96 protein-coding genes and 7 pseudogenes (1 of these 103 running past the window's edge) are annotated in these 112,649 nt (G+C 72.2%); 46 read left to right on the forward strand and 57 right to left on the reverse strand.

All coding sequences use genetic code 11. The annotated features are described in order from the left end of the window. Both ACFV6X_RS09835 and ACFV6X_RS09840 read right to left on the reverse strand, forming a co-directional pair. Positions 1 to 129 carry the 5' end (the start) of a cellulase gene (locus tag ACFV6X_RS09835; RefSeq protein WP_385380197.1) on the reverse strand. Its footprint begins 333 nt before the window's first position, so the window shows 129 of its 462 coding nt (coding positions 1–129); the start codon lies at positions 127 to 129; the stop codon falls past the left edge of the window. An 11-nt stretch (positions 130 to 140) separates the two neighbouring features. Continuing rightward, positions 141 to 647: a SigE family RNA polymerase sigma factor gene (locus ACFV6X_RS09840; RefSeq protein ID WP_385380200.1), complete on the reverse strand. Its 507-nt coding sequence runs from the start codon at positions 645 to 647 to the stop codon at positions 141 to 143. A 238-nt stretch (positions 648 to 885) separates the two neighbouring features. On the opposite strand from ACFV6X_RS09840, the gene ACFV6X_RS09845 reads away from it, so the two are divergent. Both ACFV6X_RS09845 and ACFV6X_RS09850 read left to right on the forward strand, forming a co-directional pair. Then, positions 886 to 1,176: a hypothetical protein gene (locus tag ACFV6X_RS09845; protein WP_385380203.1), complete on the forward strand. Its 291-nt coding sequence runs from the start codon at positions 886 to 888 to the stop codon at positions 1,174 to 1,176. Between the two features lie 9 nt (positions 1,177 to 1,185). Further along, complete coding sequence (locus tag ACFV6X_RS09850; protein ID WP_385380207.1) at positions 1,186 to 2,073, forward strand: hypothetical protein; 888 nt, start codon at positions 1,186 to 1,188, stop codon at positions 2,071 to 2,073. 22 nt (positions 2,074 to 2,095) lie between these two features. On the opposite strand, the gene ACFV6X_RS09855 is transcribed toward ACFV6X_RS09850, so the two are convergent. From ACFV6X_RS09855 to ACFV6X_RS09865, 3 genes are all read right to left on the reverse strand, one after another. Then, positions 2,096 to 3,103, reverse strand: a complete 1,008-nt coding sequence (locus tag ACFV6X_RS09855; protein WP_385380210.1) for an ABC transporter — start codon at positions 3,101 to 3,103, stop codon at positions 2,096 to 2,098. After that, positions 3,100 to 4,047 carry an ABC transporter ATP-binding protein gene (locus ACFV6X_RS09860; RefSeq protein ID WP_385380213.1) on the reverse strand — a complete coding sequence of 316 codons (948 nt, stop codon included), beginning with the start codon at positions 4,045 to 4,047 and terminating at the stop codon, positions 3,100 to 3,102. Before ACFV6X_RS09860 ends, ACFV6X_RS09855 begins: the two co-directional genes overlap by 4 nt. Before the next feature lie 104 nt (positions 4,048 to 4,151). Continuing rightward, positions 4,152 to 4,364 (reverse strand): DUF4287 domain-containing protein, encoded by a 213-nt coding sequence (locus tag ACFV6X_RS09865; protein WP_385380216.1) that lies wholly within the window; start codon positions 4,362 to 4,364, stop codon positions 4,152 to 4,154. 226 nt (positions 4,365 to 4,590) lie between these two features. On the opposite strand from ACFV6X_RS09865, the gene ACFV6X_RS09870 reads away from it, so the two are divergent. From ACFV6X_RS09870 to fxsT, 6 genes are all read left to right on the forward strand, one after another. Next, the gene (locus ACFV6X_RS09870; protein ID WP_365451272.1) at positions 4,591 to 5,205 is read left to right on the forward strand and encodes a TerB family tellurite resistance protein; all 615 of its coding nucleotides are present in this window, start codon (positions 4,591 to 4,593) and stop codon (positions 5,203 to 5,205) included. Positions 5,206 to 5,383: 178 nt separating this feature from the next. Then, positions 5,384 to 5,653: a MerR family transcriptional regulator gene (locus tag ACFV6X_RS09875; RefSeq protein ID WP_385380471.1), complete on the forward strand. Its 270-nt coding sequence runs from the start codon at positions 5,384 to 5,386 to the stop codon at positions 5,651 to 5,653. Between the two features lie 127 nt (positions 5,654 to 5,780). Then, a complete protein-coding gene (locus ACFV6X_RS09880) occupies positions 5,781 to 5,984 on the forward strand; it encodes a cold-shock protein (RefSeq protein WP_030736617.1) in 204 nt (67 codons plus the stop codon). Between the two features lie 398 nt (positions 5,985 to 6,382). Then, entirely contained in the window at positions 6,383 to 6,691 is a 309-nt protein-coding gene (locus tag ACFV6X_RS09885) for a trypco2 family protein (protein ID WP_385380221.1), read from the forward strand. 164 nt (positions 6,692 to 6,855) lie between these two features. Next, positions 6,856 to 8,352 carry a hypothetical protein gene (locus tag ACFV6X_RS09890; RefSeq protein WP_385380224.1) on the forward strand — a complete coding sequence of 499 codons (1,497 nt, stop codon included), beginning with the start codon at positions 6,856 to 6,858 and terminating at the stop codon, positions 8,350 to 8,352. 207 nt (positions 8,353 to 8,559) lie between these two features. Then, positions 8,560 to 12,510 (forward strand): FxSxx-COOH system tetratricopeptide repeat protein, encoded by a 3,951-nt coding sequence (gene fxsT / locus ACFV6X_RS09895; protein WP_385380227.1) that lies wholly within the window; start codon positions 8,560 to 8,562, stop codon positions 12,508 to 12,510. Positions 12,511 to 12,514: 4 nt separating this feature from the next. Here fxsT and ACFV6X_RS09900 read toward each other — a convergent pair whose 3' ends face one another. From ACFV6X_RS09900 to ACFV6X_RS09920, 5 genes are all read right to left on the reverse strand, one after another. Further along, positions 12,515 to 14,356: an HEXXH motif domain-containing protein gene (locus ACFV6X_RS09900; RefSeq protein ID WP_385380230.1), complete on the reverse strand. Its 1,842-nt coding sequence runs from the start codon at positions 14,354 to 14,356 to the stop codon at positions 12,515 to 12,517. Between the two features lie 38 nt (positions 14,357 to 14,394). Continuing rightward, entirely contained in the window at positions 14,395 to 14,559 is a 165-nt protein-coding gene (locus tag ACFV6X_RS09905; protein WP_221751386.1) for a hypothetical protein, read from the reverse strand. A 124-nt stretch (positions 14,560 to 14,683) separates the two neighbouring features. Next, complete coding sequence (locus ACFV6X_RS09910) at positions 14,684 to 15,757, reverse strand: trypsin-like peptidase domain-containing protein (RefSeq protein ID WP_385380233.1); 1,074 nt, start codon at positions 15,755 to 15,757, stop codon at positions 14,684 to 14,686. A gap of 9 nt (positions 15,758 to 15,766) precedes the next feature. After that, positions 15,767 to 17,191 carry a condensation domain-containing protein gene (locus tag ACFV6X_RS09915; protein ID WP_385380236.1) on the reverse strand — a complete coding sequence of 475 codons (1,425 nt, stop codon included), beginning with the start codon at positions 17,189 to 17,191 and terminating at the stop codon, positions 15,767 to 15,769. A 184-nt stretch (positions 17,192 to 17,375) separates the two neighbouring features. After that, positions 17,376 to 19,079 carry a lysyl oxidase family protein gene (locus ACFV6X_RS09920; RefSeq protein WP_385380239.1) on the reverse strand — a complete coding sequence of 568 codons (1,704 nt, stop codon included), beginning with the start codon at positions 19,077 to 19,079 and terminating at the stop codon, positions 17,376 to 17,378. A gap of 311 nt (positions 19,080 to 19,390) precedes the next feature. Between ACFV6X_RS09920 and ACFV6X_RS09925 the strand changes: the two genes are divergently transcribed. Next, positions 19,391 to 20,152, forward strand: a complete 762-nt coding sequence (locus ACFV6X_RS09925; protein WP_385380242.1) for a hypothetical protein — start codon at positions 19,391 to 19,393, stop codon at positions 20,150 to 20,152. A 131-nt stretch (positions 20,153 to 20,283) separates the two neighbouring features. Here the strand turns inward: ACFV6X_RS09925 and ACFV6X_RS09930 are convergent, their stop codons facing one another. Then, the gene (locus ACFV6X_RS09930; RefSeq protein WP_385380245.1) at positions 20,284 to 21,222 is read right to left on the reverse strand and encodes an LAETG motif-containing sortase-dependent surface protein; all 939 of its coding nucleotides are present in this window, start codon (positions 21,220 to 21,222) and stop codon (positions 20,284 to 20,286) included. A gap of 336 nt (positions 21,223 to 21,558) precedes the next feature. Between ACFV6X_RS09930 and ACFV6X_RS09935 the strand changes: the two genes are divergently transcribed. Both ACFV6X_RS09935 and grpE read left to right on the forward strand, forming a co-directional pair. Further along, entirely contained in the window at positions 21,559 to 23,214 is a 1,656-nt protein-coding gene (locus tag ACFV6X_RS09935) for a glycoside hydrolase family 13 protein (protein ID WP_385380248.1), read from the forward strand. Between the two features lie 106 nt (positions 23,215 to 23,320). Beyond that, entirely contained in the window at positions 23,321 to 23,767 is a 447-nt protein-coding gene (grpE, locus tag ACFV6X_RS09940; protein WP_385380251.1) for a nucleotide exchange factor GrpE, read from the forward strand. A 55-nt stretch (positions 23,768 to 23,822) separates the two neighbouring features. Here the strand turns inward: grpE and ACFV6X_RS09945 are convergent, their stop codons facing one another. After that, positions 23,823 to 24,305 (reverse strand): hypothetical protein, encoded by a 483-nt coding sequence (locus ACFV6X_RS09945; RefSeq protein WP_385380254.1) that lies wholly within the window; start codon positions 24,303 to 24,305, stop codon positions 23,823 to 23,825. A gap of 136 nt (positions 24,306 to 24,441) precedes the next feature. After that, positions 24,442 to 25,392, reverse strand: coding sequence for a nucleoside hydrolase (locus tag ACFV6X_RS09950; protein WP_385380257.1), 951 nt, complete (start codon positions 25,390 to 25,392; stop codon positions 24,442 to 24,444). Positions 25,393 to 25,648: 256 nt separating this feature from the next. Here ACFV6X_RS09950 and ACFV6X_RS09955 point away from each other — a divergent pair, with 256 nt between their 5' ends. Beyond that, positions 25,649 to 26,440 carry a hypothetical protein gene (locus ACFV6X_RS09955; protein WP_385380259.1) on the forward strand — a complete coding sequence of 264 codons (792 nt, stop codon included), beginning with the start codon at positions 25,649 to 25,651 and terminating at the stop codon, positions 26,438 to 26,440. 4 nt (positions 26,441 to 26,444) lie between these two features. Here the strand turns inward: ACFV6X_RS09955 and ACFV6X_RS09960 are convergent, their stop codons facing one another. Further along, on the reverse strand, positions 26,445 to 27,179 hold the full coding sequence (locus ACFV6X_RS09960) for an ANTAR domain-containing protein (RefSeq protein WP_385380262.1): 735 nt from the start codon (positions 27,177 to 27,179) through the stop codon (positions 26,445 to 26,447). 345 nt (positions 27,180 to 27,524) lie between these two features. Further along, positions 27,525 to 27,689, reverse strand: a complete 165-nt coding sequence (locus ACFV6X_RS09965; RefSeq protein WP_385380264.1) for a hypothetical protein — start codon at positions 27,687 to 27,689, stop codon at positions 27,525 to 27,527. A 219-nt stretch (positions 27,690 to 27,908) separates the two neighbouring features. Here ACFV6X_RS09965 and ACFV6X_RS09970 point away from each other — a divergent pair, with 219 nt between their 5' ends. Further along, positions 27,909 to 29,252: a helix-turn-helix domain-containing protein gene (locus ACFV6X_RS09970; RefSeq protein WP_385380267.1), complete on the forward strand. Its 1,344-nt coding sequence runs from the start codon at positions 27,909 to 27,911 to the stop codon at positions 29,250 to 29,252. Between the two features lie 7 nt (positions 29,253 to 29,259). Here the strand turns inward: ACFV6X_RS09970 and ACFV6X_RS09975 are convergent, their stop codons facing one another. From ACFV6X_RS09975 to ACFV6X_RS09995, 5 genes are all read right to left on the reverse strand, one after another. Further along, on the reverse strand, positions 29,260 to 30,615 hold the full coding sequence (locus ACFV6X_RS09975; protein WP_385380270.1) for an extracellular solute-binding protein: 1,356 nt from the start codon (positions 30,613 to 30,615) through the stop codon (positions 29,260 to 29,262). Continuing rightward, positions 30,615 to 33,572 carry a substrate-binding domain-containing protein gene (locus tag ACFV6X_RS09980; RefSeq protein ID WP_385380272.1) on the reverse strand — a complete coding sequence of 986 codons (2,958 nt, stop codon included), beginning with the start codon at positions 33,570 to 33,572 and terminating at the stop codon, positions 30,615 to 30,617. The genes ACFV6X_RS09975 and ACFV6X_RS09980 overlap by 1 nt, the downstream gene beginning before the upstream one ends. Before the next feature lie 4 nt (positions 33,573 to 33,576). Then, positions 33,577 to 33,936, reverse strand: coding sequence for a hypothetical protein (locus ACFV6X_RS09985; RefSeq protein WP_385380275.1), 360 nt, complete (start codon positions 33,934 to 33,936; stop codon positions 33,577 to 33,579). 63 nt (positions 33,937 to 33,999) lie between these two features. Next, positions 34,000 to 35,055 (reverse strand): hypothetical protein, encoded by a 1,056-nt coding sequence (locus ACFV6X_RS09990; protein ID WP_385380278.1) that lies wholly within the window; start codon positions 35,053 to 35,055, stop codon positions 34,000 to 34,002. Between the two features lie 113 nt (positions 35,056 to 35,168). Continuing rightward, positions 35,169 to 36,356 carry a PP2C family protein-serine/threonine phosphatase gene (locus tag ACFV6X_RS09995; RefSeq protein WP_385380281.1) on the reverse strand — a complete coding sequence of 396 codons (1,188 nt, stop codon included), beginning with the start codon at positions 36,354 to 36,356 and terminating at the stop codon, positions 35,169 to 35,171. 122 nt (positions 36,357 to 36,478) lie between these two features. Here ACFV6X_RS09995 and ACFV6X_RS10000 point away from each other — a divergent pair, with 122 nt between their 5' ends. Continuing rightward, positions 36,479 to 36,898, forward strand: coding sequence for a hypothetical protein (locus ACFV6X_RS10000; RefSeq protein WP_385380284.1), 420 nt, complete (start codon positions 36,479 to 36,481; stop codon positions 36,896 to 36,898). Here ACFV6X_RS10000 and ACFV6X_RS10005 read toward each other — a convergent pair. Beyond that, positions 36,895 to 37,247, reverse strand: a pseudogene (locus ACFV6X_RS10005) (hypothetical protein). The gene ACFV6X_RS10000 and the pseudogene ACFV6X_RS10005 sit on opposite strands and share 4 nt — an antisense overlap. A 47-nt stretch (positions 37,248 to 37,294) precedes the next feature. Then, a pseudogene (locus ACFV6X_RS10010) lies at positions 37,295 to 37,630 on the reverse strand (helix-turn-helix domain-containing protein); the annotation flags it as partial. Here ACFV6X_RS10010 and ACFV6X_RS10015 point away from each other — a divergent pair. The 4 genes and pseudogenes from ACFV6X_RS10015 to ACFV6X_RS10030 form a co-directional block, all read left to right on the forward strand. After that, positions 37,626 to 38,070, forward strand: a pseudogene (locus ACFV6X_RS10015) (DUF5753 domain-containing protein); the annotation flags it as partial. The pseudogenes ACFV6X_RS10010 and ACFV6X_RS10015 overlap by 5 nt on opposite strands. Next, complete coding sequence (locus ACFV6X_RS10020) at positions 38,067 to 38,276, forward strand: DUF397 domain-containing protein (protein WP_385380287.1); 210 nt, start codon at positions 38,067 to 38,069, stop codon at positions 38,274 to 38,276. The pseudogene ACFV6X_RS10015 and the gene ACFV6X_RS10020, both read left to right, overlap by 4 nt. Before the next feature lie 223 nt (positions 38,277 to 38,499). Continuing rightward, positions 38,500 to 39,432, forward strand: a complete 933-nt coding sequence (locus ACFV6X_RS10025; RefSeq protein ID WP_385380290.1) for a hypothetical protein — start codon at positions 38,500 to 38,502, stop codon at positions 39,430 to 39,432. 103 nt (positions 39,433 to 39,535) lie between these two features. Continuing rightward, positions 39,536 to 41,482, forward strand: a complete 1,947-nt coding sequence (locus ACFV6X_RS10030; RefSeq protein ID WP_385380293.1) for an FUSC family protein — start codon at positions 39,536 to 39,538, stop codon at positions 41,480 to 41,482. Between the two features lie 24 nt (positions 41,483 to 41,506). On the opposite strand, the gene ACFV6X_RS10035 is transcribed toward ACFV6X_RS10030, so the two are convergent. After that, a complete protein-coding gene (locus ACFV6X_RS10035; RefSeq protein WP_385380474.1) occupies positions 41,507 to 43,573 on the reverse strand; it encodes a PhoX family protein in 2,067 nt (688 codons plus the stop codon). Between the two features lie 223 nt (positions 43,574 to 43,796). Next, positions 43,797 to 44,078, reverse strand: coding sequence for a hypothetical protein (locus ACFV6X_RS10040; protein ID WP_385380295.1), 282 nt, complete (start codon positions 44,076 to 44,078; stop codon positions 43,797 to 43,799). Positions 44,079 to 44,115: 37 nt separating this feature from the next. Between ACFV6X_RS10040 and ACFV6X_RS10045 the strand changes: the two genes are divergently transcribed. The 4 genes from ACFV6X_RS10045 (at position 44,116) to ACFV6X_RS10060 (ending at position 50,671) form a co-directional block, all read left to right on the forward strand. Next, positions 44,116 to 45,771: a VWA domain-containing protein gene (locus tag ACFV6X_RS10045; RefSeq protein ID WP_385380298.1), complete on the forward strand. Its 1,656-nt coding sequence runs from the start codon at positions 44,116 to 44,118 to the stop codon at positions 45,769 to 45,771. A gap of 127 nt (positions 45,772 to 45,898) precedes the next feature. Further along, entirely contained in the window at positions 45,899 to 47,617 is a 1,719-nt protein-coding gene (gene metG / locus ACFV6X_RS10050; protein WP_385380301.1) for a methionine--tRNA ligase, read from the forward strand. 93 nt (positions 47,618 to 47,710) lie between these two features. Then, positions 47,711 to 48,076, forward strand: a complete 366-nt coding sequence (locus ACFV6X_RS10055; protein ID WP_365457484.1) for a PH domain-containing protein — start codon at positions 47,711 to 47,713, stop codon at positions 48,074 to 48,076. 96 nt (positions 48,077 to 48,172) lie between these two features. Then, on the forward strand, positions 48,173 to 50,671 hold the full coding sequence (locus ACFV6X_RS10060; protein WP_385380306.1) for an FG-GAP-like repeat-containing protein: 2,499 nt from the start codon (positions 48,173 to 48,175) through the stop codon (positions 50,669 to 50,671). 106 nt (positions 50,672 to 50,777) lie between these two features. On the opposite strand, the gene aspS is transcribed toward ACFV6X_RS10060, so the two are convergent. After that, positions 50,778 to 52,541 (reverse strand): aspartate--tRNA ligase, encoded by a 1,764-nt coding sequence (gene aspS / locus ACFV6X_RS10065; RefSeq protein ID WP_385380309.1) that lies wholly within the window; start codon positions 52,539 to 52,541, stop codon positions 50,778 to 50,780. A gap of 142 nt (positions 52,542 to 52,683) precedes the next feature. Between aspS and ACFV6X_RS10070 the strand changes: the two genes are divergently transcribed. Continuing rightward, complete coding sequence (locus tag ACFV6X_RS10070; RefSeq protein ID WP_385380312.1) at positions 52,684 to 54,837, forward strand: SpoIIE family protein phosphatase; 2,154 nt, start codon at positions 52,684 to 52,686, stop codon at positions 54,835 to 54,837. 21 nt (positions 54,838 to 54,858) lie between these two features. Here ACFV6X_RS10070 and ACFV6X_RS10075 read toward each other — a convergent pair whose 3' ends face one another. From ACFV6X_RS10075 to ACFV6X_RS10090, 4 genes are all read right to left on the reverse strand, one after another. After that, positions 54,859 to 55,908, reverse strand: a complete 1,050-nt coding sequence (locus ACFV6X_RS10075) for an AI-2E family transporter (protein WP_385380315.1) — start codon at positions 55,906 to 55,908, stop codon at positions 54,859 to 54,861. 74 nt (positions 55,909 to 55,982) lie between these two features. Further along, positions 55,983 to 56,960, reverse strand: a complete 978-nt coding sequence (locus tag ACFV6X_RS10080) for a pirin family protein (protein WP_385380318.1) — start codon at positions 56,958 to 56,960, stop codon at positions 55,983 to 55,985. Between the two features lie 141 nt (positions 56,961 to 57,101). After that, positions 57,102 to 59,048: a YncE family protein gene (locus ACFV6X_RS10085; protein WP_385380321.1), complete on the reverse strand. Its 1,947-nt coding sequence runs from the start codon at positions 59,046 to 59,048 to the stop codon at positions 57,102 to 57,104. A gap of 216 nt (positions 59,049 to 59,264) precedes the next feature. Further along, positions 59,265 to 59,735 carry an SseB family protein gene (locus ACFV6X_RS10090; RefSeq protein ID WP_385380324.1) on the reverse strand — a complete coding sequence of 157 codons (471 nt, stop codon included), beginning with the start codon at positions 59,733 to 59,735 and terminating at the stop codon, positions 59,265 to 59,267. A 165-nt stretch (positions 59,736 to 59,900) separates the two neighbouring features. Between ACFV6X_RS10090 and ACFV6X_RS10095 the strand changes: the two genes are divergently transcribed. The 3 genes from ACFV6X_RS10095 (at position 59,901) to ACFV6X_RS10105 (ending at position 63,488) form a co-directional block, all read left to right on the forward strand. Further along, a complete protein-coding gene (locus tag ACFV6X_RS10095) occupies positions 59,901 to 61,727 on the forward strand; it encodes an acyl-CoA dehydrogenase (protein WP_385380327.1) in 1,827 nt (608 codons plus the stop codon). Positions 61,728 to 61,826: 99 nt separating this feature from the next. After that, positions 61,827 to 63,125 carry a M18 family aminopeptidase gene (locus ACFV6X_RS10100; RefSeq protein ID WP_385380330.1) on the forward strand — a complete coding sequence of 433 codons (1,299 nt, stop codon included), beginning with the start codon at positions 61,827 to 61,829 and terminating at the stop codon, positions 63,123 to 63,125. Between the two features lie 117 nt (positions 63,126 to 63,242). Beyond that, positions 63,243 to 63,488 (forward strand): DUF6458 family protein, encoded by a 246-nt coding sequence (locus ACFV6X_RS10105; protein ID WP_365459950.1) that lies wholly within the window; start codon positions 63,243 to 63,245, stop codon positions 63,486 to 63,488. A gap of 47 nt (positions 63,489 to 63,535) precedes the next feature. Here ACFV6X_RS10105 and ACFV6X_RS10110 read toward each other — a convergent pair whose 3' ends face one another. Further along, the gene (locus ACFV6X_RS10110) at positions 63,536 to 65,365 is read right to left on the reverse strand and encodes an NHL domain-containing thioredoxin family protein (RefSeq protein WP_385380333.1); all 1,830 of its coding nucleotides are present in this window, start codon (positions 65,363 to 65,365) and stop codon (positions 63,536 to 63,538) included. Positions 65,366 to 65,424: 59 nt separating this feature from the next. Beyond that, on the reverse strand, positions 65,425 to 65,811 hold the full coding sequence (locus ACFV6X_RS10115; RefSeq protein ID WP_385380336.1) for a cupin domain-containing protein: 387 nt from the start codon (positions 65,809 to 65,811) through the stop codon (positions 65,425 to 65,427). Between the two features lie 52 nt (positions 65,812 to 65,863). Between ACFV6X_RS10115 and ACFV6X_RS10120 the strand changes: the two genes are divergently transcribed. Then, the gene (locus ACFV6X_RS10120; protein WP_385380339.1) at positions 65,864 to 66,862 is read left to right on the forward strand and encodes a GlxA family transcriptional regulator; all 999 of its coding nucleotides are present in this window, start codon (positions 65,864 to 65,866) and stop codon (positions 66,860 to 66,862) included. Beyond that, positions 66,859 to 67,353: an LURP-one-related/scramblase family protein gene (locus ACFV6X_RS10125; RefSeq protein ID WP_385380342.1), complete on the forward strand. Its 495-nt coding sequence runs from the start codon at positions 66,859 to 66,861 to the stop codon at positions 67,351 to 67,353. The genes ACFV6X_RS10120 and ACFV6X_RS10125 overlap by 4 nt, the downstream gene beginning before the upstream one ends. Positions 67,354 to 67,390: 37 nt before the next feature. On the opposite strand, the gene ACFV6X_RS10130 is transcribed toward ACFV6X_RS10125, so the two are convergent. Continuing rightward, on the reverse strand, positions 67,391 to 68,188 hold the full coding sequence (locus ACFV6X_RS10130; RefSeq protein WP_385380345.1) for a carbon-nitrogen family hydrolase: 798 nt from the start codon (positions 68,186 to 68,188) through the stop codon (positions 67,391 to 67,393). Positions 68,189 to 68,370: 182 nt separating this feature from the next. Here ACFV6X_RS10130 and ACFV6X_RS10135 point away from each other — a divergent pair, with 182 nt between their 5' ends. Continuing rightward, entirely contained in the window at positions 68,371 to 69,195 is an 825-nt protein-coding gene (locus ACFV6X_RS10135; RefSeq protein ID WP_385380348.1) for a maleylpyruvate isomerase family mycothiol-dependent enzyme, read from the forward strand. 142 nt (positions 69,196 to 69,337) lie between these two features. On the opposite strand, the gene ACFV6X_RS10140 is transcribed toward ACFV6X_RS10135, so the two are convergent. Then, positions 69,338 to 70,639, reverse strand: coding sequence for a nitrate/nitrite transporter (locus tag ACFV6X_RS10140; RefSeq protein ID WP_385380351.1), 1,302 nt, complete (start codon positions 70,637 to 70,639; stop codon positions 69,338 to 69,340). Then, entirely contained in the window at positions 70,636 to 71,289 is a 654-nt protein-coding gene (locus tag ACFV6X_RS10145) for a GntR family transcriptional regulator (protein ID WP_385380354.1), read from the reverse strand. Before ACFV6X_RS10145 ends, ACFV6X_RS10140 begins: the two co-directional genes overlap by 4 nt. Before the next feature lie 229 nt (positions 71,290 to 71,518). On the opposite strand from ACFV6X_RS10145, the gene ACFV6X_RS10150 reads away from it, so the two are divergent. Next, positions 71,519 to 72,418 carry a D-alanyl-D-alanine carboxypeptidase family protein gene (locus ACFV6X_RS10150; protein WP_385380357.1) on the forward strand — a complete coding sequence of 300 codons (900 nt, stop codon included), beginning with the start codon at positions 71,519 to 71,521 and terminating at the stop codon, positions 72,416 to 72,418. A 189-nt stretch (positions 72,419 to 72,607) separates the two neighbouring features. Here the strand turns inward: ACFV6X_RS10150 and ACFV6X_RS10155 are convergent, their stop codons facing one another. From ACFV6X_RS10155 to pdhA (ACFV6X_RS10165), 3 genes are read right to left on the reverse strand one after another with little or no spacing between them, the layout of a single operon-like run. Continuing rightward, the gene (locus ACFV6X_RS10155) at positions 72,608 to 74,023 is read right to left on the reverse strand and encodes a dihydrolipoamide acetyltransferase family protein (protein WP_385380360.1); all 1,416 of its coding nucleotides are present in this window, start codon (positions 74,021 to 74,023) and stop codon (positions 72,608 to 72,610) included. A gap of 10 nt (positions 74,024 to 74,033) precedes the next feature. Beyond that, positions 74,034 to 75,014 (reverse strand): alpha-ketoacid dehydrogenase subunit beta, encoded by a 981-nt coding sequence (locus ACFV6X_RS10160; protein WP_385380362.1) that lies wholly within the window; start codon positions 75,012 to 75,014, stop codon positions 74,034 to 74,036. A gap of 2 nt (positions 75,015 to 75,016) precedes the next feature. Then, a complete protein-coding gene (pdhA, locus tag ACFV6X_RS10165; protein WP_365456403.1) occupies positions 75,017 to 76,192 on the reverse strand; it encodes a pyruvate dehydrogenase (acetyl-transferring) E1 component subunit alpha in 1,176 nt (391 codons plus the stop codon). 321 nt (positions 76,193 to 76,513) lie between these two features. Here pdhA (ACFV6X_RS10165) and ACFV6X_RS10170 point away from each other — a divergent pair, with 321 nt between their 5' ends. Together ACFV6X_RS10170 and ACFV6X_RS10175 are read left to right on the forward strand one after the other, a co-directional pair. Continuing rightward, positions 76,514 to 77,176, forward strand: coding sequence for a response regulator (locus ACFV6X_RS10170; protein WP_385380365.1), 663 nt, complete (start codon positions 76,514 to 76,516; stop codon positions 77,174 to 77,176). 99 nt (positions 77,177 to 77,275) lie between these two features. Next, on the forward strand, positions 77,276 to 78,319 hold the full coding sequence (locus tag ACFV6X_RS10175) for a phosphotransferase (protein WP_385380368.1): 1,044 nt from the start codon (positions 77,276 to 77,278) through the stop codon (positions 78,317 to 78,319). 106 nt (positions 78,320 to 78,425) lie between these two features. Here ACFV6X_RS10175 and ACFV6X_RS10180 read toward each other — a convergent pair whose 3' ends face one another. Next, a complete protein-coding gene (locus ACFV6X_RS10180; protein WP_385380371.1) occupies positions 78,426 to 80,003 on the reverse strand; it encodes a protein kinase in 1,578 nt (525 codons plus the stop codon). Between the two features lie 336 nt (positions 80,004 to 80,339). On the opposite strand from ACFV6X_RS10180, the gene ACFV6X_RS10185 reads away from it, so the two are divergent. Next, positions 80,340 to 81,971: a protein kinase gene (locus ACFV6X_RS10185; protein ID WP_385380374.1), complete on the forward strand. Its 1,632-nt coding sequence runs from the start codon at positions 80,340 to 80,342 to the stop codon at positions 81,969 to 81,971. A gap of 117 nt (positions 81,972 to 82,088) precedes the next feature. Here the strand turns inward: ACFV6X_RS10185 and ACFV6X_RS10190 are convergent, their stop codons facing one another. After that, positions 82,089 to 82,628, reverse strand: coding sequence for a bacterial proteasome activator family protein (locus tag ACFV6X_RS10190; protein ID WP_365456427.1), 540 nt, complete (start codon positions 82,626 to 82,628; stop codon positions 82,089 to 82,091). Between the two features lie 179 nt (positions 82,629 to 82,807). On the opposite strand from ACFV6X_RS10190, the gene ACFV6X_RS10195 reads away from it, so the two are divergent. After that, the gene (locus ACFV6X_RS10195) at positions 82,808 to 83,275 is read left to right on the forward strand and encodes a hypothetical protein (RefSeq protein ID WP_385380378.1); all 468 of its coding nucleotides are present in this window, start codon (positions 82,808 to 82,810) and stop codon (positions 83,273 to 83,275) included. A 29-nt stretch (positions 83,276 to 83,304) separates the two neighbouring features. Here ACFV6X_RS10195 and ACFV6X_RS10200 read toward each other — a convergent pair whose 3' ends face one another. Continuing rightward, positions 83,305 to 84,285, reverse strand: coding sequence for an NAD(P)H-quinone oxidoreductase (locus ACFV6X_RS10200; protein ID WP_385380380.1), 981 nt, complete (start codon positions 84,283 to 84,285; stop codon positions 83,305 to 83,307). 148 nt (positions 84,286 to 84,433) lie between these two features. Here ACFV6X_RS10200 and ACFV6X_RS10205 point away from each other — a divergent pair, with 148 nt between their 5' ends. Together ACFV6X_RS10205 and ACFV6X_RS10210 are read left to right on the forward strand one after the other, a co-directional pair. Continuing rightward, complete coding sequence (locus tag ACFV6X_RS10205) at positions 84,434 to 85,456, forward strand: ATP-binding cassette domain-containing protein (RefSeq protein WP_385380383.1); 1,023 nt, start codon at positions 84,434 to 84,436, stop codon at positions 85,454 to 85,456. Continuing rightward, positions 85,453 to 86,301, forward strand: a complete 849-nt coding sequence (locus tag ACFV6X_RS10210; protein ID WP_385380386.1) for an ABC transporter permease — start codon at positions 85,453 to 85,455, stop codon at positions 86,299 to 86,301. The genes ACFV6X_RS10205 and ACFV6X_RS10210 overlap by 4 nt, the downstream gene beginning before the upstream one ends. A gap of 500 nt (positions 86,302 to 86,801) precedes the next feature. Here the strand turns inward: ACFV6X_RS10210 and ACFV6X_RS10215 are convergent. Further along, positions 86,802 to 87,461: pseudogene (locus ACFV6X_RS10215) on the reverse strand (potassium channel family protein); the annotation flags it as partial. Positions 87,462 to 87,636: 175 nt separating this feature from the next. Here ACFV6X_RS10215 and ACFV6X_RS10220 point away from each other — a divergent pair. Beyond that, a complete protein-coding gene (locus tag ACFV6X_RS10220) occupies positions 87,637 to 88,746 on the forward strand; it encodes a potassium channel family protein (RefSeq protein WP_385380389.1) in 1,110 nt (369 codons plus the stop codon). Between the two features lie 63 nt (positions 88,747 to 88,809). Here ACFV6X_RS10220 and ACFV6X_RS10225 read toward each other — a convergent pair whose 3' ends face one another. The 5 genes from ACFV6X_RS10225 to pdhA (ACFV6X_RS10245) are packed head-to-tail and all read right to left on the reverse strand — an operon-like array spanning position 88,810 to position 95,121. Further along, positions 88,810 to 90,393 carry a molybdopterin molybdotransferase MoeA gene (locus ACFV6X_RS10225; RefSeq protein ID WP_385380392.1) on the reverse strand — a complete coding sequence of 528 codons (1,584 nt, stop codon included), beginning with the start codon at positions 90,391 to 90,393 and terminating at the stop codon, positions 88,810 to 88,812. Beyond that, a complete protein-coding gene (locus tag ACFV6X_RS10230) occupies positions 90,390 to 91,298 on the reverse strand; it encodes an NTP transferase domain-containing protein (protein ID WP_385380395.1) in 909 nt (302 codons plus the stop codon). The genes ACFV6X_RS10225 and ACFV6X_RS10230 overlap by 4 nt, the downstream gene beginning before the upstream one ends. A gap of 54 nt (positions 91,299 to 91,352) precedes the next feature. Next, positions 91,353 to 92,984 carry a dihydrolipoamide acetyltransferase family protein gene (locus ACFV6X_RS10235; protein ID WP_385380397.1) on the reverse strand — a complete coding sequence of 544 codons (1,632 nt, stop codon included), beginning with the start codon at positions 92,982 to 92,984 and terminating at the stop codon, positions 91,353 to 91,355. Further along, the gene (locus ACFV6X_RS10240; RefSeq protein ID WP_385380400.1) at positions 92,984 to 93,988 is read right to left on the reverse strand and encodes an alpha-ketoacid dehydrogenase subunit beta; all 1,005 of its coding nucleotides are present in this window, start codon (positions 93,986 to 93,988) and stop codon (positions 92,984 to 92,986) included. The genes ACFV6X_RS10235 and ACFV6X_RS10240 overlap by 1 nt, the downstream gene beginning before the upstream one ends. Next, positions 93,985 to 95,121, reverse strand: coding sequence for a pyruvate dehydrogenase (acetyl-transferring) E1 component subunit alpha (pdhA, locus tag ACFV6X_RS10245; RefSeq protein ID WP_385380403.1), 1,137 nt, complete (start codon positions 95,119 to 95,121; stop codon positions 93,985 to 93,987). Before pdhA (ACFV6X_RS10245) ends, ACFV6X_RS10240 begins: the two co-directional genes overlap by 4 nt. Positions 95,122 to 95,296: 175 nt before the next feature. Between pdhA (ACFV6X_RS10245) and ACFV6X_RS10250 the strand changes: the two genes are divergently transcribed. Next, positions 95,297 to 95,797, forward strand: a complete 501-nt coding sequence (locus tag ACFV6X_RS10250) for an Lrp/AsnC family transcriptional regulator (protein WP_385380406.1) — start codon at positions 95,297 to 95,299, stop codon at positions 95,795 to 95,797. 262 nt (positions 95,798 to 96,059) lie between these two features. On the opposite strand, the gene ACFV6X_RS10255 is transcribed toward ACFV6X_RS10250, so the two are convergent. Continuing rightward, positions 96,060 to 96,650: a TetR/AcrR family transcriptional regulator gene (locus tag ACFV6X_RS10255; protein ID WP_385380409.1), complete on the reverse strand. Its 591-nt coding sequence runs from the start codon at positions 96,648 to 96,650 to the stop codon at positions 96,060 to 96,062. Further along, positions 96,647 to 98,164, reverse strand: coding sequence for a 3-hydroxyacyl-CoA dehydrogenase (locus ACFV6X_RS10260; protein ID WP_385380411.1), 1,518 nt, complete (start codon positions 98,162 to 98,164; stop codon positions 96,647 to 96,649). Before ACFV6X_RS10260 ends, ACFV6X_RS10255 begins: the two co-directional genes overlap by 4 nt. Before the next feature lie 160 nt (positions 98,165 to 98,324). Between ACFV6X_RS10260 and paaN the strand changes: the two genes are divergently transcribed. Continuing rightward, positions 98,325 to 100,016, forward strand: coding sequence for a phenylacetic acid degradation protein PaaN (gene paaN, locus ACFV6X_RS10265; RefSeq protein ID WP_385380414.1), 1,692 nt, complete (start codon positions 98,325 to 98,327; stop codon positions 100,014 to 100,016). Between the two features lie 4 nt (positions 100,017 to 100,020). On the opposite strand, the gene ACFV6X_RS10270 is transcribed toward paaN, so the two are convergent. The 3 genes from ACFV6X_RS10270 to ACFV6X_RS10280 are packed head-to-tail and all read right to left on the reverse strand — an operon-like array spanning position 100,021 to position 102,781. Next, the gene (locus ACFV6X_RS10270; protein ID WP_385380417.1) at positions 100,021 to 100,806 is read right to left on the reverse strand and encodes a TrmH family RNA methyltransferase; all 786 of its coding nucleotides are present in this window, start codon (positions 100,804 to 100,806) and stop codon (positions 100,021 to 100,023) included. Then, a complete protein-coding gene (locus tag ACFV6X_RS10275) occupies positions 100,803 to 102,029 on the reverse strand; it encodes an HTTM domain-containing protein (RefSeq protein WP_385380420.1) in 1,227 nt (408 codons plus the stop codon). Before ACFV6X_RS10275 ends, ACFV6X_RS10270 begins: the two co-directional genes overlap by 4 nt. Then, positions 102,026 to 102,781 carry a DUF5819 family protein gene (locus ACFV6X_RS10280; protein WP_385380423.1) on the reverse strand — a complete coding sequence of 252 codons (756 nt, stop codon included), beginning with the start codon at positions 102,779 to 102,781 and terminating at the stop codon, positions 102,026 to 102,028. The genes ACFV6X_RS10275 and ACFV6X_RS10280 overlap by 4 nt, the downstream gene beginning before the upstream one ends. Positions 102,782 to 103,019: 238 nt before the next feature. On the opposite strand from ACFV6X_RS10280, the gene paaA reads away from it, so the two are divergent. The 6 genes from paaA to ACFV6X_RS10310 all read left to right on the forward strand — a co-directional run bounded on the left by paaA (position 103,020) and on the right by ACFV6X_RS10310 (position 107,849). Next, on the forward strand, positions 103,020 to 104,027 hold the full coding sequence (gene paaA, locus ACFV6X_RS10285) for a 1,2-phenylacetyl-CoA epoxidase subunit PaaA (RefSeq protein WP_385380426.1): 1,008 nt from the start codon (positions 103,020 to 103,022) through the stop codon (positions 104,025 to 104,027). Further along, complete coding sequence (gene paaB, locus ACFV6X_RS10290) at positions 104,024 to 104,311, forward strand: 1,2-phenylacetyl-CoA epoxidase subunit PaaB (RefSeq protein WP_385380429.1); 288 nt, start codon at positions 104,024 to 104,026, stop codon at positions 104,309 to 104,311. The genes paaA and paaB overlap by 4 nt, the downstream gene beginning before the upstream one ends. Next, positions 104,308 to 105,027, forward strand: a complete 720-nt coding sequence (paaC, locus tag ACFV6X_RS10295; protein WP_385380432.1) for a 1,2-phenylacetyl-CoA epoxidase subunit PaaC — start codon at positions 104,308 to 104,310, stop codon at positions 105,025 to 105,027. Before paaB ends, paaC begins: the two co-directional genes overlap by 4 nt. Continuing rightward, positions 105,021 to 105,557, forward strand: coding sequence for a 1,2-phenylacetyl-CoA epoxidase subunit PaaD (paaD, locus tag ACFV6X_RS10300; protein ID WP_385380435.1), 537 nt, complete (start codon positions 105,021 to 105,023; stop codon positions 105,555 to 105,557). The genes paaC and paaD overlap by 7 nt, the downstream gene beginning before the upstream one ends. Next, positions 105,557 to 106,615 carry a 2Fe-2S iron-sulfur cluster-binding protein gene (locus ACFV6X_RS10305; RefSeq protein ID WP_385380438.1) on the forward strand — a complete coding sequence of 353 codons (1,059 nt, stop codon included), beginning with the start codon at positions 105,557 to 105,559 and terminating at the stop codon, positions 106,613 to 106,615. The genes paaD and ACFV6X_RS10305 overlap by 1 nt, the downstream gene beginning before the upstream one ends. Positions 106,616 to 106,712: 97 nt before the next feature. After that, positions 106,713 to 107,849, forward strand: a complete 1,137-nt coding sequence (locus ACFV6X_RS10310) for an acyl-CoA dehydrogenase family protein (RefSeq protein ID WP_385380441.1) — start codon at positions 106,713 to 106,715, stop codon at positions 107,847 to 107,849. Positions 107,850 to 108,002: 153 nt separating this feature from the next. Here ACFV6X_RS10310 and ACFV6X_RS10315 read toward each other — a convergent pair whose 3' ends face one another. The 6 genes and pseudogenes from ACFV6X_RS10315 to ACFV6X_RS10340 all read right to left on the reverse strand — a co-directional run. Then, on the reverse strand, positions 108,003 to 108,347 hold the full coding sequence (locus tag ACFV6X_RS10315) for a rhodanese-like domain-containing protein (protein ID WP_365454735.1): 345 nt from the start codon (positions 108,345 to 108,347) through the stop codon (positions 108,003 to 108,005). Between the two features lie 106 nt (positions 108,348 to 108,453). Then, positions 108,454 to 109,299: a hypothetical protein gene (locus ACFV6X_RS10320; protein ID WP_385380445.1), complete on the reverse strand. Its 846-nt coding sequence runs from the start codon at positions 109,297 to 109,299 to the stop codon at positions 108,454 to 108,456. A gap of 161 nt (positions 109,300 to 109,460) precedes the next feature. Continuing rightward, on the reverse strand, positions 109,461 to 110,921 hold the full coding sequence (locus tag ACFV6X_RS10325) for a DUF2252 domain-containing protein (RefSeq protein ID WP_385380448.1): 1,461 nt from the start codon (positions 110,919 to 110,921) through the stop codon (positions 109,461 to 109,463). Between the two features lie 97 nt (positions 110,922 to 111,018). Then, positions 111,019 to 111,352, reverse strand: a pseudogene (locus ACFV6X_RS10330) (response regulator transcription factor); the annotation flags it as partial. 169 nt (positions 111,353 to 111,521) lie between these two features. Then, positions 111,522 to 111,743: pseudogene (locus tag ACFV6X_RS10335) on the reverse strand (hypothetical protein); the annotation flags it as partial. Positions 111,744 to 111,861: 118 nt separating this feature from the next. Further along, positions 111,862 to 111,978, reverse strand: a pseudogene (locus tag ACFV6X_RS10340) (hypothetical protein); the annotation flags it as partial. A 294-nt stretch (positions 111,979 to 112,272) separates the two neighbouring features. Here ACFV6X_RS10340 and ACFV6X_RS10345 point away from each other — a divergent pair. Beyond that, positions 112,273 to 112,482 (forward strand): hypothetical protein, encoded by a 210-nt coding sequence (locus ACFV6X_RS10345; RefSeq protein ID WP_385380451.1) that lies wholly within the window; start codon positions 112,273 to 112,275, stop codon positions 112,480 to 112,482. Positions 112,483 to 112,649 lie beyond the last annotated feature (167 nt).

Genomic DNA, 112,649 nt, shown 5'->3' on the forward strand with positions numbered 1-112,649 from the left:
CTGTGCGGCCCGGACGCGGCGGCGGGCCCGCACCCCCTCCCGGATGCGTTGCCGGTGCCGCGGCCCGAAGGGGCTGTGCTCCTCGCTCTCCCGCATCATCCGCGCCAGCCGCCGCTCGAAGTGGTCCATGGGGTTCTCCTTCACCGCACCGGCTCGACGACGTCGGCCAGCAGCAGGCGCAGCCGCGCCACTCCCCGCGCGGCATGGGACCGGGCCGTGCCCAGCGGGCACCCGAGCGCCTCCGCCACCTGCCGCTCGGGCAGGTCCTGGTAGTAGCGCAGCACCACGGCCACCCGCTGCCGGGGCGTCAGCCGGGCCAGCGCGGCCTCCAGCCGGGAGCGCTCCGCCACGTCCGCGGACACGTCGCCCGCCCCGGCCACGTCGGGCAGCCGTTCGACGGGGCGTTCGCCCCACCACAGCCGTCGGCCCGAGCGGGCCGCCGCCCGCACCATCACCTTGCGGACGTAGGCCTCCGGCGCCTCCTCGGCGATCTTCGGCCAGACGAACCAGAGTCTGACCAGCGAGTCCTGCACCAGATCCTCGGCGCGATGCCGGTCGCCGCCGACGAGCAGCCGGGCGAGATGCAGCAACACCGGCCAGCGGGCCGTGACGAACTCGTCGAACTCACCCGCCCCCGCCTGCTCCATCCGCACTGTCCCCGCTCCCGCCGGTTGCCTACACCTGGAGTAAAGACGTCGGCGGGCCCACCCCTATGCACGCGTTGCCGGTGATCCGGGTCACATCGACAGGGAGTCTGATCTTCGACCGCGACGCGGAATGTAAGACCAGTCATCACTTTAATTCACTCGCAGCGACCGTTTTATTACCTTAATCCTTCACCCGTTTGCTGCGCATCCGGCGGAATGGGGTGCCGTTAGTTTGGATATGACCAAGGCAACCAGGGACGGTTTTTTCGGCCTGTTGGCGAGTCAGCAGCGAGGGGGCAAGGCTGCGGGACATGCGGTGACGCTGGGTCCCTACACTTACATTCCGGCCCCGGCCCACTGCTCGGCCAGTGTCAACGGAACACTCACCAAAGACGGTCCCCCGGTCACACTCCGGGCCACCGAGCCGATTCTCCGCAATTTCCTGGACATCATGGCCGAACTGGAAGACGATCTTGCGCGAAGGTGGCTCGGGTCCCAGGGCTCGGCCGGCTTCACAGCGGCGAAATAGCGACGCGCCATGTATACCCACAGCCATGGCACTCATGGCGACCATGGCACCCACGGCACCGGCCGGCACCGCGGTCCGGCCGACGACGCCTACCCGCAGCCCCTGGTTCCCCCGGACTCCGCCTGGGATCCCGCCGAGGAGCTGGCGTTCATGCTCCAGGACGCGCTGGCGGAGGAGCCCCCCTACATCCCTCCGGCGGACGCGTCGGTCACCGAGCCCGTCCCCGGCTCGCCGCTCGGAAACCTCCAGGAGATCACGGCCGAGCTGCCGCCGCTGAGGGATTCCCCGAAAGGTCACCGCAAGCCCCGTGCGCGCGTCGGCCGCAACGCATTGCGCGCGGTCAGCCGGTTTCTCGCCGCGTTGGCGGCGGTCATCGCGTGCAGCGTGAGTTTCTTCGGCGGAATGGCCGTCTACGAACCGCTGCGCCTTTCCGTTTCCCGAACACACGACGGCATTGTTTCCTTGTGGCCCCTGTTGATCTACGGTCCCTGGCTGGTGGCCTCGCTGTCCGTCCTGCGGGCCGCACTCCATCAGCGCAGGGCAGTGCACTCCTGGTGTGTGATTCTCCTTTTTTCGACAGCGGCGATGCTTTTATGTGTGGCGCAGGCGCCCCGGACGGTCGTCGACACCGTGACGGCTGCCCTGCCCGGGCTGGCGGCGCTTGCCTGCTTTCAGCAGCTCGTAAGGCAGATCACCCTGACCCGTCCGCCCCGGCGCTCGCTGCCCCGGCACCGCTCGCGGCCGCCCGCCGCCTCGCCCGGCGCCGAGGAGTCGCGCGGTTCCGCGCCCCGGGACGGCCGCCGGGAGATCTCGGGATCCCCCGGTTCCTCCCGGACCTCGCGCGACCGGGACTCCTCGTCGCGGCTTATTCCGAAGCAGGGCGCCACCCGCCGGTAGGCGCCCTGCCCGGGCCCGGGTGTCAGACGAGGCGCTTGCGTCCCCACAGGAAGAGGAACGCCACGACGGCCGCGGTCAGGGCGAACAGGATCGCCGCGCCGAGCCACTGCATGCCGGCCATCTGGGACATCGGCAGATAGTCCACCGACCAGCCGACCACGTCGGCCTGCTTCAGGCACAGTTCGCGGGCCTGCTCCGTCTCCGACTCGACACAGGTGCTCCAGCCGAGCAGCTCCCCGCCGCCGGTGAGGTACGACTGGTCGATCTGGTGGGCGGCGTCCGGCAGGACCGGGAACGAGTCCTCCGCGAGGACTCCCTTGTTCGTGGTGGCCGTGATCACGTCGCCGAGCGCCAGTCGCAGTTCGCCCCAGACGAGCTGGGCGGCGACGGCGAACCCGAAGGTGACCACCATGGCCGTCAGCGTGCGGCGCAGCACCACGCCGATCGCCACACCGCACACGACGGTGAAGAGGGTGAGGGCGACGGGCACCGGGCCGGTGGTGTCGAAGGCGGCACCGCTCGTCCAGTCCAGCACCGTGGTCTGCCCCTTGACCGGCGCCCACCACCAGCCGAACGCGACCGACAGCGCGATCGTGCTCACCGTGAGCACCAGCGCGGTCAGCCCCAGCTTGGTGGCCAGCCAGCGGGTGCGGCTCGCGCTCTGGGCGGCGACCAGCTTGGCGGTGCCGTGCTCCAGGTCGCCCGCGAGCAGCGGGGCGCCGACGAACACGCCGAGCACCACGGGGATCAGGCCCAGCGCGCTGGAGACGGGGCCGAAGGCGGCGGCGTACGGCGCGAACTCCGTGCCCAGGCCGTCGAGTCCGTTCGCGGGCCAGCCGTAGCCGGTCAGGAAGTCGATCATGCGGTCGCGCTGGAAGACGATCCACGCCAGCAGGAGCACGCTCGCGCCGAGCAGGGTCAGGTACGCGGCCCGGTGCTGGCGCCAGACCAGCCAGGTCATGCCGGAGAGGCGGGGGCGGCGGGAGGCGGGGGCGTCGGTGGCGACCGGCGTGCCGGTGAGGGTGCTCATGCGGCCACCGCCCGGGAGCCGTGCACCTGCGCGGTGGGGGTGATCAGCGAGGGCGCGTCGACGGAGCGCAGGTGGGCGAGCAGGAGTTCCTCCATGGTCGGGGCGGCCGCCTCCCAGGGGCCGGTGACCGGCCCGTCGGCACGTACGAGGGCGGTGAACTGCCGTCCTGTGGTGCGGGCTTCGACGAGGGTGTGCTGCGCGAGACCGGCGGGCAGGCCCTCGTCCTCGCGGACGCCGGTGACCAGGGTGTGCACGGCGAGCAGTTCGTCCACGTCACCGGCGAGGCGCACCGCGCCGGAGGCGATGACGACGAGGTAGTCGCACACGTTCTCCAGCTCGGCCAGGACGTGGGTGGACATGAGCACGGTGGTGCCGCGCTCGGCGGCCTCGGCCATGAGGGTGCCCATGAGCTCGTGCCGTACGACCGGGTCGAGGTCGGACATCGGCTCGTCGAGGAGCAGCAGGTCGGGCTGCTTGCCGAAGGCGAGCGCGAAGGCGACGCGGGTGCGCTGCCCGCCGGAGAGGGTGCCCACCTTGGCGTGCAGCGGCACGTTCCCGGCGCGCACGATGCCCTCGGCGGCCCGCTGGTCCCAGCCGGGGTTCAGCTCGCGGCCCATCCGCAGGATCTCGGCCACCGTGAAGCGGCGGTACAGCGGCTTCTCCTGGGCGAGGAACGCCGTACGCCGGCCGGCCTCGGCCGACTCCGGGGCCGCGCCGAACACCCGGAGCGTGCCCTCGGTCGGCTCCAGCACGTTCGCCGCGATGCCCATCAACGTGGTCTTTCCCGCCCCGTTGGGCCCGACCAGCCCGCAGATCCGCCCGGCCGGCAGCCGGAACGAGCAGTCCCGCAGGGCCCAGCCCCGTCGGTAGCGCACCCCCACGCCGGAGGCCTCCAACGCCGTGTCCCCGGCGTACTGACCGTCACTCACGTCATCCACCACCATTTAACTACTTGATTAGTGGAATGATGATGGGAGGCGGCGAGGGCTCCTGTCAACGCCGTTCACCTTCGCCCGCGCCGCCGCTCCGCACCGGACCCGCCGGGCGGCTACCTGCCGGAGTCCTCGGCGAGGGTGTGCGCCACGAGCGCGTTGGCGTGGCCGTGGCCCAGTCCGTGCTCGTTCTTCAGCCAGGAGACGAGCTCCATGTGCTTCGTCAGGGGCGAGGCGCGGATCAGGTCCTTCCACTCCGCTATGGGACGGCCGTACTTCTTCTCGATCGAGGGGAAGTAGGCGGCGGGGCCCTTCACGGGTGCGGTCATGGCGGTCACGTCCTTCTGTGCTCGGGGAACCCTGTTGTTCGTCGTCGGTGATGACCGGCGCAGGGCGGGCAAGTGGTCGTTCCGGCGGGGTGATCCGCGTCACTCCGCCTTGGGCCGTCCGGGCGCCGCCATGGAACTTCGGGGAACGGGCAGGCGTTGCCACGACGACGTGTGCGAACGCACACCGACGACCGGAACGACACGGCTGAAGCCGAGGTGGCACGGGATGGCTATGTGGGATCGGATCAAGGACCAGGCCAAGAGCCTGCAGCAGCAGGCCCAGGGGGCGCGCGGCTCCGGCGCACAGGGTGGGCACGGCGGGCAGGGCGGACACGGCGGCCAGGGCGGGTTCGGTGCTCCCGGCGGTCACGGCCGGCCGGGTTCCGGCTCCTCCGGCGGCTCGCGCGCCCAGCTGGTGAGCACGCTCAAGTCCCAGCTCACGTCCCTGAAGACGGAGCTGAAGAGCGGTGCCTACCGGGACGCCAGCATGGCCATGTGCGCCCTGGTCGCGGCGGCCGACGGGCATGTCGACCCGACCGAGCGGCAGCAGATGGAGTCGCTGATCCTGAACAACGACGTCCTGCAGAACTTCCCGCCGGAGCAGCTGCGGCAGCGGTTCAGCAAGCACGTCGACCAGCTGTCGTTCGACTTCCCGCAGGGCAAGACGCAGGTCATGCAGGAGATCGCCAAGGCGGCGAAGAAGCCGGCGGAGGCCCGGGCGGTCGTCCAGACCGGTTTCGTCATCGCCGGGGCCGACGGCTACATCGCGCCGGCCGAGGAGCAGGTGCTGCGGGAGGCGTGCTCGGTGCTGGGCCTGTCTCCCCAGGAGTTCGGCCTCTGATCCCGCGCCGGCCCTTTTGCTGAACGCCGGGCCACCGGTGAGGGGCGATTCTGTTGCGGCCGACGCAGATATCGCCCCTCGCTCAGGCTAGGGTTTTTGTGTGCCCCCTGATCGTGTGCCCGATGAGCCCGCCCCCTCGCTCGACAACCTCGACGACGACGACTACCCCGCCTACACCATGGGCCGGGCGGCCGCCGTCCTCGACACGACGCCGGCGTTCCTGCGCGCCCTGGGCGAGGCCAGGCTGATCACCCCCCTGCGCTCGGAGGGCGGCCACCGCCGCTACTCCCGCCATCAGCTCCGGATGGCCGCCCGCGCCCGGGATCTGGTCGACCAGGGCACCCCGATCGACGCCGCCTGCCGCATCATCAGCCTGGAGGACCAGCTCGCGGAGGCCCGACGGCAGCTGCGGGGCCAGGGAAAAGGACATCACCGCGAAGCCCGCTGAATATCTGTCGCGGCGGGTGCAGAATTTCTGTACCCAAAAAGAGAATGCGAGGGCAGAGAATCGCCCAGGCCGTATACCCAGGACTGTGCTAGCTTGATACGAGCACTCGTTTTAAGGGAGATTGAATATGGCATCTGGCACCGTGAAGTGGTTCAACGCGGAAAAGGGCTTCGGCTTTATCGAGCAGGACGGTGGCGGCGCTGACGTGTTCGCTCACTACTCGAACATCGCCACCACCGGCTTCCGCGAGCTTCAGGAAGGCCAGAAGGTGACCTTCGACGTTACGCAGGGCCAGAAGGGCCCGCAGGCCGAGAACATCGTTCCCGCCTGACGCGTATTGCAGTTCGGGGCCCGCACTCTTCGGAGTGCGGGCCCCGACGCATTGCCCGAACGGCCCGCAAACCTTCCGGCCGGCACCCGTGGCCGTACCGGCCGGGCGTACGGAAGTGAAATGTCCGCTCAGGCGGACCGCGCTCGCCGTCGGCGCTCCGGGGCACTCGCACGTTCCGGTGGTCGCCGCCTGATCACGCTGTGGGACCCGTGCCGTCCCCCGTATCCAGTGACCTATGGATGACCACGGCACCACAGCCCTCACGGCCACCTCCGCCGCATCGGCCACCTCGGCCACCTCGGCCAGCGGTCGAGGCCCTGCGGGCCGGCCGGGGCGGTGCCGGAGGGCACCGGGCGGGAAGCGGCACCTCGCCTCCGGTGCCCCGCTAGGATCCCGGCATGGTCGAACTAGCCGAAATGATCCGGGAGTTGAGGCACGAGCTGAACTCCGCGCTGGCCGGTGGCGGCGACGGGCCCGTGCGGTTCGAGCTGGGGCCGGTCGAGATCGAGGCGACCGTCGCGGTGGGGCGGACCGGCGGGGCCGGGGGAAAGGTGCGGTTCTGGGTGGTGGAGGCGGGCGGTGAGGCGCGGGTCGAGTCGTCGCGGACGCACCGGATCTGCCTGACCCTCCAGCCGAAGCTCGTCGCACCGGACGGCACGCATCACGACGTGCTCATCACGGGTGATGAGGCGGAAGGGGAACGGTGAGCCGCAGGACGCTCGTTTCGACCCCCTGACGTGGGGGGACGACTGGCCGTACGCTGGTCGGCACTGTCAGTGGTAACTCAGGCGGGACTGGTGGCGGTCGGGAGGTCACGGGGGTGGAAGGGCGCAGCCCTGCGCGGGTTCGCAACGAGTTGGTGGCGAATGTCGTGGACGTCCTTCAGGAGTCGGCGACCATGCGGCACACGAGCAGCGCGGACCTGCTGGTGACCATGCTGGGCCAGGAACTCGGCGCCCCGGTGGAGCCGCCTCGCGGCGAGGCGTTACGGCCCTGGCTGCTGCGCCTGGTGGAGAAGTGCGCGGGCGTCCCGGACGGGATGCCGTGCCTGGTGCGCTGCCTGGCGTACGTCGAGCAGCAGTCGGCAACCGTGACGGCACTGCACCGGCTGGTGGACGAGTGGGAGGCCGTCGACTTCTTCGACGGGGCCGATCTGCATCAGCTGCGGCCGCTGCTCCAGGAGATCCGCTCCGCGTCCACGCTGGCCGCGATGGCCCGCCGGGCGAGCCGCTCGCGCACCCAGGAGCTGCCGTCCTGGTGCGACACGGGCTGGACGGTGTTCCTGCGCCTGGCAGGTGACAACTCGGCGGCGAAGGAACTTCCGGTGAGCATGGCGTTCGTGTCCCTGGCCGCCGACCAGCTGGTCGAGGACGGTCAGGTGGACACGGCCGAGCTGCTGCGCCGCTGGAACCGCCGGCAGGCCCGCACGTGGGGCCTGGAGGACAAGATGGCCGAGTGGCAGCGCGGCGGCGCCGTCGCCGAACCGGTGACGTCCTCGCTGATGCCGGCGTATCTGATGATCCAGTTCGAGCCGGACGGCGTGGACCGCGACCGCTACTACCTGTCCCACTGGCGGCAGTCGGACGCCGAGGGCTGGCATCCGGTGCCCGGTGAGACCGTGCACCTGCACCGCGACGAACTCCCCTCCGAGGTCGAACAGCTCATCGAGCAGACGGAGGAACGCTGGTCGGATCTGCGCCAGCCGGTGGTGCTGGAGTTCATCCTCCCGTGGGAACTGCTGGGCGAGCCCGTCGAGTGGTGGCACAAGGAGTCCGACTCGTCCTCCCCGACCCCGCTGGTGATGGACTACGCCGTCCTGGTGCGCAGCTTCGAGCGGCTGCGCAGAGCCTCCTGGCACCGCCCCTGGCACAACAAGTGGCGGCACTTCAAGGAGCGCCCCGCCGACACCCGCCCGTACTGGAACCGGCCCGGCCACTCCCACTTCCATCTGGAGCGGGAGCTGAAGGAGGACGAGCACGCCGTCTGCCTGGTGCTGAGTGAACCGCCGGGCACCGACTCGCCCACCAGCCGCCAGGCGTATCTCGCCGGTCTGAGGGCGGGTGTCCCGGCCATGATCTGGCACCGCGGCGACTGCGCCGACCCGGCCTTCAAGGAGGCCGTCGCCGACATCGTGCAGGACCGCGGGCTGGCCGGTCTGATGGAGCGGACCGGAAGATGGCGCAAGGAAGCGCTGGCCGTCGGGCCCGAGGGGTGGGACAACCACGTGGGGCGCCATCTGGCGATCCTGCTCGACGACCCGGAACGCAGACCCGTGCCCCCGGGGCCCGACCGTACGCGGGGTGACCGGCCGGCCGGGCCGGAGGTGCACGGTCCACCCGTCCGCGAGCCGAAGGGTGACCCGAATTGAACGAGCGTGCGCGTAACCGCCCGCCTGTGTTTCAGGTCGGCCCCAGTGCTTCCGTCATGCTTTCGCGTACACCCGCCGCGAGCCCCCGTGCGCACTTGCTTCACGAGCGGAACCGCTGCAAGGCTTTGCTCGTGGCTGTCACGCATGCCGGGGGTGTGCGGGATTCCGCCACCCGCTCATCGTCACTACGACGCCTTGAGGGCACGCATGCATGATGACGATGGCCAGCGACCGGGAGAGTCCGCGCGGGCACGCCGTGAGGCCGCTCAAGTCCTGAGCCGGCTCGGTGGGCAGCCGGGCGGGCCCCGACCCACGGAAGCGGTCCTGGTCATCGACACCCACCCCACGATGCGGGTGTGGCACGAGACGGTCCGCGACGACCTGGTCGACGAACTCGAACGCGCGGGCGCCTTCTCCCGCGTACGGGTGTTACGGCTGCTCGGCACCGACGAGACCGACCCGGCCCGGGTCAGCCCGGAGGAACCCCTCGGCCCGGCACCGCAGAACGCCCGCCGGGTGGTGCTGGTGCTGACCGACGGCCTCGCGGCCGGCTGGCGGCTCGGCGCCGTCCAGCCGCTGCTGCGCGGCTGGGGGCGGAGCTGCCCGGTCGCCGTGGTGCATCTGCTGCCGCAGCAACTGTGGTTCCGCACGGGGCTGGACGTGTACCGGGTGCGGATCCGGGCCCCGCACGGCTGGGCCGCGAACAGCGCCTGGGACTGGGAGGAACGCGAACCCCCCGCCGGGCTCCGGGACACCGACGAGGCGGTCGCCGACCGGGAGGGCACCGCCGTCGTCGTGCCCGTGCTGGCGCTGACCGGGCGGTGGGCGGAGGCGCTCACCCGGCTGGTGTCCGGGCCGGAGCCCGAATGGCTGGATCTGTCCGCCATTCAGGCCCGCGAGTGGAAGAGCAGGCCGGACGCGGCCCGCGCGCTGCCCTGGGCGGAGGAGCTGCCCGACCCGCTGAGCACCCTGCCCGCCGCCGAACGCGTCTCCGACTTCCGGGCCGTCGCGAGCCCCACCGGGTTCACCCTGGCGACCCGGCTGGCCGCCGCGCCGCTGAGCCTGCCCGTCATCCGCGGGATCGTCGCCACCACCCCCGGCGCCGGTCCGGTCCATGTCTCCGAGCTGCTGATCAGCGGTCTGGTACGCCCCACCTGGGAGCACGACGAGGGGCCGGCGGACGTGGTGTTCACCTTCGCCCCCGACATCCGCGAGGAGTTACTGGCGCTCGGGCGGCGCAGCGCCACCGCCCGGGTACTGAGCGAGGTGCGCGCCCTGTTCGCCGCGGACGACATCGCCCGCAGCCTGCTGCCGCCTCCCACCGAGCCGCTGGACACCCTGGCGATGCCGCATGTCAGCAGCCGCAACATCGCCTTCCTGCGGGTGGAGCTGACCGCCCTGCGTGCCCTGTCGGGCCGCTACGACCAGCGTGCCGCCATGCTGGCGCGGGTGCTGAGCTGGCACGATCGGCGTTACGCGGTCAGCCTGGAGAAATCACCACGCGGAGTGCCGGGACGGGTGGCGGCGGCCCGGTCGGCCGACGACGCCACCGACCCCACCCCCCGGACCCCCTCCGAAGGAGCCTCGCAGATGCCGACATCACCCCAGCGGACCGTGGAGACGGGGGACCGCACGACACAGCCGCGGGTCTGGGGGAACCTGCCGCCGCGCAACCCGAACTTCACCGGGCGCACCGAGCTGCTCGAACTGCTCGACCAGCGGCTGCGCGAGGGCACCACGACCGTGCTGCCGGAGGCGATCCACGGCATGGGCGGCGTCGGCAAGACCCAGCTGGCGATCGAGTACGCCTACCGCCATCAGGCCGAGTTCGACATCGTGTGGTGGATCCCCGCCGAGCGGCCCGGCCAGATCGGGCAGGCGCTGGTGGAACTGGCCCAGCGGCTCGGCCTGGTGACCACCACCGAGGCCAACATCGCCGGGCCCGCGGTGCGCGAGGCGCTGCGCGAGGGCCGGCCGTACGCCCGCTGGCTGCTGATCTTCGACAACGCCGACAACCCCGAGCAGGTCCGCCACTACTTCCCGCAGGGCGGGAGCGGCACCATCCTCGTCACCTCCCGCAACCGGCGCTGGGGCCAGGTCGGCGGCTCCCTCGAAGTGGACGTGTTCACCCGCGAGGAGAGCACGGAACTGCTGCGCCGCTCCGGCCCGCCGCTGCGGGACGGTGAGGCCGACGCGCTGGCCGAGGCGCTCGGCGACCTGCCGCTGGCCCTGGAACAGGCCGCGGCCTGGCGGGCGGAGACCGGGATGCCCGCCTCGGAGTATCTGCGGCTGTTCGAGAACAAGCGCATGGAGCTGCTGGAGGTGGCTCCGCCGCCGGACTACCAACTGCCGGTCGCGGCCGCCTGGAACGTCTCCCTCGACCATCTGGAGACCCGCAGCCCGGCCGCGCTGCGGCTGCTCCAGCTGTGCTCCTACTTCGCGCCCGACCCGATCTCCCGGTCGATCTTCTCCGGCCTCGGCAACAGCAGCATCTTCCCCGAGCTGGACGCGGCACTGAACGACCCGATGCGGCTCGCCCGGGCGATAAGGGAGGTGAACCGCTACTCCCTCGCCCGTATCGACCACCGCACGAACTCGATCGAGATGCACCGCCTGGTGCAGCTCGTTCTGAACAACCGCATGACCCCGGAGGAGCAGTCCCGCATGCGCAACGGTGCCCACACCCTGCTCGCGGCCGCTGACCCCAAAACGCCCACCAATCCCGCGAGTTGGCCCCGATATGCGGAGCTCTACAGCCATGTCATCGCCTCCGACGCGATCAAGTCCGACCAGCCGTGGGTCCGTCAGCTGGTGCGGAACATCGCCGAGTACCTGTACTACTGGGGCGACCACGACGTCTCACTCGACTTCTCCGAGCAGGCCTGGGAGTCCTGGACGGCCATCTTCGGTGAGGAGGACCAGCAGACTCTGCTCATGGGGCAGTGGCTGTGCTTCATGTACTGGGTGGTGGGCCGGTTCGAGGACGCGGCCCGGCTGGTGGCCCACCTCAGGGAGGTGTACGACCGCACCGCCCCGGCCGGCCAGGAGGACATCCGCGAGGACGCGCTCGACGCGCTGCAGCTGGAAGCGGCGGTACGCCGCGTCGAGGGCCGCTTCGCCACCGGCGCCGAACTCGACAGAATCGCCTACGAACGCGCCCACCGGGCTTTCGGCGAGGACGACCCGACGACGCTGAACATCGCCCACAACCTCGGAGTGAGCCTGCGCCTGGTCGGTGACTTCCGCCAGGCCCTGGAGCTCGACCGGCGCACACTCGACCGGAAACTGCGCCTGTTCGGCCGGGACGACCAGCGGGCCCTGACCACCGAGAACAACGTGGCCATCGACGTGCGCGAGACCGGCGACTACATCGGTGCCCGCGCCCTGCACCAATCCGTACTGGTCGCCTACCGGGACGTCTTCGGGCAGGGCAACCCGGCCACGATCGAGGCGATGCGCCAGCTGAGCGAGGCCTGCCGCAAGGAAGGCGACCACCTGCGCTCGCTGGAGCTGGCCACCGAGGCACACGCCCAGTTCACCCGCCGCTACGGCGACACCCACCCTCGCTCGCTGGCGGCCGCGCTGACCCTGTCGGTGGCGCTGCGGCAGAACGGCGACCTCCAAGCGGCCCGCACCCGAGGCCTCAAGGCCTGCGAGGGCTACCGGCAGATCTACGACCCGCACCATCCGCACGTCCTGTCCGCCGACGTCGACCTGGCCGTCACCCTGCGACTGCTCGGCGGGTCCGAGGAGGCGCGGCGCCTGGACGAGACGGCCCTGGGCTCGCTGTCCGACCGGCTCGGCGCCGGGCATCCGCTCGCCCTCATCTGCGCGATCAACCTGGCCAGCGACCTGGCCGCTCTGGGGCTTCACGAGGAAGCCCGGCACCGGGGCGAGGACACGCTGGCCCTGTGCCGGACCACGTTCGGGGAGGACCACCCCACCACGCTGGTCTGCGCGGGCAACCTTTCGTCGGACCTCGTCTCCGTCGGCGAGGAGGAGCAGGGCACCGCCCTGCGCGCCGACACCCTGGCAAGCATGGAGCGCGTTCTCGACGCCCCCAGACTTCAGGTGGAGTCGAGCACCGCACACCCGGCGACCACCCAGTTCCGCGAGGGCCGACGCGCCAACTGCGACATCGATCCGCTGCCGCTGTGAGGGCCTAGTCCTGCCCCAGCCACGCCGCCAGGCGTACGGGGTCGGCGCCCCGGCCGGTCGCCGCGACGAGAGCGTCCTGCACGGCCCGGGCCCGTTCCGGGAAGCCGAGGAGCAGGCGGGCGGCCGGCCCGTGGGACGGGTCGCCGGACAGCGCGCGGCCGAGGCCCGCCCAGGCCGCCACGGGTGCCTGCCTGCCGGACAGCCGGTCGGCGTAGGCGGCGCGGGCCTCCTCGCGGTGACCACGGATCAGCAGGACGTCGGGGGCCTCGATGCCCTGGACGGTCCCGGCCACGGTGTGCTGCCAGCTCCCGTCGGGATCGCTGAGCTGGTAGCGGGCGAGGACAGCAGCGCTGTCCAGGTGACGGGCCTCGGTGTCGGGGACGACGGCGGGTTCGGCGGCCAGGGCGGCCGACGGCCGGGCCGCGCCGCGTCGCCAGTCGCGTACGGCCTCCTCAACGGCAGCGGCAGGAGGGCGCAGGTGGTGCGCCCGCCAGCGGGTCAGGTGGTCCCCGGCGACCTCGTGGGCCAGGCGCAGCTCAGACGCGGGCACTTCGTCGGTCATCCACTCGGCGCACCGCTCGCTCAGCCCGTCCAGCACCCACCGCCCCAGCGGCGTCAGTTGCTGGTGTCCGCGGACCTCGTTCAGCACGGACCACACCTGGGTGCGCCACATCGCGAACTCGAAGTGGGCCAGCGGGGCGTACGAGGGCTCGGCGGTGTGCCGGTGGGCGCGCCAGAAGCGGGTCACACCGAGGAAGGCGTAGATGCCCTGGAGCAATCCACCCAGCGGGCGAGGATCGTCGCGCCAGGGGGCGTAGCACAGGAACGTGGAGGTCGGCGGGTCGGGGGCCGGCTCGGTCAGCGGGCCCAGGTGCATGAGGCCGCCCAGCTTGGTGTGTTGAAACTCGTGGACCAGGGTCGCGGCGAGTTGGGGTACGTCGTCGGGGCGGGAGGCCGTAAGCCCGCCGAAGGCGTCGCCGGCCGTGCTGCTGTGCGGTCGAAACCTCTCTCTCGTCGGGGTGGGAGCCACTGACATCAGCCCGTGGCGCATGGCGTCGGCGCTGACCGGATCGTCGCGCAGGAGCACGTGCCAGGCGTCGGCAAGCATCGACTCCCACGTCGCCGTCTCCGCCGCGGACAGCAGCCGGGGCTCACTCGGGGCGGGGAACGTCCGGTACGGGTCCAGTTCCTCCAGCACGAGCGACTTCGCGTCCGGCCCGGATCCCAGTGTCAGCCTGCGCACCGGGAGCCAGCCCGGGCCGCGCCGGTCCCATCCGGGCGCGACCTCGACGACCGCTCCGCGCGCCCCTGTGATCCGCAGCCGGCCCGCGCGTCCCGTCACCAGGGCGGAGTCCCACTGCTCGGCGTCCGGCAGGACGGCGCAGCCCAGGGTCGGCAGCGGGACCAGACCGCGGCGCGCCGGGACATTGATCGAGAAGTTCAGTTGGGCCCGCGCGCCCGCGGCCGCCGCCAGCGCCGCCAGGTGACCGATGGCCACCCACCGCGGGGCGTCCTCATAGACGTGTCCGCGCAGCCGACGTACCGCCAGGGAGACCCACATACCCGTGTTGGGGGACATCAGGACGTCCTCGAACGCCTCGGGTGCCCGCCGCTGCGCCCGTTCCAGAAGCGCCCAGGCCTGCGCGTACGACACGCGGATGTCGTCGTCGTGGGAGAGCGCGTTGTCCAGGGCCCGTAGCAGCAGCAGGCGGCGGCTGCGCTCCGCGCCGAGCAGTTCCGTCACGACCGCGCCGTCGCCGTCACCGTGGGCGAGCGCCACGGCGCCGGCCGTCGACAGCCGGTGGAACTGCAGAAGATCCCCCGTCGTCATGGCGTCAGCGGCCACGCGTCCTCCACGGGTCGATGCGCGTCAAGCCGGCCGGGTCAGTCGAACCGGGACGGGTTGTACGACACCGTGATGGCCTGCGGGCCGTCGATGTGGCGCAGCAACTGCTCCAGCGACTCGGTAAAGGCCGTGCCGTCCATGGAGCGCAGCGCTTCAAGAGAGACCCCCGAAAGATCGACGAGACACGACTCGACAGCAGGCATCGTTTGCTCCACGGCTGCCAAGTCCCCTCCCGTGCCTACGAGTCAGCGCTGTCGGCTCCCAACCATCATGGCCCAGCGGACAGCAAGTCGAAACCCCACATCCCGGCCGCCCCGCGAGATCACGTCAACGGTGGCGCACGGCCAGCAGGGCGGCGGCCCGGTCGACCCGTTCCACTTCCGGCGACGGGCCCTCCAGCAGCCGTACGGCCTCCAGGAGCTGGTCGAGCGTGCCCGGATAGCGCAGGCAGGTGCGCACGACGCCGTAGACGTCCATGCGCAGCCGGGGGTCACGGGGGCTGTTGGCGGCGATCCGGTCGGTGATGCTGTCCAGCAGCAGGGTCATGCCGTTCGGGCCCCGCAGCAGGGGCAGGGCCGTGAGAGCGTCCACGAGGTCGACCAGTTCGCGCAGGGGCAGTTCGCCGGGCAGGGCGGTCAGGGGGGCGACCGGGCGGGGAGCGGCCGTACCGTCGGCGGAACCGAGCGCCTCGCGCGGCGGCAGTCCGGCGTGGCGCCCGAGCCGCTCCAGCGCGTCGGACGACAGGACGTCGTACCACCGCTCCACCCGCCGGGCCGCGAGCCTGCCCAGCCCGTCGGCACGGTGGTGCACACCGACCACACCTATCACCGCGCCCCCGCACCAGACCGCCGCGCCGGACATGCCCTCCCACGGGGAGCGTTCCGGTTCGACGTCGGCGGGCGGGACGACGACGGCCAGTTCGAGCGTGCCCTCGCGGCGGTTGGACAGCACGGAGACGGTGCCGGAGACATGGCACGCGTCGCGGTACCGGCCGGGCGGGCCGTCGCCCGAGGACGGAGCGGTGTCCCGGCGGAGCTTGAAGCGGGGGAAGCCCATGGCGCTGAAGGGCAGCACCACGTCGGCGTCCGGGACGGCGGCATACCGGGGCGGGGCGACGGCGGGAAGGCCGGGCGGGGGGCCGGTCAGCTCCAGCAGGGCGACGTCGGCGGCCTCGTCCAGCAGAACGACACGGGCGTCGGCGCTCCATTCGCCGGGCAGGTCGGCGTCGAAGCGGACGCACAGCCGGTCGACGGGTCCGGCCACGACATGGGCGGCCGTCAGCACACAGTGACCGGACACCCGGTACCCGGACCCGCGCCGCCCCGGGCGCCCCCGCGGCCCGCCGACGAGGACCTCGGCGACACGCGCCGCGTCCAGCCCCTGCTCCCCCCGGTCCGTCACACGGGTCCCCTACCCGTGGGGTGCGGGGCGTACGCCGGAGCGACCGGCGACGAGGGCCTCCCGTGCCACGCTGACGACGTGCTCCCGCAGTCGCTCGGTGAACAGCCGCATGTTCTTGCGCGCGATGTCGGTGTCCGGGTAGCGGCTGGCGAGCTGGAGGCCCTCGTGGAGGCGGGTCAGCCAGACGCAGACCTGGTCGCCGTACGACACCCGGATCAGGCCGTAGGCCTTCAGGTCCTGCCACTGCTCGGAGCCGGTGGTGGCGCGGGCGTCGACGAAGGAGACGATCGAGTACAGGTCGGGGGAGGTGGGACGGAAGTCGGCGCCCAGGAGCTTCAGGACGCGTGCGATGGGCTTGCGCGACAGCGGGCGGTTCTCGCGCAGGGCGGCGCGGACCATGCGCAGGGTGCTGTCGAAGTCGGGCGCCTCGGCGACCGGGACCTCGATCGGGGCGCCGCCGACGTACCAGCCGACGGAGTCCGACCACTGGGAGCGGACGCGGGTGTGGAAGGGCACCACCGTGCGGTAGACCTGCTGGCCGCCGATCTCACGGACGATGAGCGCGGTCGCGGCGAGCACACCGACCAGGCTGCCGCCGTAGGGGCGGCAGTACGCCTCGAAGGCGGCGGCGTCGGCGTCGTCGACGAGCATCTCCTGCATGAACTTCTGCGTCGGAAGCGGCCCTTCGGGGTCGAGGCCGAGCTCCACGGGGAAGTTCGGCAGCTTGCCGTCGCACTGGACGATGAACTCCCGCCAGCGGCCCACGATCTCGTGGGTGTCGTCGAGGCGGTCGGCCTCGGTGCGTTCGAGGGCGCAGAAGTCGACGTAACTGGCGACCGGGGGCGCGTCGAGGCGGCGGCCGTCGAGGGCGGAGGCGTACAGCTCGTGGATCTCGGCGGGGATGCGGTGGATGGAGTGCGCGTCGACGTTGCTGTGGTCGAACGCCATGTAGACGCTGGTGCCGTCGTCCCGGACGACGGCGGTGTAGATGAAGTTGGGCCAGCTGAGCGCGTCCGCCACGGTGTCGAACCGGTCCTGCAGATACCGGGTCAGCCTGGCCGCCTCACCGTAGGCGCCCCGGTCCTCACGGTGCAGGACGACCGCGTCCGCGTCGAGGGTGAAGCGCCGCATGTCGTCACCGATCCAGCGGAATCCGCTGCGCAGCGTCTCGTGCCGCAGCGTCCAGGCCCGCAGGGCCTCCTGGAGCACGCCGAGGTCGACCTGGCCGGGGATGTCGAAGGCGGCGCCGAGCCAGGTCGGCACGAACAGGCCGTCCTCACGCACGGAACGCGCGGTGCGCACGTGCGACTCCTGGACGTACGCCGGCGGCCGGGAGTCATCCGGCATGTCGGCCGCGGCCCGCACCGCCGCCGGGTGCAGCGTCCACTCCACGAGCCGCCCGGGGCGGATCTCGCAGCGCTGGATGTCCGTCATTCGCACAGCATTCTCCGTTCGTCTGCCCACGGGAGACGACCGGCTAGGCGCCCGTGTCTGCTGGGCATCGCTCAGTGCACAACGGGACCAACGCTCAGGTGTGGCGGAAGAAACGGCGGGCGCACAGGGGAACGCCCCCGGCACGGCGGCCGGAGGCGTTCGTGGAGCGGTCACGCGGGGTCGGTCACGGGGCGTCGATCAGGTGGTGCGGGGGGACCTTGACCGTGCGGGCGCCCGGTTCGCCGCCGAGGACGACCTTGCGCAGGGCGACGTTGTTGTCGAGGTCGGTCTCCTTGAGCCGCTTCTCCGGGTTGGCGATCACCTGGATGTGGTACGTGCCGTTCGGCAGGTCGGTGATGTCGAAGGACTGGCCCGGACGGTACTGCGTGTACGTGTCGCCGGAGCCGACGTCGAGCACCTCCCGCACAGAGAGGGAGTTCTGCTGACCGCACGCGGTCGACAGGTCCGTGTTGTACGGGTGCCAGTTGGCGTTCTTCACCGTGTAGTCCACGGCGTCGGTGTTGGCCAGGCAGAACGCCTCCTTGCCGCTGCGCACCTCCTTCGTCTGGTCCGCGCTCAGCAGGCGGTAGCTGGCGAAGTCCGTGAAGTGCCAGTGCTCGTGTCCGACGCGCGGGTCCCACTCCATGGTGCCGGTGGGCGTGTACCCGATCTGCTTGCCGTTCGCGTCGTAGAAGTACTGGTACGCGTCCATCAGATCGGCGCCCGGGCTGCGGAACCCGTCCACGACGAGCGGGGCGGGCCCGGCGTTCCACACGTTCGCGCTGAACGCGAGGTAGTCCTTGCCCGGTACGTCCCCGTCCTCGCCGTCGGTGATGGCGATGTCCCACGCCGGCAGCGAACGCAGGTCGGGCTTGGGCACGTCGGCCGGGACGCCCGCGCGCCCGGTGGGCCGCTCGGCGTTGGGCTTCAGCGCGGGCGCGACCCGCGAACCGTCGGTGTGGCCCGGCCCGTCGCCCAGGTGCGAGGCACGGCCGCGGTCCTCCATGGCGTGCGACAGCTGGGGCGGGGTGGGGGCGTCGGCGCCGCGCGGGCCGTAGTGGTGGGCGGTGTGGGCGTCCTGCGCGGCGGCGCCGTGCCCGCTGTGCGCCCCGTGACCGCCATGGCCGCTGTGCTGCGCGCCGGAGCGCGAGGCGGCCGCGCCCTCACCGCCGCCGTCGTCGCTGATCTGGCGGACGGTCACCTTGACGGTCGGCTGGTCGTTCGGGATGCCGAACAGGTCGCGGTACTTCTTCGCCACCGAGACCTTCGCGGTGTACTCACCGGCCGGCAGGTCCACCGGCTTGTCGTAGTCGACGGTGCTGGAGTTGGACGCCCAGCCCTTCTCCACGCCCCACACGGAGCCCAGCGTCCACGGGTTCGTGGGGCAGCTCTCCGGGTAGTGCGAGGTCGCCGGGGCGTCCGGGCGGAGCCGGCCGGAGGCGTTGTTCGGGCAGAAGGTGCCCTTGGACTTCGAGACCTCCTCACCGGCCGCGTTCTTGATCGACACCTCCAGGAAGCCGGGCAGCCCGGAGAAGTCCTTCACCAGGCCGGCGGGCAGCTTCTTGGTCTGGACGCCGTTGCCGTCGCGCAGGACCTGCTGGGCGACCACCGGGTCCTTGTACGACTTCCGCGTCACCTTGAACTCCAGTGGCGCGTTGTCGACGGTCACGTACGTGCCGAGGTCCAGGTAGACCCCGGGCTCCCCCTCCCAGCGATCCAGCGTCACGGACTTCGACGCGGCGATCAGCTTGAGCTGCGGCTTGCCGGGTGTGGTGCTCGCCGGGTCGGCCCCGGAGGCGACGGCGGCGCCACCCACGACGACGGTGAGCGCGGTGCCGGCGGCGAGCGCCGAACGCTTCACACGATTGCGGTGTTGCTGACTGGTCATCGGTTCCTCGTCTGCGAGTGCCGCCGGTCAGCGGCATCGGACCGGACAGCTCACGTCCGCGCGGCCACCGCTGAACCGACGCACCCCACGCGTCCGGCGACCGTGACTCTGTGAGCATCCTGTGAGACAGGTAAACCCGGTGTGCGGGTTGCCTGTTGGTGCCGAGGTTCGTGCGAACGAGGTGCGCGGGGGGGGCGTCCGCGGTCCGGCGAATCTGTGCAGGAGCGTCACACGGGCTGCACACGGCGGCCGGAATCCGTCGTTAGCGTTGCTGGCCGTTCGGGGGCTGTCGACTCAGGAAGACCGCGCAGATGGACTACTGGCAGATGGACTACTGCTCCTCGTGCCGACGGCATCTCAACGGCGCCCTGGTGTGCCCCGGATGCGGCGCCTACGCACCGGACATCGCACCGGCGCCCCGAGGGCACGCCGAGCCGGAGCCGGTGCACGTCCCACCGGCCCTGGAAGCCGGGCCCGAGGCGGCGGTGGTCCCCCTGCGGGACGGCCGCGCGGCGCGGCGCAGACAGCGGATCCGCTGGAAGAAGAGCCAGCGCAGGGCCCTGGTGGCGACGGCGGTCGCCCTGATCGGCGGCGGGCTGACGCTCACGACCGTGGACCGCGGTGCCCCCACCGACCGCGCGCAGGCGGCCGCGGCACCCGACGAGCTGACGCTGGACACCGCACCCGGGCAGCCCGCGGAGCGAATACGTCCCACGGAGACCCAGCCGGACGAGCGGCGCACCGCGCCCCGCCCGGCCGCCACGGAGTCCGAGGACGGCGGCTCCACGGCGAGCCGCTCGCAGCGGCGCCCCACGTCCGCGGCCCCGCAGAGCGACCGTGCGCGGACCCCGGTCTCCGTCCCCGCGGCGCCACAGCCCCCGCAGCACCGGGGCGACTCCCCCGACGCCCCGTCGGATCCGGCCCCCGTCCCCACCACACCCCCACAGCCGACCACACCGGCCGCGCCCCCCGCCGACACCGGCACGGCCCCCACCGACCCCGGGACGACACCACCCGCGCCCCCGCAGTCCACGCCGCCCCCGCTCTGCGTACTGGTCCTCTGCCTGGGCTGACGTCGGTCCGTCGCCGGTGCCCGAAGCTCCCGGAACGCGAAGGCCCACCCACCGAGGGCCGGGCCCGGGCGTGGGCGGGGCGGTGATGGGTGGGCCAGGTTCGGGTCAGGCGGTTCGGGTCAGGCGGACTGTCAGCTGCCGGACGCCCGTCGGCGCCGGGTGGCGACGACGATCGCGGCGCCGCCGACGAGGAGTGCCGCCGCGCCCAAGGCGATCGGGGTCGTGTTGCTGTCGGCGCCCGTCTCGGCCAGGTCCTCGCCCGGGCCCGCCGGGGACGGGGCGTCCGCCGGGGGCGTGCTCGCGGGGGTGCTCGGCGACGCGCTCGACGGCGGCTCACTGGCCGGCTCGGTCTCCGCGGGCGTCGTCCCGGCCGGCGTCGACGGCTCGGCGGACTCCGGCGGCGTCGTGGCGGGCGGCGTGGGGGAGGGCGTCGCCGTGGCGGGCGGCTCCGACTGCGTCGTCGTGCAGTCCTTCGTGCCGCCGTTCCACGCGGCGATCAGCTTGTCCTTGATCACCGGCCGGTCCGGCCCCTTGGGCAGCTCGCCGTGCTCGAAGCCGTCGCCCGCGTCGAGGAGGCCGTCGTACTTCACCGCGCCGCGGTAGAGGTCGATCTGCGCGAAGCACCCGGCGTCGGGTACCGCGATGTCGAGCGACTCGGTCCGGCCCGGCTTGACGGTCGCCGTGTCGAAGTCGACGAACTTCTGCTCACCGGAGGTGGCGAAAGTGGCGCCGTGCGCGAGGTAGGAGGCGAGGGAGGCCGTGCAGGTCGTCGCGTCACCGGCCGTGCGGACCTCGATGTGAACCTTCCCGTCGTCGGTCGGCCGCAGGCTGACGTCGTCGACCTTCACGGAACCGTGGAAGTTCGCGCCGTCGAGCGAGAACTCGCAGCGGTCGCTCTCGGTGACCGTCCCGGCCCCGGTCCCGGGCTTGTACCGACCGCCGGCCCCCCAGCCGTCACCGCCGCCCGGCCCGGTGGCCCAGGCGCCCGAGGCGGAAGCGGCGCAGAGCGCGAGCGACGCGGCGCCCGTCCCCAGCAGGCGCCGCACGGTGACACGTCTCGCAATGGACATGCGTATCCCATCGTGGTGTGCACATGAAGGTGCACAAGGGTGAGTGGAAGGAAGAAGAGGAACACCGAGCTCACTGGTCACATGCGCCACAGTGTGAGCACATGGTGGGACGCCCGGCAGAACGCTGTCAACCTGCGTTCTTCGCACGGGAGTTGGCGAGTCCTCACCATTCGGTCACAGACGGAACAACCCCCTCCGAGCTCCCTGCCCGAGCCCCGTCCGCCCCCCGCGCCCCCACACGCCGAGGTTCACCTTTCCGGTGATGTGGACAAAGTCCTCGTATCGTCCGGCGCAGAGCAGCCCGACCGCACAGCAGCCGCACCCACAGGAGCCCGAGTGACCACTCCCGACCTCTCCCCCAAGAGCCCCGACTGGTGGCGCCAAGCCGTCATCTACCAGGTCTACCCCCGCAGCTTCGCCGACGCCGACGGTGACGGCCTCGGCGACCTGAGGGGCATCACCCAGCGCCTCCCTCACCTCGCCGCCCTCGGTGTCGACGCCCTCTGGCTCAGCCCGTTCTACCCCTCCGAACTGGCCGACGGCGGCTACGACGTGGCCGACCACCGCGACGTCGACCCACGCCTCGGCACCCTCGACGACTTCGGCGCCATGGTCACCGAGGCACACCGCCTGGGCCTGAAGGTGCTCGTCGACATCGTCCCCAACCACTCCTCCCACCAGCACGTCTGGTTCCAGGAGGCGCTGCGCGCCGGCCCCGGCTCGGCCGCCCGCGACCGCTACGTCTTCCGCGACGGCCGCGGCGCCCGCGGGGAACTCCCGCCCACCGACTGGCAGTCCGTCTTCGGCGGCAGCGCCTGGCGCCGCGTCCCCGACGGCCAGTGGTACCTGCACCTCTTCGCCCCCCAGCAGCCGGACCTCAACTGGGAGAACGAGGAGGTGCGCGCCGACTTCCGCACCACCCTCCGCTTCTGGTCCGACCGCGGGGTGGACGGCTTCCGCGTCGACGTGGCCCACGCCCTCGCCAAGGACCTCGATGAGCCGCTGCGCGACCTCGGCGCCCCCGAGCTCAGCGACGAGGCCGCCCTCGCGGACATGCCCCCGGGCAGCCACCCCTTCTACGACCGCGACGAGGTCCACGAGATCTACCGCGACTGGCGCAAGATCCTCGACGCCTACTCCCCGCCCCGCATGGCCGTCGCCGAGGCCTGGGTCCCCGGCGCCCGGCGCGCCCTCTACGCCCGCCCCGACGAACTCGGCCAGGCCTTCAACTTCGAGTATCTGAAGGCCGGTTGGGACGCCGAGGGACTGCGCGAGGTCATCACCGCGTCCCTCGCCACCGCCCACGCGGCCGGCGCCTCCGCCACCTGGGTGCTGTCCAACCACGACGTCGTCCGCCACGCCACCCGGCTGATGCTCCCGCCCGGCACGGACCTCGACGCCTGGCTGCTGTCCGGCGGCAACGCCCCCGCCGTCGACCCGGCGGCCGGCCTGCGCCGCGCCCGCGCCGCCACGCTCCTGATGCTGGCGCTGCCCGGCTCGTCGTACGTCTACCAGGGCGAGGAACTCGGTCTGCCCGAGGTGGCCGACCTGCCCACCGCCGTCCTCCAGGACCCCATCTGGGAGCAGACGGGGCACGTCCGCAAGGGCCGTGACGGCTGCCGGGTGCCGCTGCCGTGGACGACGACCGGCCCGTCGTACGGCTTCGGCGCGGGCGGTTCCTGGCTGCCGCAGCCGGCGAGCTTCGCGTCGTACGCCGTCGAGGCCCAGGACGGGGCCGAGGGCTCGACCCTGGAGCTGTACCGCACGGCATTGCGGCTGCGCCGCAAGCTGCTGGAGGGCGAGTCGCTGACCTGGGCCGACGACACCGCGCCCGGCGTCCTGCACTTCGCCCGCTCCGACGGCTGGCGCTGCCTGACCAACCTCTCCGGCGGGCCTGTGCCCCTGCCGGCCGGTGAGCCCCTCCTGTGCAGCGCGCCCCTGCAGCCCGACGGGCGCCTGGGCCCGGACACCACGGTCTGGCTCGGCCGCTAGGAGCGCCCTCACTCCCTTGACAAGCCGCGGCCTCCGGCTTACCCAGGGCTCGTGGGCATCGCTCGCACGCGACGGACGTCGTGGGGTCGACGAGGAGGTGGCCTGGATGACCGGAACCCGGGCCTTCGACGGGACCACCCGCGCGGAACTGGCCGAGCGCACCGCCGACCTGCAACGCGTGAAGGCCGAGTACGACAACTACCGCAAGCGGGTGCGGCGGGACCGGCTCGCCGTACGGCACATCGCGGTGGCCAACGTGCTGCGCGAGCTGCTGCCGGTGCTGGACGCGGTGGAACGGGCGTGCGCGCACGAGCCGATGACGCCGGGGCTGCGGGAGATCTCCGAGACGCTCCGGGTCCGGTCCGGGGCGCTGGGCCTGGTGGCGTTCGGGGAGGTGGGCGACCCCTTCGACCCGTCCCGCCACGAGGCGCTGGCCCACCGGGTCCGCGCGTCCTTCGCCCGCCCGACCTGCACGGCGATCCTGCGCCCCGGCTACCGGGTCGGCGACGACCTGCTGCGTCCGGCCTGCGTGGAGGTCACCGGGCCGGAGTAGGGACCCGCGGACTGCCCCGTACGGGTGATCCCGACCGCACGCGGGCAGGTCCCGGTCAGTACCGCACCGCCCGCCCGACCTTCGCGCTCACCTCACCGGACAGCTGGTGCGCGCTGCGGGCCGTGCCCTTGCCGGTCCGCCCCGCGGCCACGTCGGCGACGGTCACGACGACGGCGTCGTGGAGCTGTCCGTCGGCGTCGGTGAAGTTGACCTGCACGGCGAAGGACTTCGTGCTGTCGGCGGTGTTGCGCACCTCGACCTCGACAGCCGTGCGCCCGTCATCGCCGGTGGCCGGGTCACCCAGCGTGACCTCGTTCTTGGCGTTGACGCCCTTGATCTCGTCGAGCTTGCGGTCCGCCTCCGCCGACGCCGAGGCCCACAGGTCGGAGGCCTGCGCGGCGGCCGAGCTCAGGGCCGAGGCGGCGTCGCCCGCCTTCGCGCCCGGCCCGTCGCCGCCGCCCCCGCACGCCACCGCGCCGGCGCCCATGACTCCCACCAGCGCCGCCGCGACCACCCATCGACTCGGGTAACCGGCCATGCCGCCTCCAGCTCTCCAGCCCGCCAGGAACCGTCCTGTCCCAAGTGAAGGCCGAAGCGGACAGGCCCGCATCCGCGGAGGGCCGGCCGGCGGCGTGCCGGCCGCCGCGACGCCGGCCCGATCCGAACGACAGGCCCTAGCCCTCCACGGTCGCCAGCCACAGCTTCACGTACCGCTCCTCGTCGATGTCCAACGCCACGTCGATCAGCTGCTGTTCACGCGACTCGCCATGGATCTCGGCCTCGCCGGGCCGCGGCCGGAGGTCGACGACGGTCTGCCCCCGGGTGGGCCCCTGCGCGAGCGACACCTCGACGGGCAGCGCACGGGTGGTGAGCCCGGCGGGATCCACGACGGCGCAGACGGCCCCCGCGTCACCGAGCCCGCCCGCCGGGTCCTCCTCGGTGCCCGGCCCCCGGTGGGCCAGCAGTTCGCCCCCGAGTCGGGCACCCGGTTCGGAACTCTCCCGCAGCCGCCGTACGTCCGAGGCGGGCACGACGACCCGCATGAACACGTCCAGCCCGTACATCGTGATCGGCACGCCCGCGGTCAGCAGGATCGCGGCGGCCTCCGGGTCGTGCCACACGTTGAACTCGGCGACGGGCGTCGCGTTCCCGACGGCCACCGCGCCGCCCATGAAGACGATCCGCTCGATGTTGGCGGCGACCTCCGGGTGGGTGCGCAGCAGCAGGGCGATGTTGGTGAGCGGGGCGGTCGGGACAAGGGTCACGGGCCTGGGGGAGGCGAGGATCTCGCGGCGCAGCAGCGTCACGGCGTCCACGTCCACCGGCGTACGGGCCGGGGCGGGCAGACCCAGGTCGCCCATCCCGTCGTGCCCGTGCACACGGGCCGAACGGGGCGCCTCGATCAGCGGCCGGGCGGCTCCCCGGGCGACGGGCACGTCCCCGGCGCCGGCCTGTTCCAGCACGGTGAGCGTGTTGCGCACGACGCCGTCCACGTCGGTGTTCCCGGCCACACAGGTGACGGCGCGCAGGTCGATCGCCGGGTGCCGTACGGCGAAGAGCAGGGCCAGGGCGTCGTCGACTCCGGTGTCGCAGTCGATGATCACCGGGATGGGCTGACCGTTCACGCGGGGCTCCTTCCACCGGGCCGCTACGACCCCTTCCTGTGGACGCGACCATACGCGGATTCCCCCGACACGAGTTCGGTCAGGAGGTCGTCGGGGCAGAGCTCGCAGAGGTCGGTCTTCTCCGGCCCACCCGGCCGAACCCGCTCACCCATCCGGCCCGACCCCCCGCCCCGTACGGCCCGGCGTGCTGGTGAGCTGTCGGTTCAGGTGGTCCCGTGGACGTGTCCCCGTCTGCAGTTCTCCTGGAGGCACCCCGATGACCCCGTGCCCGCGTCCGCGCTCCGCCGCCCGTCTGCTCCTGGTCTCCGCGCTGTCGGCGAGCGGGTTGCTCGCCGTCACCGGCTGTTCCGGGCTCGCCTCCGACGTCGCGCGGTACGCGTCCTCCCCCAGGACCGCCTCCGGCTCGCCCGGCGGTTCCTCGTCGTCGCAGTCCGCACCTGCCCTCACCGACGCCCAGGCCCGGTCCGCGCTCGTCACCGAGGCCGACCTCGGGGACCCGTGGGCGCCCACGCAGGGCGTCGCCACCTGGCGGGACGGGTTCCTCAAGGCCTCCACCCCTGCCGGGACGCCCGACTGCCAGCGGCTGATCGACGCGCTCTACAGCGATGAACTCCTCGGCGCCCCCGCTCGCGCCGTCGTCGGCCTCGACGACGGGTACGCCGGCGCCCAGCTGCGCTACCAGATCTCCGCCCAGCGCGCCGGGGACGTGGACGCGGCGCTGGCCTGGCTGCGGAGCCTGCCGCAGAAGTGCCGGCAGTTCACGGCCACCACCGCGCTCGGCGTGGTGCAGGGCGTGCAGGTCGCCGACTCGGGGTTGCCGGAGCTCGGCGACGCCCGGCAGGGACTGCGGATCACGGTCACCCGCGCCAACGGCAACGACACCGCCACCCTCACCCTCGACATCGCCGCCGTCCGCGTCGGCGAGGACGCCTTCACCCTCACCAACGGGGGGCTCGGCGAGGTGTTCACCGAGGTCACCCAGGCGGTCGCGGAGCTGGGGGCCGAACGGCTGGCGGAGGTGCGCAAGCAGGCCCGGGTGTCGGTCTGAGGTTTCAGAACCGGTCCCGCTCGAACCGCTCCCGGTGCGCCACCACGTCGTGCGCCAGGTCCAGCACCGTCAGGCCCCGCGCGAAGGCATGCCCCCGCAGCCGAGCCAGCGCCTCGTCCGCGCCGACGCCCAGCTGGGCCATGACCATGCCGATGGCCTGGTAGACCTCGTCGTGCTCGGTGGCCAGTTCGCTGAGCCAGAGGCCGTTCGCGGGGCGGTTGCCGTTCTCGTCGCCGGTGGGCAGCGACATCAGGGCGACCGTCATGACGCCGGCCATGAGGTACGCGGTGCGCAGTTCGCCGGGACTGAGCACGCCGGGTACGTCGCGGTAGAGGTCCAGCGTGCCCAGGCAGCCCGCGTCGTCGCCGAGCGGCAGCGCGTACACCGCCCGTACCCCGAGCGCCGTCGCCTGCTGGGCGAAGACCGGCCAGCGGCCGGTGTCCCCGCCGCCCGCCAGGTCGGCGGCGATCACGGGCGCCCCGATGCGCGCGGCGTGCAGGCAGGGGCCCTCGCCCAGGGTGGCCTGGACCTCCATCAGGTACGCGGCACGGTCGTCGCTCGCGCTCAGCGGTACGGGCATGCCCTCGTTGCAGAGCGACACGCTCGCTCGCGCCACCGGCAGCAGGCGGACCGCGACGTGGCACAGCCTGCGGGGTATCTCGCCGGGCTCGGCGCCCCGGACCCCCTCGGCTATCGCGTCGGCGGCCCACGCCCCTTCCGGTTCGTCCCTGGGCCGCACGGTGACTCCCTCCTCGGACGACCTCCTCGGACGTCGTGGGACGGCATCCTGCGCCGCAGCGCCAGGGGCCCACGAGTCCGGAGTCGAGGGCCGACTACCCCTGCCCGGCCGACCGAAACCGCGTGCGCCACCCAGGGCCGGGCGGAGGTGGGCATGTGCATGAGGAAGTGCGTGGCGGGGACAGGCTCAGCCACGCGGGAGGCAGCCGTCCCGGCACGTCACGGCACCGCGGAACGCCGCCTTCCGGCCCCGTCCGGACCCATCCAGCCCGATCCGGTCCAGCCGGGTCCAGCCCCGTCCAGCCCGTCCAGGTACGCCCCCCCCCACGCACAGCCGCCCGCGCGGCTATCCGCGCTCCCCCTGCACAACCGTCCGCACCGGCTCGGACGCCCGCGCCGGGCCCGCGTTCGCCGCCGCGATCAGGGCCGCGGCCGCGACGACCGCCGCGGCGAACGCCCGCGCGTAACGGGCGGTAGACCGCTCGTGGGGAGCGGATGTGGGTCCGTGCACGGCAACCTCCGCAACGACAGTGGGGGATTAAGCGGCCTTAATCTCGTTCCTAACCTAGGGGGTGACAAGGGCGAACCGGAAGGGGTCCCAGGGGAGTTGGCGAATCCCGTCGACCCCGGACGGCGACAGGCGGACCACCCGTCCGTCCACTCCCAGCAGCGTCGGCCTTCTCGTCGACCCACCCTCGGCGTAAGTCCACTTACTGGCATGATTAAGCCCATGGCGAAGCGGGACGACCCTGAGACCATCGGGCGCAGGGTGCAGCAGTTGCGGCACGAACGCGGCCTCACCCAACGGCAGTTGGCCGAACCGGCCTACACCCCCGCCTACATCTCCACCCTGGAGGCCGGCCGCGTCCGCCCCTCCGACGACGCGCTGCGCCATCTCGCCGACCGGCTCGGCGTCGCCTTCGACGAGCTGGCCACCGGCCGGCCCGCCCGCCTCGCCACCGACCTCAGGCTCCGGCTGACCGGCGCCCAGCGCACCCTCGCCACCGGCGAAGCGGAGGACGCAAGGGAGCGGTACGCCGCCCTCCTCGCGGAGGCGGAGACGCACGGGCTGGTCGAGGAACAGGCCACCGCGCTGCTCGGGCTCGGCGAGTGCGCGCTGGACACCGGTGACCTGACCGCCGCCCGGCAGCACTTCGAGCGCACCGAGCAGACGCTCCTGGAAGCCCCCTTGCCCGCCCGCGTCCCCGCCCTGCGCGGCCGCGCCGTCGCCCACTACCTCGCCGGTGAACTCCGCTACGCCGTCTACCTCCTGGAATCCACCCTCGACGAGCTGAACCGCGGCGGACTGCACGACCCGGACGCCCTGCTCCTGCTCTACACCGCCGCCATCGGCCCGTACATGGACATGGGCGCCCACGCCCGCGCCGCCCAGGCCGCCGAGTTCGCGCTCGCCCTGGCGCCGCAGGCCGGCGACCCCGCCCTGGTCGCCCGGATGCACCGGCAGGTCGCCCGCACCCTGGTCGCCGAGGGCCGGCTCGCCGAGGCCGACGCCTCGCTGGCCAAGGCCGCGGAGATGTACCGCCAGCTCCAGATCCGTACCGAACTCGCCAACTGCCACTGGATGCGCGGCTACGTCCACGCCCAGAACGGCGACCTGGAGCACGCCGAGGCCGAACTGCGCGCCGCCCAGGACATGCTCTCCGCCAAGCGCGCCTCCCTCTACAGCAGCCAGGTCGCCGTCGAACTCGCCGACGTGCTGCACCGCCGTGGCAAGTCGGGGGAGGCCGCCGCCCAGCTGCACGACGTGCTCGGCGACCTCTCCTCCGAGCGCGGCGCGGTGCACGCCGCCGCCGCGCACCGGCTGCTCGGGCGGATCGCCGAGGACGCCGGGGACACCGAGTCGGCCGAGGAGCACTACGTCCGCGCCCTCAGTCTGCTGGAACGCGCGGGCGCCGCCGGTGACCTGGCCGACCTGTGCCGGCTGCTGGGCGATCTGCTGCGCCGCACCGGCCGGGTGGAGGCGGCGCTGGACGCGTACCGGACGGGACTGGGCCACCGTACGGCCCCCGGCACCACCACCCTCGGGCCCGCTCCCGCGCAGCCGCCCCTGTGACCCGGCGTCAGTCCGGCAGTGCCTTCCTCAGCGCCTCGTCCAGGCTCGCCGCCAGTGCCGCGTCCCCCGGCGGGCTGTCGCCGAACAGGGCGCCCAACCGGCCCGTGAAGGTCTGGGTGAAGGCGCCGTACGACGCGGTGCGCGGGCGGTGCACGGCGTCCTGCAGGGCCGGGAGCAGGATGCTCCGGGCGTAGGCGGGGCGGCCGGCGGCGTCGCGGGGGGTGCGGTCGGCGCTCTCGCCGGACAGGGACGGTGACGCGCCCGGCACGGCGCAGCGTACGGCGTCGTCCGTGTACGCCGAGGTGCGCGTCGCCGCGAACCCGGCGTCCAGCAGGCAGCGCTCGCTCTCCTTGCCGGTGAGGTATCTGATCAGCTCCTGCGCCTTCCCCGGCCGCTTCGATGCGCCGGTCACCGCGAGGTTCTGCCCGCCGAGGACGGCCCGGCCGGGCAGCGGGGCCACACCGAGCCGGTCGGCGGTGAGGGTCTGGTGAAGGGTGAAGTAGGCGTACGGCCAGTGCCGCAGGAACGCGGTGCGGCCCTCCGCGAAGTCACCGAGGGTCGCGGCCTCGTCGGAGTGCACGGCGTCCTGGAGGAGGTACGGCGCCTGGGTGCGCCGGCGCAACTCCGCGATGCCCTCGGTCAGTTCCTCGACGGTGGCGTCGTAGTGGCCGTCGGCGTCGGTGAGCGCGAGACCGGGCACGGCCGACGCGAACGCCTCGACGGCGTTGACGGTGCGGCCCTCGTACGCGGCGAGCTGGGTGGTCCAGCCCTTCTCGTAGCCCTCGGGCGGGTTCTCGTCGAGGGAGTCGGCCATGGCCTCCAGCTCTCGCCAGTCGAGGCCGCCGCGGAGGTCGGTGCGCTGCACGCCGCCGTCGCGGAGGTGGTCGCGCCGGTAGTAGAGCAGCCCGACGTCGCTGTTGAACGGCACCGCGTACACCTCGCCGTCCCAGCGGGCCGTGCCCGCGACGGACTCGACGACGTCCGTGTCGAGCACCTCGCCGGGCAACGGGCGGACCAGCCCCGCGGCGGCGAACTCCGGTACCCACGTCACGTCCAGGATGACGACGTCGTAGGAGGCACTGCCCGACTGGAGGGCCCCGAGCAGCTGGCTGCGCTGCTCGTCGGCACTGCCGGGGAGCTCGACCAGGCGGGCCCGGTAGCCGGTGCCGTCGCGCTCCTGCTGCCGGTTCCAGGCGTCGATGAGCTGCTGCCGTATGCCGTTCTTGCCGGTGACGTCCCGCCCACCGGCGACCACGATGTCCCCCTGCACGTCGGCGGTGGGCGCGGCCCGCGTGCCGTCCCCGCCGCCGGTGCAGGCGGCGAGCAGCAGCAGGGCCAGCAGGGCCGCGAGCCGTCGGATCATCACTGCTCCCCCGTTCCGGTGCGGGCGACCTCGGCGCTCAGGCCGGTGCCGAGTTCGTCGTCGGCGTCCAGGCAGCGGCCGCCGCTCGCCGTCGAGATCAGGGCGCCCGGCCTGCCCGCGTCGCAGCCGCCGCCGACCAGCGACACCGTGGTGATCGGCACGTCCGTCAGGCGTGCCCGGCTCAGGACGTCGTCGAGGCGGGCGCCGGTGAGCCGGCCGGCGTCCTCGTCGTCGGTGAGGTGCACGATCAGCTGGGGCCGGTCGTCGTCGGCGCCCCGCTCGGCCATCTCGCCGAGCGCGGCCACCAGGGCGGCGTACGGATCGGCCTCGGCGTCCCGGATCCGGGCACCGGCGTCGATCGCGGCCTCGGCGGACCGGCGGCTGTGCGGCCCGAAGGGCAGCAGGGTCTCGTAGGAGCGGTCCCGTGCGCTGTCCGCCACCGTCCACACGCCGTACTCGTCGCGGGCGCCGAGCCCGCCCAGCGACTCCTTCAGCAGCCCGGGGCCACCGCTCGGCCCCCGCCACAGCCCGGCCATCGAACCCGAGCTGTCGAGCAGGAACAGCACCCGGCCGGGCCCGCGCGCGTCGCGGTACTTGCGCAGGGCCGTCTCCATCGCGTCCCGCCCGGCGGACTCGATGAGCAGGGACGGCGCGGGCAGCACCCCGTCGGCGATCTCCTCCGTGTCCAGCAGGGCCCGGTCCTCGGTGGCGGCGCGGAAACCGGCCGCGCCGAAGGCGGCCCGCCCGCCCGCTCCGGCCAGCCACGCCCGGAAGCCCTCCGCCGCCTCGTCCCGCGCGGCCCGGTCCAGGTCGGCGCCCGCCCAGCGGACCCGGACGAAGACGGGTTCCAGGCCCGGTACGTCGCCGGGGTACTGGGCGGTGCGCGGGCTGCGCGTCGTCCGGTCGCAACCGACGCCACTCCTCATCAGGAACTCCGGGACGAGGGCGGCGGTGCGGTTGTCGACGGCGTCGTCGTCGGGCAGCGCGCACAGCAGGCCGGCGGCCGTGAGGGAGGGCGGCCCCGGCGGGGCGAGCTGCTGCTCCACCCGGCCGGGGTCGGCGCCCGTGCCGTACAGGCCGATGGTGGCGAGCAGCGCCGCGGCGGCGAACTCCGGGTCGGGGCGGCTCACTTCGGCGTGCGCGTGCCGCTCGCGCAGGGCGTCGACCATCCCCGTCAGAGGGCCGCCGACCCGCTCGTCCAGGGGGTCGGCGGCCAGTTGCGTGGGCACGGCGAGCACGATCGGCGAGTACGCCAGCGCGCCGTCGTCCGGCTCCAGGCGGGCCAACGCGTCGGTGTCCTGGCCGTCGGTGACCCGGGCGACGTCCGCCCGCGAGGCCGGGATCCAGACGTCGGGCTGCGGGCCGACGTCACGCTGCGGGTTGGGGCCCTCGTCGTGCGGCTCGTGCCACGCGCCCGACTCGCGGCGCAGCGCGGTGACCGCGTCGGCGGAGCCCGCGCTGTAGACGGTGATGCCGCTGCGCCGGCAGCCGTCGCCGGTGGTGTTCGCCTCCGACGTCAGGTACGCCTCGGCCGCCGCGCCGACCGTCGCCTCCAGGTCGGGATCGGTCAGGACGCGCAGTTCGAGGGGTGGGGCGCAGTCGGAGGAACCGCCGGCGAGGCCCGTCACGGCGTACACACCGAGGCCGGTGGCGGTGAGGGAGAGCAGGACGGTCAGGGCGGTGCCCCAGGCCCCGGCCCGGCCGGCGAGGCGACGGGCCGCCCGGAGCGGGGCGGACAAGCGCCGCCGACGTGCGGTGACCGGGCCGGCGGGCACGGCCGCGGCGGCGCGGCCCGGTGACCGGCGGGGCGGCCGGGGCCGGTGCGGCGCGGACGGCTGTACGGCTTCGCCCCGTCCCGGGGGCGCGGCCCCGTCGCTGGTGCCGTGCGGGGGTCGCGGCCGCTTCGCCTCCGGCCGTACGGCGCCGTTCGGCCCCGGGGTCGGGCGCCCTCCGCTCCGCCCGTGCGCCCCGCGCGGAGGCGACAGGGACGGCTGTCCGGCACCCGGATGCCCCGGAACAGGCGGCCCACCACCCCGGCCGTGGTGCCCACGCTGCTGCCGGGACGGCGGTGACGCGGACGGCTGTCCGGCATCCGGGCTCCCCGGAACCGACGGCCCGCCACCCCGTCCGTGCGACGGCTCCGGCCGGTGCCCAGGCGGCTGCGCAGGCCGCGGTGCGGCACCGTCACCGGAGGCGGGCGCCCCCGCGCCGACTCCCTCCTCCCGCGCCGACACCAGCACGTCCTCGTCGTGCTCCGCCCGGCTCTGCGGCGTCCACGGCTCCCCGCGCAGCGTCGCGTGACGCCCCTCGGTCATGCGCTTGCGCAGCGCGTCCGAGACGTCCCGGAAGCCCAGTTCGCCGGGCGCGTCGAGGAGGTGCAGCAGCTCCCCGGTGAACGGCGTGGGCGTGCCGCCGTCCCCCGCGTCGGTGCGGTGGTTGGCCTGCACGCTCATCAGCAGCAGGACGCGCCGCTTGTCGCGGAAGTGCTCCCAGATCCAGGCCGCGTTGCCCGCGAAACAGCAGTCGAGGATCACCACGATCCGCTCGGCGGGACTGCTGGCCAGCCAGGTCAGCACGGTCGTGAACATCTCCGCGCCGGGGAAGACGGCGTGCCCGCCCGCGATCACGCTCGCGTTGCGCATCTGCAGGAACAGCTCGTCGCCCGCGCTGGGGATGGCGCCGTGCCCGGCGAAGTACAGCAGGAGCAGCCCCTCGGCCTCCTCGGCGGCCGTGCGCAGCGCGCGGTCGAAGTCGTCCAGCGAGGGCGAGCGTTCCACGGTGATGTCGTCCGCGCCGAAGACCCGGCCCCGGGCGAGGGTGTCCTGAAGCAGGTCCAGATTGTGCTCGACGGCCGGGAGGCCGCCGGGCACACCGTGGGGCGGCTCCGTGAAGTCGTACGTGGAGACACCCACCAGCAGTGCCCGGTTCACCCTCCCCCGCGGGTCGAAACGGGTCACCGGCCTACCCGTCGAGGTCCACGGGGTCCACGCGGCCCTCGGGCGGATCGCCGTCCTCCACCTCGCGCCGGTTGGCCCGCCAGGCCTCCACGGCCCGGCCGACCTGCGCCACCAGCTGGTTGAAGCCGACCGTCGCGGCGGCGCTGACCAGCGCGACCACGATCTCCATGCCGACGCCCATGGGCGCGCCGGTCTCGTCGGTGCGGCGCCGCTCGTGGATCCGGAGCCGGCCCGCCCGCACCATCTCGTCGAGGCCCTGTTCCCGCTCCAGCCATTTGCGCAGCGCGCCGATGTCGCTCTCGGTCGCGGTGTCGTCCAACCGTACGCGGATGACTCGCCTGGCCACTCCGTCCCCGTCAGCCATAACTCACCATCATGGCACCGCAGTTGCTCCCTGGGGAGGGCTCGGACGCGGGTGGCGCCTTTTTCAGCTCTGCGTCTGGAGCTGCCGCAGCTGCCGCTGCACGTGGTCCAGCGCGCCCATCCGCCGGCCCGGCACCCGGCCGCGCAGGTCGGCGAGGACCGGCCCGATCTCGCGGGCCCGCAGCGGGTCACGGATCTCGCCCCACTGGTGGTGGGCACGGTCGACGGCCGCCTCGACGGCGGGCGCGTCCTGCGCCTGCCCGGCGGCCAGCCGCGCCGACGCCACCGCCAGCCAGGTACGGCAGCTGCGGGCCGCGTCACCCGCGAACATCGCCAGGTCCGCGCGCACCTCCGTCCAGTGCAGCGCCTCCTCGGAGGCGGCGCCGTGCGCCCGCACGGCGGCCTGCTCCCAGCGGGCGGCCAGCCCGTCGGCGTCGGTGTGCCGGCCGGCCTGCACGGCGGCGGAGATGGCGGCGTGCGGATCGCTCGCACCGGGCGGCCGCGCGGTGAGCACGATGCCGGGGTGCCCCCCGGTGGTCCGGCCGAGCGCCTGCTGGTGCAACCGCTCCACGGGCGGCCGGTGCCCGCTGCGCAGGATCGTCGCGACGGCCTTCATGTACGACGGGTCGGCGACGGTACGCCGCTGCGGCGGCGGCGCGATCCGCCCGTACACGGCGCAGTTGTGCCCGGAGTCGAGGGGCGTGCCGCGCAGGTGCTCCCAGCTCTCCGCGTCGGCGTGCAGATCGAGGAACAGCGTCGTGGTGCCCGGCGCGCGCAGCCGCAGCTCCTCGCGGAGCCAGTGCCAGGGGAAGCCCGTGTAGCGGGCGGTGGCCGGCGTCGTCCGCGCCAGCGCCAGATGCGGCAGCCGCTGGCGCCGGTCGAGCAGGATCTGCCCGGTGACGAACACGGTCAGCGGCCCCACCGTCCCGGCGGCCGCCCGCAGCCGCGTCAGCACGGCCTGCGGCTCCACCGGGTCGGCCAGTTCGACGACGTTCGCGGTGTCCGCGCCCGCCAGCACCCCGGGCGGGACGGCCGCCAGCACGGGAAGCACCGTGGCCGCGTCCACCAGCCGCCCCTTCCCCACGGGCGAGGCGGCCACCAGCAACACGGTCCCCGTCATGGTCCCTCCCTGTCGATCACGTACCTCAGCACCGTAACCGCTGTGCCGGCCGCCGGGGCCGGGACGGTGGACGCCCGCCCGTTCGCGCGCGGAAATCCGCGTCGAACGCCCCGTCAGAGCCTGCGCAGCGCCATCACCGTCGTGTCGTCCGCCAGATGTCCCCGGGAGTGCCGCAGCACCCCGTCCCGTACGAGGGCCACGAGCCGTCCGGGATGGGCGGTGCGCGGGTCCGCGGTGAGCGCGCGGGTCACCTCGACGGTCAACGGGTAGAACGCGCCGTCCGGCGCCCGGGCCTCGGTGACGCCGTCCGTGGTGATCAGGAGGGTCTCGTCGGCGGCGAAGGGGAACCGGCGGACCGGGGGCAGGGTGGGCACGCCCGGCGGGACGAGATCGCCGAGGCCGAGGGGGAGGCCGCCGGTCGTGGGCAGGGTACGGACGCCGCGCGGGCCGGCGATGAGGGGCGGGTCGTGCCCGAAGTTGACGACGTCCACCGTGTCCGCCGCGTCCTGCGGGAAGCCGAGCAGGAGGGCGGTGGCGAAGCGGTCGTTGTCCGAGCGGCCGAGGGCGGCGACGTGGTCCTGGTGCCGCCGGATGCGCACCGCCATGCGCTCGGCGACGGTGGCCAGGTCCGGCTCGTGGTAGCCGGCCTCGCGGAAGGTGCCCAGCAGGGCCGCCGCCGCCTCGACCGCGCCGAGTCCCTTGCCCTGTACGTCCCCGACGAGGACCCGGGTGCCGTGCGGGCCGGGCTGGATGTCGTAGAAGTCGCCGCCGACCCGGGCGTCGGTGTCGGCGGCCAGGTACACCCCGGCGTGCGAGAGACCACCCCACTCGGCGGGCAGCGGACGCAGCACGGTGCGGCGGATCGTCTCGGCGATGCCCCGCATGCGCAGCAGGTGCTCCTCGCCGCGGATGCGGACCACGCACGCCGCCGTGGCCAGCAGGCCGCCCAGCGCGACCAGGATGAAGTCGGGCAGCCCGGCCCGGAACTCGTCGGGCCAGGCGCTGTCCACGATCGCGTACGCCAGCAGCGACAGCACCCCGAAGACGGCCGTGCCCCACGCGCCGCAGAGCGCGGCGGCGATACCGGGGACCAGCACGATCCAGGAGATGATCCGGAAGTCCCCGGGCGTGACGGCGTCCACCACCGAGATCCCGAGCAGCAGCAGCAACGGCGGCACCCAGGCGATGCTGCGGCCGCGCACCCGAAGCATCTGGTGCCGGTGCAGGGCCTCCCGGCGCCCGGCGCGGGGATACCGGACGAGCAGGCGCTGCCCGCCGCCCCCGGTCGCGGGCCTGGTCATGCACCACAGCGAAACACGCTCCCGTGCCGTGCGCATCCGTTGCCCCGCGACCGGCCGACTTGCCGCCCGCCCCGCCGCGGTGTGCTCTGGAAGGCGGGGGGCGAGGAGAGAGGAGTGCACCCATGGCTCACGCGGCACCCGCGCCCGGCGCACCCACCACCGGCCTGCCCGACATCTTCAGCGCGCGCACGCACATGATCGCCCGCTGGGCCGTACCGATCGGCCTGGGCCTCGTCTACGGCTACTGGGCCGCGGCCAACCGGCGCGACGCCGGCCCCATCACCGGCTGGAACCTGCTGTTCGGCTTCCTCACCGCGCTCGTCTTTATCCTGGCCTACCTCGGCGTCCGCGAGATCGCCAAGCGCCTGCACCGCGGGGCGCACGCACTGGTCTGGGCGGCCTTCACGGGCATCGCGTTCGGCTTCCTGTACAGCCAGACCGGCTACAGCGTCCTGCGCTCGGCCATGATGTCGGTGGTGGTCGGGGGGGCCGTCCTGGTCACGCTGTTCTACCGCTACTACACCCACGAGAGAACGGCCTAGCCGTATCGCGGCAGGTCGTCCGTCGGGATCGTCCAGTCGGCGATGGTGACGTCCTCGCCGTACACGAACTCCTTGCGGGTGGCGTAACGGGGGCCGTCGGGAGTGTCGTGGATGTCGGTGAGGACGGCGCCCTCGCCGGTGCGGGGGTCGAAGATCGCGTAGACGGGGACCGAAGGTGCAGCGTGGTCAGCTCGTGGGGTCCGATGGGCGCCATCATGTCGTGGACGACGCGTTCCTTGGTGATCTCGAACTTGCCGGGGAGGGTGTCGTCCATGGACTGGAGGAAGTCCCGCATGGCCCGGTACAGGTGGGAGGCGCCCTGCTGCGCGTCGTCCGGGGCGATGGTCATGGCGCTCGCTCCTCGTCGTCTGTGCCCGCGGGCAAGGTTCGTCGCCTTCATGCTAGGCGGGCCTCCTCGACATGGGTCCGGCAGTCGCGGCAGCGGCCGGGTGCGGCCGCGCGGAAGGCTCGGTCGCAGCTGTCGCAGGTCCGAAGGGGGTGACGCACGGATTCGTGCGGTGGGGCGGGGGCGCGGAACGGGGGCGGGGGCGGTAGGTGCGCGGTGAGGCGGTGCGCCAGGAGGGCGGCGGGGCGGCGTAGGCCTTCGGGCGGAAGGTCGGACGTGAGGGCATGACGTACGGCGCCGGGGGTCACGTCGCGTTCCAGCCAGGCGGCGACGCCGGGAGCGAGGTGGGCCGTGTCGCAGGCCGAGAGAAGCAGACCCGGGTCGTGGCAACCCGCCTACTCGGCGGACGATCTGGAGAGGGTGCTGGCTGCCCGAATGGCGCGGCAGTCCATCTTCGATCGGTCCCCTGCCCCTTCGCTGAGCTTTGTGCAGGAAGAGGCGGCCCTACGACGCCCTGTTGGCGGCACAATGGTGTGGCCGACGCCAGCTTGAACATCTCCTGGAGGTGGGCCGGTTGCGCAACGTTACGCTTCAGGTGATGCCGACGACCGGCGGAGCGCACCCGGGGCTGATGGGAAGGATCGAGGTCCTGAAGTTCCCTGACGGAACCGCTGTCGGGCGCTCCGACGGCGCGTTCAACGGCCGACCGACCTCCGATCCGAAGCACCTGCGGATCCTTGAGTTGCGGTATGGCACCATCCGGGCGCAAGCCCTGCCGCCTGGGGAGTCGCTGACCCTCATCGAGCACATGCTGGGAGAGACATGACCCGCAAGGCCTCTGCCGGAGACCACTCCGAGCTCACGTGGTTCAAGAGCAGCTACAGCAGCGGCCCCGACGGCGACTCGTGCGTCGAGATCGCGACACAGCCCGGCATCGTCCGCGTCCGCGACTCCAAGCAGACCGACGGCCCCCGCCTAGCCCTCCGGCCGGAGGCCTGGTCGGCGTTCGTGACGTACGCGTCGCAAGACTGACTCGTGTGGACCCCGGCATGGTGGCCGGGGTCCACACTTTCCCTCATCCCTCCACTCACCGGACGACAGGCAGCGCGCCCCGGTCGTCCGACGAGGTCCCTGAAACCTTCCTCTCCAGGAAACACCCGTTCGGCGCAACCCTCCACCGGAGGGCGGAGGCCACGTACACCCGATCGCAGCCACAGCGCTCGCATCGCCCGGCCTCGGGCCGTTCTCTGAGAGGGTGTCTCCCAGGCCAGCACATGCACGCGCCCTCCGGCTGCGCGGCGCCCTGTCCGCCGCGCTGATCGCCCTGTGCTGCCTGTTCGTGCCGCTGGGCGCGCTGTCCGCCTGGGCGACGTACGGCCTCGCCGACACCGGCAGATACGTCCGCACGATGGCGCCGCTGGCCGGTGACCCGGCCGTGCGGGACGCGGTCGCCGACACCGTCGGTGACGAGGTGGCGGACCGGATTGACGGTACGCAGGGCGTGATGGGCCCGTTCGTGCGCGACGCGGTGCGCTCGTTCACGCAGACCGACGCCTTCCGGACCGGGTGGGACGCGGCGAACCGGGCCGTGCACGACGCCGTGCTGCACGCCCTGCGCGACGACGACCGGCCGCGCACCGACCCGGTCACCGTCGACCTCGCTCCCGTGACCACCCGCATCAAGGACCAGTTGGCCGACGAGAACGTGCCGTTGGCCCGCCGCATCCCGGTCCGCCACACCGCGGTCGCGGTCCTCGCGCCCGGCGACCTGGACCGGCTCCGAAAGGGGTACGACGTGCTGGAAGTCGCCGCCCTGTGGCTGCCGATCGCGGCCGTCGCCTTCGCCGTCGCGGGCATCACCGTCGCGACCTGCCGCCGCCGCGCGATCACCGCCACCGCCCTCGGCACGGCCCTGGGCGGCGCCCTGCTCGCCGCGGCCGTGGCGGTCGGCCGCCGGCTCACCCTGTCCGACCTGCCCGCGTCGGTCTCCCGTCCCGCCGCCGGCGCGGTCTACGACGCCCTCACCGCCACCCTGCGTACCGCGTCCTGGCTGCTCGTCACCCTCGGCCTCGCGGTGGCCCTGACCACCTGGCTCGCCGGCCGCTACGGCCATCGCCTACGGCGTCCCCCGTCCCCGGGGACGCCCGCTCCCACCAGCCCCCAGGAACCGACACGAGCCCAAGCCTGACGACGTCCGACGCGGGCGCGTCGGCTCCGGGCCACGTCCGGTCTGTGCTCCACCTGCGCAAACGCCTCCCACCGGGGCCGGGGTGAGCGGACATAATGGGCTCATGGCCCGTGAGTTCCCCGTCAGTCTCACTCCGCCCGACTGGCTGGTGCGGAATCTCCGGGCGCAGCAGGCGCCGGTCAACCGGCCCGCCGTCGCCCGGGCGGCCGTCGCGCTCGCGCTGCCGCTGGCCGTCGGACTGGCCTTCGACCGTCCCGGCTACGGGGCGCTCGCCGCCATGGGCGCCCTGAACGGCGTCATCAGCGACACCGCCGCCGCGTACCGGATGCGGGTGCTCAACATCGCCGTGCCACAGCTCTTCGGCGCCGCCGGCGTCACCATCGGCACCCTCGTGTACGGGCACGGCTGGGTCGCCGTCGCCACCGTCACCGGCATCGCGCTGGTCTCCGGGATGATCTCGACGATCGGCGCGGTCGCCTCCGTCTCGGGCCTGCTCCTGCTGCTGAACTGCGTCGTCGGGGCGGGCCTGCCCATGCCGGGCCCCTGGTGGGCGCCTGCCCTGCTCATCGGCGGCGGCGGGCTGCTCGTCCTGCTCCTCGCCCTGATCGCCTGGCCGCTGCGCGCCGGCGTGCCCGAACGGCTGGCGGTCGCCGGCACCTACGACGGCGTCGCGAACCTGCTCACCACCTGCGCGGGCCGGTCGGAGGTGGCCTACGACGACGCCCGGCACACCGTCACCGACGCCATGAACAACGCGTACGACCTGGTGCTGTCCCACCGCGCCCGGCACCACGGCCGCAGCCCGGAACTGACCCGCTTGATCGCCCAGTTGAACGCCGTCACCCCGATGCTGGAGGCCGCCCCCGCCGTCCACCTCAGCGGCAGCCCGCTGCCCGCCGAGGTCCCGGCGGCCGTCCGCTCCCTCGCCGACGCGGTGCGCGGCGGCCGCACCGAGCCCCTCACGCTCCACCTGCCGCCCCCGACCACCGAGACCGGCCGCGCCATCGACCACGCCCTGCGGCACGCCGCCTCGGTCGTCACGGCCCCGGACATCGACCCGAGCGGTCTGGCAGACCGGCTCGGCCGCCCCGCCGCCCTCGGCATCCGCACCGCCCGCGCCACCCGCAGCATGCTGCTGTCCGCCGGCTCCTGGCGCTACGGCCTGCGCCTGGCCCTGTGCATCGGCATCGCCCAGGCCCTGGTGTCGATCATCTCCGTCCCGCGCTCCTACTGGGTCGCCCTGACCATCACCTTCGTCCTCAAGCCCGACTTCGGCTCGGTCTTCTCCCGCGCCCTGCTGCGCGCGCTCGGCACGGTCGCCGGGCTGGTCGTCGCCGCGGCGGTGCTCTCCGAGGTGCCGCGCGGCTGGTGGGACGTACCGGTCATGCTGGTGCTCGCCCCGCTGATCCCGGCGCTCACCCCGCGCGGGTACGGCTTCCAGACCGCCGCCATCACGCCGGTGATCCTGCTGCTCTCCGACATCCTCAACCAGGAGGGCACCGCACTGCTGCTGCCCCGCCTCGTCGACTCCCTGATGGGCTGCGCGATCGCGCTGATCGCCGGGTACCTGCTGTGGCCGGAGAGCTGGCACACCCGCGTCGGCGCTCGCCTCGCCGACGCCGTGGCGGACACGGCCGCCTACGTCGAGACGGCCTTCGCCGCCACGGCCGACCCCGGGGCCCGCGCGCGGATGCGCCGCCGGCTGTACCGCGACCTGTCCGGAATCCGTACGGAGTTCCAGCGCGCCCTGACCGAACCACCGCCGACCGGTCGGCGCGCAGCCGCCTGGTGGCCGCTGGTCGTCGCCGTGGAACGCATGGTGGACGTGACGACGGCGGCACGGGTCCGCATCAAGCACGGATCCGCACCGCCGTCGCAGGCAGAGGTCGACCAGGTGGCCCGGCAGCTGCGGGAACTCTCCGAGGGGCTCCGCGAGGTGGACACCCTCGTCCCGGTCCGCTCGGACCTCACGGGCCCGGCGGGCAGCGTCCTGGAGCCGCTGCGGCAGGAGGTCGCGGCGGCGCGGGCGATCGCGTCACCGCTGACGTAGCACCGCCGCAGGCGTCCGGGCCGCTCAGATGCCGATGTCGCGGCCGTCCTTGCGCCACACGGCCACCACCGCGGGACGGTTCATCTTGCCGGGTCCGTCGGGCCAGGCGCTCAGCGGCTTCTCCGCGGTCGCGCCGTCGAGCTCGCCCGGGTGCTGCACCGCCACCAGGACCCGCCGGTCCTGGACGAGCGGGCCGCAGGTCTCCGCGCCCTTGGGCACCGTCAGGAACTGCTTCAGCTCACCGCGCCGGTCACCGCGCGTGGCGACACCGAAGAGGCCGTCGTGCGAGCCGAGCTGCGCGCCGTCCGTGGAGATCCACAGGTTGCCGTACGAGTCGAAGGCCACGTTGTCGGGGCAGGAGATCGGGCTGACGTCGTCCTTCGGGAACCCGGCGAAGTAGGTGGCCGGGTCCTCCGGGTCACCGGCGACCAGGAACAGCGACCAGGCGAAGCGGGTGGCGTCGGCCCGGTTCCAGCTCTCGGTCAGCTCCAGGATGTGCCCGTGCTTGTTGGCGTTGCGGGGGTTGGCCTCGTCCGCCTTGGCGTTCGTACCGACACCGCGGTTGGTGTTGTTGGTGAGGGCGACGTACACCTTGCCGGTGTGCGGGTTGGGCTCGATGTCCTCGGGCCGGTCCATCTTCGTCGCGCCGACCTTGTCACCGGCGAGGCGCGTGAAGACGTACACCTCCTCGGCGGTCATGCCCTCGACGTGGGACACGGCACCGCGCGACGTGGCCGTGGCCAGCGGGATCCACTCGCCGCTGCCGTCGAACTCGCCGTCCTCGGGGAGCTTGCCGGTGCCGTCGATCTCGATCGCCGGAGAGTCACCGGTGAGCTTGGCGACGTACAGGGTGCCCTCGTCCAGCAGCGAGAGGTTGTGCTCACGCGCGGCGCGGGAGTTCCCCTTCATCATCCGCTTGCTGCCGACGAACTTGTAGAAGTAGTCGAACCGCTCGTCGTCACCGGAGTACACGACCGGCCGGCCGTCGTCGGTCAGCCGCACGGTCGCGCCCTCGTGCTTGAAGCGGCCGAGCCCGGTGTGCTTGCGCGGCTTGGAGTCGGGGTCGTACGGGTCGAGTTCGACGACGTATCCGAAGCGGTGCACCTCGTTCGGCTCCTGCGCGACGTCGAAGCGCTTGTCGAACCGCTCCCACTTGCGCTCGGTGGCGCCGGTGCCGATGCCGTAGCGCTTGTCCGTGGGGCGGGTGGCGTTGGCGAAGTACTGGTTGAAGTTCTCCTCGCCGTGCAGCGTGGTGCCCCACGGCGTGACGCCGCCGGCGCAGTTGTTGAGGGTGCCGAAGGCCTTGCGGCCGGTCGGGTCGGCGGAGGTCTTCAGCAGGTCGGAGCCGGCGGCGGGGCCGGTGATGCGGAACTCGGTGGTCGCGGTGACGCGCCGGTTGAGCGGGTGGCGGGAGACGGGGGTGAGCTTGCCGGTACGGCGCTCCTCCTCGACGACGACCGCGGACAGGCCGTGCGCGGCCCAGGCGATCTCGACCTGTTCCTTGGTCGGGTTGGCGGCGTCGTAGCCGCGGAACATCAGGATCTCGTCGGTGTACTCGTGGTTGGCCACGAGGACCTGGCGGCCGCGCTCGCCGGGCAGCGGCAGCAGCGCGAGGAAGTCGCAGTTGTACCCGAACTGACCGGCCTGGGCCTTGGCGGACTGCTTCTCCGGGTCGAAGGCGGGGGCGCCGCGCAGGATGGGCTCGCCCCAGCGGATGACGATGTTCTGGCCGTACCCCTCGGGGATGGTCACGACGTCGTCGGTGTTCGGCTCGACCGGCGTGAAGCGCAGGCCGCGGGCACCCTTGTCGGTGGGCTTGTGCCAGTTCCCGGCGGGCGCGGCCTCGGCCTGCGGCGCGGCGGCGACGCTCGCGGCGGTACCGGCGGCGGCGGCCGCGGTGACGACGGCGGCGGCGCGCATCACGCCACGGCGGCTCAGGGCGCCGGCGATGACGTCGCCGACGTACGGGTTGGCGGTGGTGTTGGGCACCTCGTGGAAGCAGGCGTCACCACAGCGGAAACGGCAGGTCAGGGCGGACCGTCCGCCCGAATGTGAGTCGTTCGTTCGGATGATAGGCAGCAGATTGCGCACCATTTACTCCCCTTGATTCCCCTTGTATCCAGCGTGACGGACGGTAGGAGCACGTTTGTGCGGGAGCGGAGCCATTGAATGAACGGCGCGTGAACCCGAGGTAGCGGTCGGGGAGTTGAGGTTTGGCCGCAGTCCGTCCGGGTCCGACCCTTGACGCGGACGCGGTCGGCTCTTCCGGGACCGCTAACCTTACGTGTCCGTCCTGGCCAGGGATTGACGGGCATCAACTCACGCGAAGGGTTGCGCTAATGGGCATTCTCACTCTCCTGCGGAACGCATTCGGCCGTTCCCGAAAGGGCCGCAGTCCCGAGGCAGAGAGTGTCTCCACGCAGCCGGAATCAACGCCGCCGGCCGCCCCGACACCGACTTCCTCGACACCGGCCCGGTCGACGCCGCCGCCTGCCACCGCGACGGAGGCCCCGTCGACGCCGGCCGCCGAACCGATGCCGCCGTCGCCGACCGCCTCCGAACCGACGGCCACGACGCCGAGCGATTCGACCCCCACACCGCAGGTTCCCGAACCCCGCGCGGAGCACGAACTGGTGGCGGCGGCCTTCGACAAGGTGACGGTCCCCCACCAGACCCGACCGATTTCAGCCGCCCAGGAAAACGGCACAGAAGCACACATTCCGGACGGCCCGCCGAAGCCGTCCGACGCGCAGGAGCCGCCGGCCACGGAGCAGCCGACGAAGCCCGAGACGGACGCCGCGCCTACGACGGACACGAAGCCGGACCCGACGGCGGAGCCCGTGGCCGAGCAGGAGCCGGAGAGCAAGCCGACCACCGAGCCCGAGGCGCCGGAGGCGAAGGCGGCGCCGACGACGGAAGCGGAGGCGAAGCCGCAGGCCGAGACGGACACCACGACTACGCCGCGAGCGGAGGCGAAGCCGCAGACGGAGACGGACGCCCCGCCTACGACGGCCACGGAGCCGTCGGCCGAGGCGAGCGCCGAGCTGACGACGGACGCCACGTCGGCGCCCGAAGCGAAGGCCGAGGCAGACGCCACGTCGGCGCCCGAAGCGAAGGCGGAGGCCGAGGTGGTCGCCGTGACGACGGAGACGGACCCGGAGCCCGCGCCGCAGCTGGCCGCGGACAACGAGCCGGCAGCGGAAGCGGAACCGACCGCGACGACTGAGGCCGACGCCGAGCCCCGGTCCGAAGCGGAGGCCGACGTCGAGGCCGAGGCTCACCCGGAGCCCACGACGGCGACCGCCGCGGAGGCCGGCCTCACCACCGAGCCCGCCGCGCAGTCGAAGGACGAGGCCGAGGCGAAGCCGGAGACCGAGCCGACCCCGCAGCCGCAGGCCGAGGCCGACCCGGAGCCCACGGCGAAGTCGGACGCGCAGGCCACCGTCACGTCGGACGCGCAGCCGCAGGCCGAGATCCCCGCCCCGGTCGTCTCAGCCGACCCCGCGCAGGCGCCCGCAGCCGCGGAGCCCGAAGCCGTCACCGAACCGGAGGCCACCCCGGCCCCCGCAACCGCGGCCGCCGAGACCGCCCCCCAGGGGCCGCCCGCACCCGGCGACGAGACGGGTGGCGCGGGTGGGCACGACACCTCCGTCCCCCCCACCCTCCGCACGGCCTACACCGCAGCCGCCACCGCCCTCACCACCCACAACCTCACCACCGCCACCCCCACCAAGATCTACCTCGTCCTCGACCGCTCCGCCTCCATGCGCCCGTACTACAAGGACGGCTCCGCCCAGGCCCTCGCGGAGCAGACCCTCGCGCTCGCCGCCCACCTCGACCCCGAGGCCACCGTCCACGTCACCTTCTTCTCGACCGAACTGGACGGCACCGGCGAGCTGACCCTCGCCGACCACGAGAACAAGGTCGACGAGCTGCACGCCGCTCTCGGCCGCATGGGCCGTACCAGCTACCACGCCGCCGTCGAGGACGTCCTCACCCACTACGACGAGCACCACGGCAAGACCACCACCCCCGCCCTGGTGATCTTCCAGACCGACGGCGCCCCCGACGCCAAGACCCCCGCCACCCAGGCCCTGACGGACGCCGCGAAGACCCACCCCCACCTCCACTTCGCCTTCGTCGCCTTCGGTGAGCACGACAACAAGGCCTTCGACTACCTGCGCAAGCTGAAGACGGGCAACACGTCCTTCTTCCACGCGGGCCCCACCCCGAAGGAACTCACGGACTCCGAGTTCTACGAGGGCGTCCTCGCCGACTGGCGCCCCTAGGCGCACACCGCCCCGGTCCCACCCCAGGCCGCCCGCCTCTCACCCCTTAAAACGGGAGGCGGGCGGCCCACCCGTGTCGGCTACGATTTCAAGGTTCGTAGACGCAGCGACCTGGGAGCAGCCCCCGATGGCTCGACACCTCATCACCAGCGCCCTTCCCTACATCAACGGGATCAAGCACCTGGGCAACATGGTGGGGTCCATGCTCCCGGCGGACGTGTACGCCCGCTACCTCCGCCAGCGCGGCCACGACGTCCTCTACATCTGCGCCACCGACGAGCACGGCACCCCCGCCGAGCTCGCCGCCAAGGAGCAGGGCCTCCCGGTCGCCGAGTTCTGCGCCCAGGCGCACGACGCCCAGAAGGCGGTCTACGACGGCTTCGCCCTCGCCTTCGACTACTTCGGCCGCAGTTCCTCCCCGCAGAACGTCGAGATCACCCAGCACTTCGCGCGCAAGCTCAACGAGAACGGCTTCATCGAGGAGCGCGCGATCCGCCAGGTGTACAGCCCCACCGACGGCCGCTTCCTCCCGGACCGCTACGTGGAGGGCACCTGCCCCCACTGCGGCTACGACAAGGCCCGCGGCGACCAGTGCGAGAACTGCACCCGGGTCCTCGACCCGACCGACCTGATCAACCCCCGCTCGGCGATCTCCGGCTCCACGGACCTGGAGGTCCGCGAGACCAAGCACCTCTTCCTCCTCCAGTCCAAGCTCCAGCACGAGGTCGAGGCGTGGGTCTCCCGCCACGAGGACGACTGGCCGCAGCTCGCCTCCTCCATCGCCCGCAAGTGGCTGAACGAGGGTCTGCACGACCGCGCCATCACCCGCGACCTGGACTGGGGCGTCCCGGTCCCCGCCGACACCTGGCCGGACCTCGCGGCCGAGGGCAAGGTCTTCTACGTCTGGTTCGACGCCCCGATCGAGTACATCGGCGCGACGAAGGAGTGGTCCGACAAGGACCCGGAGAACCGTGACTGGAAGTCCTGGTGGTACGAGGCGGACGACACCGTCCGCTACACCGAGTTCATGGCGAAGGACAACGTCCCCTTCCACACCGTGATGTTCCCGGCCACCGAGCTGGGCGTGCGCGAGCCGTGGAAGAAGGTCGACTACGTGAAGGCCTTCAACTGGCTGACGTACTACGGCGGCAAGTTCTCCACGAGCCAGAAGCGCGGCGTCTTCACCGACCACGCGCTGGAGATCCTCCCCGCCGACTACTGGCGCTACTTCCTGATCGCCAACGCCCCCGAGTCCGACGACTCGTCGTTCACCTGGGAGCACTTCACGGCGACGGTGAACAAGGACCTCGCCGACACCCTCGGCAACTTCGTCAACCGTGTCCTGTCCTTCTCCAAGAAGCGTTTCGGCGAGGCGGTCCCGGCCGGCGGCGAGCCCGGCCCGGCGGAGGGGGCGCTGGGTGAGGAGATCGCCCGGCTGCTCACCGAGTACGAGCAGCAGATGGAGGCCCTCCAGTTCCGCAAGGCCGCGGCCGCCCTGCGCGCCCTGTGGTCGGCCGGCAACTCCTACCTGGAGGAGAAGGCCCCCTGGCTGGAGATCAAGACGGACAAGGACGGCGCCGCCCTCACGCTGCGCACGGCGATGAACCTCATCCACCTCTACTCCGTCGTCTCCGAGCCCTTCATCCCGGCGAGCTCGGCGGCGATGCGCCAGGCCTTCTCGCTCACCGGCGACACCGCCACCTGGGTCTCGTCCGACGAGGCGAAGGCCCTGACCTTCCTTCCCACCGGTACGCCCTTCACCGTGCCGCCGGTGCTCTTCGCCAAGCTCACGGACGAGGACCTGGCCGCGTACAAGGAGCGCTTCGGCGGGGAAACAGCCGCGTAACAGCCCTTCTCGGACCCCTCACTCAGCCGGTATACCTGGCCAGGACCGCGTGATCGACCGCGGTCACGCGGCACACGAGTGGGGGGTCCGTCCATGGCACTGTTCGGCAACGCGCACAGCATCGATCCGGGGACGGCCGCGCAGGACTACGCACGTCTGCTCGGCCAGGGGGAGCAGGTGCACGCCGCGTACCTGCTGATCCGCGACACCATGCTGTTCACCGACCGCCGCCTCATCATGGTCGACAAGCAGGGCATCACCGGCAAGAAGGTGGAGTACCACTCCATCCCGTACCGCAGCATCACGCACTTCGCCGTCGAGACCGCCGGCACCTTCGACCTCGACGCCGAACTGAAGATCTGGCTCTCCGGCTCCCAGACCCCGATCCAGAAGACCTTCACCAAGGGCGTCGACATCTACGAGGTCCAGGCAATCCTCACCCAGTTCGTGGCCCGCTAGCCGGCGTCGGCTCGTGGGGGTCTGCCGGTCACTTTCCGCTGTTAACATCCGCCCACTTGTGCGAGGGCGGGTGCCCTCGCGGGGAGGGATGTTCAAGTGGGCAGATTCGCCCTGTCTCGTCGCCGGCTGGCGCTCGCCGTCTCGTCGGTGACCCTTGTGGTCGCGGGCGGCGCCGTTCTCCCGGCGTCGGCCGTCGCCGCGGGTGCCGCCGCGCCCTGGGCCACGGCCACCGCCATCACCGGCACCGACGTTCACGCCTCCGTGCTGGACGTCGCCACCGCCGCCGACGGTTCCGCCGTCACGCTGTGGAACCAGTTCGCCCGTCCCGGCGGCGAACGCAAGCTGTACGCCGCCGTACGGCCGTCCGGCAGCGACGCGTGGGGAGCGCCGACGCTGCTCGCCACGACCCCGACCGAGGCCGGCCGCGCCGCGCTGCACGCCTCCGCCGACGGCACGGTCACCGCACTGTGGGTGGAGTACCCGGACCTGACGGCACCCGGTTCGCCGGAAGTGGGCATCCGGCTCGTCAGCTCCGTCCTCGCGTCCGACGCCTCCGGGTGGTCCGCGCCCGTCGAACTCGTCGGCACGGAGGCCGCCCGGACCGAGGCCGGTATCGATCTCGCCGAGGCTCCCGACGGCACGCTCACCGCCGTCTGGGCCACCCGGTCCGGGGGCGCGACGGACACCGAGGTCAACGCGGCCGTCCGCGGCACGGACGGTACCTGGTCGACGCCCGTGCAGATCAGCTCCGCCGTCGCCGACGACGCCGAGATGGCGTACGCGCCCAGCGTCGCGGTCACCACCGACGGCACCACTGTCGTCGTCTACAAGCAGATCGCCGGTGAAGAAGCCCGGTTGCGTGCCGTCTCCCGGACGGCCGGCGCCACCGAGTGGTCCGTTCCCACAGCCGTGACCGGCAGCTACCAGTCCGTCGGCGACCCCGAGATCACGGCGGCCGACGACGGCTCGCTGACTCTCGCGTGGGCGGGAACCGTCAACGAGTCGCAGGGCTCGGTGCTCCAGACGGCGACCCGTTCGGCCACGGGCACCTGGTCCGGACCCGAGTCCGTCACGACCACCAGGAACCTCGCCCGGACACCCGAGCCGCTCATCGCGCCCGACGGCGACGTCACTCTCGTCTGGGTGGACTGGACCACGACCTTCGGTACTCGCACGGCCACCCGTGACGCGGCGACCCATGACTGGTCGGCCGTAGGGACGCTGTCGACGTCGTCCGTCTCCGAGCAGTACGACGCCGCCATCGGCGAGGACGGCACGGTACGCGCGGTCTGGACGCAGAGCGGCGGCATCGGTGGGGTGCTGGTGGAGTCCGTCGGCAGCGGCGGCCAGTGGGCCACGGCCGCCGAGATTCCCGGCTCGTCCAACGCCTTCGTCCGCAGCCGGATCAGCGTGGGCGACGACGGTACGGCCACCGCCGTCTGGTCCGGTGCCCGGACCGAGTCCGGCGTCGACCGGCTGTACGGTTCCCGGGCCGTCTGGCCCACGCTCGCCGTCACCGGCTCCAGCGTCCCCGCGACCGCCGCGCTCAAGGGCACCACCGCCTCCAGCAAGGCCTGGGCCCCCACCTGGCAGCTCAGCAGGCCCACCTCGGCCTGGAAGGTGATCCTCACCGACCGGTCGGGGAAGACCGTCCGTACGCTCACCGGAAGCACGGACGACCTGAACGTCGCCGCGAGCTGGAACGGCCGAACGACGTCGGGTGGTTACGCCCCCAACGGAACGCTGACCTGGACCCTTCAGGTCACCCAGCAGGACACGGACGTCAAGCTGGCGTCGGGCACCGTGCGCGTCACCGGCGGCGCCGCCGTCCACCGCGACTTCGGCTCGGACGGCAACGGCGACCTGCTGACGCTCAACTCCTCCGGCGGACTTTCGTACCACTGGGGCAACAGCACCGGCACGTTCGGTGGCAAGGCCACCGGCACCGGCTGGTCCACCTCCACGACCGTCGTCCCCCTCGGCGACCTCAGCGGTGACCGCTGCAACGACGTTCTGGTGCGCCTGAGCAGCGGGGCGGCGCGGCTCTACAAGCCGGGCTGCGGGCAGGCGGCGACGCCCTCCTCGCCGTACACCACCATCGTGACGGGTGGCTGGAACGCGTACGACCTCCTCACCTCGCCCGGTGACCTCGACCGCGACGGTCATCCCGACCTGATCGCCCGCAACGCCTCGACGGGGACCGTCTACCTCTACAAGGGCACCAGCACGGGGAAGTTCTCGTCGCGGGTGAAGCTCGTCGACAACTGGAAGGTCTACAAGAAGGTCATCGGCGCCGGAGACCTCAACGGCGACGGCATCGCGGACCTGTTGGCGCAGGACAAGACGAACAACCTGTATCGCTACTACGGCGCCGGCAACGGCCGCTTCACCTCACGCGTCAAGGTGTTCACCAACTGGGGCGGCTCGTACGACGCCGTAGTCGGCGTCGGTGACATCACCGGTGACGGGAAGGCCGACCTGGTCTCCCGCGACACCAGTGGCAACCTCTGGCGCTCCACGGGCAACGGCAGAGGGTCGTTCGCCGGCCCTGTGAAGATCGCGACCGGGTGGGGCGGGTACAAGTCCCTGTCGTGACAGCGGGCCGCGCAGCCGACGGGTGACCTGTCGGTCCGCACACGCGAAGGGGACCCGAGGCCGGCGGCTTCGGGTCCCTTTCGTCAGCGTCCTGCGGAAGGTGTGACTACTTCGGCTGCGGCTTGCGCACCGACAGGTGCAGTTCCTTCAGCCGGGGCTCCTCCAGCTCCGTGGGGGCGCCCATCATCAGGTCCTGGGCGTTGCCGTTGAGCGGGAACGCGATGGTCTCGCGGATGTTGGGCTCGTCGGCCAGCAGCATGACGATGCGGTCGACGCCGGGGGCGATGCCGCCGTGCGGCGGGGCGCCGAAGCGGAACGCGCGCAGCATGCCGGCGAACTTCTCCTCGACGGTCTCCCGGTCGTACCCGGCGATCTCGAAGGCCTTGAGCATGATCTCCGGCTCGTGGTTCCGGATCGCGCCGGAGGACAGCTCGACGCCGTTGCAGACGATGTCGTACTGCCAGCCCAGGATGTCCAGCGGGTCCTGGGTCCGCAGGGCCTCCAGGCCGCCCTGCGGCATGGAGAACGGGTTGTGCGAGAAGTCGATCGCGCCGGTCTCCTCGTCCTTCTCGTACATCGGGAAGTCGACGATCCAGCAGAAGCGGAAGACGCCGTCCTCGAAGTGGCCGGCCCGCTTGGCGGCCTCGACGCGCACCGCGCCCATGATCTTCGAGACCTCGTCGAACTCACCCGCGCCGAAGAACACCGCGTGACCGGCGGCCAGCGAGAGCCGCTTGGTCAGCTCGGCCACGTTCTCCTCGGTGAGGAACTTCGCGATCGGCCCGGACAGCGTGCCGTCCTCGGCGACCCGCACCCACGCGAGGCCCTTGGCGCCCAGCGTGACGGCGTAGTCACCGAGCTGGTCGAAGAACTTCCGGGGCTGCGAGGCGACGTCCGGCACGGGCAGCGCCCGGACGTGCTTGCCGGCGAACGCCTTGAACTCGGAGCCCTCGAAGATGTCGGTGATGTCCACCAGCTCCAGCTGGGCGCGCAGGTCCGGCTTGTCGGAGCCGTACTTCAGCATCGCCTCGCGGAACGGGATCCGCGGGAACGGGGACGTGACATGACGGCCGCCGCCGAACTCCTCGAACAGCTCGGTCATCAGCTTCTCGACCGGCTGGAAGACGTCCTCCTGCTCAACGAAGGACATCTCGATGTCGAGCTGGTAGAACTCGCCCGGCGAGCGGTCCGCACGCGCGTCCTCGTCACGGAAGCAGGGTGCGATCTGGAAGTAGCGGTCGAAGCCGGAGATCATCAGCAGCTGCTTGAACTGCTGCGGAGCCTGGGGGAGGGCGTAGAACTTGCCCGGGTTCAGGCGGGAGGGGACGACGAAGTCGCGGGCACCCTCGGGGGAGGTCGCGGACAGGATCGGCGTCGCCATCTCGTTGAAGCCCAGCGCCGTCATCTTGTGCCGGATCGCCGAGATCACCGACGTACGCAGCAGGATGTTGCGGTGCATGCGCTCGCGGCGCAGGTCCAGGAAGCGGTACTCCAGGCGCCGCTCCTCGTTGACCCCGTCCTCGGTGTTGATCGTGAAGGGGAGCGGGGCGGCGGCGCCCAGCACCTCGACGTCGCCGACCTCGATCTCGATCTCGCCGGTGGGCAGCTCGGAGTTGATGTTCTCGGCGCCACGGGAGACGACCTGGCCGTCGACCCGGACGACGGTCTCCTTGGACAGCTTGTCCAGCGCCTCGTAGGCGGCCGTGTTCGGCCGGGCGACCAGCTGGGTGATGCCGTAGTGATCGCGCAGATCAATGAAGAGGATGCCGCCCAGGTCGCGCCGATTGTGCAGCCAGCCACTCAGCCGGACGTCGGTGCCGACGTCAGAGGCGCGGAGCTCGCCGCAGGTGTGGGACCTGTACCGATGCATCGTCGTTCATCCAGCCTTCGCAGATCGGGGGTGTTTCACGTGAAACACCCCCAGCGTACCGGCCGTCCGGGAAGGCCTCTCCACGATTACGGAGGTAGGGCTTCGGTGGCAGCGTCCGATCACCTCTCCCTAGAGTGGGGCAATGCGCACTGGTGAGCCCCTGCCCGCCGTGGGGCAGGTTCTTGCCGCCCTCGCGACCGGCCTGTGGCAATGGGACACGGCCACGAAGCTGGTCACGGTGGATGCCGAGGCCGCTCGGCTGCTGGGCCTGCCCGCCGAGCAGACGACCCTCACGGAGGCCCGCACCAGGGCCCGGCTGCACCCCGTGGACTGGAACGAGATCATCAGCGTCGTCGGTCTCGCCGTCGCCGAGGGCACGCTCGCCGAGGTGCGGGTTCGGATCATGGACGAGCGGGGCCGGATCATCCGTACCGTCCGCAGCCGGTCCAAGCCGAGCTACGACCGTGAGCGCCGCGCCTTCCAGCTGATCGGCACCCTCCAAGAGGTCACCGACCCCTCACCGGGCACCCCTGCCGGCCGCCGCGCGGTCACCGGCGACTGGCGGCGCTCCCGTGAGGCGTTCCTGCTGGACGCGGGCCGGGCGCTGGCCGAGGCGCGCTCCACGGCCGAGGTGCTGCGGGTGGCGGCCGGACTGTCGATGCCGGGCTTCTCCCCGGACGGCCTCGCCGTCTTCGGCGTGGAGGGCGACCGGCTGACGATCATCGGCCACCACGGACATCAGCCCGGCGACGAGGATCCCTTCTCGCACATGGCGCTGGTGACGGACTACCCGGCGGCGGAGGTCGTACGGACCGGTCGCGCCGTCTATCTGTCCTCACCCGAGCAGTACAAGGCGCGCTTCCCGCTCACCTGGCACCTCGCCGAGCAGTTCGGCCGCCAGTCCTGGGCCTTCCTGCCGCTGACCGTCGCCGGGCGCACCATGGGCGCCTGGATGGCGGCCTTCGCCTATCCGGTCGCCTTCACCCCGGACGAGCGGTCCGTGCTGACCACGGTCGCCCGGATGCTCGCCCAGGCCCTGGCCCGGGCCGGCACCGCCGAGTCCGAGCGCGAGCTGACCGACGGCCTCCAGCGCTCCATGCTGCCCACGCTGGGCCCGGAGATCCCCGGCATGAGCGTCGCGGCCCGGTACATACCCACCGGCGGCGGCCTCCAGGTCGGCGGCGACTGGTACGACATGATCCCGCTGCCCGGGGGCACCTCCCGGGCGAAGTCCGGGGGAGGGCGGATCGCCCTCGTCATCGGCGACGTCCAGGGGCATGACGTACGGGCCGCGGGCCTGATGGGCCAGTTGCGGATAGCCCTGCGGGCGTACGCGTCCGAGGGCCACCGCCCCGACGCCGTACTGTCCCGCGCCTCCCGCTTCCTGCACGGCATCGCCACCACCGACGAGGACCCCTCCGACCTGCGCTTCGCGACCTGCCTGTACGTCGAGGTCGACCCGGAGACCGGGGTGCTGGACATCGCCCGCGCCGGGCACCCGGACCCGGCGATCCGGATGACGGACGGCACGGTCCTGAAGAGCCCGACGGCCGGCGGGCTGCCCCTGGGCATCGACCCGGACGCCGACTACCCCACCACCCAGCTGGTCCTCGAACCCGGCGAGACCATGCTGATCTGCACCGACGGCCTGATCGAGACCGGCGGTCACGACCTGGAGACCGGCTGGGCGCGCATCCGCGCCATCCTGGAGGAGCACAAGGGCGACCTGGAGGAACTGGCCGACTCCCTGGTGCAGGCCGTGCACGGGCCGTCCTCCCACCACACCACCGGCCCGCTGGTCGACCGGCGCGAGGACGACATCGCCGTCCTGCTTTTGAGCCGAGACGCCGAGGGCTGCGGCTGCGGCGACACGGTGATCGCACAGCCGCGCCGCCGGCGCACCATGCTGACGGTCGCCCAGGCCGAGCCCGAGCGGGTCGCCGTGGCCCGGCAGCTGCTGCGCGAGCTGCTGCACGACTGGAGCTCCACCGACCAGGTCGACTCGGCGGTGCTGCTGCTGTCCGAGATGCTCACCAACGTCCTCGTCCACACCGACACCGACGCGCTGCTGGTCGCCGAGGTCGCCGGGGAGCCGGGCGAGCGGCGCATCCGGGTGGAGGTCACCGACGCCAGTGACGACCTGCCGCACAAGCGCCGGCCCGGTGAGCTGGCGTCCTCCGGCCGCGGACTGATGCTGATCGAACTCCTCGCGCACTCGTGGGGGGTCGACCCACGGGGCGAGGGCAAGAGTATCTGGTTCGAACTCCACGAGTCCGACGGCGCGGAAGTCCTCTGAATCCGGACGTGGCCGATCCGGCTACGGCCCCGCGGGCTCGGGCGGTGTCCCGTGCCGGTCCCGCAACTCGTGGACGACCCCGAAGACGGCGGCGGTGAGCGGAACCGACAGCAGGATGCCCAGGATCCCGGCGACCGACGCCCCGGCGGTGATCGCGAGCATCACCACCGCCGGATGCATGTGCACCGTCCGGCTCTGGACCAGCGGCTGGAGCACATGGCCCTCCAGCACCTGCACGGCGAGCACCACCCCGAGCACCCACAGCGCGATCACGAACCCCCGGTCGGCGAGGGCGACCAGCACGGCCACGGCACCGGAGAGGAAGGCGCCGAGGTAGGGGATGTAGGCCGCGACGAAGACCAGCGCGCCCAGCCCGACCGCGCCGGGCACGCCCAGGATCAGCAGACCGACCGTGATGCACACCGAGTCGATGAAGGCGATGAAAGTGGTGCCCCGCATGAACCCCTCGACCGCCCGGAAGGCCCGCCGCGCCATGGCCTCCACGGTGTCGGCGGCCCCGCGCGGCGTGAGCGCGCGCAGCCCGCCCGCGGCCCGGTGGGAGTCCCTGAGGAAGAAGAAGACGAGCAACAGCGACAGCACGGCCAGGGCGATGGTCTCGCCGACCACGCTGATGCCGCTGATCACTCCGGAGGCGGCCGTCCCGCCGAACTTGCCGAGCAGCTGGCGGAAGTTGGCGGCGACGTCGTCCAGCGAGGTGCCCGCCGCCCCGAAGTACTGGGCGATGTCCTGGGCCGCCCGCCGCAGCGAGGCGATGATCTGGTCGCCGGAGTCGATGAGCGCGGCGACGACGATGTACACGGCACCGCCCACCACCGCCACCACGGCGACGCAGGTGAGCGCGGCGGCGACGGACCGGTTGACGCCGACGCCCACGAGCCGCCGGTACAGCGGCCCCAGCAGAGCGGTACCGAGCAGCGCGAGCAGCACCGGCACCACGGCCGTGCGCAGCGCGCCGCAGAGCAGGATCCCGACCCATCCGACGCCGGCCGCCAGCAGCACGACCGCGCACCAGGCGGCGAACCGCCTTACGGGAACGGGAAGCAGATGCACGCCTCCCACCCGATCACGCGACGGCCGGGCTGTCCCCTGGGGACGGCCCGGCCGGGTGACGGCGCGTCAGGACATCAGTCCCGCGGGCCGCTCTCCGCCATGCCGTGCACCGCGGGGATGGTCCCCAGACGGCCCTTCTGGAAGTCCTCGAAGGCCTGCATCAGCTCGTCCTTGGTGTTCATCACGAACGGGCCGTAGTGGGCCATCGGCTCCCGGATCGGCCTTCCGCCGAGGAGGACGACCTCCAGGTCGGGCGTGTGCGAGTCCTGCTTCTCGTCCGCGCGGACGGTCAGCGCGGAACCCGCGCCGAAGACGGCGGTCTGCCCGAGGTGGACCGGCCTCCGCTCGGCCCCCACCGTGCCCCGTCCGGCCAGCACGTAGGCGAGGCCGTTGAAGTCCTCCCGCCACGGCAGGGTGACCTCCGCGCCCGGCGCCAGCGTCGCGTGGATCATGCTGATCGGCGTGTGCGTGACGCCCGGACCGGCGTGACCGTCCAGCTCGCCGGCGATGACGCGGAGCAGCGCGCCGCCGTCGGGGGAGGTGAGCAGCTGCACGTTGCCGCCGCGGATGTCCTGGTAGCGCGGGGCCATCATCTTGTCCTTGGCCGGGAGGTTCACCCACAACTGGAGCCCATGGAAGAGACCGCCGGACATCACCAGCTGCTCCGGCGGGGCCTCGATGTGCAGCAGGCCCGAGCCCGCGGTCATCCACTGGGTGTCGCCGTTGGTGATGGTGCCGCCACCGCCGTTGGAGTCCTGGTGGTCGAAGATCCCGTCGATGATGTAGGTGACGGTCTCGAAGCCGCGGTGCGGGTGCCAGGGCGTGCCCTTCGGCTCTCCGGGCGCGTAGTCCACCTCGCCCATCTGGTCCATCATGATGAACGGGTCGAGGTGGCGGTAGTTGATCCCCGCGAACGCCCGGCGCACCGGGAAGCCCTCGCCCTCGAAGCCGCTGGGCGCGGTCGTGACGGTGATCACGGGACGCTCGACGGCGTCCGCCGCTGCGGTCACACGGGGCAGCGTCAGCGGGTTCTCGACGGTCACTGCGGGCATGTCGGTACCTCCTTGGGCGACGTGCGTTCCACTTTAGTTGAGCGTTGAACTTTCTGCCACCCCACAACGCCGACGGCCCGGGGGGCATTCCCTCCGGGCCGTCGTCGTCGCACAGGTGCGCCGGATCTCGGATCAGTTCCCTCAGTTGCTGAAGTACAGGTACTTCCACGACCCGTACGTCGTGGAGTTCACCGAGTCGCCGGACGAGCCGTTGACGTAGACCGAGCGCATCCGGGCCCGGATTCCGGACTGACCGGGCGCCTCCAGGGTCACGGCCGACTTGCCGGCCGTACCGAGCGGGAAGTACTGCGAGTCCGCCGAGTACCAGGTGCCCTGGTAGTAGACCTGGAGGTCGAACCGCTGCTGACGGCCCGGGTAGTAGGTCATGGTCGTGGTGAGCAGCGGGTCGGTGTTCTTGTGGAACCAGTAGTAGGCCGTCGAGCCGATCTTGGCGGTCTTGTAGTGCTTGGAGACGGCCGTGGAGACCCTGACCCGGGCGAACGCCGTGGACTTCACGGTCTTCGGGTTGTAGCGGGCGTCGCCCCGGAAGATCGCGGTGACGTGGGTGTCGCGGGTCATGTCGACCCAGGCGGCGATGTTGCCCTTGGAGTCGACCCTGCCGACCTTGATCCGCTTGTTGGGCTTGTCGCCGCCGAACGGGTCGGCCCAGATCTCCACCGAGCGGTTCTTGTACGTCGTGCCGAGGTGCGCCACGAACCGGACGTCGGAGCCGTAGTTGTACAGCTTGCCGTTGTTGTTCAGGCTCAGCGAGGTCGAGGCGCGGGAGACCACGACCTTGTCGGAGGCGGTGGCCGAGGTGTGCCCGGCGTCGCCGGCGTAGCTCACCTTGTACGTCACCGCGCCGCCGGCCGGCGGGGTGTCGGCGAAGGAGTACGTCCCGTTCGACTGGACGGTGACGGACGGCAGCGCCTTGCCGTTCGGGCTCTCCAGGTCGGTGCGGGTGACCGCCAGCCTGATCCCGCTGGGCAGCGCCACGGTCGCCGAGATCTTGCCGGTGACGGTGAGCCTCTTGGCGCGCGGCGCCGTGCTGGGGGCGCTGACCGTGAGGGTCGGGACGTTCAGCGTCGGCTGGGTCAGCGCCTTGACCGTGTAGCCGCCGCTGCCCGGCACGAGGGCGAAGATCCGGGAGGAGTCCGGAGCCCAGGCCACGTCCGCCGCGGACTGCGTGCCCGTGCTGTACGTGCGGACCGGCTGCTTGGCGTTCGGCCGGTATACGGCCACCTTGGTGCCCGAGATCTGGGCCACCAGGCCGCTGCGGCCCACGTCGACCCGCTGCCCGGCCGGGTAGGCACCGACCTTGCTGAACCTGCCGTCCGCGTAGGCGTCCCGGTCGGTGCCGTTGACGAGCACCTCGTCGGCGCCGGCGGCGAGGTCGATGTCCCCGATGCCCTGGTTCAGGGTGTAGTCGCCGTTGTGCCACGCGGTCAGCTGGGGCGTGCCGCTCGACACGTCGAGCACGGCCATCGAGCCCGTGGACAGCCCGGTCTCACCGAGCGCCAGCACACCCGGACGGAGCGGGTCCGTGTCCAGCAGGACCTGGCCCCACATGGCGACCGACGTGCCCTCCTTCGGGAACTGGGCGAGCGCCACCGGCTCGGTGCCGCTCGCAGGGTCCACCGCCGGGTCGACCGAGCCGAGGTCGCCGTCCCACTGGTCGCCGTACGTGAACCAGACCTTGCCCGCGGAGAAGGCGAGGTGGCGCGGGCCGGTGTCGGTGGCGACCGGGTAGCGGACCTTGACGTCGAGCGTGGCCGCGTCCAGGGCGACCACCTCGTGGCTGCTCGGCACGGCCGCGTACAGGGTGGTGCCGTCATCGGACAGCGCAAGGTCGCTGACGCCGCCGAAGCCGCTGCTCACGTCGACGAGGGTCCCGCTGTAGTTGGCGGCCAGGATCCGCCCGTCGGACGCGTCGCTGACGAAGACGCGCTGCAGGGCGTGGTCCGCGACGAGGCCACCGGGGCTGGTGACGACGGCCGCCGCCGCCGAAGCCGTTCCCGCCGCCGCGACGCTCAGCGCCGCCGAGCTGAAAAGGACCGCGAGCGCCGTCGCGGCCGAAGTGCTGCGCATACGCACAGTGCTGAAACCCCCACAAGGAATCCCGGTGGAACCGGGAGGTGAAAGCGCCGCGCGACACCCGGCGGATCGTGGGAAACGCGATCACACACGGGGCGCGGCTGCCGGGGCAGCATATGGCATGACAGTGACAATCGAACGGGGGATTATCCGGCTTTCAGCCGGACCCCGCGCGAATCAGCCCTACATCCGCCGCATGGCGAACGCGAATCAGCCGTACATCCGCCGCATGGCGAAGTCGACCATCTCCTCGACGGCCTTCGCGTCGAACACCATCCGGTGCTCCCCCTCCATGTCGAGGACGAAGCCGTACCCGGTCGGCAGCAGGTCGATCACCTCGGCGCCGGTGATCACGAAGTACTTGGACTCCTTGCCCGCGTACCGCCGCAGCTCCTTGAGCGAGGTGAACATCGGGATCACCGGCTGCTGGGTGTTGTGCAGGGCGAGGAAGCCGGGGTTGTCACCGCGCGGGCAGTAGACCTTGGACGTCGCGAAGACCTGCTGGAAGTCCTCCGCGGCCAGTTGCCCGGTGGTGAAGGCGCGCACCGCGTCCGCGAGCGAGGGCGGCGACGGCTCCGGGTACAGCGGCTGCTGCTGCCCGTAGCCCCCGGCACCGGGCATCTGCTGCTGCGGCTGGGCGTACTGCTGCCCCGCACCCGCGCTCTGGTCGTAGCCGTACATGCACGCAAGAGTACTGACCGACCACGAGGGCTGAGTCACAGATGCCCGGATCGGGGTTGCTTCTTATTACCGACGGGTAGCATCATCGGAGCTACTAGTTGGTACGCGAACTTCGGGCGCGAGGAGTCAGTGCCTCGCCGATCTCTCTCAACGGAGCCAGTCGCCATGGGGCACTACAAGTCGAATCTCCGCGACATCGAGTTCAACCTCTTCGAGGTACTGGGGCGCGACAAGGTGTACGGCACCGGCCCGTTCGAGGAGATGGACGTCGAGACCGCCAAGAGCGTCCTGGAGGAGCTCACCCGGCTCTCGGAGAACGAGCTGGCCGAGTCCTTCACCGACGCCGACCGCAACCCGCCCGTCTTCGACCCGGAGACCAGCACCGCGCCCGTCCCGGCGTCCTTCAAGAAGAGCTACCAGGCCTTCATGGACTCCGAGTACTGGCGGCTCGGCCTGCCCGAGGAGATCGGCGGCACCACCTCGCCCCGCTCCCTGATCTGGGCCTACGCCGAACTGATCCTGGGCGCCAACCCGGCCGTGTGGATGTACTCCTCGGGCCCGGCCTTCGCCGGCATCCTCTTCGACGAGGGCAACGAGGTCCAGAAGCACATCGCCTCGGTCGCCGTCGAGAAGCAGTGGGGCTCCACCATGGTCCTCACCGAGCCCGACGCGGGATCCGACGTGGGCGCCGGCCGCACCAAGGCGGTCCAGCAGGAGGACGGCTCCTGGCACATCGAGGGCGTGAAGCGCTTCATCACGTCCGGTGAGCACGACATGTCGGAGAACATCCTTCACTACGTCCTCGCCCGTCCCGAGGGCGCCGGCCCCGGCACCAAGGGCCTGTCCCTCTTCCTCGTCCCGAAGTACCTCTTCGACTTCGAGACCGGCGAGCTGGGGATGCGCAACGGCGTCTACGCCACCAACGTCGAGCACAAGATGGGCCTCAAGGCCTCCAACACCTGCGAGATGACCTTCGGCGACAAGCACCCCGCCAAGGGCTGGCTGATCGGCGACAAGCACGACGGCATCCGCCAGATGTTCCGGATCATCGAGTTCGCGCGGATGATGGTCGGCACGAAGGCGATCTCCACGCTGTCCACCGGCTACCTCAACGCGCTGGAGTACGCCAAGGAGCGCGTCCAGGGTCCCGACCTGGCGAACTTCATGGACAAGACCGCGCCGAAGGTCACCGTCACCCACCACCCCGACGTGCGCCGCTCGCTCATGACGCAGAAGGCGTACGCGGAGGGCATGCGCGCCCTCGTCATGTACACCGCCTCCGTCCAGGACGCCATCCAGGTCAAGGAGGCGAACGGCGAGGACGCCGCCACCGAGCACGCCCTGAACGACCTGCTCCTGCCGATCGTCAAGGGCTACGGCTCCGAGAAGGCCTACGAGCAGCTCGCCCAGTCGCTGCAGACCTTCGGAGGCTCCGGCTTCCTGCAGGAGTACCCGATCGAGCAGTACATCCGGGACGCCAAGATCGACACCCTCTACGAGGGCACCACCGCGATCCAGGGCCAGGACTTCTTCTTCCGGAAGATCGTCCGCAACCAGGGCGCCGCGCTGAACTCCCTCGCCGAGGACATCAAGAAGTTCCTGGCCCTCGGCACCGGCGGCGAGGACCTGGCAGGCGCCCGCGAGCACCTCGCCAAGGCCGCCGTCGAGCTTGAGGCGATCGTCGGCCTGATGCTGACCGACCTGGCGGCCACCGAGCAGGACGTCAAGAACATCTACAAGGTGGGCCTGAACACCACCCGCCTACTGATGGCCTCCGGGGACGTGATCGTCGGCTACCTGCTGCTGAAGGGCGCCGCGATCGCCGCCGAGAAGCTGGAGTCGGCCTCCGCCAAGGACAAGGCGTTCTACACCGGCAAGATCGCGGCGGCGAAGTTCTTCGCGGCCAACGTGCTGCCGGGCGTGACGCTGGCCCGCAAGGTCGCCCAGGGCGTCGAACTGGACCTGATGGAGCTCGACGAAGCGGCGTTCTGACCGGTTCCCCCGGTCAGCCCCGCGATTTCCACATCGTCCTTACGAGGGCCCGCTCCCGGCCAGGGGGAGCGGGCCCTCGTCCGTCGTTAAGGTGAACCCATGAGCGAACCCTCCCGCTTCGACCGCGGCCACACCGACGACCTCATGTCCTTCCTCGCGGCGAGTCCCTCGCCGTACCACGCCGTGGCGAACGCCGCCGAGCGGCTCGAGAAGGCGGGCTTCCGGCAGGTCGCGGAGACGGACGCCTGGGACGGGGCGAGCGGCGGCAGGTTCGTGCTGCGTGGTGGCGCGATCGTGGCGTGGTACGTCCCGGAGGGTGCCGCTCCGCACACCCCCTTCCGGATCATCGGCGCGCACACCGACTCCCCCAACCTGCGCGTCAAGCCGCAGCCCGACAGCGGTGCGCACGGCTGGCGCCAGGTGGCCGTGGAGATCTACGGCGGGCCGCTGCTGAACTCCTGGCTGGACCGCGACCTCGGCCTCGCCGGCCGGCTGACGCTGCGCGACGGCACGACCCGGCTGGTGAACGTCGACCGGCCGCTGCTGAGGGTGCCGCAGCTGGCGATCCACCTGGACCGCTCGGTGTCCTCGGAGGGCCTCAAGCTCGACAAGCAGCGGCATCTCCAGCCCATCTGGGGCCTCGGCAACGACGTGCGCGACGGCGACCTGATCGCCTTCCTGGAGGCGGAGTCGGGGATCGCCGCCGGCGAGACGACCGGCTGGGACCTGATGGTGCACTCCGTCGAGCCGCCGGCGTACCTCGGCCGTGACCAGGAGCTGATGGCCGGCCCACGGCTCGACAACCTGCTCTCCGTGCACGCGGGCGTGGCCGCGCTCGCCGCCGCCGCGAGCGGCGGTGCGGGACTGACCTCCATCCCCGTGCTCGCCGCCTTCGACCACGAGGAGAACGGCTCCCAGTCGGACACCGGCGCCGACGGCCCGCTCCTCGGCGGCGTCCTGGAGCGCTCGGTCTTCGCCCGCGGGGGCTCGTACGAGGACCGGGCTCGCGCCTTCGCGGCGACCGTCTGCCTCTCCTCCGACACCGGCCACGCGGTGCACCCCAACTACGCCGAACGCCACGACCCGACCCACCACCCCCGGGTCAACGGCGGTCCCATCCTCAAGGTCAACGTCAACAACCGCTACGCCACGGACGGTTCGGGCCGCGCGGTCTGGGTGGCGGCCTGCGAGAAGGCCGGCGTGCCCTTCCAGTCCTTCGTCTCCAACAACTCCATGCCCTGCGGCACGACCATCGGCCCCATCACGGCGGCCCGTCACGGCATCCGCACGGTCGACATCGGCGTGGCGATCCTGTCGATGCACAGCGCCCGCGAACTCTGCGGCGTGGAGGACCCCCACCTGCTGACGCGAGCGCTGGCGGCGTTCCTGGAGGGCTGAGAAACCCGCCGCGGCACGTGAGTTGACGGGCGGTGAGGACTGCATTCCGGGGGCGCGGGTACCCGAAGTCCACCGGAAGCTCCGGAATCACCGGACCGGAACAGGGAGGCAACACTCATGGGCCTCGGCGGGTGCATCATCCTCATCGCCGTGGGAGCCATCCTCACGTTCGCGACGGACTGGAACATGGAGGGTGTCAATCTCGATCTGGTCGGCGTCATTCTGATGATCGTCGGGCTGATCGGGGTCACGACGTTCAGCAGCATCGCGCGGCGGCGCCGTGTCGTGGTGCCGCCCTCGCAGCCGGTCGTGCAGGAGGAACACCCCCGGCGCGACGGCTACAGCGACGGGTACGGCGTGTGACGCAGCAGCACGGCGTGACGGGAGCGACGGCGTGACGCCCCGTGAGGTCAGGCGTCCAGGCCGGCCAGGACGAGGGGCAGGCGGTCCGTCCCCCGCTCGGTGAGTCGGACCGGGACGCCCCAGTCCTGCTGGTGGACATGGCAAGCGGGGTATTCGTTCGCAGGGTCGTCGTCGCAGGACGCGGCCATCGCGGAGACATGCAGGACGCCCTCCGGCACGGTGGGGTCGAGCTCCAGGGCGCGGGACAGGTCGGTTCCCGCGCCCTCGCCGTGTGTCAGCAGTTCCGGAGGCGCCGACGAGACCAGCAGGCGGGTCGAGGGGCCGTATCGGGTGTCGAGCTTCTGGCCCGCGGGCGCCTCGAAGATCACGTCCAACTGGAGCCGCCCGGGGGCCACTTCGGTCGCCTCGCGCCGGGTGCGGTGGGCGACCCCCGCCACGCGGACCGCCTCCTCCGGCAACCGCAGCCGGGTCAGGCGGTGCCGCGCCGACTCCACGACGACGATGTCGTCACCGGCCAGCACCGCGTCGCTCGGCTCGCGCAGATCCGTGGCCAGGGTGGTGACCTCGCCGGTCGCGGGGTCGAAGCGGCGCAGGGCGTGGTTGTAGGTGTCGCTGACGGCCACCGAGCCGTCGGGCAGGGCCGTGACGCCCAGCGGGTGCTGGAGCAGGGCCTGGGCGGCCGGTCCGTCGCGGTGACCGAAGTCGAACAGCCCCGTGCCGACGGCGGTGTGCACAGCGCCGTCGAGATCCACCCAGCGCAGGGCGCTGGTCTCCGAGTCCGCCAGCCACAGCCGCTCGGGCGTCGCCGCGAGGCCCGACGGCTGGGCGAACCAGGCCTCGGGGCCGGGGCCGTCGACCAGCCCCTCGTTGGTGGTACCCGCCGCGACGGCGACGCCGCCGCTCACGGGGTCGTAGGCCCAGAGCTGGTGCACTCCCGCCATGGCGATCCACACCCGGCCGCCGAAGAGGGCGACGTCCCAGGGCGAGGAGAGGTTCACCTCACGCGCCGGGCCCGATCTGGCGTCGCCCTGCATCCACTGCCTGCCGGTCCCGGCCAGGGTGCCGACCTCACCGGAGGTGAGATCCAGGCGGCGCAGGGCGTGATTGACGGTGTCGGCGACCACGACCGAGCCGTCGTCGAGGAGGGCGAGGCCCTGCGGCTCGTTGAAGGACGCCGCATCGGCCGGCCCGTCGGCGAACCCGCGCGCGCCGGAGCCGATCCGCCGGACCACGCTCTCCCCGTCCTGCGCCAGCTCCACGAGCTGGTGCCGGGTCGTGTCACTGACCAGGAACGTCCCCCCGGGCAGCAGCAGCGCCTTCCCCGGGAACCGCAGCACCGTCGGCTCGGGCTCCGGCGCCACGTACGGTCCGTCACCCCGCCGCAGGGTGCCCTTCGCGGCGTGCTCCGCCTCGAGCTCGGTCACCAGCCGCTCAATGGCGTGCACATGCCCCTCACCGGCGTGCTGGGCGACGACGTACCCCTCGGGGTCGATCACCACGAGCGTCGGCCAGGCACGCACCGCGTACTGCTTCCAGGTGCCGAGATCGGGGTCGTCGAGCACCGGATGCTCCACCCCGTACCGCTCCACGGCGTCCGCCACCGCCGCGTGGTCGGCCTCGTGCACGAACTTGGGCGAGTGCACGCCGACGACCACGACGGTGTCCCGATGCCTGGCCTCCAGCTCCCGCAGCTCGTCGACGACGTGCAGGCAGTTGATGCAGCAGAAGGTCCAAAAATCCAGGACGACGATGCGCCCTCGCAGGTCAGCCAGGCTGTACTGCTTCCCACCCGTGTTCAGCCAGCCGCCCTTGCCGATCAGCTCGGGGGCACGGACACGGGCGCGGCGGCGGCTCGGGGCCGGGGCGGAGTCGGTCATGGCTCAAGAGTGCCACTCACCACTGACAGTCACGCGACCCGCCTCCTCGCGACCCACAGTCACCCCAGCGTGTTGCCCGTCGTCGCGTCCACGTGGTCCGGGACGTCGTCGTGGCGGTCGCCGACGGTGAGGGTGCCGGTCGGTTCGAACAGGAGGATCGCGGTGGGGACGGGGGCGTACGGCTTGTGCTCGGTGCCGCGCGGGACGGTGAACAGGGAACCCCTGGGCAGGACCACCGTGCGCTCGCCGGCGGCCTCCCGCAGGGCGATGTGCAGTTCGCCCTCGATGACCAGGAAGAACTCGTCGGTGTGGTCGTGCGCGTGCCACACGTGCTCACCCTCGACCTTCGCGACGCGTACGTCGTAGTCGTTGACGGCGGTGACGATGCGGGGGCTCCACCGGTCCGAGAAGGATGCGAGGGCCTCGTCCAGTGCGATGGGTTCCATGCGGCCATCGTCGGCCGTGGTGACACACCCGGACGAGTGCTAGGAATTGCACATGCCGCAAGGATCCTCTCAGTCGGCGGGGCCGCATCGCGTCGTCCTGATCGTCGACGACAACTCCAACCCCTTCGAGATGAGCTGCGCGATCGAGGTCTTCGGACTGCGCCGGCCCGAGCTGGGCCGGGAGCTGTACGACTTCCGGCTGTGCGCGGCCGGACCTCGCACCCGGATGCGGGACGGCTTCTTCACGCTGACCGACGTCGCCGGGCTGGAGGCCGCCGAGGAGGCGGACACGCTGATCGTGCCGAACCGGCCGGACACCGGCACCCCGCGCGCGGGGGCGGTGCTCGACGCCGTACGCCGGGCACACGCGCGTGGGTCCCGGCTGATCGGCTTCTGCTCGGGCGCGTTCACCCTCGCCGAGGCGGGGCTGCTGGACGGCCGCCGGGCGGCGTGCCACTGGATGTGGGCCGAGTCGTTCCGGGCGAGGTTCCCGCGGGTGCGGCTGGAGCCGGACGTGCTGTTCGTGGACGACGGAGACATCCTGACCGCGTCCGGCAGCGCGTCGGCGCTGGATCTGGGCCTGCACGTCGTACGGCGGGACCACGGCGCCGAGGTCGCGGGCGCCGTCTCCCGGCGCCTGGTCTTCGCCGCGCACCGGGACGGCGGTCAGAAGCAGTTCGTGGAGCGGCCGTTGCCGGAGGTGCCCGACGAGTCCCTGGGACCGCTGCTGGCGTGGGCACAGGAGCGGCTGGGCGAGCCGCTGACCGTGGCGGACCTCGCCGCGCGTGCGGCGGTGTCCCCGGCGACCCTGCACCGGCGGTTTCGCGCGCAGCTCGGTACGACCCCGCTGGCGTGGCTGACCGGGGAGCGGGTGGCCCTGGCGTGCCGGTTGATCGAGCGCGGCGAGGAACGGCTGGACGTGGTGGCCGCGCGCAGCGGGCTGGGCACGGCGGCGAACCTGCGGGCGCGGCTACGGCGCGAGACCGGCCTCAGCCCGTCGGCCTACCGGCGGCGTTTCGGACCGGCCGCGGGGGAACCGGTCATGGCATGAGATTCCTCGTGCGCGAACGGCTCCTCGGCTTCGGTGACGACTACTGGATCGAGGACGACAGAGGCAACAAGGCCTATCTTGTCGACGGCAAGGCGATGCGGCTGCGCGACACCTTCGAGCTGAAGGACACCCGGGGGCGGGTGCTCGCCGACATCCGGCAGAAGATGTTCGCCCTGCGGGACACCATGGTGATCGAGCGGGACGGCGAGCCGCTGGCCCGCATCAGGCGCAAGCGGCTGTCGCTGCTGCGCAACCACTACCGGGTGAGCCTGGTCGACGGCACCGAACTCGACGTCAGCGGCAAGATCCTCGACCGTGAGTTCGCCGTCGAGTACGACGGTGAGCTGCTCGCCGTGATCTCCCGGCGCTTCCTGCACGTCAGGGACACCTACGGCGTGGACGTCGTCCGGGACGACGCGGACCCGGCGCTGCTGATCGCGGTGACGGTGTGCGTGATCCATCTGGCGGACAAGGAGCGGGAGGACGACTGATCCGGCTCCAGTCCCGCCCCCTCGTGACCGCGCGCGTTCAGCGTCGAGGGCGTTCCAGCCCCAGCACCCGGTCCTTCAGCGCCGGGAACTGATCCCGGGTCGTCGCCACCTTCCCGGGGTCGAACTCCACGGTGAGGACCTCCTGGTCCGGGCCGGCCTGCGCCAGCACCTCGCCCCACGGATCAACCACGATCGAGTGACCGGCCTGCGGAACTCCCGCGTGCGTCCCGGCCGTTCCACACGCGAGGACGAACGCCTGGTTCTCCACCGCCCGCGCCTGAGCCAGCAGCGTCCAGTGGGAGCGCCGACGCTCCGGCCACCCGGCCGGGACGACCAGGGTCTCGGCCCCGGCGTCGACGAGCCCGCGGAACAGCTCGGGGAACCGCAGGTCGTAGCAGGTGGCCAGACCCAGCGTCGTCGCGCCCGGCAGACGGACCGTCACCAGTTCGTCGCCCGCACCCATCAGCACGGCTTCACCCTTGTCGAAGCCGAACCGATGGATCTTGCGGTAGGCGGCGACCAGACCACCGGAGGGGGAGAGGACGAGCGAGGTGTTGTAGAGCGGCCCGTCGGGGTCACGCTCCGGAATCGAACCCGCGTGCAGCCACACACCCGTGTCGCTCGCCGCCTTGGCCATGGCCTCGTACGTCGGTCCTTCGAGCGGCTCGGCCTCCCGGCCGAACTCTTCGTAGGCGAAGGCCCCCGTCGTCCACAGTTCGGGCAGCACCACGAGATCGGCGCCGGCCTGCTCCCGTACCAGAGAAACCGCCCGCTGTCGACGTTCCGCGACCGATTCGCCCTCGTCTACGGCGATCTGGATCAGAGAGGCGCGCACACTACCACCGTCCTGGCATTCGAGCCGTCCACACAGGCCTACGATCGTCACACGAAAGCACTGCCGGGGTGCCTCATTGCAGCGTAACTTAGCGTTTCGAGACACCCGCCGAGTGCAGCCACCTCCCACTGGCACCGCCGCCACAACCTGCCCGTGTACCGACCGCCGAGGGGTCCCGTTCCGTGAGTCTGCATCCCACCCTCCAGCCCTACGCCGACGCCTGGACCCACTCCATCGAAGCGATATCCGAGCTGGTGCAGCCCCTCGTGGAGGGCGAGTGGAACCGGCGGACCCCGTGCCCGGGCTGGTCCGTGCGGGACGTCGTCTCGCATGTGATCGGGCTGGACTGCGAGATGCTCGGCGACCCGCGCCCGATCCACACCCTCCCGCGCGACCTGTTCCACGTCACCAACGACCACCAGCGCTACTCGGAGATGCAGGTCGACGTCCGCCGTCACCACACGGCGCCCGAGATGACCTCCGAGCTGGAGTACACGATCATCCGGCGCAACCGGCAGCTGCGGGGCGAGTCCCGCGACCCCGGCACCAAGGTGCGCGGCCCGCTCGGCACCGAGCTCACGCTGGAGGAGTCGATGCGGGGCCACGCCTTCGCCGTGTGGGCGCACGAGCAGGACCTGCGCGTCGCCCTCGGCCGCCCGGGCAATCTCGACTCCCCCGGCGCCCACGTCGCCCGCGACGTCCTGCTGGCCGAACTCCCGGAGGTCGTCGCCGCCAGGGCGAACGCGCCGCGCAGCTCGGCGGTCGTCTTCGACGTGCACGGCCCCATCGAGTTCCTGCGCACCATCCGCGTCGACATCCAGGGCCGCGGCACCCTCGAAACGGCCCCGGCCCTCGGCCCCGCCGCCACCCTCACTCTCGACTGGGAGACGTACGTCCGCCTGGCCTGCGGCCGCGTCACGCCCGAGGCGGCGATGGACCGCATCAAGGCGGAGGGAGACGCTGACCTGACGTCGGCGATCCTGCGCAACTTCACGGTGACGCAGTAGGCCGGCGCCGTCGGCGGCGGGGCGTGCCGCCCGGAGCGGCACGGTCGGGCGCAGCGGCACCCCGCCGGAGCCCCGCCGACGCCGGGTCGCGCGCCCACCCGGCCCGGCGCGGGGCACCGTCATGGCCCCGGCGCAGGCAGCGTCAGGCAGGGACGTGCACGGTCTCCACCCGGCTGGCCACCAGACGCTCCCGCTCCCGCCGCGCCGCCTGCTTCCGCAGCCGCAGCACCTGCGAAAGCCCCAGCGCCTGGAGCACGAACACGGACGAGAAGGCCACGGTGTAGTCGTTCCCGGTCGCGTCCAGCAACGCGCCCACCGCGAACAGCGTGGTCATGGAGGCGACGAAGCCACCCATGTTGGTGATCCCGGACGCGGTCCCCTGCCGCTCCGGGGGATTCGCCGGCCGGGCGAAGTCGAACCCGATCATCGAGGCCGGCCCGCACGCGCCGAGCACCACGCACAACACGATCAGCAGCCACATCGGCGTCCGGTCGGCCGGATAGAACACCGTCGCCGCCCACAGCAGCGACGTCGCCGCCACCGTGCCGAGGGCCAGCGGCAGCCGCGCCCCGTGGTGCCGGGCGACGATCTGGCCGTAGACGAGTCCGACGGCCATGTTCGACAGCACGACCAGGGTCAGCAGTTCACCGGCGGTGGCCCGGGACAGCCCCTGTGCCTCGACCAGGAACGGCAGTCCCCACAGCAGCAGGAAGACCATCGCCGGGAACTGGGTCGTGAAGTGCACCCACAGCCCGAGCCGGGTTCCCGGCTCCCGCCAGGACGCGGCGATCTGCCGCCGTACGTAGGAGGCCCCCATGTGCGGCACCGGCTCCGGCTCGTGCCCCTCGGGGTGGTCCTTCAGGAACAGCAGGAGCAGCACGAACACCACGACCCCGGCGAGCGCGCTGCCCGCGAACGCGGCCGTCCAGCCGATGCCGTGCAGCAGCCGGGCGAGCACGAGGGTGGAGACCAGGTTGCCCGCCATGCCGACAAGTCCGGCGAGCTGCGCGATCAGTGGGCCGCGCCGGGCCGGGAACCAGCGGGTGCCGAGCCGCAGCACGCTGATGAACGTCATCGCGTCGCCGCAGCCCAGCAGCGCGCGCGAGGCGAGTGCCGTGCCGTACGTGGGGGAGTACGCGAAGCCGAGCTGCCCGGCCGTGAACAGAACGACACCGAGGCCCAATACCTTCTTGGTGCCGAGCCGGTCGACCAGCAGGCCGACGGGTATCTGCATGCCGGCGTAGACCAGCAGCTGAAGGATCGAGAACGTCGACAGCGCGGAGGCGCCCACGTCGAACCGGTCGGCGGCGTCGAGGCCGGCGACCCCCAGCGACGTCCGGAAGATGACGGCGACGAAGTAGACCGAGACGCCTATGCCCCAGACGGCGACGGCGCGCCGGCCGCCGGGCGGATCGCCGGGCAGGGACACCGACGCGGAGCTCATCGGACCTCACCCCGCGCGAGGTGCGAGAACCAGCCGATGTGCCGGTGGACCACGTCGACGGCCGCGTCGGGGTCCCCGGAGCGCAGCGCGTCCAGGATGTGCTGGTGCTCCGCGAGCGTCTTGGCGATCCGGTCGGGGTGGGAGTGCATGACGGCGACGCCCATCCGCAACTGCCGGTCGCGCAGCTGGTCGTACAGCCGGGACAGGATCTCGTTGCCGCCGCTGCGGACGATCTCCGCGTGGAAGGAGCGGTCGGTGACGGCGGCGGCGGCCAGGTCCCCGGCGGCGGCCTGCTCCCTCTGCTGCTCCAGCAGCTCCTCGAGGCGCACGATGAGCCCGGAGGGCGCGGGTACGGCCTTGCGCGCCGCGTGTTCCTCCACGAGCAGACGGGTCTCGACGACGTCCGCGATCTCCTGCGCGGAGACCGGCAGGACCAGGGCGCCCTTCTTCGGGTAGAGCTTGATCAGGCCCTCGGCCTCCAGCCGCAGCAGCGCCTCGCGCACCGGGGTGCGCGAGACCCCGACGGCGTCGGCCAGCTCGCCCTCCGTGAGGAGGGTGCCGCCCTCGTAACGGCGGTCCAGGACGCCTTGCTTGACGTGGGTGTAGACACGGTCGGCGGCAGGGGGTTGCTTCACGGCTGCCAGGGTCATGCCGACAGGATAGATACAACACGTACGCATGGCCCCGTCCGTCCACGATGCGGACCTCGCCCGCGCCGCCCCGCGGACCACCCCGGGGCTTCTCCGGGAAGTTCCTCGCCCCGGCCCGAATCTTGCACAACCATTCGCGCTACCTACGTGTCACACCCATGCGGCCTCCTGCACTCCCGTTCAAGTGAGCCGCGCCATAGGGGCATTCGACGTATTCGGGGTATCTCAGTTGATAACCGGCATCAAGGGCATCCGTATCCGCAGAGCCGTCGCCGTCACCGCGACCGCCGGCGCTGTCTTCACCACCGGAGCCCTCACCGCGGCACCCGCGCAGGCCGTGGCCGCGCCCACGATCGTGGCCAAGGGCGGCTACATCATGGACAACGCCACCGGCAAGACCTTGTTCGACAAGTACGCGAACACCAAGCGCGCCACCGGCTCCACCACCAAGATCATGACTGCCAAGGTCGTGCTGTCCCAGCCGAACCTGAACCTGGACGCCAAGGTCACGGTCCAGAAGGTCTACAGCGACTACATCGTCTCGAACAACGCCTCGTCCGCCCGCCTGATCGTCGGCGACAAGGTCACCGTCCGTCAGCTGCTCTACGGGCTGATGCTGCCGTCCGGCTGTGACGCCGCCTACGCGCTCGCCGACAAGTTCGGCACTGGCTCGACGCGGGCCGCACGCGTGAAGTCGTTCATCGGCAAGATGAACACCACGGCGCGCTCGCTCGGCATGACGAACACGACGTTCGACTCGTTCGACGGCATCAGCAACGGCTCGAACTACTCCACGCCGCGCGACCTGACGAAGCTCGCCAGCAACTCGATGAAGAGCGCCACCTTCCGTGCCCTCGTGAAGACGAAGACCACGAAGCAGAAGGTCACCACGAAGAGCGGCGGCTACCGCTACTACACGTGGACCAACACCAACACGCTGCTCAGCAACTACAGCGGCGCCATCGGTGTGAAGACCGGCTCCGGCAGCATCGCCAAGTACTGCCTGGTGTTCGCCGCCACTCGCAACGGCAAGACCGTCATCGGCACGGTCCTCACCTCCACCTCGGCGGCCCAGCGCGAGGCCGACGCGAAGAAGCTCCTGAGCTACGGCTTCGCCCGACTGGGCTGAGCCCGCGCATCATCTCGACAGGGCCGGCCGCACACCGCGCGGTCGGCCCTTCGACTGTCCGAAACACATGTGTACGAACGTCGTATCGGATCGCGCACCCCGTTGACCGGACGAGGGCGGGAGCCGCGCGCCCCCGTGGGTGCGTGGCTCCCGCCCTCGTCATGGTGTTCGGCCGGCCGGCCCGTGGGGTCACGCCCAGGTGATCAGGCGCTTCGGCTGTTCCAGGATCGCCGCCACGTCCGCCAGCACCTTGGAACCCAGCTCGCCGTCCACCAGCCGGTGGTCGAAGCTGAGTGCCAGTGTCATGACCTGGCGGGGCTTGACCTTGCCCTTGTGGACCCACGGCTGGAGCTTGATCGCGCCGACCGCGAGGATCGCGGACTCCCCGGGGTTGAGGATCGGCGTCCCGGTGTCGACGCCGAAGACGCCGACGTTGGTGATGGTGACCGTGCCGCCCTGCATCGCCGACGGGGACGTCCTGCCCTCGCGGGCCGTGGCGACCAGCTCGCCGAGGGACGCGGCCAGTTGCGGGAGGGTCTTGTCGTGCGCGTCCTTGATGTTCGGCACGATCAGGCCGCGCGGGGTGGCCGCGGCGATGCCCAGGTTCACGTAGTGCTTGAGCACGATCTCCTGGTTGGCCTCGTCCCAGGACGCGTTGACGTCGGGGTTGCGCCTGATCGCCACCAGGAGGGCCTTGGAGATCAGCAGCAGCGGGTTCACCCGCAGGCCCGCGAACTCCTTGTCCTCCTTGAGCTCCTCGACCAGCTTCATCGTGCGCGTCACGTCGACCGTCACGAACTCGGTGACATGCGGGGCGGTGAAGGCCGAGCCCACCATCGCGGCGGCGGTGGCCTTGCGGACGCCCTTGACCGGGACGCGCGTCTCGCGGTCCGTGGCGTGCACCGGCGCGGTCGCCGCGGGTGCAGGCGTGGCCGCCACCGGCTCGGCGGCCGGCGCGGGAGCCGCCGCCGCGTGCACGTCCTCGCGCGTGATGATGCCGTCCGGGCCGGTCGGCACGATCACCGCCAGGTCGACACCGAGGTCCTTGGCGAGCTTGCGCACCGGGGGCTTGGCGAGCGGGCGCTCCCGCGGCAGCGCGGCGGGAGCCGCGGCGGCGGGTACCGGGGTGACCGAGGCCGGCGTGACCGGACCGCCGTGCCCGTTCAGCTCGGACTGCAGGGCGGCCGAGGCCGGCTGGACCGGGACCTCGGGGCCCTTGCGCGGGCGGCGCTTGGTGGAGGAGGTGGCCACGCCGTAGCCCACGAGCACCGGCTGGCGGCCCTCCGGCTTCGGCTCCTCCGCCGGCTCGGCGGGCGCCTGCGGCACGGGTGCCGGTGCCGCTCCGCCGCTCACGTCCACCGCGATGATCGACGTGCCGACGTCGACCGTGGTGCCCTCGGGGAAGTGCAGCGCGCGCACGACACCGTCGTACGGGATGGGCAGCTCGACCGCCGCCTTCGCCGTCTCGACCTCGCACACCACCTGGCCGTCGGTGACCCTGTCACCGGGCTGGACGTACCACTTGAGGATCTCGGCCTCGGTGAGGCCCTCCCCCACGTCGGGCATCTTGAACTCGCGCACGGAAGCTTCCGTCATCGTCGTCACGACCCTCTCCTCAGTACGCCAGCGAGCGGTCGACGGCGTCCAGCACCCGGTCCAGGCCGGGCAGGTACTCGTCCTCCAGGCGGGCCGGGGGGTACGGGGCGTGGTAGCCGCCGACCCTGAGCACCGGGGCCTCCAGGTGGTAGAAGCAGCGCTCGGTGATCCGGGCGGCGATCTCCGCGCCGGAGCCGAAGAACACCGGCGCCTCGTGGACGACGACCAGGCGGCGGGTCCTCTCGACCGAGGCCTGGATGGAGTCGAAGTCGAGGGGGGAGATCGAGCGCAGGTCGAGGACCTCCAGCGACTTGCCCTCCTCGGCGGCCGCGTCCGCGACCTCGTGGCAGAGCTTCACCATCGGGCCGTACGCGGCGAGCGTGAGGTCGGTGCCCTCACGGGTGACGCGCGCCTTGTGCAGCGGGCCGGGGATGGCCTCCGTGCTGACCTCGCCCTTGTCCCAGTAGCGCCGCTTGGGCTCGAAGAAGATCACCGGGTCGTCGCTCTGGATGGCCTGCTGCATCATCCAGTAGGCGTCCGACGAGTTGGACGGGGAGACGATCTTCAGGCCCGCCACGTGCGCGAAGAGCGACTCGGGGGACTCCGAGTGGTGCTCGACCGCGCCGATGCCGCCGCCGTAGGGGATGCGGACGACGACCGGGAGCTTGACCTTGCCGAGCGAGCGCGCGTGCATCTTGGCGAGCTGCGTGACGATCTGGTCGTACGCCGGGAAGACGAAACCGTCGAACTGGATCTCGACGACGGGGCGGTACCCACGCAGGGCCAGGCCGATCGCCGTACCGACGATGCCGGACTCGGCGAGCGGGGTGTCGATGACGCGGCTCTCGCCGAAGTCCTTCTGCAGGCCGTCGGTAACGCGGAACACGCCGCCGAGCTTGCCTACGTCCTCGCCCATGACGAGGACCTTGGGGTCGGCCTCCAGGGCGTGGCGGAGCGACTCGTTGATCGCCTTGGCCAGGGCCATCTTCTCCACGGCCATGTTCAGACCCCCTCTACGTCCGCGAACGACGCCTGGTAGGCGGCGAACTGGGCTCGCTCCTCGTCGACGAGCGCGTGCCCGTCCGCGTACACGTTCTCGAAGATGGCGAAACGGTCCGGGTCCGGCATCGCACGGACCGCTTCGCGCACTCGCCTGCCCAACGCCTCGCTCTCCGCCTCCAGTTCCGCGAAGAATCCCTCGTCCGCGTGGTTTGCGGCCTCCAGGTGGCGGCGAAGGCGCAGGATCGGGTCCTTCGCCTCCCAGGCGGCGCGCTCGTCGTCGTGCCGGTAGCGCGTCGGGTCGTCGGAGGTGGTGTGCGCGCCCATGCGGTACGTGTACGCCTCGACGAGCGTCGGACCCTCGCCGCTGCGGGCCCGCTCCAGCGCCCACTTGGTGACCGCGAGGCAGGCCAGCACGTCGTTGCCGTCGACGCGGACGCCCGGGAAGCCGTAGCCGCGGGCGCGTTGGTACAGGGGCACGCGGGTCTGCTTCTCGGTCGGCTCGGAGATCGCCCACTGGTTGTTCTGGCAGAAGAACACCACCGGGGCGTTGTAGACCGCCGAGAAGGTGAACGATTCAGCCACGTCGCCCTGGCTGGAGGCGCCGTCGCCGAAGTAGGCGATGACCGCCGAGTCCGCGCCGTCCTTGGCGACGCCCATCGCGTAGCCGGTGGCGTGCAGCGTCTGGGAGCCGATGACGATCGTGTAGAGGTGGAAGTTGTTGCCGTTCGGGTCCCAGCCGCCGTTGTTCACGCCGCGGAACATGCCGAGCAGGTTGGTCGGGTCGACCCCACGGCACCAGGCGACGCCGTGCTCGCGGTAGGTCGGGAAGACGTAGTCGTCCTCGCGGGTGGCCCGGCCGGAGCCGATCTGGGCGGCCTCCTGGCCGAGCAGGGAGGCCCACAGACCCAGCTCGCCCTGGCGCTGCAGGGCGGTGGCCTCGGCGTCGAAACGACGGGTGAGCACCATGTCGCGGTAGAGCCCGCGGAGCTCGTCGGGGGTGATGCCGTCGACGTACCGGTCGTACTCGGCGTTCTTGACGCGCTCACCCTCGGGCGTCATCAGCTGTACGAGCTCGGGGTCGGTGTCCTTGGCGGTGTTGCTGGTGGTGCGCTTGGTGCCGGCCTTGCCTCCGGCGCTGCGTCGCGGCTTGCGCGCGGCAGTGCTCTCCACGGTCACGTGTGCTCCTCCGTCGGTCCGGCCCCCGGGATTGCCGGGAAAGCCAGTGCGGCTCACCTGTTCCGTTCCCGTGCACGGGGTGGGTGCCGCTCGGCCGGAACAGGCGTGACAGGTGCCCCGGCGAGCGCCCTGCAACAGTCACGTTACCCAGTGCTCCACATTTCTGTGAAACCCCTCTTGACCTGCGTTTTTGCTTGGAGATCCAAGTAAATCGAAAAGCCTGGGAGGGGGCCCTGGTCACAGCCTTGCAGGGGGCCGGAACACCGGCACGTTATCCCGCACACCCAGCTCACGGGAAGAGCTGTATGTGAGACTGACCTCGTGCACGAAAACCGAAAAATACGGGTATTTCTGCTCGACGACCACGAGGTCGTCCGGCGTGGCGTGCATGAGCTCCTGTCGGTCGAGGGCGACATCGAGGTGGTCGGCGAGGCCGGCACGGCGGCCGACGCGCTGGTGCGGATCCCGGCCACCCGGCCGGATGTCGCGGTGCTCGACGTGCGTCTGCCGGACGGCAGCGGCGTCGAGGTCTGCCGCGAGATCCGCTCCCGGGACGACACCGTCGGGTGTCTGATGCTGACCTCGTTCGCCGACGACGAGGCCCTCTTCGCCGCGGTCGTGGCGGGCGCCTCCGGGTATCTCCTGAAGGCCGTCAGGGGCGACGAGCTGCTGTCGGCGGTGCGGGACGTCGCGGCCGGGAAGTCCCTGCTGGACCCGGCGGCGACGGCCCGGGTGCGGGAGCGGCTGCGCGACGGCGGGAGCGGGTCCGAGGACGACGAGCGGCTCGCGCGCCTCACCCGCCAGGAGCGCCGGATTCTCGAACTGATCGGCGAGGGACTCACCAACCGGCAGATCGGCGCACAACTGCACCTCGCCGAAAAAACGATCAAGAATTACGTGTCGGGTCTGCTCGCCAAACTCGGAATGCAGAGGCGTTCACAGGCCGCGGCTTACGTCGCGCGAATGCAGGCCGGGAAACAGTGACCGCGTTTGTCACGCCTGTCGTGACCGAAAGCGACCGCCGACGACTTCCTGTGACAACGTCCAGCTCACGCGCCCGGCTGGTGCCCTAGCATCTGGCGCGTGCCGCGCCCTTGTGTACCACCCCCCGTACCCCATGCGCCCCCGCTGAGCGCCCTCCTGCGCCAGTACGCCGCCGGTTCCGCCCTCGCCTGCGACCCGGTCGACCAGGGCCTGCTCAACCGGGGCTACCGGCTCTGCACGACCCGCGGCCGCTACTTCCTCAAGCACCATTTCGACCCCGACACCGCCGACCCGGCCGCCATCGAACGCCGGCACCGGGCCACCCAGCGGCTGGCCGACCTGGGCGTACCGGTGGCCCCGCCGCTGGCCGGGCGCGACGGGCGCACGGTCGCGGTCGTGGGCGGCCACGCGTACGCCCTGCACCCGTGGATCGACGGCCGGCACCGGCACGGCGGACAGCTCAGCACCGGTCAGTGCGCCCGCCTCGGAGCCCTGCTGGGCGCCGTCCACGCGACCCTGGAGCGCGTGATGCCGCCGAAGGGGCGCACGGCCCCGGCCACCAGCCCGCATCCCATGGAGAGCGCCGACCCCGCCAAGACGTTCGACCTCATCGACGACCTCCTCGCGCGCGTACGCCGGCACCGCCCCGCCGACTCCTTCGACGAGCTGGCCCGCCACCGCCTCCTGGAGCGGCGCGCGCTGCTGGAGCGGCACGCCGACCGGCGTCCCCCGCGCGGCGACTCGGTGGGCTGGGTGCATGGCGACTTCCACCCGTTCAACCTGCTCTACCGGGGAGACGCGCCGGCCGCGATCGTCGACTGGGACCGGCTCGGGGTCCAGCCCCGCGCCGAGGAGGCCGTACGCGCCGCCGCGATCTTCTTCGTACGGCCCGTCGGCACCCTGGACCTGCCGAAGGTACGGGCGTACGCGCGCGCGTACCTGCGGGCGGCCGGGGCCACGCCCTCGGAGCTCGCCGCGGCGGTGCACCGGGTGTGGTGGGAGCGGCTGAACGACTTCTGGATGCTGCGCTGGCACTACGAGCGCGGCGACACCCGCGCCGACCCCCAGTTCCCGGCGGCCTCGGCGTTGGCCGTGTGGTGGACGCGGGAGTACGACGCGGTGTGCGGGGCGTTCGTGGACTGAGCGTGGACCGAGCCGGTCGGTGGCCGCAACACGGCAGGCGCGCGTGGAGCCCGGTCGGGCCCGCACGCGCGCGTGGGGTGCTTCTCGGCGAAGCCGGATCCGCGGATCAGCCGCCCGTGGTGCCCTCGGTGAGGCCCTCGATCGTGCCGCCCGTCGGCTCCGGGTCCGTCGGCTCGGGGTCCGAGGGCTCCGGGTTCGAAGGCTCCGAGGCCGTGGGCTCCGGGTCCGTCGGCTCGGGGTCCGTCGGCTGCGTGTCCGTCGGCTCGTCGCTCGGCGTGTCGGAAGGGGTGTACGACGGGGTGTACGACGGCGAGTAGTCGCCCCATCCGGAGCCCGAGTTGTCGCCCTCGTTCTCGGTGGACGTGTCCGTGGACTCGTCGCTCGCCTGATCGCTCGGCGTCTCGCTCGACGTCTCCTTGTCGGCGCTCTGCGAGCTGGTCGGCGTCGGCTTCGTGCCCGTACCGCCACCGCCACCGCCGCCGTCGTTCAGCGCCAGCGCCACACCCGCCGAGATCGCGATCACGGCGAGCACGGCGAGGATCCACAGCTTGCCGCGCCCGCTGCCCCGGTTGCCGTCGCCCTCGAAACCGCCGTCGTCGCGGCCGCCGTGGCCCGGGATCATGGGCTGCGGGATCTGCGTGGTGCCCTCGGCCGAGTGCGGCAGCACGGCCGTGCCCGCCATGCCCATCGCCGGGGTCTTCCCGGAGTCGTGTGCCGTGACCGGGCCGGTGTTCCAGGTGCCGGTGTGGGGGCCCTGGTCGTACAGCATCTGCAGGCCGTACTGGACCAGCCCGCGCATCTCCTCGGCGGTCTGGAAACGGTCGTCCGGCTCCTTGGCGAGCGAGCGCATGACGAGCCCGTCCAGCTCCGCCGGGGAGCCCTCGTGGATCTCGGACGGCGGGGTGGGGATGTCCTGGACGTGCTGGTAGACCACCGACAGCGGGGTCTCACCGACGAACGGCGGGCGCAGCGCGAGGAGTTCGTACAGCAGACAGCCCGTCGCGTACAGGTCGGAGCGGTGGTCGACGGCCTTGCCGAGCGCCTGCTCCGGGGAGAGGTACTGCGGGGTGCCCATGACCATGCCGGTCTGCGTCATCGTCGTGGACGCGCCGTGCAGGGCGCGGGCGATGCCGAAGTCCATGACCTTCACGGCGCCGTTGTGGGTGATGATCACGTTCGCCGGCTTGATGTCGCGGTGCACGATGCCGTGCTGGTGCGAGTAGGCGAGCGCCTCCAGGACGCCGGAGACGATGATCAGTGCCTGCTCCGGGCCGGGCGCCTCGGCGTTGTGCAGCAGATCGCGGATGGTGCGGCCCTCGACCAGCTCCATCACGATGTACGGCACCGACTGGCCGCCCACGAAGTCCTCGCCGGAGTCGTACACGGCGACGATGGCATGGTGGTTGAGACCGGCCACCGACTGTGCCTCGCGCGTGAAGCGGGCCTTGGACACCGGGTCCTCGGCGAGGTCCGCGCGCAGCAGCTTGACCGCCACGGTGCGCCCCAGGCGCACGTCCTCGGCCGCGAACACCTCGGCCATGCCGCCCCGGCCGAGTCTGCCGGTCAGCCGGTACCGGCCGTCCCCGACAAGTCCGCCGTTACCCCACATCTCCGGCGCATCTGACATTCCGCCGCCAGTCGCCTCGGGGTCGGACGGGCCCTGAGCGCGCTGCTGCTGTGCCATCAGTCCTCGCCGTCGTTTCTGCCCGCGGTGCGCGCGGTGTTGTTACGGTCTCCGTCGGCCACGCTACAGCCTTCGCGCAAGCCGCCGGTCCGAGATGGATACAGGGACCGGTCCTGGACGGACGGGCCGTCGAACCGGTCATGAAACCCTCGTGCCGTCGCGTCGTGCAAATCCTGTGTACCGGCCGTACGGCCGCTGTAACGCTTCCGCGACGCTTCTTTCGCGTACGGTCACGGAACGGGCACCGAGCTTGACGTGTCGGTGCCCTCGGGCAGACTTGGCCGGGAATAGCACTTTCGATCAACGGCGCCTGAAGGCCCACGGGGGATACGGAACATGAGCCAGGACGGCGCACAGGGCCGGTACACGGGGCGGGCACTCGCCGGTGGCCGGTATCAGCTGCGTGACTTGCTCGGCCAGGGCGGCATGGCCTCGGTGCATCTCGCGTACGACGCCGTGCTCGACCGCCAGGTCGCGATCAAGACCCTGCACACGGAGCTGGGCCGCGAGCAGGCGTTCCGCGAGCGCTTCCGCCGCGAGGCCCAGGCCGTGGCGAAGCTCACGCACACCAACATCGTCTCGGTCTTCGACACCGGCGAGGACGACCTCGACGGACTGACGACGCCCTACATCGTCATGGAGTACGTCGAGGGCCGCCCGCTCGGCTCCGTGCTCGACGAGGACGTACGGCGGGCCGGGGCGATGCCCGCCGACAAGGCGCTGAAGGTCACCGCGGACGTGCTCGCGGCGCTGGAGATCAGCCATGAGATGGGCCTGGTCCACCGGGACATCAAGCCGGGCAACGTGATGGTGACCAAGCGTGGTGTGGTCAAGGTCATGGACTTCGGCATCGCCCGCGCCATGCAGTCCGGCGTCACGTCGATGACGCAGACCGGCATGGTCGTCGGCACCCCGCAGTACCTCTCGCCGGAGCAGGCGCTCGGCCGTGGCGTCGACGCCCGCTCCGATCTGTACTCGGTCGGCATCATGCTCTTCCAACTGGTCACCGGACGGCTCCCGTTCGACGCGGACTCGCCGCTCGCCATCGCCTACGCGCATGTCCAGGAGGAACCGCCGGCCGCGTCCTCGATCAACCGGGCGCTGCCGCCGGCCGTGGACGCGCTGATCACGCGCGCGCTGAAGAAGAACCCGAACGAGCGCTTCCCGACGGCCGAGGCCATGCGCGACGAGTGCCTGCGGGTGGCGGCGTCCTTCCAGGCGGCCCCGCCGAGCATCGTGCCGGGCGCACCGGCGCAGAGCGGCTCGGGCGTCGGCTCCGCGGTGTTCCCGCCGGTCGACCAGGGGACCGGGGCGCCGCCGCACGGCAGCGTGCAGACGCCGTACCAGCCGCACCCGACGCCGAACCCGTACGGCACCCCGACACCCTCCCCGGCGTACGGCTACCCGCAGCAGGGCGGCTACGCGACGCCGCACGCCGCGTACGGGCCGCAGCCGACGTCGAGCACGCCACCGCCGTACAACATCTCGCCGCAGTCGCAGACGCCCGCGAGCGGCGGCAAGAGCAACAAGCCGGTGGTCATCGGCTCGATCGTCGTCGCCGTGCTCGCGGTCGGCGGCCTGGTCACGGCCCTCGCGCTGAACGGCGGTGACAGCAACGACAAGGGTGGGGGCAGCGAGACCAGCACCTCCGCCTCGTCGACCGAAGTCCCGGGCTACCGGGGGCCGGACCCGGCGAAGACGATCGAGAAGGAGGAGTGCTCGGAACCGGAGGAGGCGTACAACGACCCCGAGAAGATCCGCATTCCGAACTTCCAGTTCAAGAACCTCACCTCGGTCAGGGAGTGCCTCCAGGCCGCGGGCTGGCAGCTGAAGACCAAAGAGGTCGACGAGAACACCTACGGCAAGGACGCGGTCATGAACCAGTTCCCGTCCGCGGGAACGGACGTGGACCCGGAGGACATGCCGGAGATCCTGCTCGAGGTGTCGACGGGGTATCCGCCCTCCTGAGCCGACGGCGGGGCAAGAGAGCGGAAAGAGAGAGGGCCCGGCGGATGCCGGGCCCTTGTGCGGTGTCCTTACAGGGCCGACGGTCTTGGAGGTACGGCGGCCTGGGGGCGCGACGGCCTACAGGTACGGGCCGCCCGACCGGCCGACCGTACGGGGGTCGTCGCCTTCCTGTCCGATGCCGGGCGGCAGGGCGCGGCGCATCTGCTCCAACTGGGCCCGCGCCGCCATCTGCTGGGCGAACAGCGTGGTCTGGATCCCGTGGAAGAGACCCTCCAGCCAGCCGACCAACTGGGCCTGCGCGATCCGCAGTTCGGCGTCGCTGGGCACTCCCTCGTCGGTGAACGGCAGGGAGAGCCGCTCCAGCTCCTCCACCAGCTCCGGCGCCAGTCCGTCCTCCAGCTCCTTGACCGAGCTCGCGTGGATCTCCTTGAGCCGGACCCGGCTGGCCTCGTCGAGAGGAGCCGCGCGTACCTCCTCCAGGAGCTGCTTGATCATGCTGCCGATCCGCATCACCTTGGCCGGCTGCTCGACCTGCTCGGTCAACGGAGTCTCATGGGAGTCGTCGTCCCCGCCCCCGCCGAGTGCCATGCCGTCCTGGCCCACGACCAGGATCTTCTGGGCGTTCTCCGACGACCGTTCGTTCCTCGGCATCTCCATGCCGTCATTCTCTCGCACACGTCCACCCCACCACCGAGGCACCCCCCGAGCAGGGTGATCCACGGATGAGACCTGTTCGTTACGACCACATGGCCGCGCCCGGAATGCCGTGATCGTTGCCTGATGTGAGGCTTGTCCCGTCGATTGTGGCGACCTGTTTCCGGGAGGGGGTCACCGACGTGACTCCAAGGCGGCGCGCGAGGCGGGCGACGGCGCTGGTGCTGGGGGTGGCGCTGAGCACGGTGCTGCTCGCGTGCGGACCTGTGGCGTCGTACGGGACGGCGGGACCGTCGTACGACAGGGAGGAACCGTCCACCTCCCCTTCCGGCCCCCCTCCCGGCTCCGTGGAGCCGAGCTGGGCCGGGAGCAGGGCCGGGGAGGGGCGGCTGCGCCCCGGCCGGCCGGACGAGCCCGGGACGGCGACGGCCCGCCCGAGCGGGACCGGCGCCGCCGACGACGGGTCCGCGCCGCCGTCGGCGTCCGATCCCGGAGCGGCGGACGAGGACGAGGACGTGCAGGCCGTGCCGGGCGCCGACCCGTCCGGACCGGTACTGCGGATCCTTCCGCTCGGCAGCGGCCTGGTACTCATCGGCCTCGGCCTGGGCCTCGCCTTCCTGGCCCTGCGGGTGCGCCGGGTGCAGGGGTGAGACGCGGGGGCGAGGAGCGAGGCCCTTTGTTACGCCGTGACCAGCAGGACCTTGCCGACGTGGCCGCTCTCCTCCAGCAGGCGGTGGGCGGCGGGGGCGTCCCGCATCGGCAGCTCGCGGTCGACGACCGGGCGGACCTGACCGGACTCGATCAGCGGCCAGACGTGCTCGCGCACGGCCGCGACGATGGCCGCCTTCTCGCCCAGCGGGCGCGCGCGCAGCGAGGTCGCGCTGATCGCGGCGCGCTTGGCGAGCAGGGCACCGATGTTCAGCTCGGCCTTGACGCCGCCCTGCATACCGATGATCGCCAGCCGGCCGTTGACGGCGAGGGCCTGGACGTTGCGCTCGAGGTACTTGGCGCCCATGTTGTCGAGGATGACGTCCGCGCCCTCGCCTGCCGTGGCCTGCCGGATCTCCTCGACGAAGTCCTGCTCGCGGTAGTTGATCAGGATGTCCGCGCCCAGCTCGGCGCAGCGCTCCAGCTTCTCCTTGATGCCCGCCGTGACGGCGACCTTGACGCCGGCGGCCTTGGCGAGCTGGATCGCCATGGTTCCGATGCCGCTGGAACCGCCGTGCACGAGGAGGGTCTCACCGGGCCGCAGGTGGGACACCATGAAGACGTTCGACCAGACCGTGCAGGTCACCTCGGGCAGCGCCGCCGCCTGCCGGACGTCGAGGCCGCCGGGCACGGGCAGCAGCTGACCGGCCGGAACGGCGACCTTCTCGGCGTAACCGCCGCCGGACAGCAGCGCGCACACCTCGTCACCGACGGCCCAGCCGGATACACCGGCACCGAGCGCGGAGATCCGGCCCGAGCATTCCAGGCCGGGATAGGGGGACGCGCCGGCGGGCGGGTTGTAGTGGCCCTGACGTTGCAGGACGTCGGCCCGGTTGACGGCACTGGCCACCACCTCGACCAGCACCTCGCCCTCCTGGGCGACCGGATCCGGGACCTCGTCCCACACCAGCGCCTCGGGCCCACCAGGTTCGGGAATCGTGATCGCATGCATGAGAGCGACGCTACTCCTCCGTCTTCGGGCCGAGGCCGCTCCGTCGTTGGGCCGGTCCGCTGCGAAATCCCTGTGCGCGACCGATGAGTTTGCGCGACGGTAAAGGTCTTCTCATGCGTTACCCAAGTACGCGGAAGGACAACACACCATGAGCCAGCAGACGCCCGGTCTGGCCATCGAGACCGCGGGCCTGGTGAAGACGTTCGGCGAGACGAGGGCCGTGGACGGCGTCGACCTGGCCGTGCCCACCGGCACGGTGTACGGCGTCCTCGGTCCGAACGGCGCCGGGAAGACCACCACCGTGAAGATGCTTGCCACCCTGCTCCGGCCGGACGGCGGCGAGGCCCATGTCTTCGGCCACGACGTCGTCCGGGAGGCGGACGAGGTACGCGGCCGGGTCAGCCTGACCGGGCAGTACGCGTCGGTGGACGAGGACCTGACCGGCACCGAGAACCTCGTGCTCCTCGGTCGCCTCCTGGGCCACCACAAGAAGGCCGCGCGGGAGCGGGCCGCCCGGCTGCTGGAGGCCTTCGGGCTCTCCGACGCGGCCGCGAAGCAGGTCAAGAACTACTCCGGTGGCATGCGGCGCCGCATCGACATCGCCGCGTCCATCCTGAACACGCCCGACCTGCTGTTCCTGGACGAGCCGACCACCGGCCTCGACCCGCGCAGCCGCAACCAGGTGTGGGACATCGTCCGCGCGGTCGTCGCCCAGGGCACGACCGTGCTGCTGACCACGCAGTATCTGGACGAGGCCGACCAGCTGGCCTCCCGGATCGCCGTCATCGACCGCGGCAAGGTGATCGCCGAGGGCACCAAGGGCGAGCTGAAGGCATCCGTCGGCGCCGGCTCCGTACATCTGCGGCTGCGCGAGGCGGAGCAGCGGCCGGAAGCCTCGCGGGTGCTGCGGCAGGTGCTCCAGGCGGATGTGCAGCTGGAGCCGGACCCGGTGGCGCTGACCGCGCGCGTCGGTGCTGCTGCCGGCGGCCGGGGCGCCGCCGAGCAGGCCGCGGCGGCGCTCGCCGAACTGGCCCGCGCCGGCGTCGTCGTCGACAACTTCTCACTGGGCCAGCCCAGCCTGGACGAGGTCTTCCTCGCCCTGACCGGACACGACACCAAGGCGCACGACGAGCCGCAGGCTCACGACGCGAAGGACGGGGCAGCCGCATGAGCACCGCGACCAGCACCGAGGCCAAGGAACTCGCCCCCGTCAGCACCGAGTCGCTGGCCGCACTGCTCGTGGCCAAGGAGCGGCCACCCCGGCCGAGCGCCCTGTCGGCGTCACTGACCTTCGGCTGGCGGTCGATCCTGAAGATCAAGCACGTACCGGAGCAGCTCTTCGACGTCACCGCCTTCCCGATCATGATGGTGCTGATGTACACGTACCTGTTCGGCGGGGCGCTGGCCGGTTCGCCGAAGGAGTACATCCAGTTCCTGCTGCCGGGCATCCTGGTGATGTCGGTCGTGATGATCACGATGTACACGGGCGTCTCGGTCAACACGGACATCGAGAAGGGCGTCTTCGACCGGTTCCGCAGCCTGCCGATCTGGCGGCCGGCGACGATGGTCGGCTATCTGCTCGGCGACGCGCTGCGCTACTCGATCGCCTCCGTGGTGATGCTGACCGTCGGCATGATCCTCGGCTACCGGCCGGACGGCGGGGTGGGCGGCGTGCTCGCCGGGATCGCGCTGCTCGTGGTCTTCTCGTTCGCGTTCTCGTGGATCTGGACGATGTTCGGGCTGATGCTGCGCACCGAGAAGTCGGTGATGGGCGTCAGCATGATGGTGATCTTCCCGCTGACCTTCCTGTCCAACGTCTTCGTCGACCCGCGGACCATGCCGGGCTGGCTCCAGGCCTTCGTCAACAACAGCCCGGTCACCCACCTGGCGTCCGCGGTGCGGGGGCTGATGGGCGGCGACTGGCCCGCCGACGAGGTCGCCTGGTCGCTGGGCTGGGCGGGCTTGTTCATCCTGGTCTTCGGGTCGATCACGATGCGGCTGTACAACCGCAAGTAGATCCCCCAACGAGCAGACGGACTCCCCGTGCGGGCCGCGCCGACCTTCCGGCGCGGCCCGCAGCGTTTCCACGCCGGCGGTCTGCGGCTCCTCCGGGTCGGCGGTCCCCGCCTTCTCTGGCCCGGCGTCCGTGACTTCTCCGGGTCGGCGGTCTGCGGCTTCCTCGGGTGCGGCGGTTCCCGGCGTTCGCGGACGGCCGGCTACGGATGCTCCGAATCGGCACCCCGCGGCTTGTCAGGGTCGGCGGCCTCCGGCTTCTCCCGTGCGGCTGCCCCCGGCTTCTCCGGTCCGGCCGGCCGGGGCTTTTCCGGTGCGGCGGCACGCGGTGTGTGCGGTCCGGTGGTCCGGGGCCTCTCCGGTGCGGTGGCGCGCGGCCTGTCAGACGTGGAGGAGGGCCGGGGCCTGTCGGATGTGGAGGAGGGCCGGGGACTGTCGGACGCGGCGGTGCGGGGCATCTCGGGGGCGGCGCTGCGCAGTGCCGCCCCCGGGGTGGCGCCGGGCGGCGTTTCGGATGCGGCCCGGGGCGCGATGGTGATCACCCGGTCGGTCAGTTCCAGCGTCCGTACGGCTGGATCGTCGTAGTGCAGCACCCGGTGGCCACGTACGACGCTGATCACCAGGTCCTCGGTCTCGCGCGGGCTCCGGCCCACCTCCGCCCGGGTCACCGGCCGGTCGACGACGTCCAGCCCGCTGCCCTGGCGGATCAGGTCCTCCATGACCATCCCGGCGGTGGGGCTGAGCACGGACAGGCCGAGCAGCCGGCCCGCCGCGCCGGCGCTGGTGATGACCTCGTCGGCGCCGGACTGCCGCAGCAGCGGCGCGTTCTCCTCCTCGCGCACCGCGACCACGATCGTCGCGTCCTGGTTGAGCTGCCGGGCCGTCAGCGCCACCAGCACGGCCGTGTCGTCGCGCTGGGTCGCGATGATGATCTGCCGCGCCCGCTGCACCTCGGCCCGCTTCAGCACGTCACTGCGGGTCGCGTCCCCGAGCACGGCGGCGTAGCCCTGGGCCGTCGCGGCGTCGATCGCCTTGGCGCCGGGGTCGATCACCACGACCCGGTCCTTCTTCAGCCCGGTGGCACAGACGGCCTGGATCGCCGCCCGCCCCTTCGTGCCGAAGCCGACGACGACGGTGTGGTCGCGCAAGGAGGACCTCCAGCGGGGATATGCGGGCAGCCGAGCGGGTACGGCTCCCGGACGTCGGATCCGACGCTACCGAGCGGCCGGACTCACGCCCACCCCGGTCGGCGTGTCGGGACGGGGGGCACGGCGTCCGCACCAGGTGGGGTGCGGAACGATGGACCCGACTGTCAGACGACGCCGCAGGGGGCCAGCGATGAAGGACGACGAGCAGCCGACCGCGCAGGGGGTGAGGTCCGCGCTGCTGCGGTCCCTCTGGAGCCGCTCGCGCAAGGAGGCCCGCGCCGACGCCGAGGCGGGCCGCTCCATCACCATGCCGGTGCAGAACGTCGTGCCCCCGCTCCAGCAGGTACTCAAGCGCCTGTTCGTGGCCATACTGGTGCTGGCCCTCACGGTCCTGATCGTCTGGGTCGACCGCGAGGGGTACACCGACAACTCCGACGGCCCCGTCGACCTGCTCGACGCCGCGTACTACGCCACCGTCACCCTCTCCACCACCGGATACGGCGACATCACCCCGGTCAGCGAGACCGCCCGGCTCACCAACATCTTCGTCATCACACCGCTGCGCGTGCTGTTCCTGATCATCCTGGTCGGCACGACCCTGGAGGTGCTCACCGAGCGCACCCGCCAGCAGGTCCGCATTCACCGCTGGCGCGCCCGCACCCGGGACCACGTCGTGGTCATCGGGTACGGCACCAAGGGCAGGCACGCCGTGGAGACCCTGGTCGGGCAGGGCATCGGCAAGGAGCGGATCGTCGTCGTGGACGCCCAGCGCAAGACGGCCGACGCCGCCGGAGACGACGGGCTGGTCGCGGTGACCGGTGACGCCACCCGCTCGGAGACCCTGCTCAAGGCGGAGATCCACCGCGCCACCCGCGTGATCATCGCCCCGCAGCGCGACGAGACGGCCACCCTGATCACCCTCACCGCCCGCCAGCTGAACCGGCACGCCACGATCGTCGCGGCGGTCCGCGAGGACGAGAACGTCCCCCTGCTCAAGCAGAGCGGCGCCGACACCGTCGTGACCAGCTCCAGCTCGGCCGGCCGGCTGCTCGGCACGTTCACCGCGAGCCCCGCAGTGGCCCGGACGCTGGAGGACCTCATGACGCTGGGCAGCGGCATGGACCTCATCGAACGGCCGGTGACGCCGGCCGAGGTGGGCCGGACCCCTCGCGAGTGCGCCGATCTGGTGGTGGCGGTCGTACGGGACAGGAAGATGCTGGGCTACACCGACGGGTGGCGTACGGAGCTGCGGGCGGGGGACCGGGTCATCACGGTCAGCCGACCGGTGGCCGTTGCCTGACGGATGGACCGTTGGGGTGGCGAAGGGCGCTGAGGACGACGCTCACGGTGCGTCGTCGATGTTTCACGTGAAACACACCCCGACACCCGCTGTGGCCCACGGCAGGTCGAGGATTTCCGCCGCCTGACCGGGCCGTGCCCCGCCCGGCGGTACGACCGCGAGGGCGTCGGCGGCGGCGACACCACGCAGCATGGCGGGGCCGTTGTAGTGCAGCGGCACCGCGCTGTCGGTGCGCAGGACGACGGGGACCAGCCGCGTGTCGTACGGGTGCCCCTGCACAGCGTCCCGCAGCGGCAGCGCGTACGGCTCCCGCGCCGGGCGGGCCGCGAGCGTGCGCAGCAGGGGTTCGGCGAGGGTGAGCAGGCCGGAGACGGCTGCCAGCGGGTTGCCGGGCAGGCCGACGAGGTGCTGGTTCTCGTTGGTGCGGGCCAGCAGCATGGGGTGGCCCGGGCGCACCTTGACGCCGTTGACCAGGAGTTCCGCGCCGATACGGCGCAGGGTGGGCTGGACGTGGTCGACAGGGCCGGCGGCGGTGCCGCCGGTGGTGACGACGAGGTCGGCGTCGCTGCCCCGGATCGCCTCGTACAGGGCGTCGGCGTCGTCTCCGATCCTCCGCACGGACGTGACGTCGGCGCCGATCGCCTTCAGCCAGGGCGGCAGCATGGGGCCGAGGGCGTCGCGGATCAGGCCGTCGTGCGGGAGGCCCTCGGTGAGCAGCTCGTCGCCGAGGACAAAGACGTCGGCGCGCGGGCGGGGGACGGCGCTGAGCATGTCGTACCCGGCCGCCGCGGCGAGGCCCAGCACGGCGGGGGTCACGAGCGTGCCGGGCGGCAGCAACCGGTCGCCGCTGCGGCACTCCTGAGCACGTGGGCGGATGTCCTGACCGTGGCCCGGGTCGCGGGTGGCGTGCAGCCTCCCCCGGTCGTCCGTACGCCCGTGCTCGCTGCGCAGCACCGCTGTGGTGTCCGGCGGGACCCGGGCGCCGGTGGCGATCCGGACGGCCTCGCCGTCGCCGAGGCGCGCGGGGGCCGCATGGCCCGCGAGGACGCCCTCTTCCCGAACCATCCAGGGGCCAGGCCCGGCGACCGCCCAGCCGTCCATCGCCGAGGTGTCGAAGGAGGGGAGGTCGGTGAGGGCGGTGAGGGGAGCGGCCAGGCTGAGGCCGAGGGCGGCGTCGAGGGAAAGCGCGACGGGGGCACCCCGGACGCAGCTTCTGGCGGCCCGGGCAGCGATCTCGCGAGCCTCGGGCCAGGGGGTGGCCTTGTGGTGACGGTCCTGAGGGCTGCGGGGCCGGGGGCCCGTTTGATGGGAGGTGCCCTGCTGGAGGGCGTCCTGCTGGGAGGCGTCCTGCGCGGGGTTGCGGTCCGGGGATTGGGGGGTGCGGGCGCCCGGACCGGCGCTGGTGGTGGGGACCTCGGCGTCCCTCGCGGGGGCGCTGCCACGGTGGGAGGCCCTGCCCCGGTCAGGGACGTCGCCCCGGGCGTCGGCACCGTCCCGGTGAGGGGCGTCGGTCCGGCCGGGGGCGCTTCCCCGGTGACGAGCCTTGTCCCGGTCCTCCTTCACGAGTGCCAGTGCCTCCTCGACGTCCCGGTCCTCGATACCCCGGCCCTCCACGTCCTCGCCGTCATGGACTCCGGGGGCGGTCATCCGGCGTCCGGGCGGGGCTCGGTGGAGGTCGCGCCGTCCGCGGTGGCGCTGTCCTCCTCCGCCCAGCGCAGCGCCAGGGCAGCGGCCTTGCGGGATGCCTCGGCGACGGCTTCGGGGCCGCCGCCGGCGCGGGCCGCGGCGTAACCGACGAGGAAGGTGGTCAGCGGTGCCGCGGGGCGTGCCACCCCGTGGGCCGCGTCCCGGGCGAGGTCGAGCAGGACACCGGTGTCGACGTCGATGTCGATGCCCAGTTCGTCCTTGACTGCGGAGATCCATTCGTCCAACACGAGCCCATGCTCCCTGATGCGTGACCTGGCAGTGGCGATGTCGTCCCAGGTGTCGCAGTCGAAGGACGCGACGGGGTCGAGGACGCGGGTGAGGCGGAGTTCGGCGGTGAGGAGCCGCAGGGGCAGGCCGGTGAGGCCGCCGTGCCGGGCTCCGAGGTCCGCGAGTGTCCCGCGCAGGCGCTCCGCGCGGTAGGCGGCCACGAGTGGCTGGTCGCGGCCGCCGGGGTCGGTGAGCAGCACGCCGTCGGACGGGCCCGCGTCCAGCTCGGCGAGCAGGCCCTTGACCGTGGGCGCGCCGAGGAAGGGCAGGTCCGCGGAGAGGACCACCACCCGGCCGGTGCCGGCCGGTGGCAGGCCGGCCGCCAGGGCGGCGAGCGGTCCGCCGCCCGGCGGGTCCTCACGCGCCCAGGCCACGGGCCGTGCCGTGGGCCTGGGGTCGGCGACGACGACGGTGGTCCGGGCGTCGGCGCAGGCGGCGAGCACCCGGTCGAGCAGCGAGCGGCCGCCCACGCGCACGCCGGGCTTGTCGGCCCCGCCGAGCCGCCGCGCGGCTCCGCCGGCGAGCACCACGGCGTCGTAACCGAGGTCGCCGGATGCGGTGCGCTGCTTCTCGCTCACCCCCTGAGTATGCGGTCCGCCCGCCGTCTCAGGGAACGCGGACGGACAGTCCGATCACAACGTGCGCAGCAGCACCGCCGGCTGTTCCACGCAGTCGGCGACATAGCGCAGGAAACCGCCCGCCGTGCCGCCGTCGCACACCCGGTGGTCGAAGGTGAGCGAGAGCTGGACGACCTGCCGCACCGCCAACTCGCCCTCGTGCACCCAGGGCTTGGGGATGATCCGGCCGACGCCGAGCATGGCCGCCTCGGGGTGGTTGATGATCGGCGTGGAGCCGTCGACGCCGAACACGCCGTAGTTGTTCAGCGTGAAGGTGCCGCCGCTCAGGTCCGCGGGGGTCAGCCTCCCGGCCCGGCCCGCCTCGGTCAGCCGGGCGAACTCCGCGGTCAGGCCCTCGGCGTCCCGGGTGTGCGCATCCCGGACCACCGGGACGACCAGTCCCCGCTCGGTCTGCGCCGCGAAGCCCAGATGCACCCGGTCCAGCCGGACGATCTCCCTGGCCGCCATGTCCACGGTGGAGTTCAGCTCGGGGAAGCGGGCGAGGGCGGCGGTGCAGATCCGGGCCAGCAGGGCGATCAGGGAGATCTTGGGACCGCCGGACGCGTTCATCGCGGTGCGCGCCCGCATCAGCTCCGTCGCGTCGGCGTCCACCCAGCAGGTCGCGTCCGGGATCTCCCGCCGGCTGCGGGAGAGCTTGTCGGCGACGGCGCCCCGGACGCCCTTGAGGGGGACGCGGGTGCCGGAGGCGAGCCCCGAGGTGATCGTGCCGGCCGTCGGGACGGTGTCCGCCGGAGCGGGGACGGCGTCCGGTGCGGTCGGTGCGGGAGTCACGCGTGCGTGCGGCGCGGTCGGTGCGGGAGTCACGCGTGCGTGCGGCGCGGTCTGCGGCTGGGCGGCACGGCCCTGTGCGGCGGCGGCCCGCAGCGCGTACTCCACGTCCGCGCGCAGGATCAGCCCCTCGGGGCCGGAGCCCGTCAGCTCCCGCAGATCCAGCCCGTTCTCGCGGGCGAGCCGCCGCACGAGGGGCGAGATCACCGGCACGGGCCCTTCGCCACGGCTGCTGTCGCCGTTGACGTGGTCGTCGACATGGGCTGCCGGGGATCCCGGAGCGAGGCCCGCCTGGGCGTCTTTGGCTGCCGCGGCCCGCTGGGGAGCTATGGGGGCCTGCGGCCGCACCCTCCGGCGCCGCGCCGGAGGCGCACCCGTGCCGTAGCCCACGAGGACGTTTCCGGACCCACCACCGGACCGCGCACCCGAGCCGTTGGCCGAAGCGGTACTGGAACCATCGAGCGAGCCGGACCCCGACGTGGCCCCCGAGCCGGCACCCGGAGCGGAGCCCGACCCCGAAGCCGAGCCGGGAACCGGCCCCGCACCAGGGCCCACGCCCTGAGCCGCCCCGGAACCGGCGTCCGCGCCGTCGCCCCCCGTGCCGGAGGCATCCGCGCCCACCGCCACGGTCAGCAGCGGCGCCCCCACCGGGAGCTCCGCGCCCTCCTCGCCGAAGCGGGCCGTGACCACGCCGCCGTAGGGGCAGGGGACCTCGACCATCGCCTTGGCCGTCTCCACCTCGACGACCGGCTGGTCGACGGCGACGACGTCGCCGACCTGCACCAGCCAGCGCACGATCTCCGCCTCGGTGAGCCCTTCTCCGAGGTCGGGGAGCTTGAACTCCAGCACCTGTGCCATCAGCTCTCGGCCTCCCATTGCAGACGCGCCACGGCGTCCAGGATGCGGTCGACGCCGGGGAGATGGTGTCTCTCCAGCATCGGCGGCGGGTAGGGGATGTCGAACCCGGCCACGCGCAGCACCGGCGCCTCCAGGTGGTGGAAGCAGCGCTCCGTGACCCGGGCCGCGATCTCGCCGCCCGGCCCGCCGAATCCGCCCGACTCATGGACGACGACCGCTCGCCCGGTCCGTCGTACCGAGGCGGAGACCGTCTCGTCGTCGAACGGCACCAGGGAGCGCAGGTCGACCACTTCGAGATCCCATCCCTCGGCCTGGGCCGCCTCGGCGGCTTCGAGGCAGACAGGCACCGACGGGCCGTACGTGATGAGCGTGGCGCTCCGGCCGGAACGCCGCACCACCGCGCGGCCGATGGGTTCAACGGTCTGCGGCTCCTCCGGGTTCCAGGCGTCCTTCGACCAGTACAGACGCTTGGGTTCCAGGAAGACGACCGGGTCGTCGGAGGCGATGGCGGCGCGCAGCAGGCCGTAGGCGTCGGCGACGGTCGCGGGCGTCACCACGTGGAGCCCCGGAGTCGCCACGTAGTAGGCCTCGGAGGAGTCGCTGTGGTGCTCGACGCCGCCGATGCCGCCGCCGTAGGGCACGCGGATGGTGATCGGCAGCGGCATCGCCCCGCGCGTGCGGTTGCGCATGCGCGCCACATGGCTGACGAGCTGCTCGAACGACGGGTAGGCGAACGCGTCGAACTGCATCTCGACGACCGGCCTGAGCCCGTACATGGCCATGCCGACGGCCGTGCCCAGGATGCCCGCCTCGGCGAGCGGGGTGTCCGTGCACCGGTCCTCGCCGAACTCCTTGGCGAGCCCGTCCGTGACGCGGAAGACGCCCCCGAGGGTGCCGACGTCCTCGCCCATGACGTGCACGGACGGGTCGGCGGCCATGGAATCGCGCAGCGCGCGGGTGAGGGCCTGGGCCATGGTCGCGGGCTTCACGGCAACCGTGGTCATGACAGCTCCTCCTCCTGCCCGGCCTCCAGCTCGGCCCGCAGCAGGGCCTGCTGCTCCCGCAGCTGCGGGGTCGGCTCGGCGTAGACGTGGTCGAACAGGTCCATGGGGTCGAGCTCCGGGTCCTGGTTCAGACGGGCGCGCAGGTCGGCGGCGAGCGTCTCGGCGTCCTGGCGCGCGGCCCGTACACCGGCCTCGTCGAGCCAGCCGCGCCCGGTCAGCTCCCGCTCCAGAAGCGTGATCGGGTCGTGGTCGCGCCAGGCGTCGAGCTCGGAGTCCGCGCGGTAGCGCTTGTCGTCGTCCGCGTTCGTGTGCGCCTCCAGGCGGTACGTCACGGCCTCGACGAGCGTGGGACCGCCACCCGCGCGCGCGTGGCGCACGGCGTCGGCGAGCACCTCGTGCACGGCGGCGGCGTCGTTGCCGTCGACCAGGCGGCCCGGCATCCCGTACCCGACGGCCTTGTGGGCCAGGGAGGGCGCGGCGGTCTGCTTGGCGAGCGGGACGGAGATCGCGAAGCCGTTGTTCTGGACCAGGAAGACGACCGGTGCCTGCCACACGGCGGCGAAGTTCAGCGCCTCGTGGAAGTCGCCCTCGCTGGTGCCGCCGTCGCCGACGATCGCCAGCGCGACCACGTCGTCGCCCTTGAGGCGGGCGGCGTGCGCGAGGCCGACGGCGTGCGGCAGCTGGGTGGCGAGCGGGGTGCACAGGGGGGCCACTCGGTGGACGCGCGGGTCGTAGCCGGTGTGCCAGTCGCCACGCAGCAGGGTGAGCGCGTCGACGGGGTCCACGCCGCGGACGACGGCGGCGAGGGTGTCGCGGTAGCTGGGGAAGAGCCAGTCACGGTCTTCTAGGACCAGCGCGGCGGCGACCTCGCAGGCCTCCTGGCCGGTGCTGGACGGGTAGACGGCGAGGCGGCCCTGCTTGGTGAGGGCGGTCGCCTGCGCGTTGTACCGGCGGCCGCGCACGAGCTGTGCGTACAGCCGGCGCAGCAGTTCGGGGTCGGTTTTGGCGGCGGCCTCGGTGCCGAGCACGCGGTACGGAGCCGCGTCGGGCAGCAGCGGCGTGGGGTCGGTGCGGGGCTGCCAGGCGGGCGGTGGCGACGGCCGATACGCGCCACGCTGCTCCATGACCGTCATGACGGCACCTCCTCGTGGGAGCGGCTTCGGGGAGGCGCGCGTCTGTGATGCGCCTCACCTACCGATTGTTCGGTCGACGGCACATTTTGGCTACAGGCCCCCCAGGGCTGTGGACAAACGGTTCTCCACAACCTGAGATGGACGCATTACGTCCATGGTAGAGAGGTGGGGGGACATGGCATCTGAACAAATGGCCGAAGGGCCGGAGGCCGGCACCGCCCTGCCGCCCGCGCGTCCCCTCGACGCGATCGACGAGGACATCCTGCGGATGCTCCAGGCGGACGGCCGCGCGTCGATACGCTCCGTGGCCGAGCGGGTCCATGTCTCGCGGGCCAACGCCTACGCGCGGATCAACCGGCTCGTCGAGGACGGCGTCATCCGCGGCTTCGGAGCCCGCGTCAACCACGAGCGCGCGGGGCACGGCACCTCGGCGTACATCACCCTGAAGATCGTCCAGAACTCCTGGCGCACGGTGCGCGAGAAGCTCAGACAGCTGCCCGGCGCCTCGCACATCGCCCTCGTCGGGGGCGATTTCGATGTGCTGCTCCTGGTCCACACGCCCGACAACCGGGCGCTGCGCGAGGTCGTGCTGACCCGGCTCCAGGCGATTCCCGAGGTCCTCAGCACGCGCACACTGCTGGTGTTCGAGGAGGAGGACCTGGAACCGCAGGGCTGAGCCGCCCGGGTGCGGCGGACCGAGGTGCGGCCGACCGAGGTGCGGCCGACCGAGGTGCGGCGGACCGGGGCGCGGTGTTCGTCAGCCGGACGCCACCGCCATGCCGGCCACCAGGGGCGCCCTCCACCATGTCCGGTGGGCGGTGGAGGGGGACGTCAGTTCGTTGTCGGGCATGTGTCCCAGGCCACCACCACGGTCCGGCCCGGACATCGGGAGGCGTGCTCATCCCCTCCCCGCGCGCGTGCTCACGCCAAGGCGGCGCTCAGCGCGCCCGGCGCAGTCCCTCGAACACCAACTGCGTGACCGCCTCGGCCACTTCGCGCTCCCCCATGCCGCGCCCGTCGGGCCGGTACCACTCGACAATCGAGTTGATCATGCCGAAGACCAGCCGGGTGGCCAGCCGCACCTCCACGTCGCCGCGCACGTCACCTTCCGCGGCGGCCGCCTTCAGCAGCTCGGCGACCCGGTGGTCGAAGTCGCGGCGCCGCTCCAGCGCCCACCGCTCGGTCCCCGTGTTGCCGCGCACCCGCAGCAGCAGCGTCACGTACGGCAGCTCGGCGATGAGCACCTCGACCATGCGCCGGACGACGTACTCCAGCCGCGCGGATGCGGGGCCCCCGCGCGCGTGCTCCTCGTCGAGGATCCCGAAGAGCCCGTCCAGCGCCCGGCTCACGGCCCTGCGCAGCAGCTCCTCCTTGCCCGTGACGTGGTGGTAGATCGACGACTTGGAGATGCCGGCCGCCTTGGAGAGGTGCTCCATGGAGGTGCCGTCGTAGCCGCGCTCGTTGAAGACCCGGACGGCGACCGACAGCAGGGTCTCCGGGGTGTAGGTGTCCCGCTTGGCGGTGGTCATGACGTGCTGTCCTCCCGCTTGCCGGAGGCGTACGAGTGGCGGTAGAGCGCGAGGGAGGGCGCGTAGCGCCCGGAGGGGTCGCGCAGGTGCACCTCGTTGAGGAGGTCGTACGCCCATTCGGGGTCGAGGCGGCGGCTCCATTCGAAGGGGCCGAGCGGGTAGTTGACGCCCAGGCGCATCGCGGTGTCGATGTCCTCCTCGGTGGCGACGCCCTTGGCGACCGCGTCGTACGCGAGGTCGACGATCCGCGCGACCGTGCGGGCGACGATCATGCCGGGGACGTCGCCGATGACGCTGACCTTCTTGCCCAGCGCCTGGAACAGGCCGGTGGCCTCGGCGAGCGTCTGCGGGGAGGTGTCCTGGGAGGCGGACAGGGCCACGCGGGTGGCCCGGCGGTAGTCCAGAGCGAGGTCGAAGTAGACGACGTCCCGGAACTCCACCGAGGTCTGGCCGTCGGCGAGGACCAGCTGGCCGCCACTGGGCAGCACGAACCGGGTGCCGTGGTCCTCTTCCTCCTCGCGGACCAGGATGCCCGCCTCACGGATCAGCGTGAGCAGCTCGGACGCGGGACCCAGGTCGCCCTCCGCGACGACATGGGCGGGCGGCCGGGCGCTCTCGGCGGTGTGCGGTGCGGCGCGCTCGGCGCCCTCCCGGTAGTCGTACCAGCCTTGTCCGGACTTGCGGCCGAGCCGGCCGGACTCGACCAGGCGGCGCTGGGCGAGCGACGGCGTGAAGCGCACGTCGTGGAAGAAGGACTGCCACACGGACTGCGTCACGGACTCGTTGACGTCCTGCCCGATGAGGTCGGTCAGCTCGAAGGCGCCCATCCGGAAGCCGCCGCACTCGCGCAGCACGGCGTCGATGGTGGCGGGGTCGGCGCCGTGGGCCTCGTGGACGGCGAAGCTCTCGGCGTAGAAGGGCCGCGCGATGCGGTTGACGATGAAACCGGGGGTGTCGGCGCAGGCCACCGGCGTCTTGCCCCAGGCGCGGGCCGTCTCGTACGCGCGCGTGGCCGAGGTGACGTCGGTGGCGAAGCCGGAGACCACCTCGACCAGCGGCAGCAGCGGGGCCGGGTTGAAGAAGTGCAGGCCGACGAAGCGGCCGGGGGTGCGCAGACCGCCGCCGATGGCGGTCACCGACAGGGACGACGTGTTGGTGGCGAGCAGACAATCCTCGGCGACCACGTCCTCCAGCTCGCGCAGCAGATGCTGTTTGACGTCCAGCCGCTCCAGGACGGCCTCGACGACGAGGGTGGCGTCGGCGAGCTCGGCGAGGCTCTCGGCCGGCAGCAGGCGGGCGCGTGCGGCGTCCCGGTCGGCGCCGCTCAGCCGTTCCTTCTCGACGAGCCGGTCGAGCCGGGCACCGATCGCGGCGGCGGCTTCGCGGGCGCGCCCGGGGACGGCGTCGTACAGGCGTACGGGGTGGCCCGCGACCAGCGCCACCTGGGCGATGCCCTGGCCCATGGTGCCGCTGCCGACGACGGCCACGGGGCTGCTGAGGTCGAGTGCTGTCATGAACGCGATCCTCCCGCACGGGGTTTTCCACAGATGCGGCGGACCCCCTTGAACCGACCGATCGTTCGGTTACTCTAACTCTGACCGCCCGATCCTGCCCATGTTTCTGCCCAGGTCATGAGCTCGACGAAGAGCTCACAAGACGAGGAGTTGGTCCCGCATGGCCGCCGAACTCACCGCCCACGAGCTGATCGCCCAGCACCGGCCCACCCTCGACCAGGCGCTGGAAGCGATTCGCACGCGCGCGTACTGGTCCCCGCACCCCGAGCACCCGAAGGCCTACGGGGAGAACGGCAGCCTGGACGCGGCGGCGGGCAAGGCCGCCTTCGACGCCCTGCTCGGCACCCGTCTCGACCTCGGCCAGCCGGGCACGGACGGCTGGGTGGACGGCGAAGCCTCGCCGTACGGCATCGAGTTGGGCGTCAGCTACCCGCACGCGGACATCGACGTGCTGCTGCCCGCCATGCGGGCCGGGCAGCGCGCCTGGCGCGACGCGGGGCCGGAAGCCCGGGCCATGGTCTGCCTGGAGATCCTCAAGCGGATCAGCGACCGGACGCACGAGTTCGCGCACGCGGTCATGCACACCTCCGGCCAGGCCTTCATGATGGCGTTCCAGGCAGGCGGCCCGCACGCGCAGGACCGCGGCCTGGAGGCGGTGGCGTACGCGTACGTGGAGCAGGTCCGCACCCCCGACGCCGCGGAGTGGACCAAGCCGCAGGGCAAGCGTGACCCGCTCGCGCTGACCAAGCGCTTCACGGCGGTCCCGCGCGGGATCGCCCTCATGATCGGCTGCAACACCTTCCCGACGTGGAACGGCTACCCGGGCCTGTTCGCCTCGCTGGCCACCGGCAACGCGGTCCTGGTGAAGCCCCACCCGCGCGCGGTGCTGCCGCTCGCGCTCACCGTGCAGGTCGCGCGCCAGGTGCTCGACGAGGCCGGCTTCGACCCCAACCTGGTCGCGCTGGCCGCGGAGTCCCCCGGCGAGGGCATCGCCAAGACGCTCGCCGTCCGCCCCGAGATCCGGATCATCGACTACACCGGCTCGACGGCGTTCGGCGACTGGCTGGAGGCCAACGCCCGTCAGGCGCAGGTCTACACGGAGAAGGCCGGCGTCAACACGGTGATCGTGGAGTCCGCCGGCGACTACAAGGGGATGCTGTCCAACCTGGCGTTCTCGCTGTCGCTCTACAGCGGCCAGATGTGCACGACCCCGCAGAACCTGCTGATCCCCCGCGACGGCATCCGCACCGACCAGGGGCCCAAGTCCTTCGACGAGGTGACCGCCGACCTCGCCAAGGCGGTCGACGGCCTGCTCGGCGACGACGCGCGCGCGAACGCGTTGCTCGGCGCCATCGTCAACCCGGACGTGAAGGCGCGCCTGGAGGCCGCGGCCGGCCTCGGCGAGGTCGCTCTCGCCTCCCGGGAGATCAACAACCCCGAGTTCCCGGGCGCGGTGGTCCGCTCGCCCGTCATCGTGAAGCTGGACGGTGCCAAGCCGGACGACGAGGCCGCCTACATGAGCGAGTGCTTCGGCCCGGTCGCCTTCGCCGTCGCCGTCGACTCCGCGGCCGACGCGGTCGAGTTGCTGCGCCGGACGGTCCGGGAGAAGGGCGCCATGACGGTCGGCGCCTACACGACCGACGAGGACGTCGAGCGGGCGATCGAGGAGGCCTGCCTGGAGGAGGCCGCGCAGCTCTCGCTGAACCTGACGGGCGGGGTGTACGTCAACCAGACCGCCGCCTTCTCCGACTTCCACGGCTCGGGCGGCAACCCGGCGGCCAACTCGGCCCTGACCGACGGGGCGTTCGTGGCGAACCGGTTCCGGGTGGTGGAGGTGCGCCGGGAGGCGTGACCTCTCAGACCGCCGCGCCCCCGGTGGCACTCCAGTGGTACAGCGTCATGGCCACGCTGGTCGCGAGGTTGTAGCTGGAGACCTGGGGGCGCATCGGCAGGGCCACCAGATGGTCGGCACGCGCGCGTACGTCCGCCGACAGGCCGCTGCGCTCCGACCCGAAGGCGAGCAGGGCGTCGTCCGGCAGCATCAGGCCGCGGATGTCGTCGCCCTCCGGGTCCAGGGCGAACAGCGGCCCCGGCGGCAGTTCCCCGACGCCCAGCCGCTCCACGGCGGTCGCGAAGTGCAGCCCGGCGCCGCCGCGGACGACCGTGGGATGCCAGGGGTCGAGCGTGCCCGTCGTGACCACGCCGGTCGCCCCGAAGCCGGCCGCGAGCCGGATCACGGCCCCGGCGTTGCCGAGGTTGCGCGGCTGGTCGAGGACCACGACGGGGGTGCTGCGGGGCGTGCGGGCCAGCGCCCGCAGATTGCCCTCGCGAGGCGGGCGTACGGCGAGGGCGGCCACGGCGGTGGGATGCGGGCGCGGCACCAGGGAGGCGTACACCGGCTCCGGGACCTCGGTGAGCAACGCCGCCAGCGGCTGCCGTACGTCGGGAGCGAGCTCGCCGGCGAGGGCGAGCGTCGCCTCGCGGTCGACGGTGACCGCGAGGGGCACCTCGGCGCCGAAGCGCAGGGCGTGCTTGAGCGCGTGGAAGCCGTCGAGCAGCACGCAGGTCCCGGCGAGACGGTGCCAGGCGCTCACCGGCTGCGCCGCGGAGCCACTGGTGCCCCTGTCCGCGGGGTCGTTCATGCCCTGAAGCCTACGTGGGTCTGCTCGGCGTCCCCGTGGCGCTCGGCGGCGTCCGGCGTCCGCTGCGCGGGCACCTTGGGGAGAGGGTGCCGCAACAGGCGCCCACGCGCGCGTGCGCTCCAGTGGCCCAGTCGGCGCAGGAACGACGTCGGCAGGAAGACCGCGTCCGCCGCGATCATCGCCAGCGAGAAGAACGGCAGCCCGAGCACCACGGCGATCACGGCGTGCTCGACGATCATGACGGCCAGCAGGACGTTCTTGACCCGGCGGTGGAGCAGCGTGAACGGGAAGGCGACCTGCACGATCACGGTCCCGTACGTCACGAGCATGACGACGGTGCCGCTGGTGGACATCAGGTCGGCGAGGGCGGGCCAGGGGGAGAAGTACTCCAGGTGCAGCGGGTAGTAGACGGCGGTGCCGTCCTGCCAGCGGGAGCCCTGGATCTTGTACCAGCCGGCCGTGGCGTAGATCAGACAGGCCTCGGCCATGATCACGAACAGCGCGCCGTTGTGCAGGATGTCGGCGATCACGTCGAGCATGATCCGCGGCTCGCCGGTGCGGGTGAGGCGGCCGACGAGCCACCACAGGGCCTGCGCCACCCACACGCCCCACAGCAGCGCCGGGACCGTCCAGTCGCCGTCCAGCCGGCCCAGTGCGGTCACACCGACCAGCACCAGCCCGAGCACGCTCCACAGCAGCGGGCCGGTCCGGTCGGTGACCCGCTCCCCGCGCGCGTGTGCCTCGCGGGTGCGCCGGGCGCGGCGGGCGTCCAGCGACCAGACCTGGCCGCAGCGCGTGAACACCAGGTAGATGCACATCAGGTGCAGGACGTTGTCGCCGCCGTCGCCCATGAAGACGCTGCGGTTCTGCAGCGAGAGCACACCGACCATGAAGAGCACGGACATGGTGCGGGTACGCCAGCCCAGCATCAGCAGCAGGCTGGAGAGCACGCCGAGCGCGTAGACCGTCTCGAACCAGAGCCGGCCGTCGGACCACATCAGGGCGGTGAAGGCGCCGTTCGCGCCGACCAGCTGCTCGGCGAGATCCCAGCCCCACGGGCCGTCGGGGCCGTACAGCTCCTGCCGGTGCGGGATCTCCCGCAGCAGGAACAGCAGCCAGGTCGCGGCGAAGCCGATCCGGATCACGGCGGTCTGGTACGGGCCGAGGGGGGACTCGGTCACCCGGGCGATGCCACGGGAGACAGCCAGGGCGAAGCGGCTCACCGGTCGCCTCCCGCGGCCTCGTCGTCCGGCACCGACCACCAGGGCAGCTCCCGGTACACCGGCTTGAGCGAGATCTGCTCCTCGCTCCAGTCGGGCGGGCGGACGCTGGTGGTCCGCGAGCGGATCTGGACCCGCTCGACGGCACCGCCCGGCCCGGCCGCGTCCACGCGATCCAGGCGCAGCACCACGATCCGGCGCAGGTAGGTCTCGCTCAGCGCCCCGCGCAGGCCCGACGGGCGGTTGCTGCCGTCGTGCGTGGCGGTGAAGAAGTCCCAGGCGCGGCGCAGCTCGTTCTGCTGGGTGTGGCTCGGCAGCGGATTGCCGTCGATGGCCTCGCCGTCCTGTGCGGACAGGTCGTACCAGCCGGTGACGCGGCTGCTGCCGTCACCCGTTCGGACCTGGGCCCGGACCTGCACGGCTATGTTCTGCTGAAGCGGGTTCGGTGCGAACAGTTTCCAGTTCTGTTCGAACTCCGGGTAGATCCAGTCGTCGATCGTCTCGCTGTGCTGCTTGGTGACCGTGTTCGACGGGGCGACGTGCAGAAAGACCATCCCCATGTGCACAGAGACGGCGATCGCGACGACGGCCAGGGCCAGCGCGACGCCGACCTGGTGGCGCGGGGAGAGGGCGGCGACTCCGGTGCGGGGTTCCGGCAGGGGCGCGCGCACGTCGAGGGGTGCGCCCGGCCCGCCCCGCGCGTGCGGAACGCCGGCACCCCTGTCGTACGTGTCCTTCGCGCCCTGCGCGTCCATTCCGCCCCGATTCCGTTCCTGCCCCGGTCCTTCTCCGCCACCGGCAGCTCCCTCGCACGCGAACGCTACTCAGGCCGACCCACCGGGCACAGCCCCTTCGATCAGCTCGTCCACAGCCGCGCCGACGGGTTTTCCACAGCGGTTGACACCTTACGGCGCCCGTCCGACGATGGAATCGCACGAACCGAACGATCGGTCGGGAGCATGCTCCGACGGACCCAAAGGTCGAGGGGGCCACATGGCGACAGCAGCCGCGCAGAAGACGGACCACACAGCGCCGTACGGCGACGGGGACGGCACCGCAGCCACCGCGGGGTACGAGCACGCCTTCGACGCCGCCGTGGCCGCCGAGGAGCGCATCGAGCCGCGCGACTGGATGCCCGACGCCTACCGGGCGACGCTGGTCCGGCAGATCGCCCAGCACGCGCACTCCGAGATCATCGGCATGCAGCCGGAGGCCAACTGGATCACCCGCGCGCCCTCGCTGCGCCGCAAGGCCATCCTGATGGCCAAGGTCCAGGACGAGGCCGGCCACGGGCTGTATCTGTACAGCGCGGCGGAGACCCTCGGCACCAGCCGCGACGAACTGCTCGACAAGCTGCACAGCGGCCGCCAGAAGTACTCCTCGATCTTCAACTACCCGACGCTCACCTGGGCGGACGTCGGCGCGATCGGCTGGCTGGTGGACGGCGCCGCGATCACCAACCAGGTGCCGCTGTGCCGCTGCTCCTACGGCCCATACGCGCGCGCGATGGTCCGTATCTGCAAGGAGGAGTCCTTCCACCAGCGCCAGGGGTACGAGCTGCTGCTCGCCCTCAGCAAGGGCACCCCCGAGCAGCACGCGATGGCGCAGGACGCGGTGGACCGCTGGTGGTGGCCCTCCCTGATGATGTTCGGCCCGCCCGACGACGAGTCGCAGCACTCGGCGCAGTCCATGGCCTGGAAGATCAAGCGTCATTCGAACGACGAGCTCCGCCAGCGCTTCGTCGACATCTGCGTCCCCCAGGCCGAGTCCCTCGGTCTCTCCCTCCCCGACCCGGACCTGCGCTGGAACGAGGAGCGGGGGCACCACGACTTCGGGGCGATCGACTGGGCGGAGTTCCGGGACGTCCTCAAGGGCAACGGCCCGTGCAACGACCAGCGCATCACACAGCGCAGGCAGGCCCACGAAGAGGGCGCCTGGGTACGGGAGGCGGCCGCGGCCTACGCGGTCAAGCACAGCGAGACAGGAGCAACGCGCGCATGACGAACACCGACTGGCCCCTGTGGGAGGTCTTCGTGCGCTCGCGCCGAGGCCTGTCCCACACCCACGCCGGCAGCCTGCACGCCCCGGACGCGGAATTCGCCCTGCGCAACGCGCGCGACCTGTACACCCGGCGCGGCGAGGGCGTCTCCATCTGGGTCGTGCCCTCCTCCGCCGTCACGGCGTCCTCCCCCGACGAGAAGGACCCGTTCTTCGAGCCGGCCGCCGACAAGCCCTACCGCCACCCCACCTTCTACGAGATCCCCGAGGGGGTGCGGCACCTGTGACGACCACGATTCCCACGACGGCCGCCCTCGCCCTGGGCGACGACGCCCTGGTGCTCTCCCACCGCCTGGGGGAGTGGGCCGGCCACGCCCCCGTCCTGGAGGAGGAGGTCGCCCTCGCCAACATCGCGCTGGACCTGCTCGGCCAGGCCCGCGTGCTGCTGTCGCTGGCCGGCGACGAGGACGAGCTGGCGTACCTGCGCGAGGAGCGCGCCTTCCGCAACCTCCAACTGGTGGAGCAGCCGAACGGCGACTTCGCCCACACCATCGCCCGCCAGCTGTACTTCTCGACCTACCAGCACCTGCTGTACGGCGAACTGGCCACCGGCGACGGCCCCTTCGCCCCGCTCGCCGCGAAGGCCGTCAAGGAGGTCGCCTACCACCGCGACCACGCCCAGCAGTGGACCCTGCGGCTCGGCGACGGCACGGACGAGAGCCATGAGCGCCTGCGCCGGGCCTGCGAGGCGCTGTGGCGGTTCACCGGCGAGATGTTCCAGCCCGTGGAGGGCCTGGACGTCGACGGCGAGCGGCTCAGGGCGGCCTGGCAGGAATCCGTCGGCGAGGTCCTGCGCCGTGCCACCCTCACGGTCCCGGAGGGACCGCAGACGGGCGCGTGGAGCGCCGGCGCGGGCCGGCAGGGCCTGCACACCGAGTCGTTCGGGCGGATGCTCGCCGAGATGCAGCACCTGCACCGCAGCCACCCGGGGGCGTCATGGTGACCACCACCGCCCTGGAGGAGGAGCTCATCGCGATCGCCGGCTCGGTGCCCGACCCCGAGCTGCCCGTCCTCACCCTGCGGGAACTGGGTGTCCTGCGCGCGGTACACCTGCGCGGCGAGGACGCGGTCGAGGTCGAGCTGACCCCGACGTACACCGGCTGCCCCGCCGTCGAGGCCATGTCCCTCGACATCGAGCGCGCGCTGCACGAGCACGGCGTACGGGACGTCACCGTGCGCACGGTGCTCTCGCCGGCCTGGTCGACGGACGACATCACGCCCGAAGGGCGCCGCAAGCTGCGGGAGTTCGGCATCGCGCCGCCGCGCGTGCGTGCGCAGTCCGGACCGGTGCCGCTGGAGCTGGGCCCGGTGCGCACGCTCACCGCCGCGGCCGACGAGACCGAGCCGGTCCGCTGCCCGCACTGCGGCTGTGCCGACACCGAGCTGCTGAGCCGCTTCTCCTCCACGGCATGCAAGGCGCTGCGCCGCTGCCTGTCCTGCCGTGAACCGTTCGACCACTTCAAGGAGTTGTGATGGCCCGCTTCCACACACTCCCGGTGACCGCGGTCGACCGGCTCACCGACGACGCCGTCGCCGTCACGCTCGCGGTACCCAGGGAGTTGCGCGAGGAGTTCCGTCACGCGCCCGGGCAGCACATCGCCCTGCGGCGCACGGTCGACGGCGTCGACATCCGGCGGACGTACTCGATCTGCTCCCCGGCACCGCAGGACGGCGCGGGACCGCACTCCCTGCGGGTGGGCGTGCGGCTGGTGGAGGGCGGGGCCTTCTCCACGTACGCGCTGAAGGAGATCAACATCGGCGACGAGCTGGAGGTGATGACGCCGGCCGGCCGCTTCACCCTCGACCCCGCGCCCGGGCTGTACGCCGCGATCGTCGGCGGCAGTGGCATCACACCGGTGCTGTCGATCGCGACGACGCTGCTGGCGCGCGAGCCGGAGGCCCGTTTCTGCCTGGTGCGCAGCGACCGTACGGCGGCCTCGACGATGTTCCTGGAGGAGGTCGCGGACCTCAAGGACCGCTTCCCCGAGCGGTTCCAGCTGGTGACGGTGCTCTCCCGGGAGGAGCAGCAGGCGGGACTGCCGACCGGACGGCTCGACCACGAGCGGCTCTCGGGGCTGCTGCCGGCGCTGCTGCCCGTGGCCGATGTGGCGGGGTGGTTCCTGTGCGGGCCGTTCGGGCTGGTGCAGGAGGCCGAGCGGGCGCTGCGCGGACTCGACGTGCCGCGCGGCCGCATCCACGAGGAGATCTTCCATATGGACACCGCTCCGGCCGCCGCCCCCGCGACCGCGCCCGCGCACAGCACGGTGACCGCGCGGCTCGACGGCCGGGCAGGGACCTGGCCGGTCCGGACCGGTGAGTCGCTGCTGGAGGCGGTGCTGCGCAACCGTTCCGACGCCCCCTACGCCTGCAAGGGCGGCGTGTGCGGCACATGCCGGGCCTTCCTGGTCTCCGGGGAGGTCAGCATGGACCGCAACTTCGCGCTGGAGCGGGAAGAGACGGAGGCGGGATACGTGCTGGCCTGCCAGTCGCATCCGGTGACGGAGAAGGTGGAGCTGGACTTCGACCGGTAACCGTCCCCGGGCGCCCGCGCCGCCCATTCCCTTCTTCTAGAACCTGTTCTATCTTGACGCTCCGTCAGACAGCCGGAGCCGCCGGAAGGACAGGACCGTGGACTTCACCTTCACCGAGGTACAGCAGGCGGCGGCCGAGGCGGCGCGGGGCGTGTTCGCCGACGTCGCGCCGGACGCGGTGCCGAGCCCCACGCTGACCAGGGGCGCCGTGGCCGACGACTTCGACCGCGCGCTGTGGGGCAGGCTCGCCGACGCGGATCTGCTGGGCCTGCTGCTCGACCCGGATCACGGCGGGGCGGGCCTCGACGCCATCGCGCTGTGCCTGGTGCTGCGCGAGGCGGGGAAGGTGCTGGCGCGGGTGCCGCTGCTGGAGAGCAGCGCGGCACTGGCGACCGTACAGGCTCACGGCGGCCCGGAGTTGAAGTCCGCGGTGCTCGAACGGGCCGGGCGGGGGGAGGTCGTGCTGACCGTCGCCGCACAGGGGCGTACCGGCGGTCACGATCCCGCCGAACGGGCGGTGACCGCTCGGCGGGACGGGGACGGCTGGGTCCTGGACGGGGTGCAGACCGCGGTGCCGTGGGCGTACGACGCCGACTTCACCGTCGTACCGGCGCACACCGACGCCGACCGCACCGTCCTCGCCCTCGTCCCCCGGGGACACGAAGGGGCCGAGCCGGCCGAGCAGTTCGCGACGACCGGGGAGCGGCTCGGGGAGCTTCGGCTGGAGTCGGCGCGGGTGCCGGAGCGGTACCTCATCGAGGCCGAGGGCGCCTGGGAACGCCTGCGGGAGCTGCTGGCCACCGGGACCTGTGCGCTGGCGCTGGGGCTCGGAGAGCGGGTGCTGCGGATGACCGCCGAGTACACCGGGAAGCGGGAGCAGTTCGGGCACCCGGTCGCGACGTTCCAGGCCGTCGCCGTGCAGGCCGCCGACCGCTACATCGACCTGCAGGCGATGGAGGCCACGCTCTGGCAGGCGGCGTGGCGGATCAGCTCGGGAGCGCCGGGGGCGTTGCCGGCCGCCGGGGACGTGGCCGTCGCCAAGATCTGGGCGGCGGAGGGGGTACGGCGGGTGGTGCAGACGGCTCAGCATCTGCACGGGGGCTTCGGGGCTGACGTCGACTACCCGCTGCACCGGTACCACGCCTGGGCCAAGCACCTCGAACTGTCCCTGGGACCGGCTGCGGCGCATGAGGAGGCCCTGGGGGATCTGCTGGCGGCGCATGCGCCGGGGTGACGACGGGGCCGCCGGACGAAGCGGGAACGGCTGACGCCCGCTGGGGGCGATGCGGGGAGGAGGGCCGCCGAGCTGTCGGGCGGGCCCTGCGTCAGGCGCCCCCGCCCGAGCCCTCGCTCGGACGACGGCGCCCCGTCCCTGTCGCGCGCAGCCTCAGACCACTGCTCCCGGCTCCCCCGCGTCCGTGACCACCGGGCGCCCGGTGGCCTGCCAGGCCTCCATACCGCCGGCGACGTTCACGGCGTCGATGCCCTGCTGGTTGAGGTACATCGCGACCTGGGCCGAGCGACCGCCGGAACGGCAGATCACATGGACACGGCCGTCCTGCGGGGCGGCCTCGGTCAGCTCGCCGTACCGGGCCACGAACTCGCTCATGGGAAGGTGCAGCGCGCCTGCGGCGTGGCCGGCCTGCCACTCCTCGTCCTCACGGACGTCCAGCAGGAAGTCGTCGTCCTTGAGGTCGGTGACCCCGACCGTGGGAACAGCTCCGAAATTCATGGTCCCGACGCTACCCGAAGCGCTCCCGAGGACGGGCGGAGGACAGTTTGGCCCGACCTGTCACGACAGATCACCGACCGACCGATCACCGACCGCCTCTGACGAATCACTGGCCGATCAGCGCCGCCAGCTCCGCCTCGCGCCCCGCGACCTCCCTGAGCAGTTGCTCGGCGATCTCGTCGAGCAGGCGGTCCGGGTCGTCCGGGGCCAGCCGCAGCATGGAGCCGATGGCCCCCTCTTCCAGGTCACGGGCGACGACCGAGAGCAGTTCCTTGCGCCGGGCGAGCCAGTCCAGCCGGGCGTAGAGCTCCTCGCTGGGGCTCGGACGGCGCTCCTCGGGCACCGGCCCTGCCGCCCACTCGTCGGCCAGCTCCCGCAGCAGCACCTCGTCACCGCGGGCGTAGGCGGTGTTCACGCGGGTGATGAACTCCTCACGCCGCTTGCGCTCGCCGTCCTCCTGCGCGAGGTCGGGGTGGGCCTTGCGGGCCAGCTCGCGGTAGAGGCGGCGGGCCTCGTCGCTGGGGCGCACCCGCTGCGGGGGCCGGACGGGCTGGTCCGTGAGCATCGCGGCGGCCTCGGGGAACAGGCCGTCGCCGTCCATCCAGCCGTGGAACAGCTCCTCCACGGAGGGCATGGGCAGCACCCGGGCCCGCAGCTCCTGCGCACGGCGCAGGTCCTCCGCGTCGCCCGTACGGGCCGCCTTCGCCTCGGCTATCTGCGCGTCCAGCTCTTCGAGGCGGGCGTACATCGGCCCGAGCCTCTGGTGGTGCAGCCGGGAGAAGTTCTCGATCTCGACCCGGAAGGTCTCGACCGCGATCTCGTACTCGATCAGCGCCTGCTCGGCCGCCCGCACGGCCCGCTCCAGCCGCTCCTCGGGCCGGGGCGCGCCGTCCTCGGGCGTCGCCTGCGCCTCATCGGCGACACCACCCTGCTCAGCTTCCGGGGTCGTCACCCGACCAGCGTAGGCCACGCCACCACCGGCTCTCGGAACCCTGGCCTCACCCGCCCGCTCCGAACCATGGGAACACCCGTCACCGCGCGGAAGCCCCTCGTCGGCGATCACTGCCGCTCACACCCCCGATCACTGCCGCTCACATCCCCGATTCCTGCCGCTCACACCCCTGCCTCCGCCGCGACCCGCCCGGCCCGGACCGCCGCCACGAGCGCCGAGTGATCGGCCTCGGTCCGGTCGGCGTACGCGACGGCGAAGGCGGCCACCGCCTCGTCCAGCTCCTCGTTCTTGCCGCAGTAGCCGGAGATCAGGCGCGGGTCGGCGCTGTGGGAGTGGGCGCGGGCCAGAAGCGCGCCGGTCATCCGGGCGTAGTCGTCGAGCTGGTCGACGGAGAGCGCCGCGGGGTCCACGCTGCCCTTGCGGTTGCGGAACTGGCGGACCTGGAAAGGGCGGCCCTGGACGGTCGTCCAACCGAGCAGGATGTCGCTGACCACCTGCATCCGCTTCTGTCCGAGGACCACCCGCCGGCCCTCGTGTTCGACCGACGGTGTCTCGAACCCGGCCGTCCGCAGATGGGGCAGCAGCGCCGAGTCACGGGCCTCCTTCACCTGGAGGATCAGCGCCTCACCGCGGTGGTCCAGCAGCAGGACGACGTACGAACGCAGGCCCACGCTGCCCGTGCCGACGATGCGGAAGGCCACGTCGTGCACCGCGTGCCGGGACAGCAGCGGCAGCCGGTCCTCCGACAGCGTCGTCAGATACTCCTCCAGCGAGGCCGCGACCGCCGCCGCCTCGGCGTCCGGGACGCGGCGCAGCACCGGCAGCGCGTCCACGAACCGCCGGCCGCCCTCCTCGGTCGGCTCGGTCGACCGCGCCGCGAACCGCCCGCTGGTGTTGGCCCGCGCCTTCTCCGAGACCCGCTCCAGCGTGCCGAGCAGATCGTGGGCGTCGGTGTGGGAGACCAGTTCCTCGTCCGCGATGGCGTTCCACGCGTCCAGCACGGGGAGCTTGGCCAGCAGGCGCATGGTGCGGCGGTAGGCGCCGGCCGCGTCGTGGGCGGCCGACCGGCAGGTGTCCTCGTCGGCGCCCACCGACCGGCCCGCGAGCACCAGCGAGGCCGCGAGCCGCTTGAGGTCCCACTCCCAGGGGCCGTGCACCGTCTCGTCGAAGTCGTTCAGGTCGATGACCAGGCCGCCGCGGGCGTCGCCGTACAGACCGAAGTTCGCCGCGTGCGCGTCGCCGCAGATCTGGGCGCGGATGCGGGTCATGGGGGTGCGGGCGAGGTCGTACGCCATGAGGCCCGCCGCTCCGCGCAGGAAGGCGAACGGCGTGGCCACCATCCTGCCCACCCTTATCGGCGTGAGCCCGGGGATCCTGCCCTGGTTGGACTCCTCGACCGCGGCCACCGCGTCGGGGCGGGCGCCGTCGACGTCGAGGGTGGCGTGGGCGCGCCGGGGGACTCGCTCACGCAGGGCCTTCCCCTCCGTCTTGGGCGAGCGCGCGCCCTCCGCGGACCGCTCGGCGAAGCCCCGCACCCGCGGAATCCGCACCGTCCCGGAACCCGCTTCCCGCACACCGGCCTCGGTCACCGCGACCGCCTCCCCCACGACTCGCCAGAACATCAACTCGTGCCGACCGTACAACCGGCGGGAGGCATCCCGTCAGACCCTGTGGACAACTCCCCACCTGTGGAAAACCCGACGCCCGACCCGCCTGGCCTCACGCCCGCGAATACGTCGGCACCGCCGGCACCCGCCGATACGGCTCCTGCGCCGGTGGCAGATCGAACTTGGCCAGGATGCTCCCGATGTGCTTGCTCACGGCAGCCTCGGACACCACCGGCTCCCGCGCGATCCGCCCCGTTCGACTTCCCCTCCGCGACCAGCGCGAGCACCTCCCGTTCGCGAGGCGTGAGCCGCTCCAGCGGTTCCCGGCGCCGGCGCAGCAACTGCCGTACCACCACGGGGTCGAGGACCGTGCCGCCTGCCGCCACCGCACCGAGCGCGTCCACGAACTCCCCGACCTGCCCGACACGGTCCTTCCCTGTCGTGCCGATCCCGCTCGATCCGCCGCCGCTCCGCCCCGAAGGCATCCACCAACCGCACCCGGGAACGCGTCAGTTCGACGACCCGCGCCCCCAACTCGGCGTCGCGCGGGGCGACCAGCAGCCGGGCCGGCGCGCCCCGGGCACCGGCGGCGACGCCGAGGACGTAGGCACCGAGGCAGAGCAGTACGACCCCCGGGACCGCCAAGGCGACGGCGGCCGGCCAGGTAGTCACCGTCCACAGCCTGAGCACCTCCACCCCGCTGGAACCGAGGCCGCCACCGAGATCGAAGCCGCCACCAGCCATCAGCGGCGGAGTCGCGACCAAGGCCACCGGGCAGAGCAGGGCGAACCCGAACACCAGCACGTCCACCGGCCACAACAGCCCCGCGGACCGCACCGCATGGCCCAGCTCGCGCCAGGTCGCCCGCTCCCCGAACCGCGTCGTCAGCCAGGCCCACAGACCCGCGCGCGGGCGACGGATGCCGACCGGGAGCCGGGTCCAGGTCGACCAGCCGGAACATGCGCCGCTCCACCGCGGCCACCGGGATCCCGGCGAGCGCGAGCAGGACCGGCAACGGCACTCCGACCAGGGCGAGCGCCCCGCCGACGACGGCCGGCACGACGAACGCCACCAGGGTGACGGCACTGGACGACCGCGCCGGTCACCAGGTACCCGGCCGCCCGGCGGAACCGGGCGACCAGGTCCGCACCGGAGACCAGTGGGTGCGGGCGGCTCACCGCCGATCCGACCGGACGGCCCGCCTCGGCCTGCTGCTCGTCGTCGGCATCGCCCTGCTGTACACCGGCATCTCCGTGGCCACCACCATGGTCGTGGCTCCGACCGAGTCCGCGAGCCGGCCGCGCCGCGGCCGGCCGGGGCGACCCGCGCGCAGGTACTGCGGCCGGCCGCCGCCGAGGCGCTGCCGGTGGTCGCGGTCGGCGCCGTCCTGGGTGCCCTGGTCGCCGTACTCGAGCTGACGGGCAGGTGGGCGGCCCTCGGCCTGCTGTCGGTCCACACCGCCACGGAGCTCCCCTGGCAGGCGCTCGGCGCGACGGCCGGGGCGTGCGCGGTCCTCGCGGTGGTGTCGTCCGTCACCGCCACGGCACATGCCCTGCGCACCGCCGCCACCCCCTGAGACGTTCCTCACACGCAGACGGAGAGCGCGGTGAGGAGCTCTGTGAGAAACAGCCCACGGAGGACGGAGGAACAAACAGAAGCGGGGGGGCGACGGGTAAAACATGCCCCCCCCGCACCAGTGGGGGCGGGGGGGGGTGTTAACCCCCCCCCCAACGGGGGCGGGAA

It is taken from the genome of Streptomyces sp. NPDC059861, from assembly GCF_042731435.1.
Taxonomy (GTDB): domain Bacteria; phylum Actinomycetota; class Actinomycetes; order Streptomycetales; family Streptomycetaceae; genus Streptomyces.

Excerpts from the sequence above, each read along its gene's own strand:
- ACFV6X_RS10030 (WP_385380293.1), top strand. The coding sequence starts at position 39,536 with ATGGCCCGTGAGTTCCCCGTCAGTCTCACTCCGCCCGACTGGCTGGTG.
- grpE (WP_385380251.1), top strand. The coding sequence starts at position 23,321 with ATGACCGGAACCCGGGCCTTCGACGGGACCACCCGCGCGGAACTGGCC.
- ACFV6X_RS10270 (WP_385380417.1), bottom strand. The coding sequence starts at position 100,806 with ATGAACGACCCCGCGGACAGGGGCACCAGTGGCTCCGCGGCGCAGCCG.
- ACFV6X_RS10110 (WP_385380333.1), bottom strand. The coding sequence starts at position 65,365 with ATGACCGACTCCGCCCCGGCCCCGAGCCGCCGCCGCGCCCGTGTCCGT.
- ACFV6X_RS09955 (WP_385380259.1), top strand. The coding sequence starts at position 25,649 with ATGACCCCGTGCCCGCGTCCGCGCTCCGCCGCCCGTCTGCTCCTGGTC.
- ACFV6X_RS10070 (WP_385380312.1), top strand. The coding sequence starts at position 52,684 with ATGCGCACTGGTGAGCCCCTGCCCGCCGTGGGGCAGGTTCTTGCCGCC.
- ACFV6X_RS09840 (WP_385380200.1), bottom strand. The coding sequence starts at position 647 with ATGGAGCAGGCGGGGGCGGGTGAGTTCGACGAGTTCGTCACGGCCCGC.
- ACFV6X_RS10200 (WP_385380380.1), bottom strand. The coding sequence starts at position 84,285 with ATGCATGCGATCACGATTCCCGAACCTGGTGGGCCCGAGGCGCTGGTG.
- ACFV6X_RS10210 (WP_385380386.1), top strand. The coding sequence starts at position 85,453 with ATGAGCACCGCGACCAGCACCGAGGCCAAGGAACTCGCCCCCGTCAGC.
- ACFV6X_RS10120 (WP_385380339.1), top strand. The coding sequence starts at position 65,864 with ATGCCGCAAGGATCCTCTCAGTCGGCGGGGCCGCATCGCGTCGTCCTG.
- ACFV6X_RS09875 (WP_385380471.1), top strand. The coding sequence starts at position 5,384 with ATGGGCCGGGCGGCCGCCGTCCTCGACACGACGCCGGCGTTCCTGCGC.
- ACFV6X_RS10100 (WP_385380330.1), top strand. The coding sequence starts at position 61,827 with ATGAGCGAACCCTCCCGCTTCGACCGCGGCCACACCGACGACCTCATG.
- ACFV6X_RS09925 (WP_385380242.1), top strand. The coding sequence starts at position 19,391 with ATGGACTACTGGCAGATGGACTACTGCTCCTCGTGCCGACGGCATCTC.
- paaN (WP_385380414.1), top strand. The coding sequence starts at position 98,325 with ATGGCCGCCGAACTCACCGCCCACGAGCTGATCGCCCAGCACCGGCCC.
- ACFV6X_RS10250 (WP_385380406.1), top strand. The coding sequence starts at position 95,297 with ATGGCATCTGAACAAATGGCCGAAGGGCCGGAGGCCGGCACCGCCCTG.
- ACFV6X_RS10085 (WP_385380321.1), bottom strand. The coding sequence starts at position 59,048 with ATGCGCAGCACTTCGGCCGCGACGGCGCTCGCGGTCCTTTTCAGCTCG.
- ACFV6X_RS10095 (WP_385380327.1), top strand. The coding sequence starts at position 59,901 with ATGGGGCACTACAAGTCGAATCTCCGCGACATCGAGTTCAACCTCTTC.
- paaB (WP_385380429.1), top strand. The coding sequence starts at position 104,024 with ATGACGAACACCGACTGGCCCCTGTGGGAGGTCTTCGTGCGCTCGCGC.
- ACFV6X_RS09975 (WP_385380270.1), bottom strand. The coding sequence starts at position 30,615 with ATGATCCGACGGCTCGCGGCCCTGCTGGCCCTGCTGCTGCTCGCCGCC.
- fxsT (WP_385380227.1), top strand. The coding sequence starts at position 8,560 with ATGCATGATGACGATGGCCAGCGACCGGGAGAGTCCGCGCGGGCACGC.
- ACFV6X_RS10145 (WP_385380354.1), bottom strand. The coding sequence starts at position 71,289 with ATGACCCTGGCAGCCGTGAAGCAACCCCCTGCCGCCGACCGTGTCTAC.
- metG (WP_385380301.1), top strand. The coding sequence starts at position 45,899 with ATGGCTCGACACCTCATCACCAGCGCCCTTCCCTACATCAACGGGATC.
- ACFV6X_RS09915 (WP_385380236.1), bottom strand. The coding sequence starts at position 17,191 with ATGACGGACATCCAGCGCTGCGAGATCCGCCCCGGGCGGCTCGTGGAG.
- ACFV6X_RS10280 (WP_385380423.1), bottom strand. The coding sequence starts at position 102,781 with ATGGACGCGCAGGGCGCGAAGGACACGTACGACAGGGGTGCCGGCGTT.
- ACFV6X_RS10115 (WP_385380336.1), bottom strand. The coding sequence starts at position 65,811 with ATGGAACCCATCGCACTGGACGAGGCCCTCGCATCCTTCTCGGACCGG.
- ACFV6X_RS09845 (WP_385380203.1), top strand. The coding sequence starts at position 886 with ATGACCAAGGCAACCAGGGACGGTTTTTTCGGCCTGTTGGCGAGTCAG.
- ACFV6X_RS10080 (WP_385380318.1), bottom strand. The coding sequence starts at position 56,960 with ATGCCCGCAGTGACCGTCGAGAACCCGCTGACGCTGCCCCGTGTGACC.
- ACFV6X_RS09860 (WP_385380213.1), bottom strand. The coding sequence starts at position 4,047 with ATGGTGGTGGATGACGTGAGTGACGGTCAGTACGCCGGGGACACGGCG.
- ACFV6X_RS09865 (WP_385380216.1), bottom strand. The coding sequence starts at position 4,364 with ATGACCGCACCCGTGAAGGGCCCCGCCGCCTACTTCCCCTCGATCGAG.
- ACFV6X_RS10205 (WP_385380383.1), top strand. The coding sequence starts at position 84,434 with ATGAGCCAGCAGACGCCCGGTCTGGCCATCGAGACCGCGGGCCTGGTG.
- pdhA (WP_385380403.1), bottom strand. The coding sequence starts at position 95,121 with ATGACGGTCATGGAGCAGCGTGGCGCGTATCGGCCGTCGCCACCGCCC.
- ACFV6X_RS10055 (WP_365457484.1), top strand. The coding sequence starts at position 47,711 with ATGGCACTGTTCGGCAACGCGCACAGCATCGATCCGGGGACGGCCGCG.
- ACFV6X_RS10315 (WP_365454735.1), bottom strand. The coding sequence starts at position 108,347 with ATGAATTTCGGAGCTGTTCCCACGGTCGGGGTCACCGACCTCAAGGAC.
- ACFV6X_RS10240 (WP_385380400.1), bottom strand. The coding sequence starts at position 93,988 with ATGACCACGGTTGCCGTGAAGCCCGCGACCATGGCCCAGGCCCTCACC.
- ACFV6X_RS10105 (WP_365459950.1), top strand. The coding sequence starts at position 63,243 with ATGGGCCTCGGCGGGTGCATCATCCTCATCGCCGTGGGAGCCATCCTC.
- ACFV6X_RS10325 (WP_385380448.1), bottom strand. The coding sequence starts at position 110,921 with ATGTTCTGGCGAGTCGTGGGGGAGGCGGTCGCGGTGACCGAGGCCGGT.
- ACFV6X_RS09870 (WP_365451272.1), top strand. The coding sequence starts at position 4,591 with ATGGCTATGTGGGATCGGATCAAGGACCAGGCCAAGAGCCTGCAGCAG.
- ACFV6X_RS10220 (WP_385380389.1), top strand. The coding sequence starts at position 87,637 with ATGAAGGACGACGAGCAGCCGACCGCGCAGGGGGTGAGGTCCGCGCTG.
- ACFV6X_RS09985 (WP_385380275.1), bottom strand. The coding sequence starts at position 33,936 with ATGGCTGACGGGGACGGAGTGGCCAGGCGAGTCATCCGCGTACGGTTG.
- aspS (WP_385380309.1), bottom strand. The coding sequence starts at position 52,541 with ATGCATCGGTACAGGTCCCACACCTGCGGCGAGCTCCGCGCCTCTGAC.
- ACFV6X_RS10235 (WP_385380397.1), bottom strand. The coding sequence starts at position 92,984 with ATGGCACAGGTGCTGGAGTTCAAGCTCCCCGACCTCGGAGAAGGGCTC.
- ACFV6X_RS10190 (WP_365456427.1), bottom strand. The coding sequence starts at position 82,628 with ATGGAGATGCCGAGGAACGAACGGTCGTCGGAGAACGCCCAGAAGATC.
- ACFV6X_RS10000 (WP_385380284.1), top strand. The coding sequence starts at position 36,479 with ATGGCTCACGCGGCACCCGCGCCCGGCGCACCCACCACCGGCCTGCCC.
- ACFV6X_RS09905 (WP_221751386.1), bottom strand. The coding sequence starts at position 14,559 with ATGCCTGCTGTCGAGTCGTGTCTCGTCGATCTTTCGGGGGTCTCTCTT.
- ACFV6X_RS10020 (WP_385380287.1), top strand. The coding sequence starts at position 38,067 with ATGACCCGCAAGGCCTCTGCCGGAGACCACTCCGAGCTCACGTGGTTC.
- ACFV6X_RS09920 (WP_385380239.1), bottom strand. The coding sequence starts at position 19,079 with ATGACCAGTCAGCAACACCGCAATCGTGTGAAGCGTTCGGCGCTCGCC.
- ACFV6X_RS10125 (WP_385380342.1), top strand. The coding sequence starts at position 66,859 with ATGAGATTCCTCGTGCGCGAACGGCTCCTCGGCTTCGGTGACGACTAC.
- ACFV6X_RS09880 (WP_030736617.1), top strand. The coding sequence starts at position 5,781 with ATGGCATCTGGCACCGTGAAGTGGTTCAACGCGGAAAAGGGCTTCGGC.
- paaA (WP_385380426.1), top strand. The coding sequence starts at position 103,020 with ATGGCGACAGCAGCCGCGCAGAAGACGGACCACACAGCGCCGTACGGC.
- ACFV6X_RS10255 (WP_385380409.1), bottom strand. The coding sequence starts at position 96,650 with ATGACCACCGCCAAGCGGGACACCTACACCCCGGAGACCCTGCTGTCG.
- ACFV6X_RS10090 (WP_385380324.1), bottom strand. The coding sequence starts at position 59,735 with ATGTACGGCTACGACCAGAGCGCGGGTGCGGGGCAGCAGTACGCCCAG.
- ACFV6X_RS09990 (WP_385380278.1), bottom strand. The coding sequence starts at position 35,055 with ATGACGGGGACCGTGTTGCTGGTGGCCGCCTCGCCCGTGGGGAAGGGG.
- ACFV6X_RS09885 (WP_385380221.1), top strand. The coding sequence starts at position 6,383 with ATGGTCGAACTAGCCGAAATGATCCGGGAGTTGAGGCACGAGCTGAAC.
- ACFV6X_RS10140 (WP_385380351.1), bottom strand. The coding sequence starts at position 70,639 with ATGAGCTCCGCGTCGGTGTCCCTGCCCGGCGATCCGCCCGGCGGCCGG.
- ACFV6X_RS09970 (WP_385380267.1), top strand. The coding sequence starts at position 27,909 with ATGGCGAAGCGGGACGACCCTGAGACCATCGGGCGCAGGGTGCAGCAG.
- ACFV6X_RS10180 (WP_385380371.1), bottom strand. The coding sequence starts at position 80,003 with ATGGCACAGCAGCAGCGCGCTCAGGGCCCGTCCGACCCCGAGGCGACT.
- ACFV6X_RS09930 (WP_385380245.1), bottom strand. The coding sequence starts at position 21,222 with ATGTCCATTGCGAGACGTGTCACCGTGCGGCGCCTGCTGGGGACGGGC.
- ACFV6X_RS10225 (WP_385380392.1), bottom strand. The coding sequence starts at position 90,393 with ATGACCGCCCCCGGAGTCCATGACGGCGAGGACGTGGAGGGCCGGGGT.
- paaD (WP_385380435.1), top strand. The coding sequence starts at position 105,021 with ATGGTGACCACCACCGCCCTGGAGGAGGAGCTCATCGCGATCGCCGGC.
- ACFV6X_RS09855 (WP_385380210.1), bottom strand. The coding sequence starts at position 3,103 with ATGAGCACCCTCACCGGCACGCCGGTCGCCACCGACGCCCCCGCCTCC.
- ACFV6X_RS10305 (WP_385380438.1), top strand. The coding sequence starts at position 105,557 with ATGGCCCGCTTCCACACACTCCCGGTGACCGCGGTCGACCGGCTCACC.
- ACFV6X_RS09945 (WP_385380254.1), bottom strand. The coding sequence starts at position 24,305 with ATGGCCGGTTACCCGAGTCGATGGGTGGTCGCGGCGGCGCTGGTGGGA.
- ACFV6X_RS10160 (WP_385380362.1), bottom strand. The coding sequence starts at position 75,014 with ATGGCCGTGGAGAAGATGGCCCTGGCCAAGGCGATCAACGAGTCGCTC.
- ACFV6X_RS10185 (WP_385380374.1), top strand. The coding sequence starts at position 80,340 with ATGAGCCAGGACGGCGCACAGGGCCGGTACACGGGGCGGGCACTCGCC.
- ACFV6X_RS10260 (WP_385380411.1), bottom strand. The coding sequence starts at position 98,164 with ATGACAGCACTCGACCTCAGCAGCCCCGTGGCCGTCGTCGGCAGCGGC.
- ACFV6X_RS09995 (WP_385380281.1), bottom strand. The coding sequence starts at position 36,356 with ATGACCAGGCCCGCGACCGGGGGCGGCGGGCAGCGCCTGCTCGTCCGG.
- ACFV6X_RS09850 (WP_385380207.1), top strand. The coding sequence starts at position 1,186 with ATGTATACCCACAGCCATGGCACTCATGGCGACCATGGCACCCACGGC.